This is a genomic window from Clostridium simiarum (assembly GCF_018919175.1).
GTDB classification, from domain to species: Bacteria; Bacillota; Clostridia; order Clostridiales; family Clostridiaceae; genus Clostridium_L; species Clostridium_L simiarum.
This window is the reverse complement of the sequence record NZ_JAHLQL010000008.1, coordinates 1-115,343: the sequence shown is the minus strand read 5'-3', so window position 1 is coordinate 115,343 and position 115,343 is coordinate 1. Positions and strand designations below refer to the sequence as shown.

The 115,343-nt window shown below is 29.9% G+C and carries 94 protein-coding genes, 1 tRNA gene, 8 CRISPR repeat arrays, 2 riboswitches and 1 other annotated feature (1 of these 106 running past the window's edge); of the genes, 44 read left to right on the top strand and 51 right to left on the bottom strand.

Annotated elements, in window-relative coordinates; genetic code table 11:
* The 3 genes from KQI89_RS16375 to metG all read left to right on the top strand — a co-directional run.
* A protein-coding gene (locus KQI89_RS16375; RefSeq protein ID WP_216457997.1) for a type 2 periplasmic-binding domain-containing protein crosses the window boundary here: on the top strand, positions 1–432 show its 3' portion. 483 nt of this gene lie to the left of the window's left edge; 432 of the gene's 915 nt are visible here — the last part of the coding sequence; its start codon lies off the left edge, out of view; the stop codon is at positions 430–432.
* 45 nt (positions 433–477) lie between these two features.
* Complete coding sequence (uvrA, locus tag KQI89_RS16370) at positions 478–3,348, top strand: excinuclease ABC subunit UvrA (RefSeq protein WP_216457996.1); 2,871 nt, start codon at positions 478–480, stop codon at positions 3,346–3,348.
* A 387-nt stretch (positions 3,349–3,735) separates the two neighbouring features.
* Positions 3,736–3,997, top strand: a binding site (T-box leader).
* 64 nt (positions 3,998–4,061) lie between these two features.
* Positions 4,062–5,705: a methionine--tRNA ligase gene (gene metG, locus KQI89_RS16365; RefSeq protein ID WP_216457995.1), complete on the top strand. Its 1,644-nt coding sequence runs from the start codon at positions 4,062–4,064 to the stop codon at positions 5,703–5,705.
* Between the two features lie 179 nt (positions 5,706–5,884).
* On the opposite strand, the gene KQI89_RS16360 is transcribed toward metG, so the two are convergent.
* Complete coding sequence (locus KQI89_RS16360; protein WP_216457994.1) at positions 5,885–6,511, bottom strand: flavodoxin family protein; 627 nt, start codon at positions 6,509–6,511, stop codon at positions 5,885–5,887.
* A 328-nt stretch (positions 6,512–6,839) separates the two neighbouring features.
* On the opposite strand from KQI89_RS16360, the gene KQI89_RS16355 reads away from it, so the two are divergent.
* Positions 6,840–7,328: a helix-turn-helix domain-containing protein gene (locus KQI89_RS16355; protein ID WP_216457993.1), complete on the top strand. Its 489-nt coding sequence runs from the start codon at positions 6,840–6,842 to the stop codon at positions 7,326–7,328.
* Between the two features lie 38 nt (positions 7,329–7,366).
* Positions 7,367–7,729, top strand: coding sequence for a DUF4180 domain-containing protein (locus KQI89_RS16350; RefSeq protein WP_216457992.1), 363 nt, complete (start codon positions 7,367–7,369; stop codon positions 7,727–7,729).
* 1,233 nt (positions 7,730–8,962) lie between these two features.
* A CRISPR array of direct repeats spans positions 8,963–9,448; the repeat unit is 30 nt; unit sequence GTTGAACCTTAACATAGGATGTATTTAAAT.
* 357 nt (positions 9,449–9,805) lie between these two features.
* On the opposite strand, the gene KQI89_RS16340 is transcribed toward KQI89_RS16350, so the two are convergent.
* Positions 9,806–9,967, bottom strand: a complete 162-nt coding sequence (locus KQI89_RS16340) for a hypothetical protein (protein ID WP_216458017.1) — start codon at positions 9,965–9,967, stop codon at positions 9,806–9,808.
* A gap of 699 nt (positions 9,968–10,666) precedes the next feature.
* Positions 10,667–11,350: direct repeats of the CRISPR family, unit length 30 nt; unit sequence GTTGAACCTTAACATAGGATGTATTTAAAT.
* Between the two features lie 376 nt (positions 11,351–11,726).
* Positions 11,727–11,828: a putative holin-like toxin gene (locus KQI89_RS16335; protein ID WP_216457990.1), complete on the bottom strand. Its 102-nt coding sequence runs from the start codon at positions 11,826–11,828 to the stop codon at positions 11,727–11,729.
* Between the two features lie 629 nt (positions 11,829–12,457).
* Positions 12,458–12,881: a CRISPR direct-repeat array (repeat unit 30 nt).
* Between the two features lie 565 nt (positions 12,882–13,446).
* A CRISPR array of direct repeats spans positions 13,447–13,877; the repeat unit is 30 nt; unit sequence GTTGAACCTTAACATAGGATGTATTTAAAT.
* A gap of 575 nt (positions 13,878–14,452) precedes the next feature.
* Between KQI89_RS16335 and cas6 (KQI89_RS16330) the strand changes: the two genes are divergently transcribed.
* The 8 genes from cas6 (KQI89_RS16330) (at position 14,453) to cas2 (KQI89_RS16295) (ending at position 23,225) form a co-directional block, all read left to right on the top strand.
* A complete protein-coding gene (gene cas6 / locus KQI89_RS16330; protein WP_216457989.1) occupies positions 14,453–15,145 on the top strand; it encodes a CRISPR-associated endoribonuclease Cas6 in 693 nt (230 codons plus the stop codon).
* Between the two features lie 12 nt (positions 15,146–15,157).
* Positions 15,158–16,903: a type I-B CRISPR-associated protein Cas8b/Csh1 gene (gene cas8b, locus KQI89_RS16325; RefSeq protein WP_216457988.1), complete on the top strand. Its 1,746-nt coding sequence runs from the start codon at positions 15,158–15,160 to the stop codon at positions 16,901–16,903.
* Positions 16,893–17,837 carry a type I CRISPR-associated protein Cas7 gene (locus KQI89_RS16320; RefSeq protein WP_216457987.1) on the top strand — a complete coding sequence of 315 codons (945 nt, stop codon included), beginning with the start codon at positions 16,893–16,895 and terminating at the stop codon, positions 17,835–17,837. Before cas8b ends, KQI89_RS16320 begins: the two co-directional genes overlap by 11 nt.
* A gap of 3 nt (positions 17,838–17,840) precedes the next feature.
* Complete coding sequence (cas5b, locus tag KQI89_RS16315) at positions 17,841–18,584, top strand: type I-B CRISPR-associated protein Cas5b (RefSeq protein WP_216457986.1); 744 nt, start codon at positions 17,841–17,843, stop codon at positions 18,582–18,584.
* A 231-nt stretch (positions 18,585–18,815) separates the two neighbouring features.
* Complete coding sequence (gene cas3, locus KQI89_RS16310; protein WP_216457985.1) at positions 18,816–21,404, top strand: CRISPR-associated helicase Cas3'; 2,589 nt, start codon at positions 18,816–18,818, stop codon at positions 21,402–21,404.
* Between the two features lie 26 nt (positions 21,405–21,430).
* Positions 21,431–21,925 (top strand): CRISPR-associated protein Cas4, encoded by a 495-nt coding sequence (gene cas4, locus KQI89_RS16305; RefSeq protein ID WP_216457984.1) that lies wholly within the window; start codon positions 21,431–21,433, stop codon positions 21,923–21,925.
* Positions 21,926–21,934: 9 nt separating this feature from the next.
* Positions 21,935–22,933: a type I-B CRISPR-associated endonuclease Cas1b gene (gene cas1b / locus KQI89_RS16300; RefSeq protein WP_216457983.1), complete on the top strand. Its 999-nt coding sequence runs from the start codon at positions 21,935–21,937 to the stop codon at positions 22,931–22,933.
* Between the two features lies 1 nt (position 22,934).
* Entirely contained in the window at positions 22,935–23,225 is a 291-nt protein-coding gene (gene cas2, locus KQI89_RS16295) for a CRISPR-associated endonuclease Cas2 (protein ID WP_216457982.1), read from the top strand.
* 930 nt (positions 23,226–24,155) lie between these two features.
* Positions 24,156–24,708: direct repeats of the CRISPR family, unit length 30 nt.
* A gap of 315 nt (positions 24,709–25,023) precedes the next feature.
* Positions 25,024–25,317: direct repeats of the CRISPR family, unit length 30 nt.
* A 395-nt stretch (positions 25,318–25,712) separates the two neighbouring features.
* Here the strand turns inward: cas2 (KQI89_RS16295) and KQI89_RS16290 are convergent.
* A complete protein-coding gene (locus KQI89_RS16290) occupies positions 25,713–25,874 on the bottom strand; it encodes a hypothetical protein (protein ID WP_216458016.1) in 162 nt (53 codons plus the stop codon).
* A 554-nt stretch (positions 25,875–26,428) separates the two neighbouring features.
* A CRISPR array of direct repeats spans positions 26,429–27,055; the repeat unit is 30 nt; unit sequence GTTGAACCTTAACATAGGATGTATTTAAAT.
* A gap of 1,060 nt (positions 27,056–28,115) precedes the next feature.
* Between KQI89_RS16290 and KQI89_RS18245 the strand changes: the two genes are divergently transcribed.
* From KQI89_RS18245 to KQI89_RS16205, 18 genes are all read left to right on the top strand, one after another.
* Complete coding sequence (locus KQI89_RS18245) at positions 28,116–28,211, top strand: IS3 family transposase (RefSeq protein ID WP_484793046.1); 96 nt, start codon at positions 28,116–28,118, stop codon at positions 28,209–28,211.
* Between the two features lie 604 nt (positions 28,212–28,815).
* Entirely contained in the window at positions 28,816–30,330 is a 1,515-nt protein-coding gene (locus KQI89_RS16285) for a hypothetical protein (RefSeq protein WP_216457981.1), read from the top strand.
* Positions 30,331–30,345: 15 nt separating this feature from the next.
* Complete coding sequence (locus KQI89_RS16280; protein ID WP_216457980.1) at positions 30,346–31,215, top strand: ATP-binding cassette domain-containing protein; 870 nt, start codon at positions 30,346–30,348, stop codon at positions 31,213–31,215.
* A 1,197-nt stretch (positions 31,216–32,412) separates the two neighbouring features.
* Positions 32,413–33,102, top strand: a complete 690-nt coding sequence (cas6, locus tag KQI89_RS16275) for a CRISPR-associated endoribonuclease Cas6 (protein WP_216457979.1) — start codon at positions 32,413–32,415, stop codon at positions 33,100–33,102.
* Between the two features lie 36 nt (positions 33,103–33,138).
* On the top strand, positions 33,139–33,513 hold the full coding sequence (locus tag KQI89_RS16270; RefSeq protein WP_216457978.1) for a hypothetical protein: 375 nt from the start codon (positions 33,139–33,141) through the stop codon (positions 33,511–33,513).
* Positions 33,514–33,580: 67 nt separating this feature from the next.
* Positions 33,581–35,218, top strand: coding sequence for a hypothetical protein (locus KQI89_RS16265; RefSeq protein WP_216457977.1), 1,638 nt, complete (start codon positions 33,581–33,583; stop codon positions 35,216–35,218).
* A gap of 29 nt (positions 35,219–35,247) precedes the next feature.
* Positions 35,248–36,342 carry a hypothetical protein gene (locus KQI89_RS16260; protein ID WP_216457976.1) on the top strand — a complete coding sequence of 365 codons (1,095 nt, stop codon included), beginning with the start codon at positions 35,248–35,250 and terminating at the stop codon, positions 36,340–36,342.
* A gap of 16 nt (positions 36,343–36,358) precedes the next feature.
* The gene (locus tag KQI89_RS16255; protein ID WP_216457975.1) at positions 36,359–38,029 is read left to right on the top strand and encodes a Cas10/Cmr2 second palm domain-containing protein; all 1,671 of its coding nucleotides are present in this window, start codon (positions 36,359–36,361) and stop codon (positions 38,027–38,029) included.
* Positions 38,030–38,042: 13 nt separating this feature from the next.
* Entirely contained in the window at positions 38,043–39,194 is a 1,152-nt protein-coding gene (locus KQI89_RS16250) for a type III-B CRISPR module-associated Cmr3 family protein (RefSeq protein ID WP_216457974.1), read from the top strand.
* Between the two features lie 11 nt (positions 39,195–39,205).
* Positions 39,206–40,015, top strand: coding sequence for a type III-B CRISPR module RAMP protein Cmr4 (gene cmr4, locus KQI89_RS16245; RefSeq protein ID WP_216457973.1), 810 nt, complete (start codon positions 39,206–39,208; stop codon positions 40,013–40,015).
* Positions 40,016–40,035: 20 nt separating this feature from the next.
* Positions 40,036–40,473 carry a type III-B CRISPR module-associated protein Cmr5 gene (gene cmr5, locus KQI89_RS16240; protein ID WP_216457972.1) on the top strand — a complete coding sequence of 146 codons (438 nt, stop codon included), beginning with the start codon at positions 40,036–40,038 and terminating at the stop codon, positions 40,471–40,473.
* Positions 40,470–41,363 carry a type III-B CRISPR module RAMP protein Cmr6 gene (cmr6, locus tag KQI89_RS16235; protein ID WP_216457971.1) on the top strand — a complete coding sequence of 298 codons (894 nt, stop codon included), beginning with the start codon at positions 40,470–40,472 and terminating at the stop codon, positions 41,361–41,363. The genes cmr5 and cmr6 overlap by 4 nt, the downstream gene beginning before the upstream one ends.
* Positions 41,364–41,767: 404 nt before the next feature.
* Positions 41,768–42,427, top strand: coding sequence for a CPBP family intramembrane glutamic endopeptidase (locus KQI89_RS16230; protein WP_216457970.1), 660 nt, complete (start codon positions 41,768–41,770; stop codon positions 42,425–42,427).
* A gap of 1,188 nt (positions 42,428–43,615) precedes the next feature.
* Positions 43,616–45,289 (top strand): ABC transporter substrate-binding protein, encoded by a 1,674-nt coding sequence (locus tag KQI89_RS16225; protein ID WP_216457969.1) that lies wholly within the window; start codon positions 43,616–43,618, stop codon positions 45,287–45,289.
* Between the two features lie 210 nt (positions 45,290–45,499).
* Positions 45,500–46,363 (top strand): ABC transporter permease, encoded by an 864-nt coding sequence (locus tag KQI89_RS16220; RefSeq protein WP_343216390.1) that lies wholly within the window; start codon positions 45,500–45,502, stop codon positions 46,361–46,363.
* A 36-nt stretch (positions 46,364–46,399) separates the two neighbouring features.
* Complete coding sequence (opp4C, locus tag KQI89_RS16215; RefSeq protein ID WP_216457967.1) at positions 46,400–47,245, top strand: oligopeptide ABC transporter permease; 846 nt, start codon at positions 46,400–46,402, stop codon at positions 47,243–47,245.
* A gap of 9 nt (positions 47,246–47,254) precedes the next feature.
* Entirely contained in the window at positions 47,255–48,244 is a 990-nt protein-coding gene (locus KQI89_RS16210) for an ABC transporter ATP-binding protein (protein WP_216457966.1), read from the top strand.
* Positions 48,244–49,245, top strand: coding sequence for an ABC transporter ATP-binding protein (locus KQI89_RS16205; protein ID WP_216457965.1), 1,002 nt, complete (start codon positions 48,244–48,246; stop codon positions 49,243–49,245). Before KQI89_RS16210 ends, KQI89_RS16205 begins: the two co-directional genes overlap by 1 nt.
* 490 nt (positions 49,246–49,735) lie before the next feature.
* On the opposite strand, the gene KQI89_RS16200 is transcribed toward KQI89_RS16205, so the two are convergent.
* Positions 49,736–50,470 (bottom strand): Fic family protein, encoded by a 735-nt coding sequence (locus KQI89_RS16200; RefSeq protein ID WP_216457964.1) that lies wholly within the window; start codon positions 50,468–50,470, stop codon positions 49,736–49,738.
* A gap of 255 nt (positions 50,471–50,725) precedes the next feature.
* Here KQI89_RS16200 and KQI89_RS16195 point away from each other — a divergent pair, with 255 nt between their 5' ends.
* Complete coding sequence (locus KQI89_RS16195; RefSeq protein ID WP_032123146.1) at positions 50,726–50,956, top strand: DUF1292 domain-containing protein; 231 nt, start codon at positions 50,726–50,728, stop codon at positions 50,954–50,956.
* Between the two features lie 233 nt (positions 50,957–51,189).
* Here the strand turns inward: KQI89_RS16195 and KQI89_RS16190 are convergent, their stop codons facing one another.
* The 10 genes from KQI89_RS16190 to KQI89_RS16145 all read right to left on the bottom strand — a co-directional run bounded on the left by KQI89_RS16190 (position 51,190) and on the right by KQI89_RS16145 (position 62,845).
* On the bottom strand, positions 51,190–53,172 hold the full coding sequence (locus KQI89_RS16190) for an elongation factor G (protein ID WP_216457963.1): 1,983 nt from the start codon (positions 53,170–53,172) through the stop codon (positions 51,190–51,192).
* A 51-nt stretch (positions 53,173–53,223) separates the two neighbouring features.
* On the bottom strand, positions 53,224–54,153 hold the full coding sequence (locus KQI89_RS16185) for an ECF transporter S component (RefSeq protein ID WP_246583157.1): 930 nt from the start codon (positions 54,151–54,153) through the stop codon (positions 53,224–53,226).
* Positions 54,123–55,865 carry an ABC transporter ATP-binding protein gene (locus KQI89_RS16180; protein ID WP_216457962.1) on the bottom strand — a complete coding sequence of 581 codons (1,743 nt, stop codon included), beginning with the start codon at positions 55,863–55,865 and terminating at the stop codon, positions 54,123–54,125. Before KQI89_RS16180 ends, KQI89_RS16185 begins: the two co-directional genes overlap by 31 nt.
* Positions 55,838–56,728: an energy-coupling factor transporter transmembrane component T gene (locus KQI89_RS16175; RefSeq protein WP_216457961.1), complete on the bottom strand. Its 891-nt coding sequence runs from the start codon at positions 56,726–56,728 to the stop codon at positions 55,838–55,840. Before KQI89_RS16175 ends, KQI89_RS16180 begins: the two co-directional genes overlap by 28 nt.
* A 2-nt stretch (positions 56,729–56,730) precedes the next feature.
* Complete coding sequence (locus KQI89_RS17815) at positions 56,731–57,999, bottom strand: DUF4430 domain-containing protein (protein ID WP_343216389.1); 1,269 nt, start codon at positions 57,997–57,999, stop codon at positions 56,731–56,733.
* An 18-nt stretch (positions 58,000–58,017) separates the two neighbouring features.
* Positions 58,018–58,653, bottom strand: coding sequence for a cohesin domain-containing protein (locus KQI89_RS16165; RefSeq protein ID WP_216457960.1), 636 nt, complete (start codon positions 58,651–58,653; stop codon positions 58,018–58,020).
* Positions 58,654–58,755: 102 nt separating this feature from the next.
* Positions 58,756–61,491 (bottom strand): DUF4430 domain-containing protein, encoded by a 2,736-nt coding sequence (locus KQI89_RS16160; protein ID WP_216457959.1) that lies wholly within the window; start codon positions 61,489–61,491, stop codon positions 58,756–58,758.
* A gap of 109 nt (positions 61,492–61,600) precedes the next feature.
* Positions 61,601–61,747, bottom strand: coding sequence for a DUF2292 domain-containing protein (locus KQI89_RS17810; RefSeq protein ID WP_032123151.1), 147 nt, complete (start codon positions 61,745–61,747; stop codon positions 61,601–61,603).
* 234 nt (positions 61,748–61,981) lie between these two features.
* Positions 61,982–62,165, bottom strand: a riboswitch (cobalamin riboswitch).
* A 126-nt stretch (positions 62,166–62,291) separates the two neighbouring features.
* Positions 62,292–62,516, bottom strand: coding sequence for a DUF2922 domain-containing protein (locus KQI89_RS16150; protein WP_216457958.1), 225 nt, complete (start codon positions 62,514–62,516; stop codon positions 62,292–62,294).
* A 101-nt stretch (positions 62,517–62,617) separates the two neighbouring features.
* On the bottom strand, positions 62,618–62,845 hold the full coding sequence (locus KQI89_RS16145) for a DUF1659 domain-containing protein (protein WP_032123153.1): 228 nt from the start codon (positions 62,843–62,845) through the stop codon (positions 62,618–62,620).
* 510 nt (positions 62,846–63,355) lie between these two features.
* On the opposite strand from KQI89_RS16145, the gene KQI89_RS16140 reads away from it, so the two are divergent.
* The 6 genes from KQI89_RS16140 to dhaM all read left to right on the top strand — a co-directional run bounded on the left by KQI89_RS16140 (position 63,356) and on the right by dhaM (position 69,324).
* A complete protein-coding gene (locus KQI89_RS16140; RefSeq protein ID WP_216457957.1) occupies positions 63,356–64,933 on the top strand; it encodes an ABC transporter substrate-binding protein in 1,578 nt (525 codons plus the stop codon).
* Positions 64,934–65,023: 90 nt separating this feature from the next.
* On the top strand, positions 65,024–65,974 hold the full coding sequence (locus KQI89_RS16135) for an ABC transporter permease (protein ID WP_032123155.1): 951 nt from the start codon (positions 65,024–65,026) through the stop codon (positions 65,972–65,974).
* 1 nt (position 65,975) lies between these two features.
* Positions 65,976–66,815, top strand: coding sequence for an ABC transporter permease (locus KQI89_RS16130; RefSeq protein WP_216457956.1), 840 nt, complete (start codon positions 65,976–65,978; stop codon positions 66,813–66,815).
* A gap of 378 nt (positions 66,816–67,193) precedes the next feature.
* Positions 67,194–68,192, top strand: a complete 999-nt coding sequence (gene dhaK / locus KQI89_RS16125; RefSeq protein ID WP_216457955.1) for a dihydroxyacetone kinase subunit DhaK — start codon at positions 67,194–67,196, stop codon at positions 68,190–68,192.
* A 53-nt stretch (positions 68,193–68,245) separates the two neighbouring features.
* Entirely contained in the window at positions 68,246–68,884 is a 639-nt protein-coding gene (dhaL, locus tag KQI89_RS16120) for a dihydroxyacetone kinase subunit DhaL (protein ID WP_216457954.1), read from the top strand.
* A 50-nt stretch (positions 68,885–68,934) separates the two neighbouring features.
* Complete coding sequence (gene dhaM / locus KQI89_RS16115) at positions 68,935–69,324, top strand: dihydroxyacetone kinase phosphoryl donor subunit DhaM (protein WP_216457953.1); 390 nt, start codon at positions 68,935–68,937, stop codon at positions 69,322–69,324.
* A 91-nt stretch (positions 69,325–69,415) separates the two neighbouring features.
* Here dhaM and thiT read toward each other — a convergent pair whose 3' ends face one another.
* The 23 genes from thiT to KQI89_RS16000 all read right to left on the bottom strand — a co-directional run bounded on the left by thiT (position 69,416) and on the right by KQI89_RS16000 (position 94,572).
* The gene (gene thiT, locus KQI89_RS16110) at positions 69,416–70,069 is read right to left on the bottom strand and encodes an energy-coupled thiamine transporter ThiT (protein ID WP_216457952.1); all 654 of its coding nucleotides are present in this window, start codon (positions 70,067–70,069) and stop codon (positions 69,416–69,418) included.
* A 63-nt stretch (positions 70,070–70,132) separates the two neighbouring features.
* Positions 70,133–70,232, bottom strand: a riboswitch (TPP riboswitch).
* A gap of 163 nt (positions 70,233–70,395) precedes the next feature.
* The gene (locus tag KQI89_RS16105) at positions 70,396–70,701 is read right to left on the bottom strand and encodes an HNH endonuclease family protein (protein WP_032123161.1); all 306 of its coding nucleotides are present in this window, start codon (positions 70,699–70,701) and stop codon (positions 70,396–70,398) included.
* 389 nt (positions 70,702–71,090) lie between these two features.
* Positions 71,091–71,906 (bottom strand): hypothetical protein, encoded by an 816-nt coding sequence (locus tag KQI89_RS16100; protein ID WP_216457951.1) that lies wholly within the window; start codon positions 71,904–71,906, stop codon positions 71,091–71,093.
* A 148-nt stretch (positions 71,907–72,054) separates the two neighbouring features.
* A complete protein-coding gene (locus tag KQI89_RS16095; protein WP_216457950.1) occupies positions 72,055–72,798 on the bottom strand; it encodes a hypothetical protein in 744 nt (247 codons plus the stop codon).
* 12 nt (positions 72,799–72,810) lie between these two features.
* On the bottom strand, positions 72,811–73,686 hold the full coding sequence (locus KQI89_RS16090) for an ATP-binding cassette domain-containing protein (protein ID WP_216457949.1): 876 nt from the start codon (positions 73,684–73,686) through the stop codon (positions 72,811–72,813).
* A complete protein-coding gene (locus KQI89_RS16085; RefSeq protein ID WP_343216388.1) occupies positions 73,687–74,058 on the bottom strand; it encodes a GntR family transcriptional regulator in 372 nt (123 codons plus the stop codon).
* Positions 74,059–74,386: 328 nt separating this feature from the next.
* Entirely contained in the window at positions 74,387–74,659 is a 273-nt protein-coding gene (locus tag KQI89_RS16080) for a ribosomal protein L7/L12 (RefSeq protein WP_216457947.1), read from the bottom strand.
* 345 nt (positions 74,660–75,004) lie between these two features.
* A CRISPR array of direct repeats spans positions 75,005–77,728; the repeat unit is 37 nt; unit sequence GTTTCAATCCTTGTTTTAATGGATTAGTTTCTAATAT.
* A gap of 200 nt (positions 77,729–77,928) precedes the next feature.
* Positions 77,929–78,579 carry a CRISPR-associated endonuclease Cas6 gene (locus KQI89_RS16075; RefSeq protein WP_216457946.1) on the bottom strand — a complete coding sequence of 217 codons (651 nt, stop codon included), beginning with the start codon at positions 78,577–78,579 and terminating at the stop codon, positions 77,929–77,931.
* Between the two features lie 12 nt (positions 78,580–78,591).
* A complete protein-coding gene (cas3, locus tag KQI89_RS16070; protein ID WP_216457945.1) occupies positions 78,592–80,904 on the bottom strand; it encodes a CRISPR-associated helicase Cas3' in 2,313 nt (770 codons plus the stop codon).
* A complete protein-coding gene (gene cas5b / locus KQI89_RS16065) occupies positions 80,888–81,556 on the bottom strand; it encodes a type I-B CRISPR-associated protein Cas5b (RefSeq protein WP_216457944.1) in 669 nt (222 codons plus the stop codon). The genes cas3 (KQI89_RS16070) and cas5b (KQI89_RS16065) overlap by 17 nt, the downstream gene beginning before the upstream one ends.
* 20 nt (positions 81,557–81,576) lie before the next feature.
* The gene (gene cas7b / locus KQI89_RS16060; RefSeq protein WP_216457943.1) at positions 81,577–82,497 is read right to left on the bottom strand and encodes a type I-B CRISPR-associated protein Cas7/Csh2; all 921 of its coding nucleotides are present in this window, start codon (positions 82,495–82,497) and stop codon (positions 81,577–81,579) included.
* 1 nt (position 82,498) lies between these two features.
* Positions 82,499–84,184 (bottom strand): TIGR02556 family CRISPR-associated protein, encoded by a 1,686-nt coding sequence (locus KQI89_RS16055; RefSeq protein ID WP_216457942.1) that lies wholly within the window; start codon positions 84,182–84,184, stop codon positions 82,499–82,501.
* 223 nt (positions 84,185–84,407) lie between these two features.
* Entirely contained in the window at positions 84,408–85,019 is a 612-nt protein-coding gene (gene cas4, locus KQI89_RS16050) for a CRISPR-associated protein Cas4 (protein WP_216457941.1), read from the bottom strand.
* Positions 84,994–85,284, bottom strand: a complete 291-nt coding sequence (gene cas2, locus KQI89_RS16045; protein WP_216457940.1) for a CRISPR-associated endonuclease Cas2 — start codon at positions 85,282–85,284, stop codon at positions 84,994–84,996. The genes cas4 (KQI89_RS16050) and cas2 (KQI89_RS16045) overlap by 26 nt, the downstream gene beginning before the upstream one ends.
* On the bottom strand, positions 85,284–86,270 hold the full coding sequence (gene cas1 / locus KQI89_RS16040; protein WP_216457939.1) for a CRISPR-associated endonuclease Cas1: 987 nt from the start codon (positions 86,268–86,270) through the stop codon (positions 85,284–85,286). Before cas1 ends, cas2 (KQI89_RS16045) begins: the two co-directional genes overlap by 1 nt.
* A gap of 826 nt (positions 86,271–87,096) precedes the next feature.
* A complete protein-coding gene (locus KQI89_RS16035) occupies positions 87,097–87,588 on the bottom strand; it encodes a dihydrofolate reductase (RefSeq protein ID WP_032123167.1) in 492 nt (163 codons plus the stop codon).
* Positions 87,589–88,383 carry a thymidylate synthase gene (locus KQI89_RS16030; RefSeq protein ID WP_032123168.1) on the bottom strand — a complete coding sequence of 265 codons (795 nt, stop codon included), beginning with the start codon at positions 88,381–88,383 and terminating at the stop codon, positions 87,589–87,591.
* A gap of 470 nt (positions 88,384–88,853) precedes the next feature.
* A complete protein-coding gene (locus tag KQI89_RS16025) occupies positions 88,854–89,654 on the bottom strand; it encodes a MurR/RpiR family transcriptional regulator (RefSeq protein ID WP_216457938.1) in 801 nt (266 codons plus the stop codon).
* Positions 89,655–89,750: 96 nt separating this feature from the next.
* Positions 89,751–91,100, bottom strand: coding sequence for a 6-phospho-beta-glucosidase (locus KQI89_RS16020; RefSeq protein ID WP_216457937.1), 1,350 nt, complete (start codon positions 91,098–91,100; stop codon positions 89,751–89,753).
* Between the two features lie 90 nt (positions 91,101–91,190).
* Positions 91,191–91,757 carry a hypothetical protein gene (locus KQI89_RS16015; protein WP_216457936.1) on the bottom strand — a complete coding sequence of 189 codons (567 nt, stop codon included), beginning with the start codon at positions 91,755–91,757 and terminating at the stop codon, positions 91,191–91,193.
* On the bottom strand, positions 91,754–92,614 hold the full coding sequence (locus tag KQI89_RS16010; protein ID WP_216457935.1) for a hypothetical protein: 861 nt from the start codon (positions 92,612–92,614) through the stop codon (positions 91,754–91,756). The genes KQI89_RS16015 and KQI89_RS16010 overlap by 4 nt, the downstream gene beginning before the upstream one ends.
* A gap of 291 nt (positions 92,615–92,905) precedes the next feature.
* Positions 92,906–94,195, bottom strand: a complete 1,290-nt coding sequence (locus KQI89_RS16005; RefSeq protein WP_216457934.1) for an ArnT family glycosyltransferase — start codon at positions 94,193–94,195, stop codon at positions 92,906–92,908.
* A 32-nt stretch (positions 94,196–94,227) separates the two neighbouring features.
* On the bottom strand, positions 94,228–94,572 hold the full coding sequence (locus KQI89_RS16000; protein WP_032123174.1) for a DMT family transporter: 345 nt from the start codon (positions 94,570–94,572) through the stop codon (positions 94,228–94,230).
* 490 nt (positions 94,573–95,062) lie between these two features.
* Between KQI89_RS16000 and KQI89_RS15995 the strand changes: the two genes are divergently transcribed.
* Positions 95,063–95,629 (top strand): cob(I)yrinic acid a,c-diamide adenosyltransferase, encoded by a 567-nt coding sequence (locus KQI89_RS15995; RefSeq protein WP_216457933.1) that lies wholly within the window; start codon positions 95,063–95,065, stop codon positions 95,627–95,629.
* A gap of 74 nt (positions 95,630–95,703) precedes the next feature.
* On the opposite strand, the gene KQI89_RS15990 is transcribed toward KQI89_RS15995, so the two are convergent.
* The 3 genes from KQI89_RS15990 to KQI89_RS15980 are packed head-to-tail and all read right to left on the bottom strand — an operon-like array spanning position 95,704 to position 98,781.
* Positions 95,704–96,699, bottom strand: coding sequence for a M42 family metallopeptidase (locus KQI89_RS15990; RefSeq protein ID WP_216457932.1), 996 nt, complete (start codon positions 96,697–96,699; stop codon positions 95,704–95,706).
* A gap of 37 nt (positions 96,700–96,736) precedes the next feature.
* Positions 96,737–97,750 carry a M42 family metallopeptidase gene (locus KQI89_RS15985; protein ID WP_216457931.1) on the bottom strand — a complete coding sequence of 338 codons (1,014 nt, stop codon included), beginning with the start codon at positions 97,748–97,750 and terminating at the stop codon, positions 96,737–96,739.
* On the bottom strand, positions 97,741–98,781 hold the full coding sequence (locus tag KQI89_RS15980; protein ID WP_216457930.1) for a M42 family metallopeptidase: 1,041 nt from the start codon (positions 98,779–98,781) through the stop codon (positions 97,741–97,743). Before KQI89_RS15980 ends, KQI89_RS15985 begins: the two co-directional genes overlap by 10 nt.
* Before the next feature lie 283 nt (positions 98,782–99,064).
* Here KQI89_RS15980 and KQI89_RS15975 point away from each other — a divergent pair, with 283 nt between their 5' ends.
* From KQI89_RS15975 to KQI89_RS15960, 4 genes are all read left to right on the top strand, one after another.
* Entirely contained in the window at positions 99,065–99,733 is a 669-nt protein-coding gene (locus tag KQI89_RS15975) for a DUF969 domain-containing protein (RefSeq protein WP_032123178.1), read from the top strand.
* Positions 99,734–99,746: 13 nt separating this feature from the next.
* Positions 99,747–100,676, top strand: a complete 930-nt coding sequence (locus tag KQI89_RS15970; RefSeq protein WP_032123179.1) for a DUF979 domain-containing protein — start codon at positions 99,747–99,749, stop codon at positions 100,674–100,676.
* Positions 100,677–100,781: 105 nt separating this feature from the next.
* On the top strand, positions 100,782–101,423 hold the full coding sequence (pcp, locus tag KQI89_RS15965; protein WP_032123180.1) for a pyroglutamyl-peptidase I: 642 nt from the start codon (positions 100,782–100,784) through the stop codon (positions 101,421–101,423).
* A gap of 238 nt (positions 101,424–101,661) precedes the next feature.
* On the top strand, positions 101,662–102,336 hold the full coding sequence (locus KQI89_RS15960) for a Crp/Fnr family transcriptional regulator (protein WP_216457929.1): 675 nt from the start codon (positions 101,662–101,664) through the stop codon (positions 102,334–102,336).
* A 189-nt stretch (positions 102,337–102,525) separates the two neighbouring features.
* Here the strand turns inward: KQI89_RS15960 and KQI89_RS15955 are convergent, their stop codons facing one another.
* The 8 genes from KQI89_RS15955 to KQI89_RS15920 all read right to left on the bottom strand — a co-directional run bounded on the left by KQI89_RS15955 (position 102,526) and on the right by KQI89_RS15920 (position 113,457).
* The gene (locus KQI89_RS15955) at positions 102,526–103,167 is read right to left on the bottom strand and encodes a DUF975 family protein (protein ID WP_216457928.1); all 642 of its coding nucleotides are present in this window, start codon (positions 103,165–103,167) and stop codon (positions 102,526–102,528) included.
* Between the two features lie 150 nt (positions 103,168–103,317).
* On the bottom strand, positions 103,318–104,313 hold the full coding sequence (locus tag KQI89_RS15950; protein WP_216457927.1) for a LacI family DNA-binding transcriptional regulator: 996 nt from the start codon (positions 104,311–104,313) through the stop codon (positions 103,318–103,320).
* Positions 104,314–104,399: 86 nt separating this feature from the next.
* Positions 104,400–105,275 (bottom strand): DMT family transporter, encoded by an 876-nt coding sequence (locus tag KQI89_RS15945; RefSeq protein ID WP_216457926.1) that lies wholly within the window; start codon positions 105,273–105,275, stop codon positions 104,400–104,402.
* A 19-nt stretch (positions 105,276–105,294) separates the two neighbouring features.
* Positions 105,295–106,989, bottom strand: coding sequence for an amylo-alpha-1,6-glucosidase (locus tag KQI89_RS15940; RefSeq protein ID WP_216457925.1), 1,695 nt, complete (start codon positions 106,987–106,989; stop codon positions 105,295–105,297).
* Positions 106,990–107,270: 281 nt separating this feature from the next.
* A complete protein-coding gene (gene ebgA, locus KQI89_RS15935) occupies positions 107,271–110,363 on the bottom strand; it encodes a beta-galactosidase subunit alpha (protein ID WP_216457924.1) in 3,093 nt (1,030 codons plus the stop codon).
* A gap of 17 nt (positions 110,364–110,380) precedes the next feature.
* Positions 110,381–111,205, bottom strand: a complete 825-nt coding sequence (locus tag KQI89_RS15930) for a carbohydrate ABC transporter permease (RefSeq protein WP_032123187.1) — start codon at positions 111,203–111,205, stop codon at positions 110,381–110,383.
* Positions 111,192–112,157 (bottom strand): carbohydrate ABC transporter permease, encoded by a 966-nt coding sequence (locus KQI89_RS15925; protein ID WP_343216387.1) that lies wholly within the window; start codon positions 112,155–112,157, stop codon positions 111,192–111,194. Before KQI89_RS15925 ends, KQI89_RS15930 begins: the two co-directional genes overlap by 14 nt.
* A 76-nt stretch (positions 112,158–112,233) precedes the next feature.
* Positions 112,234–113,457, bottom strand: coding sequence for an ABC transporter substrate-binding protein (locus KQI89_RS15920; protein ID WP_216457923.1), 1,224 nt, complete (start codon positions 113,455–113,457; stop codon positions 112,234–112,236).
* Between the two features lie 715 nt (positions 113,458–114,172).
* Between KQI89_RS15920 and KQI89_RS15915 the strand changes: the two genes are divergently transcribed.
* Positions 114,173–114,652: a PTS sugar transporter subunit IIA gene (locus tag KQI89_RS15915; RefSeq protein WP_032123189.1), complete on the top strand. Its 480-nt coding sequence runs from the start codon at positions 114,173–114,175 to the stop codon at positions 114,650–114,652.
* 83 nt (positions 114,653–114,735) lie between these two features.
* Here the strand turns inward: KQI89_RS15915 and KQI89_RS15910 are convergent, their stop codons facing one another.
* Both KQI89_RS15910 and KQI89_RS15905 read right to left on the bottom strand, forming a co-directional pair.
* Positions 114,736–114,882, bottom strand: coding sequence for a hypothetical protein (locus KQI89_RS15910; protein ID WP_187117431.1), 147 nt, complete (start codon positions 114,880–114,882; stop codon positions 114,736–114,738).
* Between the two features lie 310 nt (positions 114,883–115,192).
* Positions 115,193–115,268 (bottom strand) — tRNA-Lys (locus tag KQI89_RS15905).
* Positions 115,269–115,343 lie beyond the last annotated feature (75 nt).

The window sequence follows — 115,343 nt, the reverse complement described above, 5'->3', positions numbered from 1 at the left end:
CAGTATTTTCTTTTGAAAGCTGCGGAGGTTATTGCAGACATGGAACTCTGCCTAAATGCTGAACCAGCATCCCGTGAATCCATACAGAAAGCTCTTGAAATTAATCCTGATGTGATCACTCCCTTTTATAAGGAGGCAATGTCTCACCACTTTAGTGAAGAAGAAATTTTAAGTGCTATAGAAAACATTGACAGGTATCTTGAGCAGCATATTGATATATTGAAAAAACCTGTAATTGAATTTATGTCTGATGAGCAGATTAAAACTAGCACTCTTATCGCTAAGCATTTCCATGTGCAAGGGCATTTTATTGTTTCTATCTTTGACTACCTGGCTGATAAGGGAGTTATTGAAAAGGTATCACAAACAATTCGTTTAACCCCTAAAAGTAAGCTAGCCGTTGAAGAGCTAGGCTATCTTTATATTCCGTAATAACTTATAGTTTATATATTTTGCAAAGAAAAGAGGAGATGCAATATGTCTATAAGAACAGACATCGAAATATCAGGCGCAAAGCAAAATAACTTGAAGAATATATCTGTAAAGATTCCTAGAGACAAACTAACGGTAATCACTGGTGTATCCGGTTCTGGGAAATCCTCATTGGCCTTTGATGTTATTTATGGAGAAGGTCAGAGGCGTTTTCTTGATTCTATTTCCACCTTTGCTAAAAGTCGTATCAGTCAACTGAAAAAAGCTAAGGTAGACTATGTTCGGGGATTGTCTCCTGTAATTGCTATTGAACAGAAAAAGGGCAACAACAATCCCCGTTCAACGGTGGGCACCGTTACAGACATTAACGATTATATGAGACTTTTGTTTTCCACGGCAGGTGTAGGAAAGTGCCCTGAGTGTGGTAAACCACTTAGGCAATTATCTGCAGCCCAGATTGCAGAACATATTTCAACCTTGCCTATAGATACTGTCATTGAACTTCGTGCACCAGTATACAAGATATTTGGAGAAGATTATGAATATACCTTTCATAAATTAAGAGAAAAAGGCTATAAAAATCTTTTGGTGAATGAGGAGCCCTTTTCCTTGTCTGAAAAAAGGGAACTTGATGAGAGTAAAACTTATAAAATTGAATTGATAATAGATCGCTTTACCTTAAAACCTGATACTTACATACAACTGACAAAATCTATTGAAGCTGCTATGGTTGCACTGGATGAGGATATTATGATAAAGGTAGAGGTTATTGGAGAGGTTGATTCTGCATTCTATGATAATTTCGGATGCCAAGAGCATCATTATTCCCTTTGTGAAATGCAACCCTTCCATTTCTCTTTTAATTCTCCTGCAAGTGCCTGCCACACCTGCCTTGGAGTAGGAATGTCCTATGTTGTAGAACCACGTTTTTTAATTGTTTCACCAGAAAAGAGCATAAGCAAGGGTGCGCTGAGAAACACAATCTATAACGTCTCTGGTAAGGATAGTTACAGGACAGTTATGATGTATAGCTTATCCCAGAAATATAACTTTAGTCTTGATACCCCCTTTAAGGATCTTCCAAAGCATATACATGAGATACTTTTTTATGGAACAAAGGGAGAAACCGTAGAAATGCTACAGCCACCCTTTTCTCAAAAAAAGAACTGGATAACCGGTAAGGCAAGACCCTTTAGAGGCTTTGTTTACGAGCTAGAGAGCTGGTACAAACATTATATAAGGAAGACATCTACCAGTGAAGCCTTTGAACCCACCTTCATTAAGGACTGCATGATAGAAAAGATATGTCCCGAATGCCATGGTGGCAGACTAAAAAATCAGAGACTTCAGATTACAGTTGGTGAAAAAAATATAGATGAGCTAAGTAGAATGCAACTACCGGAGCTATTAGGTTTTTTACAATCTTTAACCTTTGAAGAAGATATTGAGGAAGTTTCCACTTCTATTATCCGTGAAATAAGTTCAAGATTAAAGCTTTTGATTGACATTGGCCTTCATTATATAAGCCTTGGCAGAAGAAGTGACAGTATTTCCGGTGGTGAGATGCAAAGAATTAAGATGTCCACACAAATTAGCAGTGAACTTATGGGTATGTTATATGTAATGGATGAGCCTAGCATCGGCCTCCATCCACGGGATTCCATGAAAGTTATAGATACAATGAAAAAGCTGCGGGACATAGGAAATACCGTTATTGTTGTGGAACATGATATAGATACTATAAAGAGTGCCGATCATATCATTGAAATAGGTCCAGGCCCCGGTGTTCATGGTGGTAATATAGTAGCATCCGGTACCCTTGAAGATATTATAAGTGAACCTGAATCAATAACTGGCCAGTATTTATCTGGTTCATCATATATACCTGTACCTAAGCAACGTAGGAATTTAGGAGATACCTTCTTGTCCATTCAAGGTGCCAGGGAAAATAATTTAAAAAATGTAGACCTTGATATACCTCTTGGCGTCTTTGTCTGTGTTACTGGTGTATCAGGTTCCGGTAAAAGCTCATTAATTAACGAGATACTTTACAAACAACTTAAGGTTGATAAAACAGGTGCTCGCATTGCTTCTGGGGAGCATGATTTCCTCTTTGGGTCGGAACTACTAAACAATGTAATAAATATTGACCAGTCCCCCATTGGCAGAAATAGCAAGTCAAATCCAGCAACCTATATAGGTATCTATAATAAGATACGTGAAATTTTTGCAATGCAGCCAGAAGCAGTATCTCGGGGGTACAAGGAGATTGATTTTAGTTTAACTCATGCTAATGGAACCAGATGTGAACATTGCGGTGGAGACGGAATCATTGTCACAAACCTGCAGTTCATGGCAGACATTGAAACTATATGCCCAGTGTGTAAAGGAGCTCGCTTTTCTAATGAAGGTCTTGAGATTAAATACAAGGATAAAAGCATTGCAGATGTATTGGAAATGACTGTTGAAGAGGCTCTTGATTTCTTTAAAGACACTAAGTATCTAAAGCACAAACTAGAAATCATTAGTGAACTTGGATTAGGCTACATGAGACTTGGTCAAAGTTCAACAACTCTATCTGGGGGTGAATCTCAAAGGGTGAAGCTAGCCTATGAACTGTCCAAGATCAAAAGAGGAGCACACAACCTATATATCTTGGATGAACCAACTACAGGACTTCATCTTTCAGATATTCAAAAGCTAGTAGATTGCTTAAAAAAACTTGTTGATAAGGGACACACGGTACTGGTGATTGAACACCATTTAGACGTGATCAAGTCCGCAGACTACATCATTGACATGGGTCCTGAAGGTGGTAATGGAGGCGGATACGTTGTTGCAGAGGGTACTCCAGAACAAGTGGCAAAGGTTGCGGCCTCTCACACGGGAAGGTTCCTAAAGACAGTTCTTAAATAATATAACTGGAAGATCTCTAAAGATGACTCTTAAATAATATGTCTGAAAAACTTCCAAAGACGGTTCTTAAGTAATATAACCGGAAGATTCCTAAAGACAGCTCTTAAATAATATAGCTGAAAAACTTCTAAAGACAGTTCTTAAATAATATAACTGGAAGATTTCTAAAGATGATTCTTAAATAATATAAGTGAATAGAAATACCCGCTACTCGGGTATTTTTCTTTAACAAAAGTTAGAAAAATTTATAAATAAGATAATCCTTCATTAACTTAAAGTAATCTCCATTATACCTGTTACTGTAAATCCTATAATAAATAAATACTATTTTTACTAAAGATGCATATACTAATATTGACAAATTTAATTGAAGGGTTATAATAAAGTACAAATGCAAAGAAAAGGAAAGTAACTTTAAGAATACTTATACAGAGAGTTCCCATTGGTGAGAAGGAACAAAGGATATTAAAGTGAAAATGGCCTTGGAGCTGTGCACCGAGATTTAATTTAAATTAAGGCTGCAACGGGTTCACCCGTTATAGTGATAGAGTATAATCATATGAGTTTATATGACGTACTTGAAGAGGTGTATACTGCAAAGTATATGCGAATTAGGATGGTATCACGAAGTTTTACTCTCGTTCCTAAGATTAATTTCTTAGGAAGGGGAGTTTTTTTATTATCCAAAATTATAATTTAGAGGAGGAATTATTATGAATATTTTTATTGGAGGAGCATGGCCTTATGCTAATGGATCATTGCATATTGGTCATATAGCAGCATTATTACCAGGTGATGTGCTGGCAAGATATTATAGAGCAAAAGGAGATAAGGTTTTATATGTTTCAGGTAGTGATTGTCATGGAACACCAATATCAATTAGAGCAAGAAATGAGGGCGTATCACCAAAGGACATTTCTGATAAATATAACAATGAATTTGAGTATTGCTTTAAAAAATTAAATTTTTCTTATGATTATTATTCTAGAACAGATGATGATTTTCATAAAAATCAAGTTCAAGAGGCAATAGCCTTGCTGTATAAGAAAGGATTAATTTATGAAAAAGATGTTGAGCAAATTTATTGTGAAAATTGCAATCAATTCTTACCGGATAGATATGTAGAAGGAAAGTGTCCAGAATGCAATTCCATAGCAAGGGGAGATCAATGTGATGGTTGCGGAGCATTATTAGAGCCCCTTGAATTATTAGATAGAAGATGTAAGTTGTGCAATAATGAACCTAAAGTAAAAGCTACAAAACAATTATATTTTCTCCTATCTAAGTTTCAAGAGGAAATTAAAAATAACCTAGATAGTTGCAAGGATAACTGGCGAATTAACGCAGTAAATAATACAGAGAGATATTTAAATGAAGGTCTATGTGATCGGGCTATATCAAGAGATTTATCCCTAGGGATTGATATTCCAATTAAAGGCTTTGAGGACAAAAAGGTATATGTATGGATAGATGCTGTCCTTGGGTATCTTACTTTAAGCAAAAAGTGGGCAATAGAAAAAGATGAGTCCTATGAAAGCTTTTGGAATAAAGAAGCTATCTCCTATTATGTACATGGAAAAGATAACATACCATTTCACTCTATAATATTACCAGCTTTAATAAGTGGAATAGGCTATGAGAAGTTGCCAGATAGAATAATATCCAGTGAGTATTTAACCCTAGAAGGAAAGAAAATATCTACAAGCAATAATTGGGCTGTATGGGTTCCTGATATAATTGAGCGCTATAATACTGATGCTCTAAGATATTTTTTCTTAATAAATTCCCCTGAAAAAAGAGATACAGATTTTTCTTGGAGAGAATTTATAAATAGTAATAATGGAGAATTATTAGGAGCATATGGAAACTTAGTAAATAGAACATTAGTATTTGTAGAAAAGTACTTTAATAATAGCATACCTAAAGGGAAAGTTGATACTAATATTAATGATGATATTAATGCCTTATACAAAAGAGTTGGAGCATTTATCGAAAGCGGAAATTTAAAGCTAGCCCTTAAAGAAATCTTTGAATTTATAAGAAGTATAAATAAATATTTTGATGAAAAAACACCCTGGATTACTGTAAACTCAGATGTAGAAAAGTCCAGAAATACAATCTATAATTGCATATATTCAATAATAAATATAGCTAATTTGCTAAATCCATTTTTACCTCAATCATCTGAAAAAATTAAACAATGGTTATCCGTTGAGGAAAATAACTGGAGAGCTATTGAACCTAAAGAAGGAATAAAAATTAATAAGTTTGAGATATTGTTTGAAAGACTTGATAAAAAATTAATTGATGAAGAGAAAAATACTTTAATACAAAGAAGCAAGAAAATAAATAAATAAATAGTAAATTTAAAATTAATAAGATACTCACATTATAGATATTTAGGTAGTTACCATATCTTTAGCTTTTAATTTTACAGAGTATCTCCCCTGAAAAATGCACCTTAAAATGCTAGACATATGGTTATATAACATGTCTAACTTTTGAGGTGCATTTTAGATTGTTAGCTCTTTTAAGATTAACGTATAAAATTAGTTCTTACTTTTGGCTCTTTTTCTGGCAGTGCAACTCCTGCTTCTTTACCAGCTTTTATACTTTTTAAAAGCCAGGCCATATTTTTACCTAATGTTCTCATTGTTTGCATTCCTTCTAAATCCTGCTTTACTTCTTCAGGAGTATTTCCATGAACCATATTCCAATATTGAGAAGATACAACAGGCATATTTGAAATAGTAAAATATTTATTTAACTGCTCAAAAGCAGCGGTTGAACCTCCCCTACGACAGCTTACAATTGCAGCACCAGGTTTATACTCAAAGCTACCTCCTGCATAAAAGAATCTATCTAAAAAAGATGTTATTTGACCAGATGCACCTGCATAATGTACCGGGGAACCAAAGATAAAACCATCAGCCTCTTTAGCTTTTGCCAAAGCAATATTTACAGTATCATCGTCAAATATGCACTTACCTGAGTCATCTTTAGAACAACCCCCACAGCCCATACAACCACGAATAGGCTTGTTCCCAATATGAAAGATTTCTGTTTCAATATTTTCTTTTTCTAGTTCCTTTGCTACTTCCCCTAGAGCAGTATAGGTACATCCTTGAGATTTAGGACTTCCATTAATAAGTAATACTTTCATTTTTATACCTCCAATTAATTTTATATCTACTATAATTTGGTATTATTTCATGTCATGTTATTATTTTAGGATACAACTATTACTATTACAAGTACGCACTTATTAGTATAATACTATCTAAAAGGATACTGTAAAAAAGGAGATAATTATAAGTGGTAAAATTTATCATAAATAAATAGGTCTTTTACAATGTAAAAACAAAATCAAGAGTTTACCAAAGGACAACAAAGTATAATAAAGTTAAATAAAATGCAACAAATTGCTTGACGAATATAAAAATAATCATTATAATTTCACCATAGACTAATTTTGAAAGGGTAGATTTTTTATGGAGAATCAATTTTATACAATAGATAAAATCGCAGAAATATTGGGTATGCATCACAAAACTATAAGAAAATTTATAACAGAAGGTAAGCTTGGAGCTAATAAAGTTGGAAAGCAATGGAGGATTTCAGGTCATGATTTAAGTGTTTTTATGGAAAAGAACAATGTTAATATAAAAACTAAAGATACAAGTAAAGAAGAAAATATTGATTTTTCAACTTCTAATGAAGAAGTAGAAACTGTAAAGCAAAAAGTAAATGTATCTACCGTTGTAGACATGAATGAAATAAATAAGGATGAGTACATGCGAATATCTAATATGCTCATAGCTATAATGAATGCTAAGGATAGTAGAATGGCTAATTCAACTATTAATATGAAGTATTATGAAAAGGAAAATAGGTTAAGAGTGATGCTGTGGGGTGGAATAAAATTCACGGAGGAAATGATGAGTACAATTTCCATGTTAGTAGAGCAAAGAGACTTGTAATTTAATGATAATATATTATGAATAAGGAGACAGTGAAAATGAATTATAAAATAGTAAATAAAAATCATAAAAGATATATTGAATATACTTCAGAAGGAATTCAGATTTCTTCTGAACAAGATGTATTAGACATTATTGGTTCTTGTATGGAAAATAGGTGTGACTACTTAATGCTTCATGGTGAAACCCTTTCCGAAGATTTCTTTAATCTTAGAACTGGCCTGGCAGGAATGGCGTTACAAAAATTTATAAACTATCATATAAAGGTCGCCGTTATTTTAGCCAATGAAGAAAAATTTAATGATAGATTTAGAGAAATGGTTATTGAAGCTAATAAAGGAAACCATTTTAGAACATTTAAGAATATTGCAGATGCTGAAATTTGGATTTCAAATTTATGATACCAAGGAGAAAAGTAAAATGAAAAAAATATTGTGTTTAAAACTCAAGAAGGAAAAAATGATGTTATAAAGCATTATAATTTATTTCTTAAAAAGTGGCATCATCTTATGAGAAGTTCTATAATGATTACTGAAATAAACCTTAACCCAGTCTCTATTAAAGAATCCCCTATCTTTGAAGTTGCTTCTCTTTAGACCTTTCTATTAATAAACTTATCGTGTTCACCGCTGATAAATTGGAAGAGTATCTATGTTTTAATAATTTGAATTATATGAAAATATTAGGGTAAGTGTTATAATTGTTTAATCCTATAGATACCATAGCTAAGACAAACTTACTCCTTCGACAAAGTGAGAAGGAGTTTCACTTTCTTATCAAAATCAATGGGTAATATTTAGTCCTACAAAATAATTAAAAAAGTCTCACTCTCCCCTCCCCTTCTAGCTTCCTAATCTTTTCAACTTCTAATAACCACCCCCTCCTACTAAAACATCATTCTAAAAACCTTCAATCTAACATTATTTTTTCTAACCTCCCCTTAAACAAAAACTGCTTTAAACCCTTTAAATCCCAAGGTTTAAAGGGTACTTTTCATCAACTTTTTAAAAAACACAAATCGGTTGGAAAATTTTAAACAAACCCTTTATTTTCAACAGTTTAAAGGATATAATGAAAATAAGGAATGGCTTAACTACAGTGGTTGAATCTTAAGCAGAGAACCCAAATCTATGATTTGGTGTGAATCGCTTACTCCTTCGACAAAGAGAGAAGGAGTTTCATTTTTTCATCAAAATCAATTGATAAATCTTTTATTTAACCCTAACATAGGATGTATTTAAATATACAGTATTTAATCTTTTGATTAAATTAGCTTTAGTTGAACCTTAACATGAGATGTATTTAAGCAGAGAACCCAAATCTGCCATTTGGTGTGAATCGCTTACTCTTCGAGTACTCTTTCGATGAAAAGAGAAGGAGTTTCATTTTATAATCAGCTCTTGGTATCCAAGCTCCTACTGGAACATAATCCCAAAAACCTTCGATTTATCATTATTTTTTCCAACCGTCACTTAAACAAAACATGATCTAAACCATTGAAAATTCAACGTTTAAAGGGTGTTTTTTATAAACTTTTAAAAAAACACAAATCGGTTGGAAAAATTTTAAACAAACCCTTTATTTTCAACAGGTTAAAGGATATAATGAAAATAAGGAATGGCTTAACTACAGTAGTTGAACCTTAACATAGGATGTATTTAAATTCACACCATTTCCCCCAACTATCACTAACAATATCCGTTGAACCTTAACATAGGATGTATTTAAATAATGGAGTTCCACTGTAATCCTCTGATTCTACATTAGGTTGAACCTTAACATAGGATGTATTTAAATTAAAGAGTTAACATTCCATAACTTGTGGTTGAGTGTTGAACCTTAACATGAGATGTATTTAAATCTAACAATAATAATATAAAACAAAGTAATGAAACATGTTGAACCTTAACATCAGATGTATTTAAATCTTACTATGTTTCCCCATTCTGCATATTCACCATCACGTTGAACCTTAACATGAGATGTATTTAAATTAATTTTTTCTTTCCCTTCTAATAAATTTTCGATTTGTTGAACCCTAACATAGGATGTATTCAAATTCAAAAGTAGAACCCTTTGTTTCTTTATAGGTTGAACCTTAACATAGGATGTATTTAAATACTTGAAAAATTATAGATTAACTGGATTATATACGTTGAATCCTAGCACAAGTGACTTAGGTTTTCTTTAGAACTGCTAATATTACTAGCTTTAAGAGTAATTATAGTATTCTAAATACTATAACAACCCAAATTTATATAAAAATATGTGTTTATTTTTATATAAATTTTGATATAATAATATTAAGGAAACTTCACAACCAAGCTGAGGAGTTAATAATTTTAAAAAAGTTTATAAGAGTCCTATAATAAGAAAAGCTTAGTGCGTCAACACTAAGCAATCCTTAGAACATTTATTTTGTTTTAGGGCTATTGGATTTTAACTATATTATTTGCTTAGTTAAGTAGAGAGAAGCACTAATCTTTGCGGGATGGGTGCTTTTTCTCTTTGCCATCAACTTCTATGTGGATACCAAGAAACTTTATCTTGATAATTAACTTAGAAACAAAAAGATTATGTTTTAAAACTAATTTAATAATATAAATAGTAGCAAAACTTTTTATAATCAATTCTAGCATATCCAATACCACCCCCTTAGCTATAGTGAAATAATTCACCAATAGCCCAGGAGGATAAAATATTCAAAACCCCCGCAGCCATCCATCTACGGTTAACAAATTATACTTGGGTATTATATCATACGCACTATTTAAAATCTATGACTTCGCAAATGGAATTTCTACCCAACAGTGAATGTTAATAAGCCTTTTCTTTTATATAAGGAATTTCATTTTCTTATCAAAATTAATGAGTAATATTGAATATATTTAGCTCCTGACAAATTAGATGTATTTAAATGGTGTTTCACCACCATTAAGGGCGACCGATAATAGAGTTGAGTCACTTACTCTTCGAGTACTCCTTCCATAAAGAGAGAAGGAGTTTCATTTTCTAATCAAAATTAATAAATCTATTCAGCTCCTGCCAAAGTAATCGAAAAAGTCTCACCCTCCCCTTCTAGCTTCCTAATCTTTTTAACTTCTAATAGCCAACCCCTCCTACTAAAACATCATTCTAAAAACCTTCAATCTAACATTATTTTTTCCAACCTCCCCTTAAACAAAAACTGCTTTAAACCATTTAAATCCCAAGGTTTAAAGGGTGTTTTTTATCAACTTTTGAAAAAACACAAATCGGTTGGAAAAATTTTAAACAAACCCTTTATCTTCAATAGGTTAAAGGATATAATGAAATTAGAGAATGGCTTAACTGCAGTGGTTGAACCTTAACATAGGATGTATTTAAATAGTTCTTCAGTAAGTGGATTCCAATTCTTAAGTTGCGTTGAACCTTAACATAGGATGTATTTAAATATATTTCCATGCCACAACAAACGTTAATTGCTGTGTTGAACCTTAACATAGGATGTATTTAAATGCAAGTATCTTTAATCTATTGGCAGCTACGTCATAGTGTTGAACCTTAACATAAGATGTATTTAAATTAAAATGATCGAAAGAGACGGAATGGCTACGCTTGAATTGAACCTTAACATAAGATGTATTTAAATTTAAGCAGCTAATAGATCTCTCTTTGTCTTTCTTAATTGAACCTTAACATAAGATGTATTTAAATTACTTAAAACCTTTGGAAGTATAATATTCTATTACATTGAACCTTAACATAAGATGTATTTAAATTAATGACTTCTTGCTGTTACTCCAGGGTTGGCAGTATTGAACCTTAACATAAGATGTATTTAAATACGTTTAAGGGATTTGCATTTCTATTGAAACTATCATTGAACCTTAACATAAGATGTATTTAAATAACCTCTATAATAATCTTCTTGAGAATATTTTGGCTATTGAACCTTAACATAAGATGTATTTAAATAATTAACAACTAAACTTTTATCTAATTTACTTTCTGTTGAACCTTAACATATGATGTATTTAAATACTTGAAAAATTATAGATTGGCTGGATTATATACGTTGAATCCTAGACAAGTGACTTAGGTTTTCTTTAGAACTACTAATATTACTAGCTTTAAGAGTAGTTATAGTATTCTAAATACTATAATTACCTAAATTTATATAAAAATATGTGTTTATTATTATATAAATTTTGATATAATAATATTAAGGAAACTTCACAGCCAAGCTCAGGAGTTCATAATTCTAAAAAAGTTTATAATAATTCTAGTAAGAAATGCAGAAAATAAAAATAGGGTGTTGGTAGCACCCTATAGTATACAATTCCAGTTATTTAGGCAACTGGTATCACTAGAATTTCTTCATTTAAAAATAGTAGCAACCAATTGCGGTAGGGGCTACTATTTTTTTGATATTTTATCTATAAGTAACACTACAAATGTTAATAGTGCAATTAAAAATAATCCACCAGTAAATAGTAACATCAAAATGTCATTACTCAAATGTATCACCTCCCTTCAAAAGGGATGAATGATACCAGTAGCCCACATTCAACTATTAAATTGTACTCAAAAATTATAACACAGGCTTTATGATAATTCTATAATTTATTCTTCTGATCATCATTCTTGAATAGATGATGATGGGTTCCATAAAAATGAAGTTCGAAAGGCAATAACCTTGCTGTGTAATAAAGGATAAATCTATAATTTGATATAATCATGTTAATATAAACAATCCTTAGAACAAAGGCAGATAACCCAATCACTTACTGATCCAAGGTAGTAAGTAAAAGCTCCTCTACGGTGAAGTAAAACTTTCAATCCTGCATATACATCATCTATAAAAAATTTATTTTTATCTTAAAACTTAATCATAAAATTTAATGTACATAGAGATCCTCTTATTAAGAATCTCAATTCTAAGAACCCATTATTCTTCACTTAATATTATATTTTTCCAACCTCCCCTTAAACAAAAACCGCTTTAAACCATTGATACTACAGGATTTAAACTGTGTCTTCTATCAAATTTTCTAAAAGCACAAATCGGTTGGAAAAATTTTAAACAAACCCTTTATTTTCAACAGGTTAAAGGATATAATAAAATTAAAGAATGGCTTAACTACAGTGGTTGAACCTTAACATATGATGTATTTAAATCTTAACGTTTTTGCCATTTAAAACAACCCCTTTTTTGTTGAACCTTAACATATGATGTATTTAAATCTTTAGACATTTTATCCATATCATCACTATTACCACGTTGAACCTTAACATATGATGTATTTAAATGCCCCCCAACCTATAAAACTACTAAAGAAGTTTTGTTGAACCTTAACATATGATGTATTTAAATTTTACCCAAGGATCTATAGCTTTTCCATTTTGCTCTGTTGAACCTTAACATATGATGTATTTAAATACTTTACCAAGTTTTTTATTTATATATTCTTTATAGTTGAACCCTAACATAGGATGTATTTAAATTAGATGTTATTTCAGGCTGTATAGCCAGTTCTCTATGTTGAATCTTAACATGAGATGTATTTAAGCAGAGAACCCAAATCTGCGATTTGGTGTGAATCGCTTACTCCTTCGCCAAAGAGAGAAGGAGTTTCATTTTCTTATTAAAAATCTATTGATGAATCTATAAATTGAACCCTAACATAGGATGTATTTAAATGTATATCCATACGGAACAATACCGCCCATCCATTTAGTTAAACCTCAACATATGATGTATTTAAATTGCCTTGAACAAATTTTAATATTTCTAATAAAGTCCGTTGAACTTTAACATATGATGTATTTAGCTCTGCCAAAATAATTGAAAAAACTCTCAATCTCCCCTCCCCTTCCAATTTCACTAATCTCATCAATTCCTAATAACCAAAGCCTCCTACTAGAATATCATTCTAAAAACCTTCAATTTAGTATCATATTTTTCCAACCTCCCCTTAAATGAAAACCGCTTTAAACCATTGATGCTACAGGATTTAAACTGTATCTTCTATGAAATTTTCTAAAAGCACAAATCGGTTGGAAAAATTTTAAACAAACCCTTTATTTTCAATACTTTAAAGGCTATAATGAAAATAAGGAATGGCTTAACTGCAGTGGTTGAACCTTAACATAGGATGTATTTAAATAACAAAAATTCTACTTCTTCAAATTTTCCTTCTCTAAGTTGAACCTTAACATAGGATGTATTTAAATGATATATATAATACAACTGGTGAATTATTTAATGAACGTTGAACCTTAACATAGGATGTATTTAAATTGGTACTATTTAGATACTCTTTTAGATTTACAACTCTGTTGAACCTTAACATAGGATGTATTTAAATATGAGTCTTCTACCGATTTTACCCAATTATTCACTGTTGAACCTTAACATAGGATGTATTTAAATAAGAAATAGAGAATTAATTACTGAACTTGTAAAGAATGTTGAACCTTAACATATGATGTATTTAAATGCATAAGCTCTGCCTACTTGATACCATACATTATTCCGTTGAACCCTAACATATGATGTATTTAAGCAGAGAATCCAAATCTATGATTTGGTGTGAATCGCTTACTCCTTCGATGAAAAGAGAAGGAGTTTCATTTCCCTATTAAAAATCAATTACTAAATCTATAGTTGAACCCTAACATGAGATGTATTTAAGCAGAGAACCAAGATTTAAAATCTTGTGTGAGTCCCTTACCCTTCGAGTACCTCTTCGATAAAGATAGGAGGAGTTTCACTATCCTATCAAAATCAATGTGAATCCATAGTTGAACCTTAAAAATCTAGAAAAAGCACCTCTTAAAGCTTTTAATTTCAAAAGCTTTAAGAGGTATTTATATTTATAACAAAATTTAAGCTATATAAAATAGTTTTATTTTTGTAGAGAAACTGTGAAATAAATGTAAATTATGTAGAAATAATTATAATTTTAGGAAAATCATTGATTTCTTACAATAATATGTATTATAATCTAGTCATAGCATGTGGATGCATTTAAATGTGGTTAATATTAAAATTTATGTATTTATGAACCGTAACATTTAATGTTGTAGAACAGTTAATACCAGTAGTAAATATTAAAATTTATAATAATGGAGGTGAATTAATGAAAGTTTATGAATTAACATTAAAAATATTTCTTATTAAAGACTTACCGCTAGATCAAGCTTACGAAGAATTATCAGAATTAATTGACAAATCATTATGTAAGGATACAGAATTATTAGCTTTACATAATGAAAATAGGTATAAATATTATACTTTTTCATTGCCATACAAACTTGAAGAAGACAAAATATACAAAGCAGGAAACATATACTCAGTAAAAATAAGAACTATTGACGAGAAAATCCTAAGAAATTTTAAAACTCAATTGGTTAATATGTATACATCAATTATCAAAGCATTAACTGTTGAAATAAAAGTTATTCCTAAAAAACACATTTCAACTCTTTACTCAATAACACCAATAATTATAAAGACAGATAAAGGATATTGGAAAGGAAACTTATCACTGGATCAATATGAAAAAAGAATAAAAGAAAATCTTATAAAGAAATATAATCAATTCTTTGATGAAAAAATTAATGAAAATTTTCCACTATATAATTTTATAAGGTTTGATAACAAAAAACCTATTGGAATAAAGTACAAAAATATAACCTTATTAGGTGACAAAATCACATTAAATATATCTGATGATGAAATATCACAGAACATTGCGTATTTAGCATTAGGTGCTGGCCTTGGTGAAATGTGTCCAAGGGGTATGGGATTCTTGAATTACAAATGGATGTAAGGGGGTGAGTGAATGCTTCAAGATGCAATTAAAACTTTCAAGAAGATATATGATAAAAATGGAGAAAATTTTATAACTAATTCCTATATTCCCTCTGATGGAGATTATGTAATATTAGCTCCAGATGAAGATACATTTAAGGAATTAGATTTAGTGAAGATAAAGCAAAATAAAAAGACAAAAGAAATTGATAGAAGTAGTGAGCATTTTGATTTTATTTGTAATGCTGACTATTTAAGTAAGCTTATAGATATGAATAAACCAATAGACGGTAACAAAATAATACACAGTAATAATTATTTTAGTTTTTTTGTGAAAAAGGACAATATAAACAACGGAAAACTCAATGATGAGTTAATAGAATCTTATTATGAAATCTTAAAAAATCCTGAAATAAAATACTCTAAAGACAAAGAAAAACTTAGATTATATAAAGAGATAGAAGATAAGTATGGCAAAGTTGACTCAGTACTTATAGAAAATATAAAAAGCTGGATTAAGGAAAATATCAAAAACTATGTTGATGAAAATAGTACTGATAAATCATATTTAAAGTTCTTTTTTAAATATGATTTAGAAGAATACAAAAAGGAAAATGAGAAATATTTAATAGCAAATATATTTAACAGTGTAGATTTTAATGTAAAAATAGGTGAAAAAACCTATGGCCTTCCTAATGACAATATGGGCTTAAATTCTAAAAAACCATACTTAGAAAACAAATCTAGAAAAACTAAAGTTCCTTACTTAACATCACTAGATGAAGTGTTGCTACAAAAGAAGTTTTTTGACTATCTTTTAAATCAAGTTTCTATGGGAAAAACAAATATTTATATAGATAATGAACAAATTAAAGCTCTAAGCGATGAAGAATCAATAAGTACCGATTTTAATGGTATATATTTAAGAATAAAAAAAGGAAAAGAAGTAGAAATACATGACTTTGATACAATAAATAATTATAAAGCTAATATAAAACCTATAATTCTAAAAAATATAGTAGATGTAGATTTAAATAAAAGCGAACTTAATTATAACGTAAAAATAAATACCTTAGATGAAACTAAAAAGCTAATAAATCAAGTATTATTTAGTAAGTTTTTAACTTCTAATTATTTCACAGATTCAAAGGATATGAGAATAAATGATAATAATTTAAAAAGAAATTTATTACTTTCTAGAGGAGCACTATTTAATTGGTTTTATAAAGGAAACGATTTCAGCGCATGGAAGGTACTTAACGAAAGTAGTTTAAGTTTAATAAAAGGCTCTATAAATAATGGATATATATTTAAAGCAGGAGAACAGTTTAATTTAAGATTTGCTTTAAAAAAATATTTTGGAGGAGAAGAAAATATGGCTGATATATTAGTAGAAATTAAATCATCATTACGAAATAAGATTTCTCAAGATGATACACCATCAATAGATAATGATAAAGAATATTATTTTGCAGTAGGGCAACTTACAAATTATTTTATATCATTAAATAAATCTTCTAAAAAGGTTCATTCATTGGCTAATCCTATTATAAATGCTAAGAATGATGAAAGAATAAAAATGGAATTTAGAAGAATGTTTAAAAAATATAATTATACTATTTCAAGAGGACGAAAACGTGTTGATAATCTTATGGCTATGGTGTCCTCATATGTTCCAGAAAGCAAAATAGATGAGGATTTAATAATGGCAGGATATCTTCATAGTAGCTTAATATATGAAAAATCAAATAAGGAGGAAAATAAAAATGAAGAGTAGAGTTTATGGAGTTTTAGGTATAGTTTCAAGAATGAGCAATTGGAATGCTGATTTTACAGGATATCCAAAGACAACTTCCTCAGGTGAAGTTTTTGGTAGTGATAAGGCATTTAAATATCCTATGAAAAAAATGTGGGACGAGCAAGGTAAAAAGGTTTTATATATAAAATCTATGAGATTACAAGAAGGTAAAAAAGGAGAAGTTGAGCTTATTCCAAGGTCTTTAAAGGAAAGATATGAACATATTTTTCAAGGTGAAGATTTAAAAAACACTAAAGATAGCAAAAAGGTTTTAGAAAACTTATTTTCAGCCATAGATGTAAAAAACTTTGGAGCTACTTTTGCAGAAGAGGGAAATAATATATCAATAACAGGGGCGGTTCAAATTGGACAAGGATTCAATAAATATTCAGATACAAATGCAGATGAGCAACAAATATTATCCCCTTTTAGAGATCCAAAAAAGAAAAAGGAAGATGATGATGAAGCAAAGTCTTCAACATTAGGAACAAAAATAGTTAGTGATGAGGCACATTATTTTTATCCATTTACAATAAATCCTCAGGCCTATGATGGATTTAAGGAGTTAGAGGTTACTGAAGGATACACTGAAGAAGACTATAAAAACTTTAAGGAAGCTTCCATGGTTGCAGCTACATCTTTTTCAACAAATGCAAAAATAGGTTGTGAAAATGAATTTGCCCTGTTTGTAGAAACAGATAGAGATTTATATTTACCAGACTTATCTCAACATGTTGTATTTGAAAAATGCGATGATAAAGGAAATATAATAATAAAGTGCAAAAGTTTATTTAAAGATTTAAAAGAGAGAATAAAATCCATAGAAATTTATTATAATCCCTACACAACAATTATAAAAAAGGATATAGAAAACGCAAAGTACTTTAACATATTTACAAAAGAAGAGGTATAGGAAATGGATGCTTTAAAATTTACATTGAAAGGAAAGACTGCATTTTTTAAAAAACCTGATGTTAACACATATTTTTATTTTACCTATGGAAATATTCATAAAATAGCAATACTAGGTATATTAGGGTCTATATTAGGGCTAAAAGGCTATAATGACCAAACTGAAAATCATATATATCCTGAATTTTATGAAAAACTTAAAGATATAGAAATAGGAATAGTTCCACTAAATCACCAAGGATATATTCCTAAGAAAATTCAAACCTTTAATAATTCAGTTGGCTATGCCTCAAAAGAACAAGGTGGAAATTTAATTGTTAAAGAACAGTGGCTTGAAGATCCTAGCTGGGAAATCTATATTCTTTTAAAAGGAGATCTAGAAAATCAACTAAAAGATAATATTTTAAATTACAATTTTAAATTCATTCCTTACTTAGGGAAAAATGATCATATAGCTATTATAGAAAATGTGGAGTTACTAAAAGATGTTAAAAAAATAGATAAGCTTAAAAAGATTGATAGTTTAGCTATTAAAAATTATTTTTCTTTCATGGATGATAGCCTTGATTTTGATGAAGAAGATGAATCAGAAGATATGTTTAAATATGAAGAAATGCTTCCTATGTCCTTAGAAGAAACTACAAATAAATATGAACTTAAACCGTTTATTTACACTAATTTATCAATTGAAAACTCATCTTATGACTTAATATATGAGTGTAATGATAAAAACATATTTTTCTTTTAGAGGGTTCATCCCTCTATTTTTATCCCATGACTACCCGTTCTAATACTCCCCTTTTCTTCAAAGTGGGAATTAAAGAGCGGTTACGTCCCTGGATAAGGATTTCTAAGTTTTAGAGGGGGTAAAATCCCCCTCTAAAGGCAAGAACTCTGTTTATATAAAAGTTAATAATTAAGAGATCCTTCTAGGGAAGTAATTAAATTATTATTATAAAAAATATAGGAGAGTAGATATATGTACTTTGATAATATAGAAAAATTTCAAGTAGACAAATATATAAAAAATAGCGAAAACATATACGCACATAAAACTGAAGATAATTCTGAACTTGAAACTTTAAAGGAACACTTGGATCTTTCAGAAGAATATTTATATAAACTAGTTAAAGCTAAAAATTTAGATAATGTATTATTAAACTTTCAAAATCTTTTATTTAATGAAGAATGTGAAGAAGGAATAGAACTTTTTAAAGAAATGATGCTTAATGTAATTTACATGCACGACATAGGAAAAATTAATTGCTGTTTTCAATACAAGAAGATGGGTAATGATTTTTTTAAGAATTATGAAGGATTAGATTTTAATTATTCAAACCATTCAATGTTATCTTCTCTTATTTATATCAATTATTATTTTAGAAGAATAAAAGCTCTGGAAGAAACAACCTCTAATATAAAAGATAAATTAAGATTCTTTATGATGATAAATTCATACGTAATATCAAAGCATCATGGTTCCTTAGATTCTTTTAGTGAATATCAAGAGAAACTTTTAAATGATGATGGTGAAGGCACAAGGCTTTACACTGATCAATTAAGTATATTTAACTCCTCTTATGATGATGACTTAATATTTGAAAAAAAGCCTAAGATAATGAAAAAACTCTTTCAATTAGTAAATAGTTACTTAGATAAAGAAATAAATGAGAGGAGCAAAAAAATTTATCTTTACATATATGAGAGGTTTTTAACTTCTTTATTACTTGGATGTGACTATTATTCAACATCACAATTTATGAATAACTTAGAGATTAATGATTTTGGACAACTATCAGATATAAATGAATTTTATGATGTGTTAAAGAAAACTGACATATATAAGGGAATAAGACAATATGAAAAGGAAAGCTATCTGAAAAAACATAGTTTTGTAGGCGTAAAAGATATTAATATTCTTAGAAATGAAATGTTTTTGGATGCAGAAAAAACATTAGAGAAAAACATTCTAAGCAATATATATTACTTAGAAGCACCCACAGGCAGTGGAAAGAGTAACGTAGCATTAAATTTAAGCTTTAAGTTAATAGAAAAAGATAATCTTTTAAACAAAATATTTAATGTGTACCCCTTTAATACATTAGTTGAACAAAATATCGCTAATCTAGAAAAGGTATTTGGTTTTGATAAAAAGTTATTTAATGAGATAGCCGTGATAAATTCATTAGTTCCAATAAAAGAAGTAATAAAAAATCAAAGTAAAGCTGAAAAAAATGAAGAGATCAACTATAATGCATCATTACTTAATAATCAGTTTTTAAATTATCCTATAGTGCTAACAACCCATGTTAGTATATTTAATTATTTATTCGGAACCTCTAAAGAAGATTTATTTCCACTTATTCAACTGGCAAATAGTGTGATTATCTTAGACGAGATACAGAGCTATAAAAATAACATATGGAAAGAAATAATTATGTTTTTAAACTGCTATGCAGAAATTTTAAATATAAAAATCATAATTATGTCTGCAACATTACCGGATTTAAACAAACTTATAGATTCTTGCAACACTAATACAACAAATTTAATTATAGATAGAGATAAATACTTTAAAAACTCTATATTTAAAGATAGAGTTTTGATAGATTTTTCTCTTTTAGAAAAAGGCTCTACTGCTTATGAAGCATTAAAAAATCATGTTGTAAATACTGCAAAAAATACTGAAAATAATGTACTTATTGAATTTATAAACAAAAAACGTGCTTTAGAGTTCTTTAATGATTTAATTGATGATTTAGATGGTGAAAAGACAATTCTGCTTATAACTGGAGATGACAATAGTATAGAAAGAAATGAAATAATAAATAGAGTAAAGAAGGAAAAAAATATTGTACTAGTAGCTACCCAAGTAATTGAAGCTGGTGTAGATATAGATATGGATATAGGTTATAAAGATATCTCCATGTTAGATAGCGATGAACAATTTTTAGGTAGGATAAATAGATCCTGTAAAAAACCTAAATGTACTGTATACTTTTTTGATTTAGATTCAGCTTCTAGTATTTACAAAGGAGACTATAGAAAAGAAAAAAGTTTAACTCTTAAATCAAGTAGCATAAGAGATGTTTTAATAAAAAAGAATTTTCAAGAATACTATAATATGGTTCTTAAAAGAATTAATGACGAAAGCTCAAAGTTTAATGAAAATAATATAGAGGCCTTTATAAATGACAAAATAGGCAAGTTAAATTTCTTAGAAGTACAGAAAAAAATGAAACTTATAGATGATGACAAAAATGAAGTAACAGTATTTTTATGTAGAGATATAGAACTAGAAAATGGAGAAATCTTAAATGGTAAAGATGTATGGAATCATTATAAAAATCTACTTAAAAATAGTGAACTAGATTATGCTGAAAAGAAAGTAAAGCTTTCAAAAGTAACAAGTAATCTCAATTATTTTGTATATAAAGTTACAAGTAGAGATTTTACTCATAATGACAGATTAGGTGAGATGTACTGTATAGATGAAGGAGAAAAATATTTTACTAATGGTAAGTTTGACAGAGAAAATTTTAATATAGGTGCATCAGATTTTATATAAAATCTATAAGAAAAAAAGGAGGACTTATGAGAGTAAATGGTACATTAATAAATTATTATTTTCACTGCAAGAGACAGTGCTGGCTTCATGGAAACAGAATAAATTTAGAAGATAACAGTGAAGAAGTGAAGATAGGAAAAGCCATACATGAAGTTAAAAGCCAGAATTCTACTAATTCAGAAATATCAATAGAAAATATTAAAATAGATAAGTTGACTAAGGATTATTTAGTAGAGGTAAAAAAATCAGATGCAGATGTTGAAGCAGCTAAATGGCAGTTACTTTTATATTTAAAAATACTAAAAGAAAAAGGAATAGAGAGAACTGGAAAGTTAGAATTTGTTGAGAAAAACAAAAGCAAAAATAAAACTTTAATTGTAAATTTAACAGAAGATAACTCTAGAGAACTTGATATTATAATATCAAAAATAGAACTTCTTTTAGAAGAATTAGAGGTACCAGATATAATAAATGAACCTAAATGCAAAAAATGTGCCTATTACGAATATTGTTATATTTAGGAGGAAAATATGGGGAGCACAAGATATATAACGTCTATGGGGGAATTAACCAGAAAGGATAATTCGTTATGTTTTAGAAAAGACGGAAAGAATGTATATATTCCAATTGAAAATACTAAGGAAATTTACTGCTTATCAGAAGTAAGTATAAATACTAAATTGTTAGACTTCCTCTCTCAAAATAATATAATTGTACATTTCTTCAATTATTATGGTGGGTATAGCGGAACATTTTATCCAAGAGAAAGATATAATAGTGGAAGACTTTTAGTTGCACAGGTAGATGCTTATAAAAATAATAGATTAGAAATAGCTAAAGGTATCGTAAATGGAATAGGAGAGAATATATCAGAGTTACTGTATCATTACTATAGACATGATAAAAAAGAAGTTAAAGAAACAATAGATTGGATAAATGATGAATTTATAATTAATTTAAATAAAGCTAAAGACATAAAACAGCTTATGCAGGTGGAAGGTGAGGTTTGGCAAAAATTTTATGGAGAATTTAAACATATACTACCAGAAGATTTCATACTGAATAAAAGAGTTAAAAGACCCCCAGATAATCCTATAAATGCACTAATCTCTTTTGGTAATACATTATTATATGGAAAGACAATTGCAGCAATATATAATACACACTTAGATCAAAGAATTAGTTTTCTACATGAACCATCTGAAGGAAGATTCTCACTTAGTTTAGATATAAGCGAAGTGTTTAAGCCTGTTATAGTATATAGGACAATTTTTGATTTGGTAAATAAAAAAAAGCTCCAGGTATCTAAGCATTTCGATAAAAAAGTAAATTATTGCTTATTAAATGAAGAAGGAAGGAAAATATTTATTACAGCATTTGAGGAAAGAATGGAAACTGTATTTGTACATCCAAAGTTAAAAAGAAAAGTTTCATATAGGACAGCTATAAAATTAGATTGTTATAAGCTTATAAAGTTTATATTAGAAGGAAAAGAGTTCAAGCCTTTTAACCTAAAGGAGAACATGTAATATGGGGGGAAAAATAAAATATAACTATGCATTTTTATTTTATGACGTTAACGAAAAAAGAGTAGGCAGAGTATTTAAAGTATGTAAAAAATATTTGTCTCATTTTCAAAAATCAGTTTTTAGAGGAGAGATAACCCCATCAAATTTAATACTTCTAAAGAAAGATTTAAATAAGGTAATAAATAAAGAAGAAGATTTTATATGTATTATTAAACTTCTAAATGAAAAAGTGTATGGTGAAGAAATACTAGGAATTCAACAAAATAATACAGGTGAAGATCTCATAATATAATTTTTCCAACCTTCCTGTAACCAAAACATCCCCTGACCATTGAAAACACATGGTTAAGGGGTGTTTTTAATCAACTTTTGAAAAAACACAAGTCGATTGAAAAAGTCTCACTCTCCCCTACCCTTCTAGCTTCCTAATATAATCAAGTCTTGATAACCAAAACCTGCTACTGAAACATCATTCCAGAAACCTTAAATTTAGCATTATATTTTTCCAACCGCCGATTAAACAAAACACTCCCTAAACCATTGAAAATTGAAGGTTTAAAGGGTGTTTTTCATAAACTTTTGAAAAAACACAAATCGGTTGGAAAATTTTTAAACAAACCCTTTATTTTCAACAGGTTAAAGGATATAATGAAAATAAGGAATTGCTTAACTGCAGTGGTTGAACCTTAACATATGATGTATTTAAATTGGTTACATTTTTGAAAAATCTATGCACGTATCTGTTGAACCTTAACATATGATGTATTTAAATTTACAAAAGCTTCTGATTTAAAATTAAAAAGAAAGTTGAACCTTAACATATGATGTATTTAAGCAGAGAACCCAAATCTATGATTTGGCGTGAATCGCTTACTCCTTCGACAAAGTGAGAAGGAGTTTCATTTTTTATCAAAATTAATGAATATATTTAGCCCTGCCAAAGTAGTTGGAAAAGTTTAAATCTCCCCTACTTTTCTAATTTCCTAATCTCATCAATTCTTGGCAACCAAAACTTCCTACTGGAAACCTTCAACTTAGCATTATATTTTTTCAACCTCCCTTTAAATCAGACCTGCTCTAAACCATTGAAAACACAAAGTTTAAGGTGTGTTTTTCATAAACTTTTTTAAAAACACAAATCGGTTGGAAAAATTTCAGAGAAACCCTTTATTTTCAACAGGTTAAGGGATATAATAAAAATAAGGAATAGCTTAACTACAGTGGTTGAACCCTAACATAGGATGTATTTAAATATATTAATTACTAGGCTTGCAATAAAAATTAATTATGTTGAACCCTAACATAGGATGTATTTAAATGAAATGACTATTATTAGGCAAAACACAGAGAATCATTGTTGAACCCTAACATAGGATGTATTTAAATAAAGGAATTGAAAAAAATACTAGTAGACGAAGAAGTTGAACCCTAACATAGGATGTATTTAAATCCTACGCCAGTAAAACCTACATATGGTCTTTTTTGTTGAACCCTAACATAGGATGTATTTAAATAAATCAAATTCTATTTATTGTGTATGTGCCTGGCGTTGAACCCTAACATAGGATGTATTTAAATACATCTATAACTCCTAAAAGAATGATGTTGTCTAGCGTTGAACCCTAACATAGGATGTATTTAAATAATTTAAGCTTATATGTGTGCATAAAAAAAGATACGATTAAACCCTAACATAGGATGTATTTAAGCGAAGGAAGAGTTAGAGATACAGCAACTCCAAAAGGGTTAAACCCTAACATAGGATGTATTTAAGCAGAGAACCAAGATTTAAAATCTTGTGTGAATCGCTTACTCCTTCGACAAAGTGAGAAGGAGTTTCATTTTATAATCATCTCTTGATATCTAAATCCTTACTGGAACGTAATCCCAGAAGCTTTCAATTCAGCATTATATTTTTCCAACCTCCAATTAAATAAAACACCTTTTAAGTCATTGATAACACAGGTTTCAAAGGATGCTTTTTATGACTTTTATTAAAAACACAAATCGCTTGGAAAAATTTCGAAGAAACCCTTTATTTTCAACAGGTTAAAGGATATAATGAAAATAAGGAATGGCTTAACTACAGTGGTTGAACCTTAACATGAGATGTATTTAAATTTTCATCACCAACTTATTTTCGATATGTTTTATATTGTTGAACCTTAACATGAGATGTATTTAAATTATAACTTCGCCATCTATATCTCCCCTATCTTCTTAGTTGAACCTTAACATGATATGTATTTAAATGTTTTTTTATAATTATCTATGCTAATCACCTCTTTGTTGAACCTTAACATGAGATGTATTTAAATAATGCATCATATAATTCCTTTTGTCCTTGTCCTACTGTTGAACCCTAACATAAGATGTATTTAAGCAGAGAACCCAGATTTAAAATCTTGTATGAGTCGCTTACTCTTCGAGTACTTCTTCGCCAAAGAGATAATGAGTTTCATTTTCTTATCAAAATCAATGCAAATCTACGGCAGTATTTTCGATATAAAAAATTAATTAAAGAATAAAAGAAATGTAAAGTCAGAGTTTCTATATAAAAAAATTTATAAGTATTAAAATAAACATATATGTTTATTTTTTATAATAATTTGATATAATATAAGTAAGACTCTAAATCATTGATTTAGTAAATCGAACTTACACTGTAGGTGTAAATAAGAAAAGCTTAGTGCTGATGACACTAAGCAATCCTTAGAACATTTATTTTGTTTTAGGGCTATTGGATGAATTTAATAATTAAATTTGAGAGATTAAAGCACTAATCATTGAAGGATGGGTGCTTTTTCTCTTTGCCATCAACTTCTATATGAACACCAAGAAACCTTATCTTGATAATTAACTTAGAAACAAAAAGATTATGTTTTAAAACTAATTTAATAATATAAACAGTAGCAAAACTTTTTATAATCAATTCTAGCATATCCAATACCACCCCCTTAGCTATAGTGAAATAATTCACCAATAGCCCAGGAGGATAAAACGTTCAAAACCCCCGTAGCCATCCATCTACGGTTAACAAATTATACTTGAATATTATACCATAAGTGATATTTAGAATCTATGATTTTGTCATGGAGCTTTTATCCAATAACAAATGTAAATAATCCTTTTTTTAATATATAAGGAGTTTCATTTTCTTATCAAAATCAATATGTAATATTGGATATATTTAGCCCTGCCAAAATAATTGAAAAAGTCTCACTCTACCCTCCCCTTCTAGCTTCCTAATCTCATCAACTCCTAGTTGCCAAAATCCCATACTTCAATATAATTCTTAAACCTTAAATTCAGCATTATATTTTTCCAACCTCCCCTTAAACAAAAACTGCTTTAAACCCTTTAAATCCCAAGGTTTAAAGGGTATTTTTTATCAACTTTTTTAAAACACAAATCGGTTGGAAAAATTTCAGAGAAACCCTTTATTTTCAACAGGTTAAAGGATATAATGAAATTAGAGAATGGCTTAACTGCAGTGGTTGAACCTTAACATAGGATGTATTTAAATTGTCTGCTACAGGTAATATCCATGAGCGTTCTATAAGTTGAACCTTAACATAGGATGTATTTAAATTTTATTTTTGATAGCCATGCAGTATTATAACAATTAGTTGAACCTTAACATAGGATGTATTTAAATAATAAAGATTATGGAATAATTGATATTGGCGGATTGTTGAACCTTAACATAGGATGTATTTAAATATGTATTTTTTCATAATTACTGCCTACCTCTATTAAGTTGAACCTTAACATAGGATGTATTTAAATGCCAAAGATAGCTTATTTTTATCCGCATGGTCTTTCAGTTGAACCTTAACATAGGATGTATTTAAATACCTTAAGCTTGTCTTTATCTATAAGTGCCATAATAGTTGAACCTTAACATAGGATGTATTTAAATTCAAATTAGATAAATAAATACTTTTCTCTATATTTTGTTGAACCTTAACATAGGATGTATTTAAATTCACACAGGTTATTACAGATCCATTTCTATACCAAATGTTGAACCTTAACATAGGATGTATTTAAATTATAGATCCTAAGCTATATGCTAGAGACCTTTATAAAGTTGAACCTTAACATAGGATGTATTTAAGCAGAGAACCCAAATCTGTGATTTGGCGTGAATCGCTTACTCTTCGAGTACTCCTTCGATAAAGAGAGAAGGAGTTTCATTTTTTATCAAAATTAATGAATCTATTTAGCTTCTGATAAATTAGTTTGAAAAAATCTCAATCTCCCCTCCCCTTCTAACTTCGTAATTTTTCCAACCGCTGATTAAACAAAACATCCTCTAAACCATTGAAATCTCAAAGTTTAAGGTGTGTTTTTCATAAACTTTTTAAAAACCACAAATCGATTGGAAAAATTTTAAACAAACCCTTTATTTTCAACAGGTTAAAGGCTATAATGAAAATAAGGAATGGCTTAACTACTGTGGTTGAACCTCAACATGAGATGTATTTAAATTTGGGTTACAATCTAGCCGTTCTAAGCAATACATAGTTGAACCTCAACATGAGATGTATTTAAATCCTTTTATTATGCCTTTTCTTTTACCAGCAAGAGAAGTTGAACCTCAACATGAGATGTATTTAAATTTCCAGTTGAATACTTGAAATACTATTAACTTTTTAGTTGAACCTCAACATATGATGTATTTAAATATATCTGGACATGCTAAAAGCACTGTAAACAAATGGTAGTTGAACCCTAACATGAGATGTATTTAAATGGTGTTTCGCCACCATTAAGGGCGAGAATTGAACCTTACCCCTTACCCCTTACCAACTTTAGTAGCCACGATAAAATCGTATTATACTAAAAGTGAAGGGACTGATTTAAGTGAACAAAAAATATAGTGCAGAATTTAAACTAGAAGCGATAATCTCAGTCCAGAAGACGAAAAACTTAGAAAACTAGAAAAAGAAAATGGAGAACTTAAAGAAGAATTTCAAATATTAAAAAAAGCCTCAGCTTTCTTTGCCAAGAACCTAAAGTAAAGAGATGTGAATTTATCAAGGCTACCCGCAACAAATACCGTATAGCGAAGCTATGTGAGGTTCTCAATATTGTTCTCAGTACTACCAAATTCTTGCATAAGCATAATTTCGCCTCCAGCATGCCCCGTAAAAATAATTGTTAGGTCAATACTCCCATGGAATCGTTTTGGGGTAAACTTAGATGTGAGTGGCTCCATGGAAAACACTTTAAAACACATGATGAGGCTAGAATGGCTATATTGAACATATAAGTTATTCTAAAATTATAAGAGGTTACATTCAACTTTAGGATATAGATAACCAAAAGAATAAAACAGCTCACAAAGACTGTCGTTAGAAATATGGGCAGTCTTAATTTTTTGAGATTGGAAGTGAGCGCAAATGAGAAACCGATCCTTATACAACATCAAAAAAGATAGCAAAATTTCCTGCTCAAGATTGCAATAATTTTGTAATTATATATATATATTGGTTTTGTTCCATATTATGCGATATAATTGTATTATGGAAATTGAGATTACAATAAAAAACTTTAAATAATGTGAACAGTAGAAGAGTTGGTTTTAATTCCCAAAGCTATGCAAGTAACGGTGAAGTCAATCATATTATTTAAGATGGAATGGTACAAGCAATAATTCAAGTGCTAATTTGTCTCTTACTAATTAATAAATATTAAATTACTTAAAAATAAAAACTATCAAACTTAGCTAATTTGATAGTTTTTATTTTACATCACAAACACTTCTGACACAGTTCTATATAATATTCGAAAGGAGTAAGTAAGGCAATTATATGTATATTTTTCCTTACTTAAAATAAATTATGATAAAAACATCTAGGTTTTATGTAGGTATTATGATTAAGAATCCAATGTTTTTACTTTCAATACTATTTAATCTATTTTTAATTACTATACAAGTAAATGTATTAGAGTCATCACTATTTGAATTTTCAAAGGTATTTTGCTTTGGCATTATCTGTTCCAATCTATTTACCCTTATAGTAAGTACATATATTATGCATAAAGATTATGAAATACTACATTTTTTAGAAAATAATATTTTACAAAAACAGTTATCAATAATAATAACTTCTCTATTTATTTCTACTGTAACATCTTTATTACCTATACTTTCAATTATTATCTTTAAGAATATACATTTTCAATCTGTATTTGTTTTAAAAGCTATTCTACATTTTTTCACCATATGGACTTTATCTAATCTAATAGCTACTACAATAGGCTCTTCTATTGGAATTATATGTAGGAATGGATTTTCAATATTATTCTCCCTTGCAATATACAGTTTATTCTTATTAGAATTCTATAGCCCCTCTAATAATCCACTATATAAACTTTTTAATATATTTGATGACTATACTTTAACCCCATCAAATGATATTTCAGGTCAATTATTTAATAAATTTTACTATTTAGATAAACTTTTTGTACTATTCTTATCCTTATTTATACTTTCTATTATTGCTATAATCTATACAAATAAAAAATGTAAATCTATTTTATTATCTATTTGTATTTTATTTTCTTTATTAGCTACTTCATACTTAAGTTTTAATAGTAGAACTGTTAATTTATATGGATATAAATTAATGAATGAAAATAACTATTATATTCAGTCTTATGATATGAAGCTTAGTTTATATAATTCACTTCAGAATACATGTACTATTAAGCTTTTTGTTCAAAATAATGTGGAAAATATTAGCCTTTCATTAGATGACTCGTTAAAAGTAGCGCAAGTAAGTATTGGTGATTATCCTGTTGAATTTACACACAAGAATAATCAATTACAAATTAATTATCCTTGTACCAAGGAATCTGAATTAATTATTTCAATTAACTATGAGGGAAACATAAACGTTGAAAACAATCTTGGTATACCAACTTTTTATGTGAGCAACCATGCTATTAATTTACCTTGTTCTACTTTTTATTGGTATCCCAGATTAAATAATACCGCCCTAATTAATTTTAATGTCCAGGTTGAAACCTCATCAAAATTATATTCTAATCTTTCAATAGCAAGTAACGATGATGGTTATATACTACAAGGACAGTCATCAGGATTAAATTTATTCTCAGGTCAGTATCAAACAATCAAAAATAATGACATTGAATATATAATTCCTATGGGCTATAATCTAGATCTTTTTAAATTATCTTTAAAAAACTTAGTTTCAGAACTTTCTTCAAATAATAGCACAGTATCTGAAAGAGATTTAGAGCTCTTAAAAAGCATGAACTTCAAAAAGATTATAGTTGCTGTTTGGTCAGATGGTATTCAAAATCCCAATACACATTCATCATTCCAAATATTTGATGAAACCTTGCTTATAAATTATAGATAGGAGTAATTAATATATATGAATAACAATTTGTTAGTTAAAAATGTTAATTTTTCATATGGAAAGCATAAAGTGCTAAATGAAATATCCTTTTCCTGTAAAAATGGTATTACAGCTTTATTAGGCCCTAATGGTGCAGGTAAAACCACATTGATGAATATTCTTGTAGGTCTAAAAAGCCCTTCAAGTGGAGATATAACTCTAAACAATACTGATATATCAAATATAAAAAACAATGGTGTTAATAATATAGGTTATTTACCTCAACATTTTGACATATATCCAAACATATCTGGTTATGACTTCTTATCCTACGTTTGTGATATTAAAGGTATTAAATCCAAAGAAAAGATCCAAGCAATGGATGAAGTTATATCTAAATTTAATTTAAATGATGTTATTAAGAAATCTTTTGGAAAATATTCAGGAGGGTATAAACAAAGATTAGGAATAGCCCAAGCTGTAATTGGACATCCCAAATTGATAATAATTGATGAACCCACCGTTGGACTTGATCCGGAACAAAGATTAGAATTTAGACATTATTTATCTCACATTGGTAATGAGCAAATAACTTTAATTTCCACTCATATAATCGAAGATGCTGAACTATATAGTAAAAATGTAATAATTATGAAAAAGGGTAATGTTATACTTGATAGCGATATAAATGAAGTAATCTCACAAGCTGCAAAAAATATTTGCACCTTAGTTTGTGACCTAGATGATTTCAAAGATATTCAAAGTCGTGTCACACTTATTGAAGAAAAGCGTTTAAGTAATGACCTTATTAAAATTAAATTTATCAAAAATGAACATGTACTTAATGGTAGTTATCCTGCAAAGGAGGTTTCTTTAGAAAATGCTTATGTTTTCTTTCAAAAATAATAAACCTTTATATGATAATTATTTTAAAATATACGATGTAAAAAGTCGTAAATTCAAACTTACTTTCTTACTGTTATTTGTACTTTTTATTATATCCATAATTTCCCCTGCTCCAATGAATTATTTGCAATCTATAAAAGAAAAAATTAAATTAAAAAGTTGTGATAATCTATATGATTATATAATTCCACTAACTGCATCATTTATTATAATTTATGTATTTTATTATGATTATAAAAATAAAATATATGAATTAATTACATTTTATAATAGAAATAATTTTAACTATATAATATTTTACAGATGGATTACTTATATATTGATATTTACCATTGGTTCATTTGTTACTGGCCTAATCTATTATAGAGCTGTTGGTTTTTTAAGTATAAGTAATTTAATTCTAAGCCTTCGGTTTATTCCCAATATATTATTTCTATGTTCACTAGTATTATTGTTACTAACCACAACCAAAAATGTATATGCTTCTCTCTTTATATTAACATCATATTATTCTATTGACTTATTATCCTCTGGACGAATATTTAAAATACTTTCCATTGGTGCAAATTCTAATAATTTTTACTACGCTATATCTCCAGCATACTTTTTGGTAAATAGATTTATTTTACTTTTATTAAGTTGTATATTTGTTTATATTTCATGTAAATCTTCTTCAAAATTATAAACTTTAATACGACCTAAAAAATATTGTTAAGAATTTTTTCTTAGCAATCTTTTTTTATTTATTATTTGCCTTTCTCTTTATTAATAAAGTTCCCCACTCCCCCCAGTGTTAAAATAATTGTCATAGGTAATAGGAAACGATATGCTGGAACAAAGGAGAGATGAAGCCTGTGGCAAAAGATAATAAAATAATACAAGATGTGATAAAGAAAAAAAAGAAAGATTAATATCAAGGATACTTTCAGCATAAAATTGCTCACCAACTGAATTGAGTATAGAAACTGGCATTAGCAAGTCAACTCTAGCAACATGGAAGTCAAAGACATTAGGAAAAGATATAAGGAAGAAAACTTCTAAATCCTTAACTTCTTATTTTCTACAATTTAATATATTAAATTTGTAAAACTATAGTAATTCCTGTACTTAATAGGATTATTATAGTTTTTTCATCATCTTAAATCTTCATATTATGGTATAATATATTAAATCTGTAAAATTACAAAGGAGACTATTATGAATTATTTTGAGTTAACTATTACCGTACTTCTAAACAGAAATATATATTTTGCAGACAGCGGTTATGTAATTGGGAAAAATATAAATAAAATTATGCTGTTAGACGAAAGCTTAAAAGAATTCCATCCTAAAAAAGAATATAAAAATTATGTATTTAACAGTTTTTTTCCCTTAGAAAAAGAAAAAACTTATAAGAAAGATAATCTTTATATATTTAAAATTCGTAGCTTGGATTATGAATTTTGTGAGAAAATGTATAAATTATCTCCCTATCTAAAGAGTGATGATTTTAAAGTTATATCAGCAGATATAAAGGAAATAAATAAAAAAACACTTAAAGAAATATATACTCTAACACCTTTGATCATCACTATAGACAATAAACCCTGGATGCAAAATGATGATTTAAATCTATTTAAAGAAAGATTAGAGATCAACTTAGAGAAGAAGTATAAAAACTTCTATAACGAAGATATCTCTGCTAAGGATAAACTTATTAATAATATAACCTTTAAAAACAGGGTGCCTATGTACTATAACTATAAAAATATTCGCCTTTTAGGTAACAAAATAAGTATATCAATTCATGATAATGAAAACGCACAAAAATTAGCCTTCTTAGCCTTAGCAGTGGGTTTAGGCGAAAAAAATTCCTCTGTAGGGGCAGGGTTTTGCGAAGGAACATAAACAGGATTATTAATTTTAAATGGAGGTTAATATAAATTGAATAAAACTTTAAGATTTGAGATTGTAACTGGTGTGAATAAAGGTTATTTTCATAATAATACTGAAAGTGATTCCCTAAACTTAGTGGGAAGTGTATGGGGAAAAATAGCTAAACAAGAATATGAGTTAACAGGAATTTATGTTTCAGCAGTAATTAAACCAAGTAAAGCAATTTATAATGAAGCATGGGGATGTCCAAAAGGAGGCGAAGAGACAGTATCTATTACGGGAGTCGCAAACAAAGAGTTTGTAGCAAATATTCAAGACTGGAAGAACACTGTAATTAAATTGGGTAAAGAGTTAAAAGAAGAATTAAGACAAAGTACTCTTACATGTGAATTTATGGATACAGAATTATATTATTTTAAATAAGCATTGCAATACAATAGTAACTACTTTTACTGAACGTATAATACAAATAGGGTCGCGAGGTAACATCATGGATAAAAATAATAATGTAATAAGCTCTCACATTTTTATATTTCCTTTTAGATGGGATTATATAGGTGATAACTATTTTTTAAACTCATCCATTGATAAAAGATTAAATGTTGAAAAAATTATAGAATTATTAAAGTGTAATAATTGGGAAGATGATAAATATAACTTAGGTAATGATTTTGTAAATGATGATGATGAATATAATAAATACGTTTATTTTTATGATAATGTTAGAAATGGCATATATGGTAAAAATGATATATGTAATAATAAAAGATGGTCTAACTTTAATTTGTTTAAAATTAGCTATTGGTCGAGTAACCATACCGAAAAAGAAACAAAGTATAGAATTGTTAAATGCTTAAAGTATAACAACTTAGGTGAAAACCCTAAATACAATATCACAACAAAACATAAAACTTATTCGCTAAAAATAAAGAATATTAAGCTCAAAGTTTATGATACAGGAGTAGCTAATTTAATATTCTTTTTAGATAATCATGAACATAAATCCGAAGAAGATATATTAAAAATTAATGATTATGGAAGAAGAATATATCCACAATATGTACCCATAGAAAAAGTGAGAGGAAGTTTTTTAGCCACAAAACTTTCATTGAATTTAGCTTCCGAAATAATAGAAGAAAATTTCATTTATGATTATAAACAAGAACCTACAAGGATCTCAAAAACAATTTTACGCCTTCTAGGTAATAAGTTTATATATGATAAAAACAATTTAGAAAAAGGGTCTATATTTATAAATCCTATACTAGATGACAGAATGTTCACTATGTGTATATATCGAAATAACTTTATATCAGGGAAAGTCAAAGCCTATGGAGAAACCGAATACGTAAATAGGAGTTTTTGGTATGAATATATCTTTATTGATAATAACTATCCTACATGTGAAGATAAAGGAATGTTCAAAGAACTATTAAATAGATCCACTTATACAAGATGGGCTGATCTCGGTACACTCTATGGTATAAGCAGATATTCCTTTGTTACACTTATAGATCAAACAGAAAATACAGACTTTTTAATGAATCATTTTAATAACATGTACTATGAAATGGTGTTGTTAGCTTTGACTCAAAGAGCTTCCATATTAAGATTTTCAGATGAAGCTTCTAAAATTTCAATCTTAGGTGAAAAAGATGCTCTGGCAAATATAAAAAAATTGCAGAAATATTATATACTCTTTACTAATAACATTTATTTTAGAGAAGTTACTGCTCAAGAGCAAGGTATAGAATTATATAATAAATTAATGGAAATGATGGAAATAGAAAGAGATATAAAAAGATTAGGTGAAGAAATAAACGATATACACAAATATACTTCACTTATATCAAATGAATCCACAACTAACTTATTAAATATTATTACTTATTTAGGAATCGGATTTACTGCTTGTAATTTTGTTATAGATTTATCACCAAAGGACACAAACATTAACATTATGTCCAATTTAGTATGGCTTGGCAAAAGGACAATCTATCCAATTACTGCAATGTTAATTGTATTTAAAATTGTAAATACATGTTTCAAATATGGAAAAATAAGGCTTTTTTACAAAATAATTATTGGAACACTATTTTTACTATCTTTTCTCCTCATAATTCTTTAAATTTATTATTAATAATAGGTGGTGATATTATGTCAAAATTAACAATAAGATTAAACCAGCACACTCCTCTAATTCATTTTCAAAGTGATCAAGAGGGTGCTACCATAAGAGCAACAGAATTTAAACCTAAATTAGATAAATTTTTAATTGAGCATGCTTTTCCAGGTGGCTTTGAAGAGTACAAGCAGTATTTAATAGGATACAAAAAGTTTAAAACAGAAGAAGATTTTAAAGATAAAAAAGCCTTTGATTATAAAATTAGGTTTTGTAATGTTGTACGTTGGAGACAAGCTGATATTCCAAAGAATTTTCCATTTTATTTTAATAATATTGATAAAAATAATGCTGATACTAATAAATTTGTTTTTTGTGATAGCGTTGATGTAAAATTTTTTTCTTTTAATACTAAACTTTTAAATACTATAGAGAAGTGGATGGGAAAATTTTTATTATTAACAAACTTCGGATTCAGACAGAATAAAGGGTTTGGTTCATTTTATGTTAGTGACTCCGAAAACGTTTTTCATGACGCAGATGAAAATTTTAAATATAAAATTATAATGAAAAATTTAAATGGTAAAAAAGAAATAGATTTCTATAAAAATTTATTTAACCAACTAAATAATCTATATAAAAATATAAGAAGCAATGAATCAAAGGGTACTCCCTATATAAAAGAATATTTCTATGATATTAACATGATTTGGGATAAACAAGTTATAAGAGATAAATTTTTATATCATAAAGATCTTTCGATTCCCAATGCATACTTAATTAAAGACTTACTTGGATTATCACTAATAGAAAAATGGAATTGGGGTAATGGTAAACAAGCTTTTAATGTAAAAAAAGAGCATATAGATAAAGAACATAAAATTGAAAGAATGGAATCTCCTATATTCTTCAAACCATTAAGATATAATAATAGTTTCAATGTTTATGTAGATATTAAAGAAATACCAATAGAATTTTTTGATCAAAAGTTTGAAATAAGCAAATGTATAGAAAGAAATCACCAACTAGAAACTCTTGATAGGTTAGAATTATTAACACCTAAAGAATTTAATGTCAATACATTCCTTGAATATATTGCAGGTAAGGACTGTAGAATTAAAAAATGTTAAAAAGGTGGTGAAGTAATTGTCTCAAAATGAAAACTCAAAAACTTATATAGGTTTGACCATAGGACCAATAATTGAAACCATTAGCCAAGCAAAAGAAACGGGTGAACTCTGGGCAAGTAGTTATTTATTTTCTTATATTATGAAAAATATAATTAAAAAATTATTAGATAAAAATAAAACTGAAGGAGATAATACTTTAAAAGACAGATTTATCGTTCCTTATGTGAAAAAAGAAAAAATATTTAATGACCCACAAGAAGTAGGTTTATTCCATGATAGGCTTATTTTCCAATCCAATGAAGAGGATTTTAAATTAATAGGGGTTGTCGTAGACGAAGTAAAAGAATCTCTCACTGAGAATGTTTTGGAAGAGCTAAAGAAAATACCTAATCACAAGGAAATTAAAAAAAGCCAAGTAAAAGATTATGTAGATGAATTTTTCAAAATCTATTACTTAGAGGTAAATGTAAACACAAACGGTGAAAAAGATGATAATAACATAATACTTCAAGTAAATAAATGTTTAGATGCTTTAGAGCTTTGCGAAAAACTTCCTAACGAAAAAGGGGAATGTAGAAATTATCTGCTTCCTGTATTAAATAATAGTTCATTAAAAAAAGATAATTTTAGAAAACACTTTTTATCAAAAGATGCCTATGGAGATAAGGGGAAAAAAGGTGGTTTTCCATCACTCTTAAAAATAGCTTTAGGAAAAACAAATTATACGGATTTTCCTTGTAGTGATGATGAGATAAAGGAAAAAATATTAGCTGGAGATTTAATAAAAGCTCAGGAATACGTAGCTATTGTTCACGTGGATGGTGATTCTATAGGTAAAGTTATAAGTAAGCTTAAAGTTCCTGAAGATTATGAAAAATTTTCAAATAAACTTTTAGATTATTCAAAAGAATCCCATGAAATTATTAAGAATTATGGCGGGTTTACAGTATATGCAGGTGGAGACGATTTGGTTTTTATTGCTCCTATAATAAATAATAATATAACGACTGAAGATAAAATTAACACTATAATTGGGCAAGAAACTTTTGATAGTAATATTTTTGAACTTATAGATTGTTTATCAGCTTTATTCAACCACAAATTTCAAGGTTGTCAATTTAACCCTACTACATCTTTTGGGGTTGCCATGGTGCATTATAAATTCCCCTTATATTATGCTTTAGATGAATCAAGGGAATTACTTTTTGTAAAGGCAAAGAATTATAAAAATAAAGACGTAACTAAAAATGCCATAGCTTTTAAACTAATAAAAAGTAGTGGACAATCTTTCGAAACAGTAGTCGGTAAAGGTACTAACTCTTATAAACAATTTACTCGTTTATTTCAAGATATAATTTATAATTCAAAAAAACATACAAAATCAAAAACTTTTTTAAAAGCTATCCACTTCAAATTATTAAAGGATAAAATCATATTAAATAAAATTGGAAAAGATAAAGATTTATTGGAAAATTATTTCCATAATAACTTTAATGAAGAAATACACAAATGTGAACCTATAAAAAGCTACATAGAAGGTTTAGTTACTTTTATACATGAAATTTATTATGACATGGACGATGAAGATATTAAAAACGATACATGCATAAATCAAATTTATTCTTATTTAAGGTTTATTAAATTTATGGATGAAGATATAAAAATAGATGATTGGAAGATGAAATAGAAAGGAGATAAGCATGGGTAAATATTTAGTTAAACTAAAACCAGTAGAGTCTTTTTTCTTTGGAGGAGAAAGAGGTTTTGACTTTTATGAAAATGACACCAAAGCTAAAAACAATATAGTTAAATCAAAAGAGTTTCCCCAACAATCTTCCATCTTGGGTATGATTAGAAAAGAGATATTAGTTTTAAATGGGTTGCTCAACGAAAAATGGGATTATCCTCCACATGAAAAAGAAAAGATGGAACAATTAATAGGCAAAAAAAGTTTTAATATAACAAATCCAACTGACGATTTTGGAATTATAAAAACCATATCTCCAGTTTTTATGGTGCAAGAGACACAAAGCAATGACAGATTTCTAATTAAAATCCCTAAAGACCATAACCAAAATAAAGACTCTGAAAAATATGATCCTTTAAACTTTAATGATAGTAAAGGAAGTTATTTAAAAGTTAAAACTAATTTATCAAAGGAAGTATATTTACCAGTTAATTTTGATTCTAAAAAGGGTTTATCTGAAGATTTTTTAGATATAGAAACAGGTGAAATTCTAGCTCAAGATAAAGTGCTTATAAAGGATAGTTCCATTGGTATAAAGTTAGATGATAATCATAAAACACAAAATTATTCTTTATTTCGATTAGAAAGGTATAAATTTAATTATGATAAAAACTATGAGAAAAGTAATAAGTGTTTTGGTTTTATTTTGGATATAGATGAAAAAGACCAGCCTATAACCTTTAACAATTATAAAAACATAGTAAATCTCGGGGGAGAATCCAGCTACTTTTCTATGTCTTTTGAAAATATTAACTTTGATCTGAAAGATAAAGTGGATTTTGAAAATAAAAAAAATATCCTTAATGAACCTTATTGTAAAATAATTTTATTATCAGATACTTATATATCAAAAGATGCTTATGAACAAAATTGCATTTATTCAATATCAAAAAAAATTGATTTTAGAACTCTATCAAGTGAAAATTATAATTCAAATAAAGAAAAAGGAAAGCCGTATTATAAAAGATTTGAAAAGAGTAAAAATAGATATTCACTTTTAGAAAAAGGCTCAGTTTTATTTACTAATAAAGATAGATATCATGAATTAATTGAAAGTATAAATAATAGTAATTTTCAAAAAATCGGATATAACATATTTATTTAGGAGGTCTTAAAATGGGTAATCTTAAATTATACTCTATAAGATGTTTAACTAATCTTCATGTTGGAAATGGTGATGCTAGTTATAGCATAGTAGATAACCAAGTTCAAAGAGATGTAATAACAAATTTTCCAACTATTAATTCTTCTAGTTTGAAAGGAAGTCTAAAAAATTTTTTAAATCCTGAAAATACAGAAAGTAAAGAAATAAAATATATTTTTGGAGATAAAAACGAAGGCATAGGTCATTATAAAATATTTCCAGGAATGCTATTATCAATTCCAGTAAGAAGCAATAAAAAACCATTTTTTAGAGCTACATGCCCTAGAATAATAAAAGATTTCTTAGACTTTACTGATACATTTAAATATAGTCTAGATTATAAAGATGATTTAGAAAAAATTAAATCCTTTGCTGAAAAAAATCCTAATAGCATATCTGTCATAAAGTGTTTTAATAAAGACATAGAAGATGATAAAAATTTAAAAGTTGAAGGATTCGATGCTAGTTTAAAGAATGAACTAAATTTCAAAAGTAATGAAAATTTAGAGAACCTATTTGGAAAAGATTTGATAGTTATGGATGATCTAACTTTTTCTGAAATAGTAGCTAAATTACCGGTTATCGCGAGAAATAAACTCAATAATGGTGAAAGTGAAAACTTATGGTATGAAGAAGTTGTTCCAAGGGAAACTAGATTTTATTTTGGAGTTATTCAAGGAAAAAATTACTCTGATATATTTGAAAATATTGTGGAAAAAGTTGTTCAAATAGGCGGTAATGCAACTATTGGTTACGGCTTCTGTGATATAACTTCTATTTAGTAGGGAGTAGGTGATTTTATATGAATAAAAGAGAAATTGAAGAACAAATCCCAATCGCAATAGATTCAATAAATGAATTCATAAATAATGAACTATTTTATAAAAAGGACGATAAAAGCTTTGGACTAATTCCTAAAGAATATAATGGATATATATCAAATTTTGGAGCCAGTATAATTCAGAGTGGTTTAATATCTACTGTAGCCTTTTTTGAATCAGAAAAATCAAATTCAAACTCAGATAAAAGAGTATTAACAAAATTAATTTTACAGGTTATACAAGAATATAAAAAATTACAAGTTAAAGATGTTGAAAGTCTTTTAGGTTATGTTTTGGATAATAAAAACATTGCTGAAGAAATCGAAGAGGAAATAATAAATGCTACTATAGCTATTAAATTAGCGATCAGAGTGTTTAAGTTCACAGAAAATAGTGAAAGTCAGGTGAGCAACTTATGAGTATAGGGAATCTAGGATATTTATATTATAAAGAGTATTACGATAAATTTATAAACGAATATAAAACTTCAGAAAATATCTCTGATAAAGAAAAAAATGAATACTTTATTGAAAAAAATTCTGAAATAATTGCGGACAGTACTATTTATAAAAACTCTGAAATAATAGAAGATATTGAAACTAATTTGTATACTCATAAGCTTTATTTTAAAACTACATACCCTGGACTTTTAATCGGGACAGGTTATAGTCATATTATTAAGGAAAAAGAAGCATTTAAATTAGGATTAGAATTTGACTATACTACAGGACTTCCTATTATAAATGGATCATCAGTTAAAGGAATGTTAAGAAGTGTTTTTTATATTAAAGACGACAGTGAAGAATTAAAAGAAGAAAAAAAAACCTATATAAAAAATATTTTAAAAGAATTAAAAATAGAAAATGATTATCTAGACAAAATGGATTTTGAGGCCTTAACTTATAGTATATTTGAAGGAAAGTATAAAGACAAAGATGATATCTATAAATCTATACCACTAGATAAAAGGGATATATTTTTTGGAGCAACTATTGATATAAACAAAACTATGAAAGAAAAAACTGACAAGGATAAGTACTTATTAGGAGAAGATTATATAACACCACATGGAACTGGAGAGGAAAAATTAAAAAATCCTAATCCAATAAAATTTTTAAAAGTAATGCCTAATGTAGTTTGGTGCTTTGGATTTGATTTAAAAGATCTATATAACTTAGAAGATAAAAAAACGGTTATAACAAAAGATATAAAGCAAAAAATGTTTAATAATATAATTTTAGATTTAGGAATAGGTGCAAAGACTAATGTAGGTTATGGCCGATTTGATGAAAAATATCATGTGAAATAGTAATATATCCCCCCAAAACTCCTGCAACCCCAACACCCCTTAATCCATTAATACCAAATAGTTTAAGGGGTGTTTTTTATCAATTTTTCTAAAAACACAAATCGGTTGGTAAAATTTCAAACAAATCCTTTATTTACAATTCTTTAAAGAACTTTATTTGTGTTATTAACCTTTTAACTATAACCCATTTATAAAAGAAGTCTTACACTAGGAGAATCCCCCATAGCAAACCCTAATATTATAAATATAGGCTATGCTTAAGATAGATGTTGAAAATTGGCATTTTCAGAATATTGAACTATAATAAGCCTATAATCAAGACTCAGTAGGTCATATTATGCCAGTACATAGTTAATAAAAAGGGATCTAACTTAAATTTATATACATATAAGGGGGATATTTCATTGAAAAATATAAATAAAAAACATTTTTTGCTGTGCATTGCTCCAGTTCTTTGCATTTCAATGTTGTTCTTAATACCTTTTTTAACTGATAAAATGGGAAAAACAGCAGGGTATGTTACAGGATTTTGTGTTTATTGGTTTGTCTTTTGTATGCCTGCTACTTTGTATGCTTCAGGGAACTTTAATGGATTAAAGGAGCTTTACCGACAAAAATCATCTATTTCCACAGCAGTGAGGAAAATAAATTATATATTAGCATTCCTCCCTTGTTTAGCAACATTTTTTGTTGTATTTAAAGGTACTGCTCCTAAAGCAGGGTTTGGAGTTATCTTCATTGCTTTAATTTTTGGATTAATTAATGGAACTATTGAAGAAGTATTTTGGCGTGAAACATTTAACAAAGTATTTAATAACAATGTTTATTTATCATATATCTACCCATATGTATTTTTTGGTATTTGGCATATATCATTATATTTTGCTAAAGGAATGGCATATCAAGGTGGCTTTCTTTCATTGGTTGGTGGAACATTTTTTATGGGGATATTATGGGGATGGATAGCATATAAAACCAAATCTATTAAAGTTGTTACACTAGCTCATATTATAACTAACTTTTTTGCTTTTACAGGTCTAATATTTGAAAATTGGTTTATTTAATTTATTATAAATTAAAAATAAATTAGAATGGTATAATGCCCTTAAATACATCATAATACCAAAATCACTCTTTAGCGTAACACAAAATCAAAGTTTTTTTCAGCCTCATCTAAAAATCAATACCCCTTACCCCATTGATAACACAGGGTTCAAGGGGTGTTTTTTATGAACTTTTTAAAAAACACAAATCGGTTGGAAAAATTTTAAACAAACCCTTTATTTTCAACAGGTTAAAAGATATAATGAAACTAAGAAATGGCTTAACTACAGTAGTTGAACCTTAAGCAGAGAACCCAAATCCATGATTTGGCGTGAATCCCTTAAGCAGAGAACCAAGATTTAAAATCTTGTGTGAATCGCTTACTCTTCGAGTACTCCTTCGATGAAAAGAGAAGGAGTTTCATTTTCTTATTAAAAACCTATTGATGAATCTATATGTTGAACCCTAACATAGGATGTATTTAAGCAGAGAACCCAAATCTATGATTTGGCGTGAGTCGCTTACTCCTTCCATAAAGAGAGAAGGAGTTTTATTTTCTTATCAAATTCAATGAGTTATATTTAGTTCCTGACAAATTAACTGGAAAAACCCTCAATCTCCCCTGCCCTCCTAGCCTCATAAGCTTAGCTTAGGCATCTTCTTTAGGAACTGTCACTAACCCATGGGTTTGCATATCTGATTAAATAGTACACATTAAACTCTTAGCTTTCCTTGTTTATAGTTCTTATACCACCCATAAGAACTTTTACACATCTCTGTAACTCTTTTAATGTTCAGATTAAGAGTCACATTTCTTAGGAATAAACTCCATCTAAACTTAACAATCATTTTAATAATCATTTATTAGACCTATCTATTACAGTGCTCATATTATCAAATCAAATGAAATTTCCTTTGGTATCCCCTGCTTATATCTTTATTTACTGATTCATTATATTACCTAAGAAGTAATGAAATTATCTTATAGGATCTTCGTGATCCTTTAAAAATATTCTAAAATATAGAGTGAAAATTAGTAATCCCTTTTAACTATTTAAAAAAACTATAATGATAAAGAGTATTATTTGAAAAACAAAACTTCAAATTATGTATAAAGTATTAATAAAATTATATAAGGTGTTATAATGAAACATGGAATGACAACAAAATAATACAAGAAATTACATATAATCCTAGGAGGACTTTTTATGAGAAAAACATTATGTAAGATTTTAGCTGTACTGACTATAGGATCTGTAATGATCACTGGTTGTAGTAGTAAAAATCAAGAGAGTGTAAACCAAGGTCAAAAACAGGAGATTAAAAAAGGAGGAGTTGTTAAGCAAGCTCTTTCAGTAGCACCTGAAGGTGTCTTTATGCCATCATTTTTTACTTTTAGTTATGATGCAAATATTAATACTATGCTTTACGATGGGTTACTTTCTCTAGATGAAAATCTAGACGTTGAGCCAGCCCTTGCTGAAACCTACAAATTATCAGAGGATAAAAAGACCATAACTTTTAAAATAAGAGAAGGAGTAAAATGGCATGACGGAACAGCTTTTACAGCTGATGATGTAAAGTTTACTTTTGATTTAGCTTGTAATCCTAAGTATAACGGACCTTATACAATGTATGTTAAGAATATAAAAGGCTATGATGACTTTAAAGCAGGTAAAACCGTGGAGCTTGAAGGTGTTAAAAAAACAGATGATAAAACTGTAGAAATAACAACTAATGAAATTTATGCTTCAGCTTTAATTAATTTTGGCTATATGATAAAAATAGTTCCAAAACACATTTGGGACAAAGGTGACGTAGAAGCTATACAAAAGGATACTAATTTAATAAGAAACCCAGTAGGTACAGGACCCTTTAAGCTAGAAAACTTTACACCTGACCAAAGTGTTGAGCTTGCAGCTAATGATGATTATTGGAACGGAAGGCCTAACATAGATAAATACATATTTAAATTAGTTAGTGCAGAAACTGCTGATGCTCAATTAGAAAATAATGAAATAGACATAACTGGTGTAGGAAGTATTACAAAAGAAGAAGAGGAAGCTTATAAAAAACAAGGATTTGATTTAAAAGAGATAACAAATAATGCTTATCAATATATTGGCTTAAACTTAGAGAAACCTGAATTTAGCGATAAAAAAGTGAGACAAGCATTTGCTTATGCTATAAATCGTGAATCTATTGTAAAAGATGTTTTAAATGGTCATGGTGAAGTTGCAAACAACCCATTTCCATCAAATAACTGGGCTCATCCAACTGGATTAAAGGAATATAAGTATGATTCTAAGAAAGCCATAGAGCTTTTAAAAGAAAGTGGATGGGAGTATAAAGAAGAAGAAAAGAAAATGTATTATGATGGTAAAGCATTTAAGTTTACTTTAAAGTATGCTTCAGGGGATGAATCTAAAAATAAATATGCATTAATATTACAACAAAACTTTAAAGACATTGGTATAGAATTAGAACTTAATCCTATGGAGTTTGCAACAATGACTGCTGATGTAAAAAAAGGAGACTTTGATGGATTCTTAATGGGAATAGGGAACTTTTATGATGGAGATTTATCAGCAAATTATCTTTCAGTAGCAAATCCACCAAATGGTTATAACTATGCAAGGTTTAAAAACGAAAAGGTTGATGAGCTTATAAAGGAATCTGCAAAACATCTTACAAAAGATGAAAGAAAGCCTATACTTAATGAAATAGCTTTAGAGTTAAATGAGGAGTTGCCTGTTATATATGTTTATCATTGGAGCAGCTTAATAATTCTAAATCCTAAGGTTAAAAATTTCAAAAATTCTCAACCAACATTTTACCAGTATGTGAAGGATTTATATATAGAGGATGGAAATACAAAATAGTATTTTAAAATAAAAATTAAATTGCCTTGCTAAGAGAAACTTTTCTATTAGGAAGGCAATTGTTTTATGTTTAGAACAAATTAAGAATTCAGAGGTTATTTAAAGATGAAAAAATATTTTTTAAAAAGGCTTCTAACGATGCTCCCAGTTTTTATTGGGTTATCTATAATTATATTTACCCTAATAAATATTGCTCCTGGTGATCCTTATATGAATATAGTTGAGGGACAAATCACTATTTCAGCTTCAGATAAAGAGACTGCCTTAAATGCCATAGGATATTATGATCCTATATATTTAAAATATATAAAGTGGATGGGAAAAGTATTAAAGGGGGATATGGGTACTTCTATAAGATATAATGAACCAGTTGTAGATATAATAAAAAGAAGAATATCAAACACATTTTTGTTATCTATCGTAACCTTAATCTTGACTACTTTAATAGCTATACCTTTAGGCATAGCATCAGCAATAAAACCCTATTCCTTTAAAGACAGATTCCTTACTATACTTTCTCTTATAGGTATATCCATACCAGGATTTTTTATAGCTCTTGTAATAATAAAAATCTTTGCTATTAATTTAGGATGGTTTCCAATATCAGGGCTATCAACTGTTGGAGAGAAATTAACAGGATTTAATAAATTTATTGATGTGATAAAGCACATGATTTTACCTGTTATATCAATGACTATATTAGAAGTTGCATCTCTTATGAGATACACTAGATCCTCTATGTTAGATGTTTTTAATCAAAGTTATATTAGGACAGCTCGGGCAAAGGGGCTTAATGAAAAGCTTATTATATATAAACATGCATTTAGAAATGCTCTAATACCAGTAGTTACTTTATTAAGCACATCTCTTGGCTATATAGTAGCTGGAACAATATTAATCGAAACTATATTTGTTTGGCCAGGCATGGGAACCTTATTTTATCAATCTATAGCTAACAGAGACTATCCTTTAGTAATGGGCTGCGCAATGATACTGTCCTCTTGCATCTTGTTAGCAAATTTATTTTCAGATATTGTTTACTGCCTTGTGGATCCAAGGATAAGATTTAAATAAATATTAAATAAGGGTAATTAAAAATGGTGAAATTTTATGAACATAAATAATAAGAAAGCGAAGTTAATATTAAGAAATAAGAGAGCAGTATTCGGATTAATTTTCTTAGGGCTTATTACACTAACCTCTATCTTTGGTCCCCTACTAATGACTAAGGATAGAGATGAAATAAATACATCCATTGCAAATAAACCTCCAAGTATAGAGCACGTACTTGGAACAGATGATTTAGGAAGAGATATCTTAGTAAGATTGGTTTATGGTGGAAGAGTTTCCTTAGCAGTTGGCCTAGGAGCCACCTTTATCTCCTTAACAATAGGAGTTTTTTTAGGTGCTATTGCTGGCTATTTTGGTGGTAAAATAGATCTTTTAATAACCATTCTTATAGATATTTTTATGTGCCTTCCCTTTTTTATAATAGCTATAATATTAGCATCTTTAATAGGTCCTAGCATGTGGAATTCCGTTGTAATAATAGGCTTTTTAGGATGGACCACCATTGCTAGAATAGTTCGTGGACAAGTTCTTGCATTAAAAGAAAGGCAGTTTATAGAAGCTGCAACCTGTCTTGGTATGGATTCAATGGAGATAATATTTAAACATATAATTCCTAATATTATGTCCTCTATAATTGTATATGCTACCTTAGGAATTGCTGGAGCTATATTGGCAGAATCAGGTTTAAGTTATTTAGGAATGGGAGTAAAACAACCTGTTCCTAGTTGGGGAAATATGCTTTCTACTGCTAGAAATATGAAGTCTCTTATGAGGTATTGGTGGCAATGGGCACCGCCAGGAGTAATGGTATTTTTAACTATACTTTCTATTAACTTTATAGGAGATGGATTAAGAAGTACTATAAACCCAAGGACAAAGGAGTAGAGAATTATTATGGAAGATAATATATTAGAGGTAACAGATTTAATCACTAGTTTTAAAGGTGTTGAAGGAAAAATTAAAGCAGTAGATGGGATTAGTTTTAATTTAAAAAGAGGAAAGGTATTAGGTATCGTTGGAGAATCAGGCTGTGGCAAAAGTATAACAGCCATGTCTATTATGAGACTTGTTGAAAAGCAAGGTGGATTAATAGAGGCGGGAAAAGTTTTGTTTGAAGGAAAAGATTTATTAAAGCTCAGTGACTTAGACATGAATACTATTAAAGGTAATGAGATCTCAATGATATTTCAAGAACCCATGATATCTTTAAATCCAGTACTTAAAATAGGGGATCAAATTGGTGAAATATTAAAAGTACATAGAAATGTTAAGGGTAATGACAATAAAAAAAGAGTTATAGAGATGTTAAACCTTGTTGGAATTAAAAGAGCAGATGAAATTATAAATGAATACCCTCATAAGCTAAGTGGGGGGATGTGCCAAAGGGTTATGATAGCTATGGCATTATGTTGTACACCTAAGCTTTTAATAGCAGATGAGCCCACAACAGCCTTGGATGTAACAGTGCAAGCTCAAGTATTAGATTTAATTAATGATCTTAAAGATGAATTAAATATGTCAGTAATTTTTATAACCCATGATTTAGGTGTTATATGTGAAGTTGCAGATGATGTAATGGTTATGTATGCAGGAAATATAGTAGAAAAGGCATCTATAGATGAAATATTTGATAACCCTGTTCATCCATACACTATAGGTTTAATTAACTCAAGACCAGAGAATTTTAAAAAGGGAGAACCACTTAAATGTATTAGGGGTAAAGTACCAAAGCTTTCAGATATATTAGATGGATGCCCCTTTGCTGATAGGTGTGATTATGTTATGGATAAATGCAAGAAACATAAACCTAACTTACAAATCATAAAACCTGGACATGAAGTTAGATGCTTTAGATATGATTTAGAAAAGGAAGGTAACCTTTAATGAATAAGTTAGAGTCTAATAAAGAGAAAATATTAGAAGTAAAAAATTTAAAATGCTATTTTAATTATGGTAGAAATCTATTTAATAAAGAAAATAAGATAATTAAGGCAGTGGATGGAATATCTTTTAATATTAATAAAGGTGAAGTATACGGACTTGTAGGAGAGTCAGGCTGTGGCAAGTCTACAACTGGTAGGGCGATACTAAACTTGATCCCTAAAATAGGAGGCTCTTTAAAGTTTAATGAAGAGCTTATTTATGATGTGGAAAATGGATATAGCATAAGTAAAAAGCATATGCAAAGCCTAAGAAAAGATATGCAAATGATATTTCAAGACCCCTATTCATCACTAGATCCCAGCATGACTATAGAAAATATAATTAAACAAGGGATAATAAAACATGGAATTATAGATAAAAGACAATCCAGGGATGAAATTAAAAGGATATTGGATCTATGTGGACTAAGAGAAGAAAGTATTAATAAGTATCCACATGAGTTTAGTGGAGGAGAAAGACAAAGAATAGTTATAGCAAGAGCACTATCTCTTAATCCAAAGTTTTTAGTATGTGATGAGCCTACAGCTTCATTAGATGTTTCTATACAAGCACAAATTCTTATGCTTATGGATAAATTAAAAAGAGAAATGAATTTAACTTATCTTTTCATATCCCATAACTTGAGTTTAGTTAGATATTTTTGTGATAGAACAGGGGTTATGTATCTTGGAAAGATTGTAGAAGAGGCAGAAGGAGAAGAGCTATTCTTAAATCCTAAACATCCCTATACTAAATGTTTAATTTCATCAATACCAAAAAGTCATCCAAAAGAAAAAAGGACTAGGATAATAATGAAGGATGAAATACCCAATGGTTATAATGAAATAAAAGGATGTAAATTTAACACAAGATGCCCCTATGCCAATGAAATTTGTAGAAATCAGGTACCAATATTAAAAGAAGTTTCAAAGGATCACTTTGTGGCATGTCACAATATCTAATTTATTAATAATTTTACCAACCATATCTAGAACAAGACACCCCTAAACCATTGATAACGCAGACTTCAGGGGTGTTTTTTATCAATTTTCCAAAGACACAAATCAGTTGGTAAAATTTTAAGCGGAGAACCCAAATCCATGATTTGGCGTGAATCCCTTAAGCAGAGAAGCAAGATTTAAAATCTTGTGTGAGTCGCTTACCCTTCGAGCACTCCTTCCATAAAAAAAGAGGGTGTTTCATTTTCTTATGAAAATTAACAAGTAGGTTCTAAAAATATAAAGGTAATAGAATATCAGTTATAATTTCTATTACCTCATTTTTTTAGGATTTATCCTACAATCATTAAGTTTTTTCGTTAGAAACAAATTAAGTGATTTTTTATACCTTCTTTAGCTATAAATTTCTTTCTAGCTGGCACATTATAAAATAGATCTCTTACTTCTATGGTGGTACCAACATTGCAACCTACCTCTTTATTTTATAAAGGTATTATGCAACTATATATAAATACATATCTAAACTTCTATTTACAGCTTCAACAATTATATTTATAAAGTCATCTAAATTTTCATGAGTACTAGCTTTTTCTAATGCCTTCATATATCCATCTCTATCTTCAGTTCTTATTACTGTTATAGGGTATCCATTTCTCATCAATATTAAATTCATTAAAAGCCTTGCAGTTCTACCATTCCCATCAATAAAAGGGTGAATATACACATATCTAAAATGGAATTCTGCTGCTAATTGCACAGGGTGCATTTTATCCTTGTTGCTATTATACCACTCAACTAGATCTACCATTTTTTCTTTCACTAAAAAATGTTCCACAGGTCTATGTTTGCTACCACTAATCAAAACATTGCTTTGTCTGTACTCTCCAGCATCTTTATTATTTATACTTTTTAATATTATATGATGTAAATCTTTTATAACTCTTTCGGAAATATCTAAATCCCTACTCACAATATCATATACATAATCCATTGCTTCCTTATGATTAATTACTTCTAAATGTTCTTTTAAACTCTTGCCCTTTCCAATAGTTAGACCATCCTCTAAGATTACCTTTGTTTCAGTTATTGTTAAAGTGTTTCCTTCTATTGCATTAGAATTATAAGTAAGTTCTACATCGAAATATTTTTTTAAATTTTCTACAGCCACTGTATTTAAAGGTCTCTTGTTATCTAACAACCTCTTTTTATTATCTATCTTTTCAAACATAATTCTCACTCCTATATTTATATAATTATGTCCTAATTTTTATTATATATAAGATATTATTACATATTTAAAGTGAAATAAAAAGCTACTATCTATTTTTAAGGTTTATATACAATCAAAACTCCTTCTAAGCCTTAAATATCTGTATGTATGAACTTATCCTAAAACTCAATATTATAATTTAATCTTAACTAATAAAATTCCTATTTATTGCACATCATAATATGAGAAGCTTTAGAAAGGAGTGTTATAATTATGAAAGAAAAAACTTATGCTTTTAAAAACGAAAATGGTGATTTAATAAACTATAACGTTAAAGAATATCTGTCAATAAATCAAAATGATTACGTAGTGATGTGTCCTGAAAATAATACATCCCAAATAGAGGTGTATAAATTCCATCTTGAAAATGGCAATGAATATTTAGATATCGTAGATAACAAGGCTGAACTTGATAAAGTAAAGGCCTCTTCAAAGGTTATCTAAGATACATAATTAGTCATTGAAGAAATAATTCTTTAAGCATCTTAAAAAAACTTTCTTTTGTTACATAGTTGCTACAGTGAATATGTATTAATAATATCAAGTGATTCTTAGGTGAAATTGGAGTTTGCTTAGAGCTAATTGCTTCTCCACCTGAAACTTGGTTAAATTCCCCTCTTAGAATTAAAAGAGAAACTTAAGGCATAGCCAGTTTCTCTTTTTTATCTATACTAATACTATTTGATTGCATTTCGTGAATATAATATAAATTTTGATCTATCTAGTGGATTTACTCCTACTCTTTCTCTTACCTCTCCTAATTCTAAAGGCACTGGACTATATCCAGAAAATCTAGTGCTAATAACTCCTTTTCCACTGGATATAATACCAAGTCTTATAGGATAATCTAAAGAGGTTGCTGCTGGCATCTCACCTTCTACAGTAAAGCTTCCCTTTGAAATCACAGGGCTATCAAAGGTTCCTCTCATTTGTATTATATCGCTTAAAACCTTTCCTCCAACTTCCTCTGGTACGGAAATCCTAAACTTAATTATAGGCTCTAATAAGGTAGTCCCTATATTACTTAGCCCATTCATTATTCCTATGGAGGTTGCTATGATAAAATCTCCAGGATTACTGTGCATGACGTGATCCTCTCCAGCTAGTAAGGTTACTTTTAAATCTATAACCTCCCAGCCATAGAGTCCTTGACTTAAAGCTACAGGTAATTGACTTTCTATTTCCCTTTGATACCTAACCTTTATATCCTCTGTCCTAACATTAGATTCATAGACTAATCCAGCACCTCTTTCTAAAGGTTCTATAAAGAATTTAACCACAGCCCAACAAGGTTTTGGCATAGTATAGCTTTCAAAACCTACTCCATTTCCTGAAGGGGTTTCTTTGTATATTACAGATGGCTTTCCAAAAGAAACCTCTATATCAAATCTGCTTTTTAATATGCTTCCTAAAATTTCAACTTGAATCATACCCATTATTTGAATATGAAGCTCATTTTTTTCCTTTATCCACTGCACATTAAGTAGTGGATCTTCTTCTTCTAACTCTTGAAATGCTTCCACAAGTTTCACATAATCCTCTTTAAGTTTTGGAAAAACTTGAAGTGTTAAAAGAGACTTTGCTATACTTGGAGTTTTAGGTATTCTTTTGGGACTTCCCAAAATATCTCCTATACTTACCTTTGATAACCCGGAAACACAAGCAATTTCTCCTGATAAAACATGCCCACAATCAACTTCTTTATGACCCTTAAGCTTTTTAATCTGTGTTACCTTCTCCTCAATATCTTTAGTATGATTATAAACTAAATCTCTGCTTTCAATCTTCCCTCTATATAATCTAATATAAGCTAGCTTCCCAAGGTTTTTATGACGTTTTACTTTGAAAACTATGGCAGAGAGCTCTTCTTTGCTGTAATCTTCATATGAGGGTATAAAATCCACTAAAGAATCTAAAAGTTCTGTAACGCCTACATCCCTCATAGCTGCCCCATACAGCACAGGATAAATGCTACACTTACCTATTAAAAGGGCTAGTCTCTCCTTTAAAAATTTAGAGTCTATATCTTCCCCTTCTAAATATTTCTCTAATAATAATTCATCCTTTTCTGCCATGGCTTCTATGAAATCATCCTTATACTTAGGACTTTTAACCTGATCTTTAAAAAGTAATTCCACCTCTGGATTTTGTGACTCCTGTCCCCTAAGAAATTCTAGTGTTAAAGTCGAATCTGTCAAAATCTTATTAATTTCTTCTAACACCTTATCTATGTCAGCACCTACTCTATCAACCTTATTTATAAATATTATTGTAGGAACTTTCATATCTTTTAAAGCCTTGAAATATACTTCTGTCTGAGGCTGTACCCCCTCCACTGCTGAAATAACAATAACCGCTCCATCTAGTACACTAAGAGACCTTTCTACCTCTGCTGAAAAGTCTACATGCCCAGGAGTATCAATTATGTTTATATCTATCCCCTTCCAGCTTAAGTTAGCCTCAGAGGACTTTACAGAAATCCCTCTTTGCTTTTCTACCTCTAAGCTATCTGTATGTGCGGTTCCTTTATCAACGCTTCCAAGGCTCCTTATGACTTCACTTTTATATAAAATATGCTCTGTTAAAGTAGTTTTTCCTGCATCAACATGAGCCAATATACCAATATTTCTTACACCTTTTATATTTAACTCCTCTTCCATAAGCACTGTCCTTTCACAATTCACTATAAGTGTATTATACATTTTTTAAGCTTATGGTTCTATTAATCCGTATTTTATTTTTATCCTATCTAGCTTTTCTATCATGGGCTCAGATATTATAAAGAGAAAAAACACTGTAGATATAGCATGTACAGCATCAAAAGGTATACCTGATATAATACAGGCTATAAATACATCTACGCTAAATTTAGAATACATCATAAACACAGAGGCTGTATTTAGTAATACGCCATATATAAAAAAGGTGGCTAGTCCTCCATATATACATAGGGCAATTCTATTTTTCTTTAATCTTCCCTTTTTAAATAAAATCCCTGCAAGAAAGCCAATTATCCCGAATCCGAACATTTGCCATGGGGTCCAAGGACCTTGTCCAAAGAAAAAATTAGATACAAATCCCGATACAGCTCCCACAAGAAAACCTGATTCTGCTCCAAAGCATACTCCTGAAATAATCACCACTGCTACTACAGGTTTAAATTGTGGAAGCATAAAAAATGCTGCTCTTCCTGCCACTGCAATTGCAGAGAGCACTGAAATTACTATTAGCTCTCTAGCCTGTGGCTTTCTTTTTTCAAACACCATAAAGAATGGAATCATAGTGTATATAACAATTAGTAGACTTATAAAGTAATATTTTCTATCCTTTAATACAAAGATCCCAAATAATATTGTTATTGGAACTACAATTAATATCAGCACCGATGCAAATACAGTTCTTTCATTTAACTTATGATTTTTTTCTACTGCTCCTTGCTGTTTTTTAGATTTATTTTCTTTGTAATCTTCTGAAGGTTTTTGCTCCTTTGTTTCTTCTTTATATTCATGCTCTATTTCTATAAGATTTTTAAATTCAACCATATCATTATTTTTAGTTTCATCTTTGTTATAACCCTCTAAAGAACTCTCATGATAATTTATAACTTCAGTTATTTCACCTTGCTCATATTTAAATTGCATAAACTAATCACATCCTCACAAGTTACTGTGTTTTCAAATACATGACGTGACATCCTATTAGCTGCAGTAGTATAAAAGCTATTCCCTGAAAAAAACTTATTAGGTGTATCATAAGTAACTATATTCCCGTCAAAAAATAGTGCACATCTATCTGCGTATTCAGCACAAAATTCAATGTCATGAGAAACCATAACCACTGTAACTCCCTCATTAAGTAATTTTTTTAGGATTTTATATAGCTTTTCTTTAAAATGTCCATCAAGCCCCTTGGTAGGTTCATCAAGTAAAATAATCTTTGGTTCTAATAGTAAAACCTTCGCAAGAGCAGCCCTTTGTTGTTCTCCTCCACTTAAGTCATAGGGGTGCATATCTAAAAGATGTTCAATCTCTACTAGTTTTGCTATCTCTTTAACTTTCTCTACTCTCTCCTCTTTACTTAACTTAAACTTTGATAACATCTCATGTAAATCTAGCTCCACTGTCTTTTTTACAAATAGTACTTGAGGATTTTGTGGAAGTACACCTAAGTTCTTTGTAAACAGCTCCTTATCCTTCATCTTCCTTATATCTTTACCATCTATAAAAACCTTACCTCTATAAGGTTTATTTATTCCATTTATAATTGAAAGAGTAGTGGTTTTCCCTGTACCATTTCCACCTACAATGCAGTAAAGCTCTCCACGCTTTACTTCTAAAGATAAGTCTTTTACTACATCAGGTAGATTTTTATCATATTTAAACCACACATCTTCAAGTTTAATTGCAATGTTTTCTAAGTCTTCACTTTCACTTCTAAATAGTATTTTGTTTCTTTTTTTCATTGACTTATCTTCATAATTAATTCTAGGGATTTCTTCAAGCTTTCTATGTAAAATATCTTTTTCCTTAAGTAATTCATTAATCCAATTGCGGCCTTCTCTTACAGTGATAGGACAACTTAATTTATTTTCTACCATGGAATGTATCTTCATAGAAGATGGCATTGATACGAACATTTCATGGTTAATCTCTTTTAGCCTTCTCCCTACCTTTTGAGGAATATCATTTGCTATGATTTCACCTTCATCCATTACTACTACTCTATCAGCCATGGTAAATACCTCTTCTAGATGATGCTCTGTCATAATTATAGTTGTTCCTAGATCCCTATTAATCTTTTTTATAGTTTGAAGAAAATCACTGGCAGCTATTGGGTCTAACTGAGATGTTGGCTCATCTAAAAGTAAAACCAATGGTTGCATGGCCATAATTGATGCTAAGTTTAATAATTGTTTTTGCCCTCCTGATAGTTCTGTTACATCCTTCATAAACCAGGTTTGAATTCCAAAAAAGCTTGCCATTTCAGCTACTCTAAGTCTTATGGTTTTATTATCATATCCTAGACTTTCAAGCCCAAAGGCCAGTTCATGCCATACCTTATCTGTAACAATTTGATTATCTGGACTCTGAAGTACGTATCCTATCTGTGATGCTTGCTCCCTCATGGTTATATCTTCAATGGGTTTAGAGTTAAATAAAATTTCACCACTACGAGTTCCATGAGGGGTTAATGTAGTTTTAAGGTGGCGTAATAATGTACTCTTTCCGCAACCAGACTTTCCACATATCACTAAGAACTCACCTTGATTTATAGTTAAATTAATATTTTTAAGAGCTGGAGCTTCTTTAAGTGGGTATGTAAAAGTTAATTCTCTAATGCCAAACGCTTCCATTTTATTTCCTCCTTAAAATCTATGATAAAAGGCATAAGACAAAGCAATATATATGCAATGTACACTAACACACTAAATGCCGTAATAGCTTTTACCTTTATAATTGGATAATATACTATGGTGTTTTCTCCTAAAAATGAACCTATTAAGATTATTATTGTAAGTGCAAACATTAGTAAAAAGGTAATCTTATCTCTTTTATCAAATCTAAATATAGAAAAACTTGTACGCCCTTTAAGTCCATAACCTCTTGATTTCATGGAATCTGCTGTTTCAATAGCATTCTCTAAGGCCCAGGTAGTCATAATTGATAGAATCTTTATTCCATTCTTGGCTCTAGTTATAATATTTCCGTTGGTTACATCACGACCTATGCACTTTTGGCCATTAGATATGACCTTAATTTGTGCCTTATATCTTGGTACAAATCTTAATACCATAGATATTATAAGGGAAGTGCCTGGAATAACCCTTCCCCATAAATAAATAAATTTATCTGAAGACATTACTGCGTTGTAACAAGAAAACCACAAAATAACTGAAATAAACATTACTGCTGCTGCAATACCATACAAAATTGATTCAAGAGTCATAGGATTTCCGCTCTTAAGATAGAATAGAATGGTTACCCCTTGATGATTAAAAGCTGGATTCATAATTGCCATTATAATAAGTAAGGGGAACATGTATAAAAGATTAAACTTAACTGCTTTTTTTCCATTCAAACTCACAGAGTAAATAAATGAAGAAATTAAAGAAATCCCTAAAAATATTGGATGCATAAAAAACATACTAAATATTATAACCACTGTGAAGTAATAGAAATTTACTATAGGATGAAAACCCTTAAAAGAATTAGTCATCTCTATTGCCCTCCCATCCATTCACAGCCAACATCTCTGCCTAAGTCGCAAGTATATACCCACTCTATAACATCTCCATCTTTAAGTAAGTATCTACTACATCCATAGTTAGGAAACCATCCATTAACCTTGTACATCCATCCACTTAAGGCTCCTCCGTCAAATTCATATAAATTATTAATTCCTTGTATATAGTTGCTATTGAATATTGGTGTCATTTCAAACTCCATGTGTATCTTATTCTTTTTAACTTCCCTAAGGAGTACGTCAAACACAAATTCTCCCTCATAAAACTCCACTGTCCTTGTAGCATAAATGATACCATTTGAAGGAATCATCTCTTCCTTTCCATTGGATTTTGCTTCTGCATAATTAGCTGGCTTTAGTAAGGTATCACATCTAATAGAAAGAGTGCAGTATCTAACCTTGCTTTTATCTACTGATTTATCTTGCCACTCTACAGGAGATGGCTTTCCTTCTGGAGTAGGATCTGTCTGATATTTATCTTTTTTATCAGAACCTCTTGCCATTTGAGCTCTTTCCCTTGCAGTTGAAGCATACTTCTCCTTGGATTTATTGGTATAAGGTTTATTACCACTTCCACTGGATTTACTATCTGTCAAATACTGTGGAGCTTCACTTTTCTTTTCCTCTTCTTCTTTCTTATTTTCTTCATCTTTGTTCTCTTCTTTGTTAGAAGCCATATATTGGTTCGTCCCATTACCTACTATGTAGAACTTCCCTTTATTATCTAAGTGTATGAAAGTCACAATTGTCCTATCAGAATTTTCAACACTAGCTCCAGACACTATTACATAAGTATTGGTTTTTTCATCAAATTTATAAATATCTGCTCCGCTGCAATCCCACTTGCTATTTAATTCAATAGATATTGTTGGGTTATAATCAATGGAATCACTTTCATTAAAACTAAAGCCCTGTACCCATTCTGATGATGTTAGACTTTTTACTGAATCTAATTCATCGTTATTGAAGCTAATTAATAAATTTATATCCCTTGGTTTTGTTATATCATTGCCTAAAAATAGCCATTGATACTTTATACCATTTTCCTCTCCATTAAACATTTTCATATCATGGGTGTTTTTAATTTTCTTAAATGCTGAGGCTGAAACTACACCATCTTTAGGGATATCAGCTGTTCTAGAGTTTCCCTTTTCTTTATAGATTGACCAAGCTGTTAAGGAGCCCATTACAATTACTGCTATTACAAGCAATGGTATTACTATCTTTCTCCAATTCTTTTTCACAAGATATCCTCCTTAAACCTATTTTTGAATTACTATTTTAGAACTTTTAGCTCTTAATGTATTTTGATTTGTAGCAAGGCTAGTCCTCTCTTTATCTCCATTTACAGTAGCAATTACTGCATCATGAATAGTAAGATTGTACACCTCACCTTTTACTACACTATCTTTTAATTTAAATCCTAATCTAAGTACCACATTCTTTGACTTATTATCAAAACCTTCATTGGAGTAAGAATATTTTCCTGCAGTCATATCTAAGTACATAGTATTTATTTGACCTATTTGATTTGCCTTTTCCACATTACATGCCCACAAAGGAATGTCAAAAGAATTTTTATCTATTGTGGTATTTCCATGGGTCATCATAGTTCCAAGCTTCGTTCCTGTAAACTCAAGTTTATTTTTATCAAACCCAATGGTTACACTTGCAGCTGGATATATGTTTTTAGGCAAGTCGGATAAGATCACATCTACAGTGAACTCATCCCTATTAGAAACTTCTAGGGGCCCTGTTGGAACTAGAGTAAGGGTTGGAGTTTTTATTACCCATAAAAGCTTAAAGATCAAAAAAGAAATTAAGGCTAAAACAATTACTCCTATAGATACTCCAATTATTTTTTGTTTCTTAGACATGTTTTTAATTTTGTCTAGCATAAAACCCTCCTAAACCTTAGATGCAACCTATAGGAAAACTCCTATAGGTTGCCTTATATATCTATCAGGTTATTAAACTTTACCTACACCTTTTATATAGGTTTATTTACTTATAACCTTATATTCACTTCCATTTACATAACGCTCCATAATACCAAGTACATCGTAAGTATCAATCCTTGAATCTCCAGTAACGTTCATGGCAAGTATTCCATCATCATCTGGAGCTTGGCTCTTACGTAACCATCCTGATAAAGTATTTAAAGCATCTTGTGCATTTACAACATTATCACCATTTGAATCTCCAAACTTAAGGTACCTTGCCTTCTTTTTATTGCTTATATTATACTTACTTATATCTTTTAATCCATCTAATGCTACAGTTGTATCAATTAAAGCAATATAAGTTGCAACTCCTGTTTTATTTGTTATTTCCTCTGAGTAGTGCATCGTAGTATCATCATTTAAGATAATATGAGGGGTTTTTGTTAGATTAGTAAATTCTACTGCTACAGCTGACTTGCTTCCTGGAATAAGATCTACTCCATCACCTTTATAAAGAATTCTTGCCTTTGCCGTTATTTGTTCTCCAATTATTATATTGGTTTCTGATCTACTTACATCAATTTCATGAGTTGTAGAAGAATCTGAACTAGCTTTTAATGTAAGGCTATTAATTCTAACTGGTAATTTAGTATCCTTTTCAAGATCTTCAGTTAATTTAGCTGTAATTGTTATTACTTCAGCTGGAAACTCTGTTGCATTAAAGGATATGTCTTTAAGCTCAGTATTAGTATATACAATGCGTAGCTTACCATTTTCTACACCAAAATCAGGAAGCCCTCCACCCATATTATCACTCATGGTAATTTCAGTAATTTCGATTTCATTTGGAATGCTTATAATGCTATCTAATAGCTTAAAGTTTCCTTCTGGCCAGCTTCCAACCTTAACTTGCATCTTAAACTCTGTTTCTTTATTTCCGTTAATACTCTCAGGTACTGATATTATTGCCCTACCTTCAAGGTCTTCAACCATTCCAACATCTGTCATATCATAAAGAGAAGATTTCCCATCTACAAATCTATCATACGCAACTAAGGCATACATACCTTGATCTGTTGCCATACCATTTAATTCTTGATCCAATACGTGTTTGAATCCTCCACCTTTAACGTAAAATTCCATAATGGCAGAAATGAGCCAGTTTCCTTCTCCCTTGATAAATCTAGTGTCCTTTGCCGGATCTATACCAAGTGATGTTAACGCTACTATAACTTGTGCTACACTCTCACTATTTATTGATCCCCAACTTGAGTAACCACCAGTATCTTTCTGAATATCAGCTAAAACCTGAACTGCTCTATTAATATAAGGCTTAACCTTTTCATTATTCTTATATTTAGCTAAAGACTGTAGCGCCATTGCAGTTATATCTGGATCTGGAACCTTACCTGATAGTGCCCAACCACCAACTACACCATCTTTATCTGTTATTTCTTTATCTAATATATAATCTATAAGTATGTCTCTAGTGGTTTGAACTTTTACACCTTCAACTATGGGTATTTCATAGTTATTAGTATCCAATGCAATTAGTGCGAATATAGGGCCATTTATCCCTTGTCTTATAACTGTATTAAAATCTGCTAACTTTTCAAGTAAATTATATCCTCCAACATTTGTCACATCTTTACCTATAGCTGTAAGAGCTAATATAAGCCTTGAATACTCAGTATACTTAACCTTATGGAGTACCCCGTTTTTTTCCTTTAACTCATTTTCAATATTAGTATAATATTTTTCATAGTAACTCTCTGGTACATTGTATCCTGCCCTGGCTAGGGAAAGCACTGTCCACTCTCCAGCAAGAGTTCCAATCTTAGGATTTGGTGTATTTCCATACATTAAAGCGGCAGTTTCATTTATGGCTTCTTTTACACTTGGATTTGGCTGAATTAAATTTATACTTGGTTTAGTTGGGTTGCTTGGTTCCTCCGGATTGCCTTTGTCCCCTGGATTAGCCGGATTAACTGGATTAGATGAGTTACTTGCATCAATTGCCTTGTTAAGAAAATTTAATGCATTATCTACGCTTTCTTGTGGTGCATCTACAACTTGAATTACTTTGTAGGCTTTATCATAGGCTGCTTGTACACCATCTTTTGAAAGAATCATAGATTTATCGTTAGAACTATTAATTTCTGCTAATTTTGCAGTAAGGGCAGTCTTATTAGCTATAGGTTTGTATGTGCCTTCAAAGGAACCTGAAGTTTCATCACCTTCAAAGCCTCCACCAAGATCCTTACCATAACCATAAACAGTAAACTGCCACCTAATAACATCCCCATCTTCTGGATAATATGCAGCAGCACCGAAATTAGGGAACTTATTGTTTACAGAATACATCCAGCCAGACATAGTAGTATAGTCAAATTCACCCAGCCAATCCTCTTCTGCTCTGCCTGAGTCCACATCTCCACATTCATTTAATATATATTCAGGTACATTAGCTTCTCTTCTATCATTATCCTTTACATGGGCAAGATAAAACCCTTCCTCTATTGTTCCTGTTTTACGATAATTTCCTTCACCTATCAAGTTAGTAATTATCTCAGATACCTTGGTCCCCTCATATATAGGTACCCTCACTGGCTCTATTATATAACCAAGTCCCAACGTGAATTTTTCCATGGATACTGTTACATACCCCTTTGGCTCTGATTTGTTAGCCTTCCTAAATGGCATAGAAATTGCATTAGCTGCAACTCCAAAAAACATGAACATAACTAGTAATAAACTCAGCATCTTCTTAAATGTTGAATTTTGTCTTTTCATAACCATACCCACCTTTACTTTCTACTGCTTTGATTTAATTAACAGCTCATATAAACTATTAATTTTCTAACAGCACCTCCAGTTTTCTGGTCAGTACAATATCTTTCTTTTAAAGTTTAATTGACTTTCTTACTTCTTCAATCCTAATAGGTAGTCCATCTTGTACAATAACTTTTATCTCACCAAAGCCTACTTCTTTGATGATCTTTAGTAATTTTTCCTCCTTTTCATTTAGTTGGTAGCTTTTTTCATTCACTATACATCCCCCCTTATATTAAGTGATTCTAAGCTTTAGATATAATTTTAAATTTTATCTCATGCCTACTCGTTCTAATACCCATTTTCTTCTATATATTTTTAATTTTATTATGTAAAAATACAAATAAAAAAAGCCCTATTTCTAGGACTTTAAGCACTTAATAATACATAGAATACTCAATTTAGAAAGAGTAGCCTTGCATATTTATCGCATTAATTTCCCGCCGAAATCCTACGCTCTTATTTTATGGTAGGTCTCCTGACTTATAGCTTCCAGCCTAATCCTCTTAGTCTTCTCAAGAACTAATCTTAATGACTTTAATAGAGTTTCGTAGCTATTACAGTAGCGGGGGCTGTTGAGGATTCTAACCTCATTCCCTGTTATTGCATATGCAACCATAAAATATCATATATCGTTTACACATATATAATATATATTTTTTTATGTTTTGTCAAATCTTTCATTATATTATAATTTTTGTTTTTAAGTCAATACCTTGAGAAAGTACAATTAAAAAAAGCGACCTTTCAGTCGCTTTTTCTTATTTCAAATCTATCTTTGAAGATCCTCTTTCTATTATTTCTGCTGAATCCTTAAACATTAGTTGTCCTCCCTTTGAGGTTATTAAACCTTTAGAAATTATGTTGTCCATTAATTCTACTACATCTTCCCTCATTAAATCTTCTCTCACATGCTCAACCTTTACACTAGATTTAGTACCTTCCTTGCTGATAAAATTCATTACAAGAATTTTATTATTCTCCATCTTTAAACCCCTCCATAAATAATATTTTTGTTGTTTTTAAATCATAGATTTGGGTACCTGCTTAACCAATTCACACAAGATCATAGACCTTGGTTCTCTGCTTAAGATTCCTTAATGTTTTCTTGATATTCCCTAAGAAGCATATGCACAGAATGTTTTAAAACCTTATTGAAGTCTTTACACATTGCTAATATTTCTTCTTCTGTTGCCTCGGGTTTAATGTTTGAAAGTCTATAAGTTTTTACTATATCCTTTCCTTTTTCGTCCACCATCCCTGTGTTGTACTTCATCACCACTGCATTTTTAATTAAGTTTTTTGTTATTGCCATGTTTACCAACTCCTTTCATACATTACATATGTGTTTTGATTAATAGTTTCACTATAAATTTTTTAATTATTATCCACATAGCAATACTTAGGAGAAAATGTATAGCTTCCTATAATTACTTTTATAATCTATGAAATACTTCTTAGGCTCAGATGGAGTTTGCTTATGAGAAGTTCTCTCTATATCTGAACCTTATAAGAATTTATAACAGTGTGTAGTAGTGCTTATGGATAGCATAATTACTATAACTCACTAAAGTTTAAAGCTTAATATATCCAATTTTAATAAAACATAGATCATTAGTAACGGTAGTGATAGATAGATAAATACATTCCCTATGTAGCTAAAACCCCCGTATTTCCTTCCATGGATATTCGTTTACATAGATAATAACTATTAATAATCTTTTATTAATAGTTATTATCTATTGGAGTGTAATGCATTAAAAATGCTATAATTTTTTGTAGAAATATAATATAAAATCCAAACTATTGTTTAGGAGGTTTTTTAATGAAAGCAAAAAAATTGTTGGCGGCTATAATGGCAGCTTCAATGATTCTAGTTACTGCTTGCGGTACTAAAAAAGATGCTAATCCAGGCGCTTCAACAGATAAAGGTATAAAAGATGGTGGAACCATTATATTCCAAGCTGGTGGTGACCCTAACGTTTTAAACCCTTTATATGGGAACGACAGGGTTACTATGACAATTAATAATGCACTCTTTTCTCCATTATTCGTAATGAATGGAGAAAAAACTGATTTTTATCTTGCAGATAGCTTTGAAAGTTCAAGTGACTTTTTGACATATACATTAAAGCTTAAAAAAGATCTTAAGTGGCATGATGGAAAGCCATTAACTTCAGATGATATGATATTTACTCTAGATAAGATATTAGATAAAAAAGAAAACAGTTTGCTTAGAGACTATTTAGTTATTAATGATAAACCTATTGAATATAAAAAAGTTGATGATACTACAGTAGAGTTTAAGCTACCAGAAGTTACTGCTACCTTTAAGTCTTCTATAGCTAGACTTACACCAATACCTAAGCACATATTTGAAGGTGAAGAAAACATAGCTAAGAGTACAAAAAATGATAATCCTATAGGATCTGGTCCTTACAAATATAAGGAAGCTACTAAAGGTGAAAGTGTTACTTTAGTTAGAAATGAGGATTATTTTAGAGGAAAACCTCATCTTGAAACTGTGGTTTATAGAATTATACCTGATGCTAACACTGCAAATTCAGCTTTAACTACAGGTGAAATATCTGCTAAATACATATCAGCTAAAGATGTAGACAAGTTTAAAGATAAGCTTAATGTAATAACTTTTAGTGAAAATATGTTAAATAACATGGTTATAAACCAAAATAATGATGCTTTAAAGATAAAAGAAGTAAGACAAGCTATTGCTTATGCTTTAGATAAAGAAGAATTAATAAAAGGTGCATATACTTCTACAGAATACGGTGACAAAGCTAATACTGTATTTACTCCAGGTACTTTATATCATGATAATAATGGTGTAGAAAAGTATGATTTCAATGTAGAAAAGGCTAAAGAACTTTTAAATAAAGCAGGCATCACTTCCTTAGATTTAAAACTAGCTTATACTAATGGAAGTAAAGAACAAGAAGCTCAATCTTTAATAGTTCAACAACGTCTTAAGGATGTAGGCATAAATGTAGAGCTTATGGGTATGGAAAGAAATGCATTTATACAAAAGCTTGTAGATGCTAAAAATAATAAGGATTTTGACTTAGGGTTTAATGGTTTTGTAATGGGTGTTGACCCAGATGGATATAAACCTCTATTTTTAACAGGAAACCCTAATAACTTTATGAATTACAGCAATAAAGATCTTGATGCTCTATGGGCTAAAGGTGCAGTTGAAACTAATGACAAAAAAAGGGATGAAATATATAAAGAAGTTCAAAAGACCATTGCTGATGATATGTCTTTATATCCAATAGTATTCCCTAAATCTATAGTAGCTATTGATAATAAATTTGGTGGAGTGGAAGAAGCTGAGCCAGCACCAATATTTATGTTCAGGGATCTATCTAAACTTTATCAAAAGTAATTAATTTCATTTATTATATATTAGAGGGAAACCGTATTGGCTTCCCTTTAATTTTCTTTATATTAAATTTAAAATTCTGAGGTGAATAAATTGGCACGATATATATTAAAAAGGATCCTTCAAGCTATTCCAATGTTAATATTTATATCAATATTATCTTTTATTCTTATTAAAATGGCTCCTGGGGACCCTGTTAGATCCTATGTTACTCCAAATATGAGCGCAGAAGATGTGGAAAGGGTAAGACAAAATCTAGGCCTTGATAAGCCTCTTCCTGTACAGTATGCAATGTGGCTTAAAAATGTTTTAAAAGGTGACTTTGGATACTCACTTATAAACTATAGACCTGTGGCTGCTCAAATAAAAGAGAGAATACCTGCAACTTTGCTGCTTATGGGTACCTCTTTAATAACAGCCATAATCTTTGGAATTATTTTCGGCTTAATTTCTGCTTATAATAAAAATAAATGGATAGATAATGTTATTTCAGTAATCAGTTATATAGGTATCTCTATACCTTCTTTCTGGTTTGCCATGATACTCATAGTTATATTTTCACAGCAGCTTAGACTTTTGCCTAGCGTAGGTATGCATACCATTGGAGTAGACTCTACTTTAGATGTAATTAAACATACCATAATGCCTGCTACAGTGCTAAGTTTTCAAAACTTTGCTGTCATAACTAGATACATAAGAAGTAAGGCAATAACGGAAATGAAAGAAGACTATGTAAGAACTGCTATAGGAAAAGGTGTCAGCTCTAAAAAAGTTTTCGGTACTCATATTCTAAAAAACACCCTTTTACCCATAATAACTATAATAGGTATGTCCTTACCTAATCTTATTGCAGGTGCTTTTATTACAGAAACCATTTTTGGTTGGCCTGGTATGGGTAGACTTGGTATAAATGCTATATTTAGCTTTGACTATCCCTTAATAATGGCTATAACTATGATATCAGCTTTAATGCTTATTTTAGGAAATCTTATAGCAGATATCTTATACGGGGTAGTAGATCCTAGAATAAAGGCGGTGAACTAATATGGGTGATAGTTTTTTTCAAATGGTAAAAAAGGACTTTAAAAAAAATAAATTATCTTTGGTTGCTGTAGTTACACTTATAATCCTTCTTATACTTTGCTTATTAGCATTTTTATCTCCCTATGATCCTAACGCTATTGATGTAAATAATAAGCTTCAAGGGCCTAGTTTAAAACATCTTTTTGGTACAGATGATATGGGAAGAGATTATTTTACAAGAGCCTTATATGGTGGCAGGCTATCCCTTTTTGTAGGTTTCCTATCTATGATTTTATCTAGTACTATAGGAACTATAGTGGGAACCATAAGTGGATATGCTGGTGGCATTGTAGATACTCTCATAATGAGATTTATAGATATTTTAATGTCTATTCCAAGTTTCTTCTTAATTCTTACATTAAATGTGTATTTTAAGCCTGGGGTTAAAAATATAATAATTATTATAGCCCTATTTAGCTGGATGGGAATAGCTCGTATAATACGTGGTGAAACCTTATCTATGAAGGAAAGAGAGTATGTGATATATGCTAAATCTCAAGGTATAAGACCATCTAGAATAATATTTAAGCACATAATACCTAATGTTTTCCCAAGCGTAATAGTTGCATCATCTATAAATATAGCAGGAGCCATACTTATGGAATCCTCCTTAAGTTTTTTAGGTCTTGGAGTGCAACAACCTAATTCTTCTTGGGGTAGCATGCTTCAAAGTGCTCAAGCTTATATGATAGATCAACCAGCCCTTGCAATCTTTCCTGGACTATTAATATTATTTACAGTGCTAAGCTTTAACATAATAGGAGATACTTTAAGATTGGCTTTTGAACCAAAAGCTAAATAATAAAAACACCTTTAAGGTGTTTTTATTATTTTCATGGAAAACATAACATTAATTGTAACTATCAATGTTATGCTGCCCTATAAATTATGAAGTTTAATTTTCAACCTTTTCCTTTATTCATTTTTATACAATAAATAAGCCTTATATCACAATTAAAGCCTTTTAGTGATAGGGGCTTATTTATTTTTTACCCATCATTACAAAGCTTAACACTAATATTAACAAATAGTTAATTTTACCTATGTCTTCACTTAAATCTTTTTAAATAATGCTCAATATTATATCATATATATAAAGGTATAAAAATTTGAAAATTATAAATATTTATAATAAATTTCACTAACATGGCAAATATTATTCAATAAGGAGGTTTTCGTAATGAAAAAATTAATAAACGATCCTAACCTAGTTGTGGATGATATGCTTCAAGGTATAGCTTATGCTCACCCAGAATATTTAAGAAAACTTGATAATTATGATGTTCTTGTAAGAAAGGACTCTCCTATTAAAGGAAAAGTTGCTTTAGTAAGTGGTGGAGGTAGCGGTCATGAACCTGCTCATGGTGGTTATGTGGGTAAAGGAATGTTAGATGCTGCTGTAGCAGGAGCTGTTTTTACCTCCCCAACTCCAGATCAGGTTTATGAAGCTGCAAAGGCTGTAGATAGCGGTGAAGGTGTATTACTTATTATTAAAAATTATAGTGGAGACATTATGAATTTTGAAATGGCAAAAGAAATGGCAGAAATGGAAGGAATAAAAGTTGATACTGTAGTTGTAAACGATGATGTAGCTGTGGAAAATAGTACTTATACCGCTGGAAGACGTGGTATTGCAGGAACAGTTTTGGTCCATAAAATAGCTGGGGCAAAGGCTGAAACTGGCGCTTCCTTAGAAGAGGTAAAAAACACTGCTGAAAAAGTAATTGCTAATGTAAGAAGTATGGGTATGGCTTTAACTTCTTGTATTGTTCCTGCTGCAGGAAAACCTAACTTTACATTAGCTGAAGATGAAATGGAGATAGGCATGGGTATACATGGTGAACCAGGTACCCATAAAGAGAAACTAATAACTGCTGATAAAGTTGCAACTCAATTAGTAGATAAAATATTAGCTGACATGAAATTAAACTCAAACGAAGAAGTTGCGGTTATGATAAACGGACTTGCCGCTACACCTCACATGGAATTATATATAATAAATAAAAAAGTAAGTGAACTTCTAAACGAGAAGGGAATAAAGGTATATAAAACCTTTGTAGGTGAATACATGACTTCTTTAGAAATGGCTGGTTGCTCTGTTACTTTATTAAAATTAGATCAGGAACTAAAAGAACTTTTAGATGCTCCAGCAGACACTCCTGCCTTTAAGGTTATTTAAAGTATCAAGCTAATATTATCTCCCTAAAAACTTACAGAAAGGAGATCTTAAAGATGAGCTTAACAGGTTTACAAGTAAAAGATTTATTCATGAAATTAAATGAAGTAATGGCTAAAAATAAAGAATATCTTACAACCTTAGATGCTACTATAGGCGACGGAGATCACGGATTAAATTTAAATAAAGGTTTTACTGCTGTGGTAGATAAAATAAAAGATGAAGATGGAAATAATATAGGGGATATGCTCAAAAAAGTAGGAATGGCTTTAGTCTCTAATGTAGGTGGAGCATCAGGTCCTCTATATGGCACAGCTTTTATGAAAGCTGCTGTGGATGTGAATGGCAAATCTCAGGTAGATTTAAAGGATTTTCGAAATATGCTCCAGTCTGCTTTAGAAGGTATAAAAATGAGAGGAAAAGCTGAATTAGATGACAAGACCATGGTAGATTCCATTGAGCCAGCCCTAAATCAGTTAAAAAAATCTATTGATGAAGGTGATAATGCAGTAGATGCCTTATTCAAAGTGAAAGAAGCTGCTTATAATGGTGTAGAACATACAAAGACTATAATTGCTAAAAAAGGTAGGGCAAGTTACCTTGGAGATAGAAGCATAGGCCATCAAGACCCTGGTGCTACTTCTAGTGCTCTTATTTTGGAAACTATTTATGAGTATGTTAAATCTCAAACCTAAATCATCTTCTATACCCTATCAATTAAAATAACGGAAAGGAAGAAGTTAAAATGGTTGGATTAGTTATAATATCTCATAGTAGCAATGTTTCAAAAGGGGTTAAAGAATTAGCTAAGGAAATGGCTAAAGAAGTGCCTATAGCAGAAGCTGGTGGTACTGAAGATGATAGAATTGGTACAGATATAAATAAAATACTTAAGGCCATAGATGAAGTCTATTCTGAAGATGGAGTTCTAATACTCTTTGACCTAGGTAGTGCGTTTATGAATGCTGAAATGGCTCTTGAAATGTTAGATGAAGATAAAAAGAATAATGTAGAGATAATAGATGCAGCTTTAGTAGAAGGCGCTATAACAGCTGCTGTAGAAAGCAGTATGGATAAAAGTAGAGCTGAAATAAAAGAGGCTCTAAAATCATTATCTCTTGGAAAAATTTCATAAGCTAGTTTTCAATTATGGTAATCATGAGATAAATTAAAGACTGTGGATAAATAATCTTTACATAGATATTAATCCACAGTCTTAATATGTTTTAGGCTAAATTTCTTGCCATTTCAGTTCTTAATCTTTTAACAGGTATCATAGCTAAAATAATCATAGCTATTATAGCTTCCGGTATTAAGTATGTCCCATTATATGATATGGAATAAATCCAAACATTCTTACCTCCAGCATTTTCATAAAAGAATACTACTCCTGAAATAACATGACATAAGCATCTTAAAGCTATAGCCACCAAAGTCCCCAAAGATATATTGTTTTTAAAATATCCTGCTACACCTAATAATCCAAAAGCTAAGATATAATCAATTAAAAGCTGTATTGGATGTACCACAGTAGCACCTAAAAGCAAGTCCATAACACCAAATATTAGTCCTGTTAAATACCCTATTCTAGGCCCATAAACATAGGCTATAAATATAATAGGAATCATAGACCCTAAAGTTACAGAACCACCCATAGGCATCTGCATTATCCTAAACATCTTTAATACAATAGATAAAGCCACAGCAATACCTATATGAACCATAGTCTTTGTAGTAAGTTTCACCTTACTTACGTATATAAATGTAACAACTAAAGCTATAACTACCAATAAAGTTATATATATCTTAGGATCTAAAAAGACTTTGCCTAAAGATTCCTCTGCCTTTGGAACCTTAAACTTAAATTTAAACCAATTCATTGATTAATCCTCCTTTATATAAATATTTTTACAAAAAAACAAACACTGTAGAAAAACAGTGTTTTAGTAACAATCTCGCTTTCCTACGCTGGTATTACCCAGTTCAGGTACAAGGGTTAGGAAAACATTCCCTCTCAGCTTTAAAGCACCCCTAGCATTATATTATTTTTAACTTACTATATCATAATCATAATAACATGTTTCACCTATGAATATCAATAGTATAAACAAACTTTACTGTACTATTGTAAGCTATCAATTGAGTATTATATTTAGGTAGAGTTTACCTGTAAAAATACCACTCTCCATCTTATCATTATAAAGAACTAATCTCTCACCCTTACTCTTTTCTCTCTAGATTTTTTAATTGTTGCTGTGTGAGTTATTGGTTGTTTTTTTATCCAATTTAGATACTTTTTAATTTTTTCATCATTTTTTAGTCTATCTATGGTATAAAGCCTTACAGCTAATTCTTTATTAGAGTAAAGGGCATGTATTTGCTTATGACAATTTATACAAAGTCTTGAAGTTCCCATATTCTTTCCACCTTCTTCTCTTGGAATCAGGTGATGTTCTGTAGTTTCTACTCCTTCTCTTCCACAAAGCTCACAGACATCCTCTAAAAAATCCATTAAATCACCCCTGAATGAAAAAATATAAGACATCAAATTTAATTATAATATCATAAAGATTAAAAGTCTAATTACCTTAGGCAATAAAATTTTTAAAAATTTATATAATTAATATTGATTATTAATAAATAATAGTATATAATATAATCAATAACAGATATTAAACAGATATTACTATCAATTAGGTAGGCAATAACCCCTATTGTCCCCCTTATGACAATGAAACACTCAAGCAATATTCATGCTTGAGTGTTATTTTTTATTCCTTGAATATCAGCTCTAATAGTGTTTTTTAAAAACTTTGGTGAAAGGCTAAAGATCACTTGATTAAATATTAAAGGTCAGACAGGATTTTAATTATCCTATCTGACCTTTAGTTTTAGTTTTACTTATCTTTCAATTATATCTTTATTACCATCTTTATCCATTATATAGTTTAATCCATAGCCTACCATTGGATCTATAGGCTCAACACCATTTACAATTTTAGGTGTGTTTTCAAAATCTATAAGACCTAAGCCTTCTCTGTAGGTTCTCTTTTCTATGTAGGTATTATCTTTATAACCTTCCATATTAGCTACAGTGGTTTCAGTAACAAATTGAGTTTTATCTCCTTTTTTCTCAACAGCTTTTATCTCTGTTACTGCCTTAAACTCTTTATCCTTTTGTTTAAAGCTTTGCTCCCACTTATTTCCTACCTTAACTTCCCCTTTAACTACTATAAAATTTTCAATTATAGAGTTTAAAGTAGTTTTTCTGTCTTTTAGATAATCTTTATTTTCTATCTTTTCTACAACCTTATCCTTATCAATTATATAACTTGCTATAAACTCTCTTGGCCCCTTTGTCTCTCCAACTCCATCACTCATAGATCCTTTATAAACAACTGTCTTTTCCTTTGGATTATCTGTAACTTCCTTTTCATACTTAGCCCTGTATCCATACTCCGCCATTCCTATGTACACCATCTCATCTTTACCCTTGTAGAAATATTTATCAAATCTATTTAAAACTGCTGGATCTACCTTTTCTTCTTGAGGCTTCTCCTTATTTTCTTCTGGCTTTTTAGTGTCATTTTCTTGTTTTGTCTCTTGGTTAGGCTTGTCTCCTTCTACTTTAACTTGTGCATCTTGCTTAGGAGTACACCCTGCTAAAAGTGTTAAAGACATAAATAGTGGTAAAACAAAATATCTAATTTTTTTCATTAAAATCACTCCTTGCTCTTATTAATTAAACTACATTTGAAGTTAAAAATTACTCTATATATTTTATTATACCACAGTTTAATTCAAATAATAAAATGCAAAGGAGGGAGCTAAAACTCCCTCTTAATACTAAAAATCTCATTGATTCTTATTTATTTGATTTAATACTTAATTTTCTAACAAAGCCCCAAGCTATTACATGGAGTAATACTATGGTAATGATAAATTTTATAAAGAAGGTAATAAAGTCATTGTAAGATGCTATGAAGGTAGCAAAATTTAATATAGACGTTGATAAAATCTTTATATTTCCTACGATCATAAATAAAATCCCAAAACCTATCCAAAATTTATAACCAATTTTATATACAAAAATTCCAACTAAGTTAAACATGGAAGTAAATAACAATGTTAGTAGAAATACAATGATAATAATATAAAAAATACTATCTGTTTCACAATTAAAATACATAAGATCCGTTAGAGCTTCTCCACCCATGGCTCTTACTATAAACCTATCAGCTTTTAAAAGTACAGCTTCTACTACTGACATAGCTAAAGATATCATAACATTATAACCTATAACACCCTTATAAAAGTCTTTTCTTGTAGAACTAAATCCTATAGCTGCTGGAAAGCTCTTATAGTACATAACAATGCAGGATACCAAAATAAATATAAGAATAGATATTGCATTTCCTCCTGCTACATTTACGCTACCTTGGTTAACACTAGGCTCTGACCAATAAATTCCAAACTTGCTGTTTATATTAGTAGTATTATTTAATACATGAAATAATACATTGCTTAACAGGACTATAGACCAAAATACAACAAAAGCTTTCTTAGCATCTAAATATTGAAATTTTAATTGTCTTTTAAATCCTTCCATAATCTCTCCCCCCTAACTATTTAGTCCTTCTGTAATATAAATAAATAACTTTTGCAAAGACATAGGACTTATGTCTATATTATTATCCTTTAAGAGCTTAAGCTCCCCCTCTTCAAATTTACCTAAAACTCCTATTATAGAAGTAGCTCCAAAAAACTCTTTATGGATTATATTTTTATTTTTTATTAAAGGTAGTATTATCTCTTCTCTTCCGCTTAAGAAATGAGCCTTATCTAAAAGGGTATCTATCTCTTCTTTAAGGATAATTTCTCCTTTATTCATTACTATAATTTCCTCAAATAGGTTACTTACCTCATCAATTAAATGAGTTGATAATATAATTGTCCTTTTATGCTCTTCATAATCCTGTAATAATAAATTATAAAACTTCTCTCTAACTGCGGCATCAAGTCCTAGGGACGGTTCATCAAAAATGGTTATTTTTGCTCTAGAAGCGAGTCCTATAATTACCCCAACTATGGATTTAGTTCCTCTAGAAAGATTTTTATATTTTTTATTAGTATCTAAGTTGAATTCCTTTACTAAAAATTCTTTATACTCTTCATCCCAATTTTTATATAAAATACTAGCGAATTTAAATATCCTTTTTACCTTATCATCTTCTAGGGGAATTTCTTTTTCTTTAACTAAACATATATTTTCTAGGGCTTTTGTGTTTTCGAAAACCTCTTCCCCAAAAATATTAATATGTCCACTATCCCTAATTATTTGAGCTGCAATAAGGTTTGTCAGGGTACTCTTTCCAGCTCCGTTTCTTCCGAGAAGCCCATAAATCTTATCTCCTTCTAAGGTTAAATTTATATTTTTCACTGCTTCTAATTTGCCATAAAACTTTGATAAGTTTTCACACTTAATTGCATCAGCCATTTATTCTTCACCTCCAATATAATCCTCAATAACTTTTATGATATCATTCTTCTTAACTTCTAATCTTTCCGCTTCCTTTATAAGTTCTGGTATTGCCTCCTTAAAGAAAACCTCTTGTCTTTTCTTTAAGATTTTATCTTTAGCCCCCTCTGCTACAAACATACCTATACCTCTCCTTTTATAAAGTATTTCATCTTCCACCAATATATTAAGCCCCTTCCCAGCTGTTGCTGGGTTAATTTTGTATACCTTAGAAAACTGATTAGTAGAAGGCGCCTGCTCTCCTTCTCTTAAATTTCCTATTAATATTTCATTTTCTATGGTTTCAGCAATCTGTATATAAATGGATTTATCCGAATTTAGATCCAACATCAAATTCACCTCCTTGTGATATTATATGGTTAATCACTTAATCGGTTCATTACTTATATAACTAACTATATACCTAAAATTTGGTTTTGTAAATAGCTAATCTACAATAATTTTTTAAATTGTAAATTACAACATTTTTAAATTATTTACCTAATCATTTATAGCCTTAAGTGTTCCAATAAAAAATCTATGCCTAAAAGAGAAAATCGAAGTTAAAAATGAGCTTTCTCAAAACCTAATTGCATCTTTTTACCATAAAATAAAAGTAGCCCACCATTTTTTAATAATGACAAGCTACTTTTCATGATTTTTCTACAAATCAACAACCTTAAATCTTATCTAAGTTATCAACATATTCCTTGGCTTCCTTTAATCCAAGCCCTAAATCCATCCTTACTTTTTTAACTGCCTGAACCTTTTTACCTTCTGCAATTAAAGATCTTAATTCATTTTGGTCTATAAAAGGTTCTTCCACTCCAACTTTGCTAGCAATCTTTTGTAAAGTTGAATTCATACGACTCATCCTGTCTTTTAATTCACTGATATGCATTATAAGAAGTGAGGTCGCCATTAATAAAACTCCTATAATTGTATATTCCATAGTTATCCCCCCATTGTTCACTTAAATTATATCATAAATTAGGTTTCTCTCACCTACAATAGGAGTTTTTCCTTCATCAATTATTTATTAAAAATCATGAGCCCTAACCCTTAAAGAACCTAATTCTGGTATTTCCTACTGTATTCATCTACAGTCTTACACAACTAATACGTAACCGTAAAAAAATTGATGCCTACAATTTAATAACTCCATAGTATAGAATAACAAGTAATAAAGTAAAAGGCGGCCTGTTATGCAAAGAGAAAATAAAAAAACAAACTAGGTTGAGATAATGGATTAGTTTCTAATATATATTTGAGGTTATAAATGATTCAATAGTAATATGTTTCAATCCTTGTTTTAATGGATTAGTTTCTAATATCAAAAAAATATAAGAATATTAAAATATACCTTGTGTGTTTCAATCCTTGTTTTAATGGATTAGTTTCTAATATGACAGCTTATTTGGACTACAACAAGTGCCTGGAGGGTTTCAATCCTTGTTTTAATGGATTAGTTTTTAATATTCTCTTAATCTATCCCCAAACAAACTTATTCCCCCTGTTTCAATCCTTGTTTTAATGGATTAGTTTCTAATATGCAATATAAGACATATCTTAACCTTGTGGAAGCGTGTTTCAATCCTTGTTTTAATGGATTAGTTTCTAATATAGCTATTTGAGTATTTAATATCTTCCGAAAATCCTTTGTTTCAATCCTTGTTTTAATGGATTAGTTTCTAATATAGTATAAAGTATGCTGTTACGGAAAATGGAACTTGGTTTCAATCCTTGTTTTAATGGATTAGTTTCTAATATTATTATCTGAAGCTCCTAGTACCTTTACTGTCTTGGTTTCAATCCTTGTTTTAATGGATTAGTTTCTAATATTCATATAATTTTTTTCTACTAAACAGTTAAAAAATAGTTTCAATCCTTGTTTTAATGGATTAGTTTCTAATATTGATATAATAACCATGCTAAGTTTAAATCCTTTGTTTGTTTCAATCCTTGTTTTAATGGATTAGTTTCTAATATAGAAGCATAAAATTATTATTGGTGAAACTTATATTAGGTTTCAATCCTTGTTTTAATGGATTAGTTTCTAATATAATTAAAGCCGCCTTACCTGCTTCTGCACTTCCAAAGTTTCAATCCTTGTTTTAATGGATTAGTTTCTAATATGGTATTTTCAGGCTGTGTATTTCCATATAGATTGTAGTTTCAATCCTTGTTTTAATGGATTAGTTTCTAATATCCTGAAGTAAAAGCTTTTATAAAGAGACAATCTTTGGTTTCAATCCTTGTTTTAATGGATTAGTTTCTAATATACTACAGCCAAGGAGTATTCGAATGTCCTTATTTAGTTTCAATCCTTGTTTTAATGGATTAGTTTCTAATATGTTTATCAATTGTACTATGTCAGTAATCAAACCATAGTTTCAATCCTTGTTTTAATGGATTAGTTTCTAATATAGTACCTTTAATAAGTAAAGTGTACTACAAAGCGTTGTTTCAATCCTTGTTTTAATGGATTAGTTTCTAATATGTTTATCATATTTAAAAATGAGTTTCAAGAATAGGTTTCAATCCTTGTTTTAATGGATTAGTTTCTAATATTTAAGAGGAAAAAATGAAAGAAATTATTTGCTGTGGTTTCAATCCTTGTTTTAATGGATTAGTTTCTAATATCATCACCCATAGCCACGATTTTATTTTCAAAAATGGTTTCAATCCTTGTTTTAATGGATTAGTTTCTAATATCCTCATATTCTCTTTTAGGTAATAAAAAAGGCAAAAGTTTCAATCCTTGTTTTAATGGATTAGTTTCTAATATTTGGACAAGCGAGGATTCTTATAATGCTACCGATCGTTTCAATCCTTGTTTTAATGGATTAGTTTCTAATATATTCAGCCGCTACTTGTATTTTCTGGATTAGTACATGTTTCAATCCTTGTTTTAATGGATTAGTTTCTAATATGATTGGTCATAAAACCACCTTCTTATATCTTATGTTGTTTCAATCCTTGTTTTAATGGATTAGTTTCTAATATCTCTAGCCTCTTGTCCGCTAATAGTATCTTCTGCTTGTTTCAATCCTTGTTTTAATGGATTAGTTTCTAATATGCACCACATCTGGAGTTCCCGCTTTACCATCATTGAGTTTCAATCCTTGTTTTAATGGATTAGTTTCTAATATACAAACAAAGCCTCATTTGCATCCATTCTAGTTTTGTTTCAATCCTTGTTTTAATGGATTAGTTTCTAATATATTGGATTTCTCAGACAACTCTCTAACTGTCAACCCGTTTCAATCCTTGTTTTAATGGATTAGTTTCTAATATACTCCCACACTGGGTTATTTTTTAACTATCCCAATGTTTCAATCCTTGTTTTAATGGATTAGTTTCTAATATTATAAATCTTGCTTTCTTTAACTGGGATTGCTCCAAGTTTCAATCCTTGTTTTAATGGATTAGTTTCTAATATGCTATAACAGATAGAGAAGAAGGCGAAATATTAGCGTTTCAATCCTTGTTTTAATGGATTAGTTTCTAATATGAGCAGAGCCAAGCTAGGCAATATAAACTTACAAGCGTTTCAATCCTTGTTTTAATGGATTAGTTTCTAATATGTTGCCACCACTTCTTCTAGACGTTCTTTTAAACAGTTTCAATCCTTGTTTTAATGGATTAGTTTCTAATATTGTGAAATACACGAAGGTTATAAGGTTAACTATACGTTTCAATCCTTGTTTTAATGGATTAGTTTCTAATATAGCACAGTGGTGCAACATAGGAGTGTGGAGAAATAGTTTCAATCCTTGTTTTAATGGATTAGTTTCTAATATTTTAGAAATGGTACACATAGTTATAACTGGAGAACCGTTTCAATCCTTGTTTTAATGGATTAGTTTCTAATATGCAAGAAACTGTGTTGCGTGGGAAACATCTAAAGAGTTTCAATCCTTGTTTTAATGGATTAGTTTCTAATATCTGTTAGTGTTGGAGGTTTAATAATTGAAAAAATACGTTTCAATCCTTGTTTTAATGGATTAGTTTCTAATATAGCAATTTCTTAAACTTTATAGAGTTAGTGCGCTTTATAGCATTTTAAAGACAAGTTTAAAAGTTTCATTAATCATACTTTTATAATCTAAAAAGTTCCTATTTCTGTCCACATTACATACTTAGTATACCCTAAAGCCTATTGATTTATCAACGTTAAAAAACTTATCACTTGTCTACTTCTTAAAATTCCACTATATTTTATACTCTTTCTATGGTTCCAAATCCTCTTGATACAGATTTACCAATACCAAAATAGTTTGGAATATTAAAGTTCACTTTAAAATTCCCTATGAATGCTATATGCTTAATACCTTTTAGCATAACTTCTTTTTCTTTTAAATTAACCCAACAGTTAATTCTTTTATCCACAGTATAGTCTATTCCCTTTGACATAGAAATAATATTTCCTATTAAAATTTTCTTTAATATTTCTTCCTGCTCTATTTTATTGCCCCTTCTGTAAGCTTCAATATTTTTTTGACTTAACGATATCCAAGGAGTTAAAAAATTATACTCAATATAATCATCTTCACACCCAAATTCAAATTCATGTTTAATTATTTCTTTTTGAAATGTGTCATATTTAATACCATCAAGTACTAATTCATCATTATTAATTCCTATATTAGCTACAGTATTTGCCCCTTCATTAATTCCTATAATAATCGGAATTTTTGATAATACCTTATACTGTACTAGAGGATATCTATATATAAATTTATCTTCTTCATGATTATGTAGAAGATTATTCCCACTATATTTATTTCCCAAATATCCTCTTATTTTTTCCCCATGTCTTGGAGTTAGTTTCATATCATCAAACATTACTCTACAAACTTTTAGTTTCAATAAATTCCCTCCTTAAATACAAGTAGTACTTCTTCTTATTATTCCCCTATTTTTATCGTAATCTTCTTTATTTAAAAAATTGCTTCCCTTTATCTCATGTACCATATCTATCACATCATTTTTATTTACAGCTATTCTATATTTATTTAGTGTTCTCCAAGCATTCACAATTTGTTGATCTTCATAATCTTCACTGTTCTCAATTATTTTTATACAATCTTCTGATTCACTGTTATATCTAATAATAACATCTATTTTATTCTTATTTTCTTCTATTAATTCCAACTTTCTAATGCTTTGTAATCTTAATGCTTTTATATTTTCACAGTATTCTGTATATTCTTGCAAACTTTTATTTTTGGTCACTTCTCTTAACTTTGAGAAATACATATTGTTAATTTCCCACAATTCACTTTCTTCAATTTTTTCTCTACCATCTAGTATTTTCAACGTAGCTTCTAATAGTGGTCCTGAATAAATATGTGAAGCAAATGTTTTTTGACTTTCACCTATTAACCTATAAATCTTAACTATCCCTTTACCATTAACTCCATTTCTATTAGCTCTTCCTGCTGATTGATTTATACAATCCATTGGTGCTATATCTCTGTATACAACATCAAAGTCTAAATCTACCCCAGCTTCAATTAACTGCGTTGATACTAATATATATTTTTCTTTGCTACTTTTGATTTCTTTTATTATCTTTAATCTTACCTCTGGAATAATTTCTGTACTTAAATATATTATTTTCCTAGTTCCATTTAATTCTTCTTTTAAAAAATCAAATACATCTAAAGTTGACTTTACAGTGTTTAATATTATAAGAAAACTTTTATTTTTATTTTCCTCTATATCATTAATTAATATCTCTTTAAAATCATCTAAATTTAACATATTTTCAGTATGATTTTCAAATATTATTCTATTCATTTTATTAAATATAACATCATTATTCTTAACTAATTCTTTTCCTTGTAAAAATAAAGGTTTAGTTGCTGTTACTGTTATAACGTAACAATTAAATTTATCACATAATATACTAAATAAATCTTCAACTATTGGATAATACTTAGGTGGTATCGCTTGAACCTCATCTAATATTATTATTGATCCAGCAAGTTTATGGAATCTATGCATTATTGCATTCAAACCTGATTTAAACATAGTATTAAACAATTGAACAAATGTTGTGGTTATAACTGTGCTTTGCCAGTTATCTACCAAAAATCTTGCATCATAATTTCTGTATTCTTTCTCTTCACTATCCCTATACTCTATTGGTGACATAGAATGATGTTTTAGTATTAAATCACTTGTTACATCAACATTATTCAAGTTTATTATTTCTTCTAATACATCATAGTTTTGGTCTATAACACTCATAAAAGGAATATTATAAATTATATTAGGTATTATCATCTTCTCATCTATTAATCTTTCGCTTAACCTAAATGCTGCACCATAGGCAGATATGGTTTTACCTGTTCCTGTTGGTACATTAATAGACAATATCCTATCCTTATCCAAATCTATATTATTTATTGAATCTATAGTGTTATTATATATATCATCTCTAATATTAAATAATAGTGATTTTTCTATATTAGGAATTTTATTTATTAAATCCTCTCTTAATTTATTTTTATACCTTTTAGTAAACTTATCAGTAAATATCCCCTTATTTTTAAATGTATTTCCTGTGATTAATTGAGTTTTATCTCCTGTCAATAACAATGACCATAAATATTGAAGCCATATAAACTCTTCTTCTTGTTCTTTTATAGATTTCTTTTTTATAACTGCTGCTCTTTTTATATAACTTAACTTTACTTCTTTAATAAGACTTCCATCTTTCATTTTATCAAAGAATTCTTTTAAATCCTTATTATATATAACTTGTAACTCATCTATATTTTTTCTTATATCTTCACTTATATCTTTAAGATTTTTTTCATTATCAGTACTAAAAAAACTATTATCAATATCTATGTTACCATGATGTCGCTTCACACATATAAAGCCCAACATCTTCCAACAACCAGGTAGCATATAATAAGTAAAATAAGCCGATATTTCACCATGTTGTTTCAGTTCCCCGTAATATCTTCCTTGCAAATACTCTTGGAAATAAGAACTTGCCTTTCCAAAGTCATGGCATAGCCCTATGGTTTTTACCACTTCTTCTAACTCATCATTTATAACACCATTATATTTTGTAGTATTCAAAGCTATTTCTGCAACACCAGTTAGGTGGTCAACTAGAAGTTGATCACCTTTACTGTTAGCAAATATATGAGATTTTAATTTAAAAGAAGTACACATTAGAGTCACCCACCTTTAAAACATAATTTAATTGTGCAACCATGCTTCCTCCTGGTACAAATACAACTTTTTCATATTTAACATATTCTCGAGTTTTTTCATTTTTTACTGGAATTCTATCAAGACAAAGTTGCACATCCTGATTCTTCTCCAATATAATTTGCTCTTTAGGTATTGTACAATTAACTAATCCAATTTCTTGTGATACATTATTTACTTCTTCTATACCTTCAAATTGCAACTTTGCTATATGTTCACTAGCACCTAAATAGGGGGTAAATGTATAACTTCTATTTACTAACACCCTTTTTATTTCATTTAATTTTTCATCTGAATCTATAACATAAATTCTATAACATACATCTCTTAAAAACTCTATTCTTGACGGAAATGTAGGTGAGCCATTATTTTTAATTTGTGGCACTAAATTAAAGCTTTGTGTATCTTTTTTTATAGGTTTTAATACTTCAATTCCTATCTTCATTTCCTTAGTATACTCATATAAATCTTCATAATCTATTCCCATTATTGCACCTATAAGACCTTTTATAGCTATAGGATGCATAACAGTGTAGGTTAATGCAGAAGTTGTTGTGTAAGGACACCTAAACCTTGCAAAATCTCCAGATGCTCTAAAACTTAAAGCCTTCATTATACACACCTCAAAGCTTTCTACATGTATATAAGATTAAATTCTTCTGATATATTTTCAACTTTTACTTTCGGATGAATATATATATTTACTTTTTTAATAACATCTTTATGCAAATCTACAAATCTTTTTAAGTTTAAAAAATCAAAAGTAAATTCATCTATTCCTCTTAATGCCAAATCTTCTTTATCATATTTTACATCTACATAATCAAGCTCACCGTCTATATAATTTTTATTATATATTACTTCAACTAATATTCTAGGCATTTGATTTTTTGATGTACTTTTATAGTTTCTAATACCAGATAATAATATATCCTTAAAGTCTTCTAATTCTTCGTCAGTTACTTTTATACCTTGTCTTTTTGCACATTGATCATTATATACCATATATGTTCTAAATAATGCATAAGGAGTATAGTATTTTGACCATATTGTTCCTTGTACTTTACCTTCACCTGACGTAAATGATGCTGTTCCTTGTGCAAATTTTATTTCAGCCTCATGTATACTTTTACTCCACATAACTTGAAGTGGTCCGGTTATATTAAATTTAGGTTCTGTCACAACTGCTCCAAATAATTTAACATCTATATAATCTGATTTTAATAATGATTCCAACCCTAATTTACCTTTTTCCGTTAACTCCTTTACTTTTTTTTTGTCTGTTTCATCCTTTACGAAATTATCTAATATTATTTTATTTGCTACTCCTTTACAATCTAGATACTTATCTTTATCATCTTTAGTTGCTCTAACAAATACTTTTAATCCTCTATCATCTGCTTCTTCTCTAAAATATCTTTTTATCCTAACATCAGACATCTCTAGTTTTCCTGTGCTTTCATCATATCTAGGTCTATTTTCATTTATCATATCACCATTAGCATTTGCCATAGTACAATCTGTAAATAATAAAAATTCTCTTGTATTAGCCATTTTAGATTTCCTCCCCAGTTTCTTGTATTTGTTCATTTATATCAGTATCTACATTAGATGTACTCTCTCCGTCTTTTTTAAAGTAACTATCCATTCCCCAAAAAAATATATATTTAGCTTCATCTGAACTTAACTTACCATTAGGATTAGCCATTAACTCTTTTGATTCTGTAAGCATATCTTTAATCCATACTGATGAAATTCTATATTTTATCATTTTATCACTTAGTAAATTGCTAAAATATATAAAGTCCTTAAAGTCAAACCTTCTTGCAAAAAAGAAATTTTTATCTAAGGAACTTCTATCTGCTAACTTTCCTTCTTCTGTTGAGTTGCCTTTTTTTATCATATAATTAACATAATTATAGGCCATACCAATTAAAAACCATGCCTTCTTTTCACTACTATTAAAATAACTTGGATTATCCAAGAACAATTCTTTATAATCACTATATTTGGTCATAACCTTAAATCCTCCCTCTAAGCATCCACAATCAACTAAGAAATTATAGACTTTACCTATATTACTGATAGTAAATTTATTTTTTCCATTTATAAACTCATATTTATGAACCATCATAGCTCTAGTGAAAAAAGTATTTCTTTGAATACTTTTTCCTGAAAATATAGCATCTACTATTCTAAGCTTCTCTTTATTAGTAGTTTCAATTCCTTTCAATCCTACCTTAATAGCAGTTGAAAAATTTATAATATTATATAACTTAATGCCATATTTATTAAGTAAAATAGCTAGTTCGCTAAATCTGGACGGTAGCATACTTTTTATTGTATGCTGTATATAAAATGTTTTATTTCCATCCTTATCAAAGAAAATTATATCTGTTTCTGTATTTCCTTTGCCTAATAACTCTAAAACTATTTCTTCATCATCATATATATTAGATATAAAATTTTTCTTATCTTCATTAATAATTGTGCTGTTTTCATACATTGCTTCTGTTTGTTCATTAAAATTATGTGGTAAAAACATTACACTCTTATCAATCCAATAGGTAGTTAATTTATCTTCAATATACTGTTTCCCAATTAAAATATCATTCAAGCAGTTTTTACACATAGTTACTCCAAATTTATCTTTTTCATCTATAGAACCATAAACTTCCTTATCATTGGTATAAAACTTATAAGTTGTAGTATTAAAAACCTCCTTTTTTTCTCCACAAAAATGGCATATATGTTTTCCACCTATAGATTTAAATCTAGTAGCATACATTTTATCTAAAAATTTATCCTTCAATAAATCGTATGGATATTTCCCATTTAATAATATTACTACTATAAAATTTTTATTTTGACTCCTTATCTTTTGATAAATTATATCTCTAACTTCATCATAATGATCTTCAACATCACAATAAGCTAATGTGGTCTTTATTTTCTTATCAAATTTTTCTATTTCCTTTGAATCATCTTTATAAAAATCTGCTCTCATAGCACCCCCTTGAGCATCATTACCTGCTTGATAAAAAAGCGCTTTAGTAGTTATATCTCCATAAAATTCTTCACTTTGTGTTTCTATTTCACCATTATCCTTAATATCTATAAGAAGAATTTCTTTTACTGTATCCCCTTCAATTTTGTTAACTAAACTTCTTACAATATCAACTTCTGTTATTCCATTATTTTCTCTTAAGTATGCTCCAATATCTCTTATTGCATTTATCATTCTTTCACCTCCTAATTTAAATTTCATTATTATTATCTTCATTTTTATAAATTTTATACTTTAGTAATATCTATATCTTATAAGTAATATATTTTATATGTATATTTTATCATATAATTGTCAAATATTAATAAATACAGTAAAATAAGTTTTGAAATGTAATGTCTATTTCTTATTAGAATCCATTAAAACAAGGTTAAAGGGAGATTAAATCTCCCTTTTATTATTTTTCACATATATTTCTATAACAACAGTCAATACATCTGGCTTTACTTGATGTGGCTTTTGGATAATATCCATCTATAATCTTTTTATAATCATTAATAGATTTAATAGATTTCTTTTTTAACTTATCATCAAACTCAATCTCTTTAAGTAAATTTTTACTTCTTAAATATACTAAAAACAATTTATTTACTTTAGCTTTATATAGCTCTTCAATAACTAACCCATACATAGCCATCTGAGTTTTATAAGTTTCAAAATCTTTATCTTTATACTCTGCAAATTTGTAATCTAATGGTGCATATGTTCCATCATTTAGCAGATATATTTCATCTACTATCCCTTTTATTCCATACTTTTTAGACACTATATATTTCTCCTGCTCCTTGCTTACTCCACCTATTCTTTTTCTAACTTGCTTCACATTTTGTGATTTCTTATCTAAATGTTTTTCTCTTCCTATTTGTACCTTAAATCTATTTTCTTCATATTGTCTTATTCCTAGGTTCTTCATAAAGTATATAAATCTAGGACAATATAAAAATTCTATTATATCTGAAGGTCTTACATACTCCTCAAATTCACTAAAGGAATTTTGATATAATTTCATTACTAATCAACTCCCTATCAAAACCATTGCCAATTATATCTGTATCATAGATATAATCTTTACTAGTTGGAAAAATGTATATAGAATCTGTACCTTCATTTACTAACCTTTCCATGATAATCTTAAGCTCATCTTTTTGATTTTTATTAAGTTCACCTAAAAAAATACTCTTTTGAACCCTATATAATCCTTTATTCTTGCATGCTTTAACTGCTGTATTTCTAGATTTATTCTCTGAAATATCATACATTACCCAATAAAGCATCACATCACCTCATTTAAAATTTTATTGGCAATGTTATGACAATCATATTGAATTACATTATTAAGCCTTATAACTCTGCCTTTATATTTAATTTTTTCTTCAAATCTACCATTTACAGCCTCTATTAATGTTTGTTTACCTAACTTATTTAGCCAATACCCTCCACCTTCTATCTTATCAAACATATCTTGTTTCACTTTTCTCTTAGAAAACAAGCTAAAAACAACCTCATCCATATAACCTCTATACATTTCTATAAGATCAAAAACCAGAGCTGTTCTATTGTAATTATCCGTATGCATTATTCCTATATATGGATCTAATCCTGCAATTATACACGAACTTTCTACCCTTGAATAAAGAACTCCGTAAGCATAATTAAGCATACAATTAAATTGATCACTAGCTGGGTTTTTACTTCTACCCTTAAATTTATATTTCTCGGGTATCAACTCTCCCAAAGTACTAAAATACCTTCTAGCACAGTAACCCTCATGTCCTTCCATTGTTCCCCTTATAATATCTATAGGTACATTGTTTAACATGGATAACGCACACTTGTGATCTTCCATATCTTTAATAGCTTTATCTATCAACTCAATTTTTTCATCACTTCTATTTAATTTAAGCTTATTTAGATGATTTATTTGGTTACTTATTTTTTGATCAATCCATTCTTTAACAAATTCTGTTCCCATAGGTAATTCATTTAATTTTAATTGATGTCTTCTTATTGTAGTTATACTACCTAATTTTGAATGCCATACCCTAGCAAAAGGTTTTCCACTATACTCCAAAAACACAACATCAATATTGTTTTCTATTGCCAACTTTAATGCATCTGTTGTTATTAACGCAGATGTTGTTATTAATATTTTTTCTACCTTTTTACTTGAAAACTCTTGTTTAACTCCATCTATCGTAACTTGAAATCGTTCATCAACTTTACTAATATGTGCTCCCCTTGAGTTAATTACTAATTCCATAAACATATCCACTCCTTATCATTTATATCTTAATTGTGGACATGCTTTTACCTTTTTATTCTTCTTATTGACTTTTTCCTAATTATTAACCTATAAAATTTTTTCTCTTATTAAATAGTCAAAAGCCCTCCCTAAAAAGAGATGGCTTCTGATTATTTATATAATATAGCTTGTGACCTTATTGTTGATTGGAGTATACCTAATTTGATAGACACATAGAAAAGTATGTATAATAACTACATAGAGAAGCATGTGTTTAAAAATGGGAAAAAGAAGAGAGTTTTCAGTAGAATATAAATCATCTAAAGAATACAAAAGAGATTATTACCTAAAGTTAAGAACATCTTCTTAATTTTTAAAAAGCTAATTTCAGGGTAGGGGAAGCATCTGAGGTATGTTACTTATATTTAAATTATTTTAACCATTATACATAGGAATGAATTAATTGAAATTCTAAGAAATCTGAGAAAAATCGTACATTCTATATGTCTATTTTACTGAAAACATTCCAAATCTTTGCGAAATAATTATATTTGTCTGGAGAAAAAAGTCAAAGCACAGCTAAATCCAATAAGCATAATTAGCATTTACCGTTATATCCATACGCTCTTAAAATACTAATTAAGGGGGTCAGAAATGATATAATCCCCTTTTTATTATACATTTCTTATTTTCCCTGTATAACTTTAGGATGTATATCAAAATGACTCCCCTTTAAAATTGATATATTATAAACACAATTCTACAACATAGACTAATTTTCCAATCTTAAATTCTCATAAATACCACTTGCATAGATTCTTACTACCTTAAAAGCCTTCTAATCTTACTTAATTCTTTCATAATCTAGGTATTCATAGTCATAGGGGTTTTCTTCATCTCTTATGCCCTTTTCCCTATAAACAACCTTCCATTGCTTTTCATTAAAATCAGGGAAAAATGTATCTGCATCAAAATCCGCATAGACTTTTGTAATATAAAGTTTGTCTGTGTAAGGCAGTAAAAGCTTATATATTTCTCCTCCACCCACTACAAAATGCTCTTTTGAATCTTCCATATAAGGCTTTAAATCTTCTATAGAGTGTATAACTGTAACTCTTTCATCTTCTATTTTAAAGTTCCTATTTCTAGTAAGTATTATGTGATGTCTATTAGGCAAAACCCTTGGAAGGGATTGAAAGTTCTTTCTTCCAAGAATTATTGTATGACCTGTAGTTATATCCTTAAACCTTTTTAAATCCCTTGGAATCCTAACTAAAAGATCATTATCTTTTCCTATGGCATTATTATTAGCTACAGCCACAATTGCACTTAACATCTATACTGCCACCTCCATTTTTATAGATGGATGATGATTATAATCTATAAGCTTTATATCTTCTATGGTAAAATCATAAAAATTATTTATTTCTGGATTTATCCAAAGCTTTGGAGCTTCATAAGCCTCCTTCTCTCTTGTAAGCTGAAGCTTCATACCCTCTACTTGATTGTCATATATATGAGCATTATTAATAACGTGGGTAAATAAGCCTGGTTTTAAACCTGTAACTTTCGCTATAAGATGAGCCAACACAGCATATTGGGTCATATTAAAGGGCACTCCTAATGGAATATCTGCTGAACGCTGTACTAACATGCAGTTTAATCTACCATCTGTAACATCCCACATGGTCATAAAAGCACAAGGGTATAGTGATCCCCCATCTAAATGAGGTATTTGCCAAAGGCTCATTATATGCCTTCTTCCTTGGGGATCATTTTTTAAACCTTCAATTAGTTTATCTATTTGATTATATTCTTTAACTACCCACCCATAGGATGTTCCTATAGTTCCATCTTCCTTCACCCATTCATCCCAAATATGCACATTTTGCTCATTAAGCTTTTTTACATCATTGGATTGATCTTTATATATCCACAAAAGTTCCTTTACAGCAGTTTTAAAAGCTACAAACTTTGTAGTTAGTATTGGAAACTCTTTTTCAAGATTAAACTGCATAATCTTGTGAGGTAATTTATAAGTAGGTATTCCTGTTCTATTCTCTGTTTCATAATATCCATTATCTAATATATCTTTCACTAAATCTAAATATTGCTTATCAGCAATGCTCATGAAAATCAACTCCTTATAATATCTCCTGTGCAAGGTATCCTAAATTTCTCTTAAGGATATTTTACATATTAACACTATTATACTAATGCTTACACCTAAATTCTATCATGAAATTCTCTTATTCCTGAAAATTTTTCATTAATGTAGTACATTGAATTAATAATGTGGACTATTTACCATAGCTTATCCACAGAAATGTATGTTTTGTTAATAGTTTGTGGATAAGTATGTGCATTATGGTGTAGAAATAAGGTAAAACCTACATTTTTATAGCTTTTAACCTTTATGACAAGTTTTTTATCCACATGACACAAAGGTGTTTTTTCTAAACTTATCCACAAAAATCAAGAGTTGTCCACAAAATTATGTTGATAAGTTGTTAGTTATGTGTTAATTGACGTGGATTACTTGTGTAAAAGTCGTAATTTATTAATATAGGGTACCTTTTAATGGGTATAATTCCTTCACTTTCAATTATATAAAAACACATATCTATAATACATAAGGTCAATTATGCTTAATAGGGCATATCTTCCTCCTAGTAAAAACTCTTCTTTATCCGTATTCTTATTGCCAAATAATATAACTAAATCTGCATCCTCTAAAAAGTCCACTTTTGGATTTTGAGTTATAACTACTAATTTACTTTTGGATTCCTTTATCTTATTTACTAAATCAGTTTTACCTACTCTTCCAGCTATAGACAAAATTATAGCTAAAGAACCTTCATCTGACTCCTCTGCACATTTTAATTGCTCCTTAACATCTACAAAAGCAGTTACAAACTTTCCTAAAGCTAATAATTTTGCTTGTATCTCCATGGACATATATTGAGAAAATTGCATACCAAAAAAATTTATCTTTTTATGCTGATAGATAAGTTCAAGCAATTTATCTAGCTTTCTTATGTCCAAATTGTTGCAGGTCTCTTTTAAGTGATTATTAATGACACCATAAAAGTTCTTAACCATTGAACTTGGATCTATATCACTTTTCTCACCGAAATCTGGGTGAAAAGATATATCTCTTTTATAATACCCTAATACTAGCTCTACCTTTTCTTTAAAATCACCAAAGCTTTCATAACCTAATTTTTTTATAAAGCGGCTAATGGTAGAAGTGGATGTATAGCACATATCTGCTAATTGATTTATATTAAGCCTTGGCACCTCTTTTATATTTTGTAGCATTGTCCACGCAATGGTATAGTATACATCCTTTTCTTTATTAGAGTTAACAAAAAACAATAGTCTATAAATTACCTCTCCCACTTTCATCCCCTCCTACTTAAATATTATAGAATATTTAAGTAAAATCATCAAAAAAAGAGAAGCCCTAGAACTTCTCTTAAATTACAAATTTAATATTTATTTTAACTTACCTTCTTCTATTTTTTCTATAGAATCTTTAAATTGAGGTAGATAATCCTTATGAGCTATTAAAAGCTCATTTAGCACTTCTCTAGCAACAGTACCTGCTGGAACCATTGGATTTATTGTAAAGGCTTGTAGCGCCTTACCATAGTCTCCTGTAACTGCTGCTTCTATAGTTAACTCTTCCATAGCTTTCATAAGCTGTATTTGCCCACGTGCTGCAGCATTAAATTTACCAAAAGTAATTGGCTTTGGTCCGCTACCTGTAATGTAGCTACTTATCTCTACTGCTGAGTCATATGGCAAATCTGTTACTGCTCCATTATTTCTTGTATCAACTACCATTATGCTTCTTTTATCATTATGGATTGAACTTATAATCTCACAAGCAGCATCAGAATAGTGTGCTCCTCCACGTTGATTTAATTGCTCTGGTTTAACCTTTAAGTTAGGATCTTTATATAATTCAAATAACTCTGCTTCAACTCTTTTAACCTTTTCTGCTCGGGTATTATTATTTTTAAATTCTTCTAACTCTTCATGAAGCATATCATCATGCATATAATAATACCTATGGTATGCACAAGGAAGCATCTCTAAATCACGAATTTGCTCTTCCATAAACTTAATTCCTGATATATTTTCTACTACTTTATTATCTCCATTGAACATTTCATTAATTATATCTAAGGTTAATTCATTTCCTTCCTTATCATAAACCCTATGCCAGTGATAATGATTTAAACCTGCATAATGGAAAAATAGCTCTTCTGGATTTTTTCCTAACATTTCAGATTCTTTTATAGTATGCATAATAGGAACATTGCATAAGCCTACTACTTTATTGTAGTTACCGTACTTAAGCACTGCCTCTGTAACCATTCCAGCAGGATTTGTAAAGTTTACAAGCCAAGCATTTGGACATAACTCTTTCATGTCTTCAACTATACCAAGTATTACAGGAATTGTTCTAAAGGCTTTAAACATTCCTCCTGCTCCATTGGTTTCTTGACCTAACATTCCATGACTTAAAGGAATACGTTCATCTTTAATACGAGCATCTAATAGTCCCACACGTAATTGTGTAGATACAAAATCCGCATCCTTTAAGGCAGCCCTGCGATCTAAGGTTAAATGAACCTCCCAATCTAGCCCTGCCTCTTTCACCATACGCCTTGCTAGGTTACCTACTATTTCTAATTTTTCTTTTCCGTCCTCTATATCTACTAACCAAATTTCCTTAATTGGAAGTTCATCCTTACGTTTAATAAAACCTTCTATTAACTCTGGAGTGTAGCTTGATCCTCCACCTATGGTAACAATTTTAATTTTATTATTTTTCATTGTAACCCCTCCTACTTTCTCTCTGTTAACTTAGTTATAATACTAGTTTAACAGATATAGCAGGCAGTGATTTTCAAATTATGAAAATCACTATTTTAAATTAAAATCCATCTTTCTAGTCTTGTTTAATAACACTAAAAAGCATATATTCCAAAAGGCTAATCCTATGGAGAAAAATATTATAAAATCCTTTATGCTTTTAATATTTAAATTTATATTAAATATTAAAAGTAACATACTTATAGAGCATATAACCGTATATGCTTTTATAAAATTCATAAAGCTCCTAGAAGTATGCTCATATTTTTTTGTCATTTCACTAAATCCCCTACAAAGATTATATACAAAGTATATATTAATTAAGACCACTATTATGGTATATAAAATGTCCAAAGGATAAAAGTTGCTTAAAAAATTTAAGTTCATGCCATCTCTAGCTTCTCCATACTTAATAGAGTAAGGGATGTTTATAAGTACTAAAAATCTAGCTACATGTATGGCTTTTGTAAAGTATAAGCTATGCTCCACTAAGTCCTTTAATCCATAAATTATTATAATAAATCCTAAAGAATTATTAAGTATATCTATAAAGCCTATATTAATATCAAGAGATATAAATAAAAACCCAACCATAATTCTTTTAATTGCTTTATTCACATCTCTCCCTCCTTATCTCTTAAAGATTCCTTAGTAGACTTTATATCAATATTTGCATCATTAGGAACTATATTTACATTTAAGGTTTTTGTTCCCTTACTTCCATCCATTGATTCGTAAACAACTTCTATTGGGTAATTAAAGACTAAGCCTTCTTTAGAAGCCTTTTTTACCAACTTTGAAACATCAACTTTTATAATAATTACTTCTTCTGATTCTACATAAAATGGCAGGGTTCTTTTTGTAATATTATCACTATTATATGGTATATAATCTGAAAACACCTCTATATCATCTTCACTATGCTTATCTTTAACTTCCAATATCCTCATGGCTTCTGAAGGGAAAAGCGTAAACTGGTATTTTTCTTCATTAAGCTGTCTACCTCGGTCAGATAAGATTTCTTCTCCTCTAGTTTTTACATTCTCTTTTTTAAAACTTAAATTACCTATAGGTACGGTTTCTACCTTCTCTCCATAGTGTATGGTTATTTCTTTATATGAACCAACAGTCTCATCTTGCATAAAACCCCTAAAAGAATCCCTTCCATTAGGATTTATATCTATAGCCCTTAGTCGTAAAGCACCTGGTTTATTATAATTATAATTATCATTATATTGATTATTAATATTAAACTTATAATTACCTATGCCTATGTTTGTTATTTTATCCTTTTCATTAATTACTTTATTATCTAAAAAGTATAATGTAAACATCTCCCCTTGTTCCAAATCATAATAATGCTGTAAGAAACAGGGCTTGTCTAATTTATTGTTATAATAATAGATTAGATTTCCTATATAACTGAAAGAAATTATACAAACTATGCCTATATAGATTTTTTTATAGCTTTTCATAAAATCCCCCTCTTTTATCTATACCCCTATTAATCCTTAACTCCTTGATTGAAATTCATTTATTTCATCACTGCCATTTTTAATATGTTTTCCTCTTTGATAACCTTTACACTATTTTTAATAAAATAAGCTTTAGATGAAGTAAGATTCACCTAAAGCTTACTTTTATCCTATTACCACAGTTACTAATACTTCTTTATTCACCTAGACAATCCCCTTTAAGGTTTAGCCTAAGAAAAGTAATTTTTATAAGCACCCTCACCTAAACCTAGGAATTATCCTCTATCATGGTTACTCTCCAAAGAAAAGATAGGTTGCATAAATCATAAATATAAACATTGTAGGGTATCCATATCTTGAAAATGTTATATATGGTATATGGGTGATGTAGAAAAATATTAATACAAAGAAAAGTATCTTTCCACTGGAGATTGATGATTTAGTTGAAGCTCTATAAATTCCTAGGGAATAGGAGTCATAACTTCTAGAACTTATATTTTTACTCCTTCTAGCTTTTCTTAAATACTTTATCATACCTATAATTCCAAGTATCAATATTAGTATATGATATATCATTACTACTACTCGGCTTATGCCCCATATTTCCTTCCAATAAAAAGCAACTGTCCAAAGGGTTAATCCTTTATCTATAAAATACCACTTTGCATAAGCAAAAGGTCTTTTTAGCATCACATGCTTAAATCTATATTTCACATTTTCTATATATAATTTGTTTTGTTCAATTACATCATCAGAGCGCTCTGGTGCATAATAATCTATACTTTCATCATAGTTTATATAAGAACCTTCTACCATAGGATTCCCTGAGGATAGAGTAAGTGGGATGAATTCACCAAATACCTTATAGTTTCTAACCCACCAAGGACTCATTATTATGGCGAAAACTACAGTAGTAACTATACCAAACTTTAGCATATCCCTTATTTCATACTTTTTATATATCCACATAAATAATATAACCATAGGAAAGGCTGCAATAGTAGGCCTATATAATGTGGCTAAGCCCCAGACAGCCCCTCCCCATATATAGTATTTAAACTGTTTTTCTTCTATGGCGTAAATGGATATATAAATTAAAAGCACCAAAAAAAACTTAAATATGGTTTCCGTAAGTATCACATTGGTGGCCCAAATTTCCGGTATGTAGAAAACGTCTATTATAGCCGCCCAAAATCCAACTCTACTATTAAATAACTTTCTTCCTATAAAAAATATTATGAATATAGAAAGACTTTGTAAAACCCCTTGAAATATCCTAAAAGCCATTACTCCTTCTACTCTTCCAAAAATTTTCATAAAAAAAGCTAAGGTATAAGAGATTCCTGGCATTATAAATACTGTTTTCTCCCCTGGATTATGATACGACAGTATACCTGTATCTAATATAGTCCACGCACTTCTTATGTATCTAACGTCATCGTTATCCATTTTTTCGTAGCTACCCAGAAGATTGTAATCCCCATATTTTAATGAGGTTATGACGCAAATTATAAAAAATAAAGCAGTAATTATGTATAAGGCATATTTTATGTTCTTTTTTTCATATTTCATACTAAACATAAACCATTAAACTCCTCTTCTCTTTCTAATTTTTACTTAGCTACAAAAAAGGCTCCTAATAGTATAAGCATTATTCCAAACCATCTAGTAGGTGGAATATACTCTTTAAACACTATTATTCCTACAAAGGCTGCTAAAACATAGCATAGACTTTGTAATGGATAAATCAAGGATAAATCTGACTTTGACAGTATGTAAAGCCAGATAACTGTTGCTACGGCATATATGACAAGCCCTGAAAATATGTAAGGCTGAAATATCACCTTAAATATACCACTTAAACTAAGCTCAAGCTTTACGCTTTCCATACCTATTTTCCATAGGGTTTGTCCTGCTACTAAAAGTATTATGTTTATCATTAGCAAAATGTATATCATTATATAGTCGTCTCCTTTACTTTGATTTGATAATAAGGCAATTTCCTAAGTTAAGTTTGGGTTTTGCCCTTTTAATTTTATAAAGTATATTGATTATGTAAAAAATATAGCATACTTATGTTATACCTACAACGCTTCTTAGTAAATTCTTCTAACAGAAAGTACCCATATATATAATAAAACCCTATGGGAATCTAAAAATCTCTTCACCCTATGAAACAATCTTAATGTTTTTGAAGTTCCCGGCTCTATACATATTATAAACATAAAAAATAAATACTAATCTATAAGAAGATAAAAATATTTCATGAAACAGTATTGCTTACAATGTTTTTATGGTATAATCTAATTAATAAATACTATTATTTGATTACATTTATTAACAGATTTTCAAAGTTATATTTTGTAATTTGTGGGTAAAAATATATGACGCCTTTCCCTTTTAATATTACGATAAAAATAACTAAAAGTCTAATAAGGAGTGAAATTTATGGCTATATATACAAAAACAGGTGACAAGGGTTCCACTGGTAACTTGCTAGGTGAAAGAGTATCAAAAGCAAGCACCTTCATAGAGCTCCAAGGAGACATAGATGAACTTAATGCTCATGTAGGATACTTGAACTATATTTTAATTGAAAATACCATTATTAAAGAGGATATTAAAAATAGACTTGTTGGAGACCTCATAGAAATACAAAACGCCCTATTTAACATGGGTGTAGAAATATCTATGAATTTTACAAAAGGCAAATTCCTTCCTAGCCATCCTAAATCTTTAGAAATCGAAATTGATTGGATGACAAATCAAATGCCACCTCAAACTAAATTTATTTTGTATAGTGGAAGTAGGGAAGGAACTTATGCTCAAGTGGTAAGGTCTATAGTTAGAAGATCAGAAAGAGTTTTCGTAAAATATTTAAATGAAAAAGAAGTAGAATCATATCCTGATAGCTACCAATATATAAATAGACTTTCAGACTTTTTCTTTACCTTTGCTAGATATATAAACTTTATACAGGATAAACCAGAAACTGTAATGAAAGAATGGAAGTAAAAATTCTTTAAAAAGATAATAAATTTAAAAGGTTTCTTAAAACTAAGTAGATTTAAGAAACCTTTTAAATTACTTTAAATGAGTCCTAGGATTAATTTAATACTATTCTTTATATCCTGAATATTTATCATCTCTTCATTAGTGTGTATATATCTGCAAGGCACTGATAATACTGCTGTTTTTACCCCGCTTCTTTCCTTATGAATAGTGGCTCCATCTGTCCCCTCTTCTCCAACGGAATACTGTACTTTAATATCAGATTCTTGTGCTGATTTTTCTAATATTTCCTTAGCCTTATGGTGAACCACTAAAGTTCTATCTATTATTTTTATGGAAGGTCCTTCTTCAAGGGAGATGTTACTCTTACCACCTGGATAATCTCCAGCTATTTCTGCATCAATCACTATAGAATAATCTGGTTCAATATGGTAGGCAGCAGCTCTAGCCCCTCTTCCTCCTAATTTATTTTGTGTGCTAAATACAAAATAATATTCTCTATTTAAATTTTCTAGATAATTCTCATGATTTTTTATATTTTCAGCTAAGTTCTCTAAAACTTTAAGAAGAATGTAACACCCTATCCTATTATCCATATAAGGAGCAACTAAATTGTCACCTATCTCCAGCACTGCTCCGTTAAATTTAGCTACATTTCCTTCTTTTATTAAAGCTAATGCTTCCTCTCTATTTTTTACTCCTAAATCTATAAATAAATCCTCAATACCTGCATCCTTTTTAGCTGAGCATATCCTTCCTAAAGTCCCATTTTCAAAGGTTACAAAATTATTTATCATATTTGCTGCCTCAAAATCCCCAAGAGCACCTACTCTTACAAAACCTTTATCATCAATGTAATTAGCTATTAATCCCATAGAATCCATGTGAGCACAGAACATAAGCTTATCTTTGGTTCCTGGAGTTTCTGTAAGATAAACTATTAGATTTCCCATCTTATCTTCTTCACAATCAAAACCCATGGATTTTACTTCTTCTTCTATAACCTTTTTTACTTCATCTTCATGACCACTTACACCAAAGGCATTTATCAATCTATTTAATAATGCATCCATTTACTATACCCCCATTTTATATTTTGTAAAGTTTAAATTATCCATTATTCACATCAATGGATTTTAAATAGGTTATAAGTAGATTTTTAGTATTTTTTACATCCTCCAATGATGCCACTGAAACAGAGGAATGAATATATCTGCAAGGTACTGATATAGTGGCGATTTTAGCTCCTTCACCACTTCCATGAATTGCAGCCGCATCATTTCCGCCAGCTATGGCTCTTCTTCTTTGGTAAGGTATGTTTTCTTTTTCTGCAAGTTTCATTATATCTTCTGCCATATCTTCATTAAAGATGCTTGTCCTATCCATTATAGAAATAGCAGGTCCCTTACCTATTTCTGTAGCTCTTAAATGATCTGATACTGAAGGCATATCAGCACATATAGTACCTTCTAAGACTATTCCTATATCAGCCTTAACTCCATAAGCTGCTACAAAGGCTCCTCTTTCTCCAATTTCCTCCATAACATTAAAAGTTGCATATAAGTCACAGGAATAAGTCTCCTTTAAGGCTTCTATAAGCACATAACAACCCATTCTATTATCAAAGGCTTTTCCTTTTATTAAACCCTCTCCAAACTCCTCAAACTCTGTAGAAAATATTACATATTCTCCTAAGTCTATTAGGGATTTACTCTCTTCTTTAGAGTTACTTCCTATGTCTATACAAGAATCTCCATATGAAATATTCTTTAACCTTTCTTCTCCGGATTGAAGATGTATAGGTTTCACCCCTATAACTCCTGGTATCTTTTTCTTACCTATATAAACTACTTTAGAGGGAATTACTTTGTTATTTACTCCACCTAAAGCACTAAATCTAAGAGTACCATCTTCATTAAAACCTGTTATTATAAATCCTACCTCATCCATATGAGCATCTACCATTACTCTTGGTCCTGCTCCCTTTTTATGAGCTATTATATTTCCTATTCTGTCTATTTTTATTTCATCTACATAAGGCTTTATTTCTTCTTTTATTATCTCTCTTATATCTCCTTCAAAACCAGAAGGCCCTGAAGCATTACAAAGCTTTTCTAGAAGCATAATAATTCCTCCAATTCATCACCTTTTAGCTTTTCAATAAATTTAGCGATTATTCTACCAGTATTTTTTATATCATCTAAATTTATAACCTCCACAGAGGTATGCATGTACCTAATTGGAATGGATATTAATAAAGTAGGGATTCCTTCCCTTGCTATTTGAATATCCCAAGCATCTGTGCCTGTATTTCCTGGTTCTACCTCTACTTGATAAGGTATATTGTATTCTTTAGCAAGACTTGTAAACTTTTCTCTTACCTTAGGATGAATGTTAGGTCCTATACATATAACTGGCCCAAGCCCTAATTTATTATCCCTGTCTTCATCTCCTAACTTTCCACTATCAAAGGTTGTATCTATGGCAATTCCTATATCTGGATTTATTTCATGACTAGCCACCTTAGCTCCCCTATGACCTACTTCTTCTTGAGCTGAACATACAAAGTAAACATCTAAATCATGATCTATTCCCTTAAGCTCTTTAGCTACGGAATATAAAGCTGTAACTCCAGCCCTATCATCTGTAGCCTTGCAAGTTACATTATTATTTAAAAGTTCCTTGAATTTTCTATCTAAAGTTACATAATCCCCTATATTAACTAAACTTTCTAGGGTTTCTTTACTATAGCCTGTATCAATTAAAAGTTCATCGGTTTTTACTGCCTTTTTTCTGTCCTCATCACTCATAAGATGTGGTGGCTTTATGCCTATTATCCCTTTTATATCTTTCTTTCCGTGAATTAAAACCTCTTGAGATACTAAGGTTTTAGGATCTATACCAAAAGCTTTAAACCTTAAAAAACCCCTCTCTTCAATTGAAGTAATCATAAGAAAGATCTCATCAGCATGAGCCATAACCATTATTTTGCCTTTATTCTTTCCTTTTTTATGTATACACATATTATTAATATTATCTACAGTGATTTCCCCAAATTCACCAAAGATGTCTTCTAGTAAAGGATGTACCCAATGCTCTCTTCCACTAGGTCCATGCGCTTCACATAAGACCTTCAAAACTTCTTTTTCTTCCATGCTTATCCCCCTTTATTTTTTGTCCCTACTATTATATTTTACCATAAATTTTATATAAAAATACAAATCCATATTGCATAATTGGTATTTTTTGTAGGCTTAACTATAAAAATATGTAAATTTTACCCTATATTTTTAATATTTTTTCAATATACTTTTATTTTTGTATCCTAGACTACTGAAATTTATCTTTATTACATTTATAATTAGTTCAATATATACTTATATATAATCTTAATTTTCTAATTTGTCAAATAATAAAGAAAAAGAAAGGGTGGTAAAATTGTTCAAACTCATCGGTATTTTAATTGTTATTATTGGTTTTGCACTAAAACTTGATACTATTGCTGTTGTATTATTATCAGGAGTTGTAACTGGACTTATAGCAAAAATGAGCTTCTTTAATATATTGGAAGTTCTCGGAAAATCTTTTGTGGACACACGATATATGACACTATTTGTGCTTACTCTTCCTGTAATCGGTATTTGTGAAAGATATGGGCTTAAAGAAAAAGCTATAGATCTTATTAAAAAGGCTGGTAGCCTTACTACTGGAAGACTATTATCTTTATACCTTCTAATAAGAGAGGTAGCTGCTGCCTTATCTTTAAGACTTGGTGGCCATCCACAATTTATAAGACCTCTTATAAATCCAATGGCTCAAGGAGCAGCTATTAGTAAACATGGTGAACTAGATGAAAACGATGAAGACAGCATAAAAGGACTTGCTGCTGCTGCTGAAAACTATGGTAATTTCTTTGGACAAAATGCCTTTATTGCAAGTTCTGGTGTATTGCTTATAGTTGGTACTTTAAGCAAATTAGGTTATGAAACTACTCAATTAGATGTGGCTAAGGCATCAGTACCTATTGCAATAATAACCTTTATAATAGCTACAATTCAATTCTTATTAATGGATAGAAAACTTAATAAGAAATATAAATCAAAGTAAGGGAGGCATGAAAATGGATATAAAACAAATTTCAAATTTCCTTCTAGAATTCTTTTACATGCTAAGTGGAGTAATAATGTTAGTTACAGCCTTTTATACACTAAAAGATAGTAAACATACTGCAAAAATTGGAACTGCTATGTTTTGGGGCATTTTAGGTATTATATTCATAGCTGGAAAAATATTGCCTCCTGCTTTAGTTGGAGCCTTACTTTTAGTAATGGGAGCCTTAACTTTAACTAAGCAGGTAAAAGTAGGTACCATAATTCATCCTGCTGATGAATTTAGAGAAGCTCAAGCTAAAAAGATTGGTGGTAAAATATTTTTACCTTCTATTATATTAGCTATTGCAGCATTTGCTATAGCTCAATGGACAAAATTAGGCGGACAAGTTGCTATAGGTCTTTCAGCTGTTGCTGGATTACTAGCTGCTTTATTTGTTACAAAATCCCCAGCTAAAAATGTAGCTGTTGACGGTAACAGAATGTTACAACAGGTTGGAGCTGCCAGCATATTACCACAACTTCTTGCAGCCCTTGGAACAGTATTTACTGCTGCAGGAATTGGCGAAGTTATATCTCAAGGGATATCTTCTATAATACCTAATGGAAATATCCTAGCTGGAGTTATAGCTTACTGTGTAGGTATGGCTGTATTCACTATGATAATGGGAAATGGATTTGCGGCCTTTACTGTTATAACCGCTGGTATAGGTATACCTTTTGTATTTGCTCAAGGAGGTAATCCAGCTGTAGCAGGAGCACTTGCTCTAACTGCAGGATTCTGTGGAACTCTTATGACTCCAATGGCAGCAAACTTTAACGTAGTACCAGCTGCTCTTTTAGAGATGAAAAATAAGAATAAGGTTATAACAACTCAAGCTCCAGTAGCCATTTTACTTTTAATCATACATATTATACTTATGTATTACTTGGCTTTCTAAAAACTTATACTAGAAGTATTACGAGCATCTTATATTCTAATGAAAGTAGAGAGGATGCTCGTAATTATAATAATTTAGATAAATTAACCTAAGGAGGTATATTAAATGAAAGTTTTATTAACAGGATTCGATCCTTTTGGTGGTGAAAGTATAAACCCTGCCCTTGAAGCTGTAAAAAGAGTTAAGGATAATATAAGTGGAGCTGAAATAATTAAATTAGAAATCCCGACTGTATTTAAAAAATCCGTAGAAACTCTTAATAAAGGTATAGAAGAAAACAAGCCTGATATAGTTATATGTATAGGTCAAGCTGGCGGAAGGTTTGACATAACTCCTGAGAGAGTGGCAATAAATATGGATGATGCTAGAATTAAGGATAATGAAGGTAACCAACCTATAGATGACGCCATATTTGAAGATGGCGAAAATGCATATTTTGCTTCATTACCTATAAAAGCTATGGTAAAAGAAATGAAGGATAATAACATCCCAGCTTCTGTATCTAACAGTGCAGGAACCTTTGTATGTAACCACATAATGTATGGATTATTATACCTTATAGATAAAAAATATCCTGGTGTAAAAGGTGGTTTCATACATGTTCCTTTTATACCTTCACAAATCATAGAAAAAAAGAATATGCCATGTATGTCCTTAGAAGATATAACAAAAGGACTAGAATTGGCTATAAAAGCTGCTGTAGAGCATAAAGATGATATCAAAGAAGTAGGCGGCAAAATCTGCTAATTTAACTTAAATATTTTAAAAATTAAATTACATTAAAAAACTTTATCATATAATTCTATAAAAATATATTTTATGATATAATAGTTTATTGAAATCCATATTGTTTTAAATTTATTTAGCAATATGGATTTTAATTTTAATATAGCTTAGAAATAATGGTTTTTTTACCATATTCATATTATATCTAACTAGATCTCTCATATATTTCTAAAATATTTTAGAATAAAAGGAGTCAAAAATGTATAAAGAGTTATTTGATGAAGAAAAACAGAATAAAATGAGGAATTTCTTTATAAATGATTTTGCCCCTTTGGGAAACGTGTACAATTATAGTAAAAATGAAGTTATAAATATAAATGAGGATTCTTTCGTTGCCGTAGTAACAAGGGGAAGGGTTAAACATTCTCTCTATGATACTAATGGTGGGGAGAAGCTACTCTACTTTCTTAAGTCTGGAGAAATTTTCGGTGAAGTTGACTATTTTACAGGTAGCAAATTAAGTCTTATAGTTAAAACTATGGAGCCTACCACTATTTCAGTAGTTCCTGGTAACATTTTAGATGAGTTTCTTATATCAAAACCTATGGCCTATAGATATTTCATACATAGCATATCACGAAAATATAGAATATCTATCTTTCAAATATCCGATATGCTTTTTAGCTCTTCAAATCCTAGAATTGCTGATACCATATATCGATTGGCCTTGCAAGATTTAACCTATGTAGATGGAAATTACATTATAAATACGGCTATGACACATCAGGATCTTGCCGATCTTATTGGTTGTTCTAGAGTAACCGTAACTCGTACCCTAAAAAGGTTAAAAACAGAAGGGGTTATAGACGTAAAAAATAAAAAAATAATAATAAAAGATTTGGATAAACTAAAAAGTCATATTGAAACTTTTTAAATTATTAATATTTCTTTTTTATTAACTCCTTAAAAACAGAACTGCTCATAAACAAACATTTGTAAATTTTCACGGATAAAAAACCATGCATATAAGGAAATTGTTTTTCTTATATGCATGGTTTTTTAACTATATACAAGCTTTTATGCAGGTTTGAGTAGCCTCTCTTATTGATCCAAGATTTACACTCTAATCTCCGTCATAACTATTTTCTTCAAAGGAATTATCTAAAGGTCTTATCATTAAATCCTCATAGAAGTTTGTCTCTGAAAGCTTAATATAAGGTCCTAACCACAGCATTCCTATCCCTAAAGTAAATATTGATAATATGGCCCATCCTATAAAGCTTAATTGCAATAGAAAAAGCCTTCCTTTATTACCATTCATATAACTCCTGCTCATTTGTAGTGCTTCCATAGGTGCTATGTCTGGATTATCTGCCATAATATAAAAAGCCTGTGAGTAACTTAATAAGGCAATTATACCTGGTATAACTAGAAGACAGCTCCATAAAGCCACAAATACTTCTATTAAGACCCCTAATATTAGTGAATTAGTAAAATTATTAAATCCACTAAAAAGTAACTCATAAGGTACATTTTCATTAGTTCTTTTAAATTGCAAAAAGAACTTTGCAAGTCCTAACATCATAGGACCTTGTAATATTAATGCAATAAATCCTCCTGCCCTAGGTACTCCTCCTATAGCTAAAGTTATAATTAAATATATAAGAAATCCTAAAATTGCATTTCCCCATCTACCCTGTAGTTGGAATCTTGCAATATCCTTTAGTTCAGCATTTCCTCTGTGGTAATTACCTTGTTCATACATCTAAGCTCACTCCCATCTAAATAATTAGTATTACAAATACTACCTACTTATAATAATATGCTCTATTTCAAATTTATAGATTACCTTACTAATCATTATAGTAACATTATACCTAATTGGAGTCAGCTAATTCAAACACTATTTTTTCAACTATTCTAAAGCCTTGCAACTTTCCCTTATTATAAGCTTTGTTGGTACAATAACTTTTTTACTTATCTTTCGTTCATCTTTTATTCTTTCCATTAATAGTTGAACTGCCGTTTCACTCATGAACTCTGTGTATATTTTCATTGTGGTTAAAGGTGGTACTATATATTGAGCAGTAGATATATCATTAAAGCCTATTATGCTTATATCTTCTGGTATTTTAAGTCCTTTTTCTAATATAGCTTTGTAAGCCCCTATGGCCATAGAATCATTTGCTATAAAAAATGCAGTAGGATACCTTCCATTATCTAATATCTCTTTCATAAGTCTGTATCCACTTCCAGGGGTAAACTTACCTAATCTTATAAAATCCTCATGAAGCATATCCTTAGATTTCATATATTTGTAGTAAGCTTTTTCTCTAATGTCATCCTCTATTTCTCCCTGTTCTGTATAGTCTCGTCCACCAATGAATCCTATAGACTCATGTCCTAAAGAAGTCAAATAATCCAAAGCCTTCTTAACAGCTCTTTTCATATCTACTACAACACAATCATAATCTCCCTCTTCAGGACAGTTATCAACAAAAACAATATTACTATTGGTATTTACTAACCTTCTTACTTCTTTATCTGTAAAACCCCCAATAGCGATTATTCCATCCAAGTTCTTTGCTTTGTGGTCTTTTTCTTCCTTTTCAATGTTTAAGTACTCTATCTTTTCTTCCTGTAGTATACCTTCAATGGAGTGTCTTATAAAAAGATAGTATGTATCTTCAATCTCTTCTCTATCAGAATAACCTTTTACTATGCCTATTCTTAGTGTAGGCTTTTTACCTTTTCTCTCTTTTGTAGTGACATATTCAAGTTCTTGAGCGATTTCAAATACCTTTTTTCTTGTAATATCCGATACATTTAAGGTCTCATCATAATTTAAAACTCTAGAAACTGTAGCTAATGATACTCCTGCTCTCTCAGCTATATCCCTAATTGTAGCCATAAATATTACCTACCTTTCTATCTATTCTATAACACTTTCCATTAAGTGAAATGCACTACTTTATTTTCTTTTAAAATATATTATCTCTAACCAGTACTAGGCTTTCTCCTTATAAAAGAAAGTTTTGTTTCTGTAATTATTATAGCTAAGAAAATTATAATACATCCTATAAACATTTTTAAACTAAGCTTTTCTCCTAATAAAATTACAGAGGCTAATGTTCCAAACACTGCTTCTGTAGATAGGATTATTGCGGTTTTTGTAGCGCTGGTATATTTTTGGGCAACATTTTGAATGAGAAATGCTATAGTTGTACTTACAACTCCTAGGTACATCACAGACATTATTCCTTTACTTGTAATAGGCGAAGCATTTTTCGTAAAAAGCTGTGCTATCATGGATAATATAAAAGCTGCTATCATCTGTACTATTGTTAATTGTATAGGATTATGCTTTTGAGCATAATAACCTATAGAGGTTATATGCATAGCAAATCCTAAGGCACAAACTAAAGTTAATAGATCTCCAGATTTAATAGTAAATGATCCTTCTAATGTTAGAAAACTGATACCTATTATAGTAAGAAATGCTCCTATAGCAGAATATTTATCTGGTCTTTTTTTAGCTAATATCCAATATAAAAACGGAACTATCACCACATTTGTGGCTGTAATAAATGCATTTTTTGATGGCGTTGTATATTGAAGTCCTATAGTTTGAAATGCAAAGGCTATGAAAAGAAAACATCCAATCAAAGCCCCTGCTTTAAAAGTAGCAATGTTAATTTTTCTAAATTCCTTCCAAAATAAAACAACCATTAAAATACTTGATATAAAAAACCTATAAGTCATTATTTGAAAAGGGGCTAGGTTTGCATCAAGTGCCATTTGTGAGGCTACAAATCCTGTACCCCATATTATGGCAACCAATGCTAATGATAAATCTGCAGTCTTATTTTTCATTAAATCATCCTTTACTACTTTATATTAAATACTTATTAGCAAGCATTAAGAACACACTTGATGTCCAAGTAAATGCAGGATCTACAAGTCCTTTGCCATCTATAGGATCAAAATTTTCTGCCATGCCTCCTATAAGAGTTGCATTACAAAATCTCTTTGCAAGCTCTCCAGCAAATTCACCCTCTCCACATTCTTTTAAGGAATCTATTATTAACATCATTACAGGTGCCCATATAGGACCTAGCCAATAACCGTTTTCCTTATAATATTTGCTATCCATAGCTTCTGTAGCAAGACCGTACTTACTTAAATATTTCCCTTCTATTTTAAGCTCTTTTAAAAGCTCCTCTTTAATGTGTTTTGGAAGTTTATCTCCAAGGACTATTGGCATCATAAGTATAAGGCTGTTCCCATCATTTAAATTTTCCTTTGTATCTACCTTAATGGCTGTAAATCTATTATCTTTCCATAGATCTTTTATAAGCTTTTCTAACAGCTTATCCCCTTCACTTATCCAATGCTCAGCCTCTGACTTTTTATTAAGCTCTTCGGCTATTTCAGAAAGAATATACATCTGCTTTACTAAAAATGCACTTAAATCCGGTGATTGTACAGGAATACCCTTATGAAATATAGATGAATTATCCCAACCTGAATCATTACCATGTTTATAAAAAGGTAGGTCCTCTTCATTATATCTTCTGTACTTTAGCCAGTACTCTGTGTTTAGCTTAATTGCATTATAAACAGTATCTAATATTTCTGGCTTCTTAAAATACTCATTCTGCTGCTTCATATATCTAAAAGCCCACCCATATATAGGAGGCTTACAACAGCTAAAAGAAAGGTATCTATCATTAATAAAGTCTGCAAAAACTCCACTTTCATCCTGATGGTCTATAAATATCATCAATTGATCTAGTGCAAGCTCTGGATTGTTTTTACTTAAAGCCATGGCATTAAAGCAATTATCCCAACTCCAAATGTTATACATCCAGTTTTTAGACATATACATTGCAGGTCTTTTAAGCATCCCTTCCGGCTTAACTACAGAAGACCAAGTTATATATGAAGCAAGATCTCTACTGCTTTTATACTCCTCTGGTACCTCTAAAACCTTATCCTTCCACTGCTTATATTCATTTTTAACCAACTGTTGAGACTCCAAAAAAGACATGTATTCCTTAGGCTTCCATACAGTTTTATAGCTTTCTAGAGCTATATCAACTTCATTACAATCATCATAATTAAAATCCATTATTACATGAGTATTTCCTATCATATCCCAAGGAGCATCTAATTTAACTGTACCCTTAATTAAGGACAGCATTAGCTTTATTTCTTTAGAGTAGCTATGAAATTCTAGCTTATTTTTATCATAGATCATTACATTATCATACTTATTTTTAACCATGGAAAATCTTATCCCACAATTTTTGGATACTATTCTGATTATATCATATTTAGGTATGCATATTTCTATATACTTTTCTTTATCTTCTATATGATAAAGGCTTAATTTTGTCTCATCTACCTTTAATGAAAATTTCTGAGGGACACCTGCCTCAGTAAGCTCTAATTTAAATAACTTACTAGGTGATTCATCCCCTCCATGTAGGTCCCTTATATAAAGTTCATTATCTTTATCATCATAAGAAATGGCAAAATAAGATCCAAATCTACTAAATGGAATTTTACTAATATCTAAATTCATACCTATTCCTCCTTTAGAATCACTTAATCTTATATAATCTTGTCCTGTTATAATTTTAAACTCTTACTATTCCTTATTAATAATTACCTTGTGTTATGAGTGGTGGCCCTAGGATAAGATCATAAGTTAGTACAAAATCAGAGCTTTTAGTTTACTGCTCAAGTTGGATTGAACTAAAAGCTACACCCTTTAAAGCATATCTAAACTAAAAACTACATACCCATGAAGCATATCTAAGCTTCAAAGGGAGTGAAAACTCCCCCTAAAACCTAGAACTCTATTTATCCTATTATTCTTTTACTTAACTCAATTTCACTTGTTTCTTGCCTTTTAAAAGGTGCTAAAGTTAAGTTGAAACTAAAAGGAGTAAGCTGAAGTTTATAAGCTGGAAGTTGTTCTTGTCCACAGCTAGCACTTCCAAGGCCATTTTGCTTATAATCTAAATTAAGAACTACAAAATCCCTTCTAACTAGCTCATGCTCATGTTTTGCTTCTTCTAAATCTTCCTTTGTGTAATCATGTATACTAAATTCCATAAATTCATCTGCATAAGCTAACATACCAAGTTCTCTTAAATTGGTTACAGATACCCATTTAACATCCGTTCTATTTCCATTTTCTTGAGGATATATATAAGGCGTATGCATATCCTCTACCTTTTTTCTATATACACCAATTTTTCCTGATAACTTACTATCACTATAATTCTCTCCTGGGCCTCTACCATACCAAGTAACCTTATCAAAATCTCTGTTTAAAATTAATTCAAGTCCTATTTTAGGAATCATTTCAGGCATCTTATACTCTGAGTTTATAGTACTACCTTCTATCTTAAGTTTTATCTTCCCATCAGCATATATCTCATATATATATTTAGCTTTAACTGCCCATCCTTGATTTGGAGGTGCTATATGGGTAAAATGATTAATTTCTACGAAATTTTCTTTTAACTGCCATGAAAATTCCTCTGTTATATGTTGCATCTTATGCAAAAAGTATTTTTCTTTCCAATCTTTTATTACATACATATCATTATCTATAGGTGCTCTCCAAAAGTTTAGTTTTGGTCCTTCTTTAATTACTTCAATATTTTCATATATAAACTTATCCATAGATCCAAAAATCTTGCTGAATGCTATTTTAAAGTTAGAGCCTCTTACATAAAGATTAGTTTCATTTTCTTCTACTTCTAAAATCCCTTTTATAGGTTCTGTTAATTTTATTTCTTTAATTGGTAGTAAAAACTGTTCAAATGCAATTTCATGACCATATTTTGCCCAAGGCATATCTTTATTTAATTTATAGCTTAACGTTAACCAATAATCTGTATTAGCTTTAACATTACTTGGAATTTTATAAGGTATGGATAATATACCTTCTTCCCCTGGTTTTATTTCATTTATGGATAAAGACCCGGAATCTAATATTTTATCATCATAATTAATAGACCAGTGGATTGATCCAAAACTTAAATCTATAAAGTCATAAAGATTTTTTACTCTTATCTTTCCCTTTGTTAAATCCTCTGCTTCAAACTTCACAGGCTCTATAACCTTTTTATATTCTATAAGTGCTGGTGAGGGAGTTCTATCTGGAAACAACATTCCATCTATGCAGAAGTTTCCATTATGAGGATACTCGCCAAAGTTTCCACCATAGGCATAAAACTTTTTCCCTTCTTTATTTTTAGTTTTTATTCCATGGTCATACCATTCCCATATAAATCCACCTTGGAGCTTATTATACTTTCTAAAAACTTCTTGATATTCTTTAAGTCCCCCGGGACCATTTCCCATAGCATGGCCATACTCACAAAGTATGTGTGGTTTTTTAATTTCTTTATTTTCCCCTATCTCTATGAGCTTTTCAAGCCTTGTATACATGGTGCTATAAACATCTGTTATTTTTATTTCTCTGTCCTCTTCATAGTGAATTAACCTAGAATTATCAATATTTCTACATGCATCTCTCATCTTTTCAAAGTTAACACCAAAGGAGGATTCATTACCTAAAGACCACATTATTATACTTGGATGGTTTTTATCCCTTTGAACTAGTCTCTCTGCTCGATCTACATAGGCTTTTTCCCATTTAGGATCCTCAGTTATCCATTTATAATTACCTGTAAGTTCAAAGCCATGACACTCTAAATCTGCTTCATCTATTACGTATAATCCATAAATATCGCATAAATCATAAAAGTAACTATTATTAGGATAATGAGCAGTTCTTACAGCATTTATGTTATGCTTTTTCATTAATATAACATCTTGCTCCATGACTTCTTTTGAAACAGTTCTCCCCATTTCAGGATGATAATCATGTCTATTTACTCCGTTAAGTAGCACTGCTTTGCCATTTATTAAAAAGTTTTCACCCTTTACTTCTATTTTTCTAAAACCTACTCTTTGTGGTATTACCTCTAAAACTTTATCACTATTTAAAACTGTAACTATAAGATGATAAAGGTTAGGCTCCTCTGCAGACCACTTTTTAGGACTTTTAATGACTTTATCTATATATATTTCTTCTTCACTAAGAGCTTTTAAACCTATGTTTTCTATAGTTTCTGATAAAACTTCATCAAAATTGCTATCTAAAAGCTCATATAAAATCTTAACATCTTTCAAACTTTCATCAGTTACATTTTCAAGAGAAACTTTTATTTTTAAATTTGCATCATTATATTTATCATCAAAATCAGTATTAATAAAGATATCTCGTACACTGATTCTATTTTCTTTTATAATTTCTACATCTCTAAATATACCACTAAGCCACCACATATCCTGGTCTTCAAGGTAAGTTGCATCTGACCACTGATATACTCTTACAGTTAAATCATTTTCACCTATCTTTATATATTTTGATATGTCAAACTCAGAGCACATCCTGCTTCCTTTACTATATCCAACTTCCCTACCGTTAATCCAAACATGAAAAGCACTATCCACTCCGTTAAATCTTAAAATAGTTCTCTCTTTAAGCCAGTTATCTTCCATTATAAATTTTCTTTTATAAATGCCTGTAGGATTTTCTGTAGGTACATAGGGTGGGTTTATGGGGAAAGGATAGTATAAATCCGTATATTGCATATTACCATATCCTTCGATCTGCCAGTTACTTGGAACCTCTATGTTATCCCAATTTTCACTATTAAACTCTTCAACGTAAAAATCCTTTGGTGATAATTCTGGTGCCTTTAAGAATAAAAACTTCCATTGACCATTTAAGCTTTTAAACCCTAAAGAATACTTGTTTTCATAAGTAAGAGCATCCTCTTTGTTTAAATATCTATTAAATTGACTTCTACTTATGGATCTATTTTTGTGAAGTAGGTTTATATCTTCCCACTCTTTATATATTCTGCTCATTTTTGTCCTCCTTATCTTTAGCCTTTTATTCCCCCACTAGTTCCCTCTACTATATATTTTTGTGCAAAAGCAAATGCTATTAGTGGTGGTATAACCATTAATGTTGTAATTGCCATTATTGGTATTGTGTTCGTACTATGAGCACCTTTAAAGGCCGCTAATCCTAAAGGTAATGTATATTTAGATCTGTTTTGAAGGAATATTAATGGTCCTAAATAATCATTCCATACTGACATTAAGTTTAGAACCCCTATTAATATAAGCGGTGCCTTCATCATAGGAACAAATATCTTTAAAAATATTTGAAAGTCATTTGCTCCATCTATACGTGCAGCTTCCTCAAAATCTTTTGGTATACCCATTAAAAACTGTCTAAGTAAAAATATATAATAGGCAGATCCAAAGAAAGATGGTATTATTAAAGGTTTTAAAGTATTTATCCATCCCAGCCACTTAAACTCCATGTATAACGGTATCATTGTAACATCCCAAGGAATCATCATTGTAGCTAAAAGAATCATAAAAATTATGTTTCTTCCTTTAAAGTTATATCTTGCAAAGCCGTAAGCTACTAGCGATACAGATATTAATGTACCCGCTGTAGTTAAAACAGCTATTAATGTAGAGTTAAGCAAGTATAATCCAAAGGGTTGAGATTTCCACGCTTCTGAAAAGTTGCTAAATCTCCATGTTTTAGGAAGAATGGTAGGTGGAAACTTCATTGCTTCTCCTTCAGTTTTAAATGCAGTTAGTATCATCCATATAAAAGGGAATAAAAAATATAAGGATAAAACTATTAAAAATATATAAATAACTGTCTTTTGAACTTTAGATAGCTTCATTTATCTTCCCTCCCTTTTTTGCCTTTTTACCAGCAACTTCATTTTCATAAAACACCCACATTGAGGATGATTTAAATATAAGGGCAGTTAACCCTAAAATTATAATAAACATAAACCATGCATTAGCACTAGCATAACCTAATTTAAAGTGCTTAAAAGCATTATTATAAACATACATGCCATAAAAATATGTTGCTTTAGAAGGTCCTCCATTTGTTAATAGAAGAGCAAGAGTCAACTGTTGCAATGCTCCTATAGTACTAGTTATAAGATTAAATAATATTGTAGGGCTTAAAAGAGGTAATGTTATTTTAAAGAATCTTACTAAAGGTGTTGCCCCATCTATAGCGGCTGCCTCATATAATTCTACTGGAATATTCTTTAACCCTGTATAGAATATAAGCATCATAGTTCCAAGTCCCCATACACTTGCAATAACCATAGCCATCATAGCCCAATTAGGATTACTTAGCCATCTTGGTCCTTCTATTCCTACAAGAGATAGTACATAATTTAAAATCCCATATTCAGAGTTAAGTATCCATCCCCATATTATTGAAACGGCAACTCCTGAAACTACTGAAGGCAAATAAAAAATAGTTCTAAAGAAACCAGAGCCTTTAACAGGTTGAGAAATTAATATAGCTAATATTAAAGACACAATAATATTAAGAGGAACAAATAAAGCCGCAAACTTTACGGTAATAAGTAATGACTTTCCAAACTGAGGGTCCTTAGTAAACATTTGAATATAGTTACCCAAACCTACAAATTGTGGTTTTCCTATAACAGGCCAATTAAAAAAACTCATTACTAAGGAAAATATTAGAGGTATTAATGTAAAAGCTAAAAATCCTATTACCCAAGGTGATATGAATAATAGAGGGGTAATAGATTTTTTTGCTGATAAAGGCTTCTTCTTTTTTATATCTAAGCTCTTTGCCATATCCATAACCATAACCTTCTTCCTGAATATTTAATCGGAAAGGCTACCTAAATTTTAAGTAAAGGTAACCTTTTTATATGTATTATTTAACCATTGTGTCTAATGTAGATTTAGGATCTGCACTTACTTCTGGATTAAAAATCATTGAAGTTGCTTGTGATATTTTTTCATTGAATTCACTCCAGTTATCTACCTTAAATGAAGATGGTACATGTCCCTCACTTTGCTCTAACATCTTATAAAATACTGAGTAAATAGGATCATCTACTAACTTTTCAGATTCAGCAACATTCTTTAATACAGGAAGTTCAGTTTTTATTCTTATCTTATTTGCCTCCTCTGAAGTATAGAATTTAATAAATTTCCATGCTGCTTCCTTATTTTGAGATTTATTATATATAGCCATTCCTGAAGAATTTACTACGCTTACGGATTTCTTATCCTTTTGAAATCTTGGAAGTTGAACCACTCCAAAATCTATATTCTCATCTTTCAGTCCTTTAATTGCCCAAGCACCACTTACATACATACCTATTAATCCTGATTTTATCTCTTTTAGTCCTCCACCTTCTGAAACTATAGCTATGTTGTTTTTTACCATGTTTTGAAACCTAGTAAATACATCAATGGATTTAGCTGAGTTTGCATGCCCTTCTAGCTTCTTATTATCACCTATAAATTCTGTTCCATTACCCCATAAATAGTGCTCAAAATCATATGGGTCTGGCTCCATTGGAAATACAAATCCATATTGCTTCTTATCTGGATCAGATATCTTTTTTGCTATTTCTACAAAATCATCCCATGTCCAATCCTCTTTAGGATAAGGAACATTTTTATCATCAAATATTTTCTTATTATAATATACAGCATGAGTAGTATAACCTATAGGAAGTCCATAAGTAACGTTGTCTATTGCATTATAGTTAAATAACGCTTCATAAAAATTATCTTTTTTAAAGTCTGTATCTTTTTTCATCCAATCATCTAGTGGCTCTAATCCATCTTTGTACATAGGATAATTCCACATATACATAACATCAGGTGCATCTCCAGCTCCAAATCCTGCGGCTATTTTTGTATCAAAGTTATCCCCATAAGCTTCTAGCTCTACTTTGATATCTGGATTTGCCTCTTCAAATTTTTGTACAAGTTCCTTTTGAACGTTAAGTTTGTCCTCTGTATCCCAAGTTGCGAATCTTATTGTAGTTTGTCCACTATCCTTTTTAGGTTCAGATTTTCCACAACCTGCAAAGATAGAAACTAGTAAAACACATGAAGTCACCAAAGAAACAATTTTTTTCATAAAATAACCTCCTTAAATTTATGCTTTTACAAATAAATTATATGTCCACTAATTATAGAATAAATATGTTTTACTAAAATGTCAACGTTTTCTTTAATTATTTTACTTATTTTTATCTATTTTTTACTAAAATATTTTTCCTCTTACTTTATTACCTTATTTAATAATTCAAAAATGTTAATTAATTGTATCCTTTTGCAAGGTATATTGACAAAGGGTTTAATAAAATTTATAATTAGGAGAGAAACGTGTTACTGTTAAATCAGGCATAAGTTTTAGTACTTATGCCTGATTTATTTTTATCAGATTGCCATCATTGCTAGTACACTTTTATAAGGAAACTCATCTTCAAAAATCCAGATGAGTAAACATATATTACCAAATCATAAATTTGGGATATCCTCTTAAGCGGTATATAAAGCAATACTATGCATCTGAATAAGTTCTTATAAAGCTCAGATGAAGAGAGGTGTTCCTCACAAGTAAACTCCATCTGAACCTAGGAATCAATTGAGCCTATAATAGTATTTTATAGATATTCCCAATCTAATTTACTAAAAACAACATTTAGTCAAAGCATGTTAGGCTTTAAAACACCCAATTAAAATCCATATATTGATTTTAAAAAACAATATTACAAATTACATTTTGGTAATTAATAAAGAAAGGATGTGAATTTTCTAGGCTAGATTTATCTAGAGACTAGAAGAATTATATGTTTGGATTTTTGAAAAAATCTTATGAATTATTAGCACCTGTTACTGGAAAGGCTATAGACCTATCACAAGTTCCTGATGAGGTATTTGCTCAAAAGATGGCTGGTGATGGAGTTGCTATAGATTCTACAGGCGATACCTTTGTAGCACCTGCAGATGGAAATTTAACTATGATATTTAAAACTAATCATGCTTTTGCTATGACATTAGATAATGGAGCAGAAGTACTAGTTCATATAGGTCTCGATACCGTTGAACTTCAAGGAGAAGGTTTTGAAAGACTTGCTACTGAAGGTAGTGATGTAAAGGCTGGTACTCCTATAGTTAGAGTAAATAGAGATTTTATAAAAGAAAAAGGATATTCCCTTATTACTCCTATACTATTAACAAATCCAGATGCAATAAAAGAAATGTCAGCAGTGAAAGATATCAATGTTGAGGCAGGAAAAAATAAAGTTATAGAATACAAAACAAAATAAAAAAGGGTAAATAAATGCTAAAAGCTTCTCATAATCTAGATTATGAGAAGCTTTTATATTTTTCATTCTTATATAGTATTTAATTAAAAATGCTCTGTTATTTCCTTCTGTATCCTTTTTAAATCCTTTAATCTTAAGTTCGTAACTTCTCTTATTCTATCCCAGTCTTCTCCTGCAATAAGCATATCTCTAGCCTTGTCTCTAGCATCATTAGGATTATTCATTTCCATAGTTATATGTCCCCTTCCATTTGATTTTTATTTTTTATATTTATACTATTATATTTAGCTATTTTAGTTTTATTATGAATTAATTTTTTAATATATAATAAACATATATTGCCAACTTAAAATAGTAGTACCACCTGAATGAAAATATTAATATATAAAAAAGTCTAAAATATTAAATATATTTTAGACCTCTTAAAAATATTACTTATTTCTAAAAAAAATAGCAAATCAAACTAATAAGTTCCTCTATCCATTGAATATATAATAAATTTATCATAAAATAAAAAAACCACTCCAAAAGAGTGGTTTTTGGTGACTCACCGGGGAATCGAACCCCGGACACCATGATTAAAAGTCATGTGCTCTACCGACTGAGCTAGTGAATCATGCTAACCTGGCGACGACTTACTCTCCCACAAGGCCTCCCTTGCAGTACCATCAGCGCTTTAGTGCTTAACCAT

Bases quoted from the DNA above. Each gene is read 5' to 3' on its own strand.
- KQI89_RS16225 (WP_216457969.1), top strand. From the start codon at position 43,616: ATGAGAAAAACATTATGTAAGATTTTAGCTGTACTGACTATAGGATCT.
- KQI89_RS16290 (WP_216458016.1), bottom strand. From the start codon at position 25,874: ATGCTAGAATTGATTATAAAAAGTTTTGCTACTGTTTATATTATTAAA.
- KQI89_RS16020 (WP_216457937.1), bottom strand. From the start codon at position 91,100: ATGAAAAATAATAAAATTAAAATTGTTACCATAGGTGGAGGATCAAGC.
- KQI89_RS16145 (WP_032123153.1), bottom strand. From the start codon at position 62,845: ATGGCAATAACAAAAAACTTAATTAAAAATGCAGTGGTGATGAAGTAC.
- KQI89_RS15915 (WP_032123189.1), top strand. From the start codon at position 114,173: ATGTTTGGATTTTTGAAAAAATCTTATGAATTATTAGCACCTGTTACT.
- cas3 (WP_216457985.1), top strand. From the start codon at position 18,816: ATGTACTTTGATAATATAGAAAAATTTCAAGTAGACAAATATATAAAA.
- cmr4 (WP_216457973.1), top strand. From the start codon at position 39,206: ATGGGTAATCTTAAATTATACTCTATAAGATGTTTAACTAATCTTCAT.
- KQI89_RS15940 (WP_216457925.1), bottom strand. From the start codon at position 106,989: ATGAATTTAGATATTAGTAAAATTCCATTTAGTAGATTTGGATCTTAT.
- cas1 (WP_216457939.1), bottom strand. From the start codon at position 86,270: ATGGAATTAGTAATTAACTCAAGGGGAGCACATATTAGTAAAGTTGAT.
- cas6 (WP_216457989.1), top strand. From the start codon at position 14,453: ATGAAAGTTTATGAATTAACATTAAAAATATTTCTTATTAAAGACTTA.
- KQI89_RS15910 (WP_187117431.1), bottom strand. From the start codon at position 114,882: ATGGAAATGAATAATCCTAATGATGCTAGAGACAAGGCTAGAGATATG.
- KQI89_RS16140 (WP_216457957.1), top strand. From the start codon at position 63,356: ATGAAAGCAAAAAAATTGTTGGCGGCTATAATGGCAGCTTCAATGATT.
- ebgA (WP_216457924.1), bottom strand. From the start codon at position 110,363: ATGAGCAGAATATATAAAGAGTGGGAAGATATAAACCTACTTCACAAA.
- KQI89_RS16160 (WP_216457959.1), bottom strand. From the start codon at position 61,491: ATGAAAAGACAAAATTCAACATTTAAGAAGATGCTGAGTTTATTACTA.
- KQI89_RS16105 (WP_032123161.1), bottom strand. From the start codon at position 70,701: ATGGATTTTTTAGAGGATGTCTGTGAGCTTTGTGGAAGAGAAGGAGTA.
- KQI89_RS16165 (WP_216457960.1), bottom strand. From the start codon at position 58,653: ATGCTAGACAAAATTAAAAACATGTCTAAGAAACAAAAAATAATTGGA.
- KQI89_RS15970 (WP_032123179.1), top strand. From the start codon at position 99,747: ATGGATATAAAACAAATTTCAAATTTCCTTCTAGAATTCTTTTACATG.
- KQI89_RS16010 (WP_216457935.1), bottom strand. From the start codon at position 92,614: ATGAAAAGCTATAAAAAAATCTATATAGGCATAGTTTGTATAATTTCT.
- cas5b (WP_216457986.1), top strand. From the start codon at position 17,841: ATGGATGCTTTAAAATTTACATTGAAAGGAAAGACTGCATTTTTTAAA.
- cas4 (WP_216457984.1), top strand. From the start codon at position 21,431: ATGAGAGTAAATGGTACATTAATAAATTATTATTTTCACTGCAAGAGA.
- cas5b (WP_216457944.1), bottom strand. From the start codon at position 81,556: ATGAAGGCTTTAAGTTTTAGAGCATCTGGAGATTTTGCAAGGTTTAGG.
- cas7b (WP_216457943.1), bottom strand. From the start codon at position 82,497: ATGGCTAATACAAGAGAATTTTTATTATTTACAGATTGTACTATGGCA.
- KQI89_RS16080 (WP_216457947.1), bottom strand. From the start codon at position 74,659: ATGGAATATACAATTATAGGAGTTTTATTAATGGCGACCTCACTTCTT.
- KQI89_RS16250 (WP_216457974.1), top strand. From the start codon at position 38,043: ATGGGTAAATATTTAGTTAAACTAAAACCAGTAGAGTCTTTTTTCTTT.
- KQI89_RS16035 (WP_032123167.1), bottom strand. From the start codon at position 87,588: ATGTTAAGTGCAATTGTGGCTGTAGCTAATAATAATGCCATAGGAAAA.
- KQI89_RS16030 (WP_032123168.1), bottom strand. From the start codon at position 88,383: ATGAGCATTGCTGATAAGCAATATTTAGATTTAGTGAAAGATATATTA.
- cas8b (WP_216457988.1), top strand. From the start codon at position 15,158: ATGCTTCAAGATGCAATTAAAACTTTCAAGAAGATATATGATAAAAAT.
- KQI89_RS15995 (WP_216457933.1), top strand. From the start codon at position 95,063: ATGGCTATATATACAAAAACAGGTGACAAGGGTTCCACTGGTAACTTG.
- KQI89_RS16210 (WP_216457966.1), top strand. From the start codon at position 47,255: ATGGAAGATAATATATTAGAGGTAACAGATTTAATCACTAGTTTTAAA.
- KQI89_RS16360 (WP_216457994.1), bottom strand. From the start codon at position 6,511: ATGAAAGTATTACTTATTAATGGAAGTCCTAAATCTCAAGGATGTACC.
- KQI89_RS16000 (WP_032123174.1), bottom strand. From the start codon at position 94,572: ATGATATACATTTTGCTAATGATAAACATAATACTTTTAGTAGCAGGA.
- KQI89_RS16220 (WP_343216390.1), top strand. From the start codon at position 45,500: ATGAATATAGTTGAGGGACAAATCACTATTTCAGCTTCAGATAAAGAG.
- opp4C (WP_216457967.1), top strand. From the start codon at position 46,400: ATGAACATAAATAATAAGAAAGCGAAGTTAATATTAAGAAATAAGAGA.
- KQI89_RS16190 (WP_216457963.1), bottom strand. From the start codon at position 53,172: ATGGAAGAGGAGTTAAATATAAAAGGTGTAAGAAATATTGGTATATTG.
- KQI89_RS16350 (WP_216457992.1), top strand. From the start codon at position 7,367: ATGAATTATAAAATAGTAAATAAAAATCATAAAAGATATATTGAATAT.
- KQI89_RS16005 (WP_216457934.1), bottom strand. From the start codon at position 94,195: ATGTTTAGTATGAAATATGAAAAAAAGAACATAAAATATGCCTTATAC.
- cas2 (WP_216457982.1), top strand. From the start codon at position 22,935: ATGGGGGGAAAAATAAAATATAACTATGCATTTTTATTTTATGACGTT.
- thiT (WP_216457952.1), bottom strand. From the start codon at position 70,069: ATGAATTGGTTTAAATTTAAGTTTAAGGTTCCAAAGGCAGAGGAATCT.
- KQI89_RS16265 (WP_216457977.1), top strand. From the start codon at position 33,581: ATGGATAAAAATAATAATGTAATAAGCTCTCACATTTTTATATTTCCT.
- KQI89_RS16055 (WP_216457942.1), bottom strand. From the start codon at position 84,184: ATGATAAATGCAATAAGAGATATTGGAGCATACTTAAGAGAAAATAAT.
- KQI89_RS15980 (WP_216457930.1), bottom strand. From the start codon at position 98,781: ATGGAAGAAAAAGAAGTTTTGAAGGTCTTATGTGAAGCGCATGGACCT.
- cas2 (WP_216457940.1), bottom strand. From the start codon at position 85,284: ATGCTTTATTGGGTAATGTATGATATTTCAGAGAATAAATCTAGAAAT.
- KQI89_RS16085 (WP_343216388.1), bottom strand. From the start codon at position 74,058: ATGTTGGATCTAAATTCGGATAAATCCATTTATATACAGATTGCTGAA.
- cmr6 (WP_216457971.1), top strand. From the start codon at position 40,470: ATGAGTATAGGGAATCTAGGATATTTATATTATAAAGAGTATTACGAT.
- cas4 (WP_216457941.1), bottom strand. From the start codon at position 85,019: ATGAAATTATATCAAAATTCCTTTAGTGAATTTGAGGAGTATGTAAGA.
- KQI89_RS15945 (WP_216457926.1), bottom strand. From the start codon at position 105,275: ATGAAAAATAAGACTGCAGATTTATCATTAGCATTGGTTGCCATAATA.
- cas6 (WP_216457979.1), top strand. From the start codon at position 32,413: ATGAATTATTTTGAGTTAACTATTACCGTACTTCTAAACAGAAATATA.
- KQI89_RS16180 (WP_216457962.1), bottom strand. From the start codon at position 55,865: ATGGAAGCGTTTGGCATTAGAGAATTAACTTTTACATACCCACTTAAA.
- KQI89_RS15930 (WP_032123187.1), bottom strand. From the start codon at position 111,205: ATGAAGCTATCTAAAGTTCAAAAGACAGTTATTTATATATTTTTAATA.
- KQI89_RS16150 (WP_216457958.1), bottom strand. From the start codon at position 62,516: ATGGAGAATAATAAAATTCTTGTAATGAATTTTATCAGCAAGGAAGGT.
- KQI89_RS16100 (WP_216457951.1), bottom strand. From the start codon at position 71,906: ATGAAAAAAATTAGATATTTTGTTTTACCACTATTTATGTCTTTAACA.
- KQI89_RS16355 (WP_216457993.1), top strand. From the start codon at position 6,840: ATGGAGAATCAATTTTATACAATAGATAAAATCGCAGAAATATTGGGT.
- KQI89_RS16205 (WP_216457965.1), top strand. From the start codon at position 48,244: ATGAATAAGTTAGAGTCTAATAAAGAGAAAATATTAGAAGTAAAAAAT.
- KQI89_RS16280 (WP_216457980.1), top strand. From the start codon at position 30,346: ATGAATAACAATTTGTTAGTTAAAAATGTTAATTTTTCATATGGAAAG.
- KQI89_RS15920 (WP_216457923.1), bottom strand. From the start codon at position 113,457: ATGAAAAAAATTGTTTCTTTGGTGACTTCATGTGTTTTACTAGTTTCT.
- KQI89_RS15990 (WP_216457932.1), bottom strand. From the start codon at position 96,699: ATGGATGCATTATTAAATAGATTGATAAATGCCTTTGGTGTAAGTGGT.
- KQI89_RS15985 (WP_216457931.1), bottom strand. From the start codon at position 97,750: ATGCTTCTAGAAAAGCTTTGTAATGCTTCAGGGCCTTCTGGTTTTGAA.
- KQI89_RS18245 (WP_484793046.1), top strand. From the start codon at position 28,116: ATGGAATCGTTTTGGGGTAAACTTAGATGTGAGTGGCTCCATGGAAAA.
- metG (WP_216457995.1), top strand. From the start codon at position 4,062: ATGAATATTTTTATTGGAGGAGCATGGCCTTATGCTAATGGATCATTG.
- cmr5 (WP_216457972.1), top strand. From the start codon at position 40,036: ATGAATAAAAGAGAAATTGAAGAACAAATCCCAATCGCAATAGATTCA.
- cas1b (WP_216457983.1), top strand. From the start codon at position 21,935: ATGGGGAGCACAAGATATATAACGTCTATGGGGGAATTAACCAGAAAG.
- KQI89_RS15960 (WP_216457929.1), top strand. From the start codon at position 101,662: ATGTATAAAGAGTTATTTGATGAAGAAAAACAGAATAAAATGAGGAAT.
- KQI89_RS16260 (WP_216457976.1), top strand. From the start codon at position 35,248: ATGTCAAAATTAACAATAAGATTAAACCAGCACACTCCTCTAATTCAT.
- KQI89_RS15925 (WP_343216387.1), bottom strand. From the start codon at position 112,157: ATGGATATGGCAAAGAGCTTAGATATAAAAAAGAAGAAGCCTTTATCA.
- KQI89_RS15950 (WP_216457927.1), bottom strand. From the start codon at position 104,313: ATGGCTACAATTAGGGATATAGCTGAGAGAGCAGGAGTATCATTAGCT.
- KQI89_RS15955 (WP_216457928.1), bottom strand. From the start codon at position 103,167: ATGTATGAACAAGGTAATTACCACAGAGGAAATGCTGAACTAAAGGAT.
- dhaM (WP_216457953.1), top strand. From the start codon at position 68,935: ATGGTTGGATTAGTTATAATATCTCATAGTAGCAATGTTTCAAAAGGG.
- dhaL (WP_216457954.1), top strand. From the start codon at position 68,246: ATGAGCTTAACAGGTTTACAAGTAAAAGATTTATTCATGAAATTAAAT.
- KQI89_RS16200 (WP_216457964.1), bottom strand. From the start codon at position 50,470: ATGTTTGAAAAGATAGATAATAAAAAGAGGTTGTTAGATAACAAGAGA.
- KQI89_RS16285 (WP_216457981.1), top strand. From the start codon at position 28,816: ATGATTAAGAATCCAATGTTTTTACTTTCAATACTATTTAATCTATTT.
- KQI89_RS16095 (WP_216457950.1), bottom strand. From the start codon at position 72,798: ATGGAAGGATTTAAAAGACAATTAAAATTTCAATATTTAGATGCTAAG.
- KQI89_RS16185 (WP_246583157.1), bottom strand. From the start codon at position 54,153: ATGCAATTTAAATATGAGCAAGGTGAAATAACTGAAGTTATAAATTAT.
- KQI89_RS16195 (WP_032123146.1), top strand. From the start codon at position 50,726: ATGAAAGAAAAAACTTATGCTTTTAAAAACGAAAATGGTGATTTAATA.
- pcp (WP_032123180.1), top strand. From the start codon at position 100,782: ATGAAAGTTTTATTAACAGGATTCGATCCTTTTGGTGGTGAAAGTATA.
- KQI89_RS16320 (WP_216457987.1), top strand. From the start codon at position 16,893: ATGAAGAGTAGAGTTTATGGAGTTTTAGGTATAGTTTCAAGAATGAGC.
- KQI89_RS16175 (WP_216457961.1), bottom strand. From the start codon at position 56,728: ATGACTAATTCTTTTAAGGGTTTTCATCCTATAGTAAATTTCTATTAC.
- dhaK (WP_216457955.1), top strand. From the start codon at position 67,194: ATGAAAAAATTAATAAACGATCCTAACCTAGTTGTGGATGATATGCTT.
- KQI89_RS16090 (WP_216457949.1), bottom strand. From the start codon at position 73,686: ATGGCTGATGCAATTAAGTGTGAAAACTTATCAAAGTTTTATGGCAAA.
- cas3 (WP_216457945.1), bottom strand. From the start codon at position 80,904: ATGTGTACTTCTTTTAAATTAAAATCTCATATATTTGCTAACAGTAAA.
- KQI89_RS16340 (WP_216458017.1), bottom strand. From the start codon at position 9,967: ATGCTAGAATTGATTATAAAAAGTTTTGCTACTATTTATATTATTAAA.
- KQI89_RS16130 (WP_216457956.1), top strand. From the start codon at position 65,976: ATGGGTGATAGTTTTTTTCAAATGGTAAAAAAGGACTTTAAAAAAAAT.
- uvrA (WP_216457996.1), top strand. From the start codon at position 478: ATGTCTATAAGAACAGACATCGAAATATCAGGCGCAAAGCAAAATAAC.